This window comes from Stenotrophomonas tumulicola (genome assembly GCF_014117215.1).
Lineage (GTDB): Bacteria > Pseudomonadota > Gammaproteobacteria > Xanthomonadales > Xanthomonadaceae > Stenotrophomonas > Stenotrophomonas tumulicola.
Genome location: NZ_JACGXS010000001.1, coordinates 115,344 through 227,428 on the forward strand (window position 1 = coordinate 115,344; position 112,085 = coordinate 227,428).

Consider the following 112,085-nt stretch of genomic DNA (forward strand, 5'->3'; position numbering starts at 1 on the left):
GCCCATAGCGTTCCACTGCAGGGAAAGTGTGTAGGTGCAGGCGGGCGGGGACGGGGTGCCCGGGCCGGCTGGGAATGTCGATGCAGCGCCCTGCGGCGCCGAACAGCAGTCCATGGTAGGCGCAGCGGATGCCGCCATCGTCGGGCGCGCCCATGCTCAGCGGGACGCCCCGGTGTGGACAGGCATCGCGGGCCACGACGACCTGCCCGCCGGCTCTATAGAGCACCAGCGGCTGGTCCAGCAGCATGGCCGAAATCGGGCTGCCGCTGACCTTTTCCGCCTCCATCAGCGGATACCAATGACGTGCAAGCAGGTACCAGTCTGCTGCGTCGAAACTGCATCCCGCCGGCATGGCAGGCGCGTCTGCCAGCGTGCATGTGCTGCCATGGCTGCATGCGGACATCATGTTCTCCGGGCGGTGGTCTGTATCCGGATTCTGCAGGTGGGCTTCCAGGTGCCGCCATGCAGGAATGTTCAATCCATCTGCATGTGCGGCGCAGGCGTCGGCGTCAGTCGTCCTGGTCCATGATTCCTTCGGCCAGCGCCACGCGGCTGCCATCCAGCAGTCCACGGCTCAGCCGGCCTTCTTCGATGAAGAGCAGTTCGCCGTTCTCGCCCTTCTTGATGCTGCTGTCCACGGCGATGACGCGCTCCCCATGGAAGTGGCTGACGTGCTGCATCGAGGTATGGCCGACCACGATGCGCTTGAGTCCAAGCCGGTCCAGCACGGCCTGCACGCCAGCCGTGTCCAGTCGTCCATCGAAGTAGCCGCGGTACCATATCGGGCTGGTCTTGCCGTCGTACAGCGGAGCGGTGGTGGGGTCGCCCTTGACCTGCTCGCGGGGGATGCCCAGCGATGCCTGATAGGCGGCGTTGGTACGTGAAGGGTCCAGCGCCAGTTCCAGCGCATCCGGTGAAATGCCGCCGTGCAGGAACAGGGTGTCGCCGATCCGCAGCAGCACGGGCCGCGTGCGCAGCCACTGGCCGATCACCGAATCGGCGCCATACAGCTGTGGGTAGCTGCGTCCCAGCAGTTGCGCGCTGCGCAGGTATTTCGGATTGACGTAGCGCAGGTCATCGTACAGCACCATCGTTTCGTGGTTGCCGAGCACGAAGTGCACCGCGCCGCCCGCATCGGCCGCCTGCTGCTGCAGGCTGTACAGCAGCCAGAAGGCTTCGGTGACCTTCGGCCCGCGGTCGAACACGTCGCCGGCAACGACCAGCGTATCGGTGCCCAGCGACCAGTGGTCCTGTCCATCGATCACCTTGTTGGCGCGCAGCAGGCGCACCAGCAGGTCGTATTGCCCATGGATGTCGGACAGCACGACGATCCGCGGGACTGCCGGCAGCACCGCTTGGGCAGGCATCGCGGGTGGCGCCACGTGCAGGGTGTGCGGATAACCGCAGCGGGCCGGGATGTCAGCGCCGCCGCCGTCGGTGGCCAGCGCACGTGACTCGACTTTGTCCTCGCATATCCACTGCAACCGCAGTCCGCTGCCGTCGCGGAAGACGTAAGGGCCATCCGCGTCCACGCGCGAGGCGGGTTCGGGAACCTCTCGCGCTGCCAGTGGGGCACTGGCCAGCAGGGCCACGGGAAGCCAGGCAATGGACAGGAAGATGGCGGCTTGGCGATTCATGGGCGGGTACCAGGATGTGGAGAGGGGACGCCACCGGGAGGCCGGTGATGCGCGATGTTATAACCCGTGTGATGGTATCCCCCGGCAGCGCGGCGTAGCCTGCGGGCAACGCACAGGAGACCCCGATGGGCCACGACCACGACCACCTGCCCAGCGAGATCCGCCACGAGAAGCCCTTGTGGTGGGCGCTCGGCCTGACCGCCACCTTCCTGCTGGCCGAAGTCATCGGCGCTTTCCTCACCAACAGCCTGGCGTTGCTGTCCGACGCCGCACACATGGCTACCGACACGCTGGCGCTGATGATCGCGCTGGTCGCGGTGCGGCTCAGCCGCCGCCCGCCCGATGCGCGGCGCACCTATGGCTATGCGCGGCTGGAAGCACTGGGCGCGATGTTCAACGGCGGCATGCTGTTCGTGGTGGCTGGCTACATCCTGTGGGAGGCGATCGCGCGCTTCCGCCAGCCGCAGGACATCGCCTCCACCGGCATGCTGGTGATCGCGGCGATCGGCTTGCTGGTGAACCTCATCTCGATGCGGCTGCTGAAGGCCGGCAGTGGCGAAAGCCTGAACGTCAAAGGCGCCTACCTGGAAGTGTGGGCGGACATGCTGGGGTCGGTTGCCGTGATCATCGGTGCGCTGCTTATCCGCTGGACCGGCTGGAAGGTGATCGATCCGATCCTGGCGGTGCTGATCGGCCTGTGGGTGCTGCCACGCACCTGGGTGCTCATGCGCGAAGCGATCAATGTGTTGCTGGAGGGCGTGCCCAAGGGGATCGTGCTGGCCGATGTGCGCGGCACGCTGTGCGCCCATGGGGACGTGGTGGATGTGCATGACCTGCACGTATGGGCACTGGCGTCCAGTACGCCGGCGCTCAGCGCGCACGTGGTGATGGGCGAGGGGGCCGATGCGGACCGCGTACGCCGTGCTCTTGCCGACGCACTGCACGAACGCCATGGCATCGACCACGTCACCCTGCAACTGGAAGTCGACCACTGTGGTGATGCCTGCGCGATCGATCCGGCGGCCAGGGCCCATGACCACCAGGGGCACGACCACGCCGACGAACGCGGCCACCATGGACACGTGCACCGCTGACCCTGCCTGCAACGGGGCGCCGGGCCCGGCCCGGCGAGCGCAGCGGCACGATCATCCGCCGCCCGGCACGGCCCGGCGCTACACTAGCTGCCTGCCTTCCCCTTGTTGGAGACCCTGCAGTGACCCGTAAACTCGTACTGTTGCGCCACGGCCAGAGCCAGTGGAACCTGGACAACCGCTTCACCGGCTGGGTCGATGTCGAACTCACCGACAAGGGGCGCCAGGAAGCGGCTGCCGCCGGTCGCCTGATGCGCGAAGAGGGCCTGCAGTTCGACGTCGCCCACACCTCGGTGCTCAAGCGCGCCATCCACACCCTGCAGGGGGCATTGGCCGAACTGGACCAGGACTGGCTGCCGGTCAGCAAGAGCTGGCGCTTGAACGAACGTCACTACGGTGGCCTGCAGGGCCTGGACAAGGCCGAAACCGCAGCCAAACATGGCGAAGACCAGGTCAAGATCTGGCGCCGTTCGTACGATATCCCGCCACCGGCGATGGACATCGAGGATCCGGGCCACCCGATCCACGACCGCCGCTATTCCACCCTGGACCGCAATGCGCTGCCGGGTACCGAATCGCTGGCTACCACGCTGGAACGCGTGCTGCCGTACTGGTTCGATTCCATCGCCCCGCAGTTGAAGGACGGCAAGACCGTGCTGGTCACCGCACATGGCAACTCGCTGCGCGCGCTGTACAAGTACCTCAACAACGTTTCGCGCGAGGAAATCCTCGAGCTGAACATCCCGACCGGCATCCCGCTGCTGTTCGAGCTGGACGATACGCTGGCCGTGCAGTCATTCCGTTACCTGGGTGACCCGGAAGCCGCACGCAAGGCGGCCGAAGCCGTGGCCAACCAGGGCAAAGCCAGGTAGGGCGCGTCCATGACCCGTTGCTGGTGATGTGGCATCGACGCGTGGCGGCCGTTGTTCGCCACGCTGTTGTTGCGGTGACGGGCATGGCCCGTCACTACCGATCCAGGTCAGACGATGCCAAGCGCTTCGTCGGCCGGCGCATCGCCATAGCCGGGTTGCCACGGGAAGCGGTGCGCGCTGTCGGGAAGGAACATGACCACGGCATGCAGCGGCCGTGGGCCGTAATGGCGTACGGCGGTCCCCAGGTAGTCGTCATGGCATTCGGCACGTACTGAACGGAAGACGACGTTGTACCCGCCTGCAAGGACCTCGCCATCTTCGACGTCGGTGCGGATCTGGTGCCCGGCAGCAAGCAGGTTCGCGCATTCCCCCAGGAGGGCATGTGCCTTGGAGCGCTGCAGGCCGAAGATGACGACCTCCGGGGCGGAATAGGAGGCCTGGAATCCGATCGAGTAGGAGAACCCCACTTCGCCATCCGGTCCAGGTAGCACGTGCAGGCAGTGCCAGCCATGCTGCTGGATGTCGTCGATCACTTTGCGGTCCTTGGAGCTATCCGGTGCTGTCATGGAGATCACGCTGGCCAATTGATCGTGGATGGGCCCGGGCAGTGTCACACGGGTAGTTGGTATTTGGGCGTGACCTTTGGCGGTCCCCCGCCTGTGCCGTCCGGGCTACCCTCAGGGATTACCCGCCGGAGAGTCCCATGAAATTCCGCACCTTGGCCCCGCTGGGCCTGGCCGTCGCCATCGCGACGTCGCTGGCCGCCTGTGGCAAGACCGAAACCGCACCAGATGCCACTGCCGATGCCGCAAAGCCGGCGTTCGACCAGTCGCTGGTCAAGACCCCGCTGATTTCGCTCGACAGCGCCGACCTGGATACCGCTGTTTCGGCGTGTACCGATCTCAATGCCTTCGTCAACCAGAAGTGGTTGAGCGCCAATCCGGTTCCGGGCGACCAGACCACCTGGGGCAGCTTCGAGATACTGCGCGAGCGCTCGCTGGAGGTGCAGCACGCACTGGTGGAGCAGGCCGCTGGCAGCGACGCCAAGGCCGGTTCGGTGGAGGCCAAGATCGGCGACATCTGGAAGACCGGCAGCGACGAAGCGAAGATCGAGGCGGCAGGCCTTGCGCCGCTGCAGGCGCAGCTGGACAAGATTGCTGCGCTGGACGACACCGCCGCCATCACCCAGTACCTGCGCGACAGCCAGGCGCAGGGCCAGGGCGTGCTGTTCTCGCTGTTCGCCAATGCGGACTACAAGGACTCGGCCAACGTCATCGCCTACGTCGGCCAGGGTGGCCTCGGGCTGCCCGAGAAGGGCTACTACTTCGATGCGACGCAGGCCAAGATCCGCGATGCGTACGAGGCCTACATCACCCAGCTGCTGACCCTGTCCGGCGTGGACGCCGCACAGGCGGCCGAGCAGGCCAAGGCCGTGCTGGCGTTTGAAACCCGCCTGGCCAATGCCTCGTTGTCGCGCATCGAAATGCGCGATCCGTCGAAGCGCTACAACCCGGTCAGTGCCGCCGACGCAGACAAGCTGACCCCGAACTTCAGCTGGACCGCGCTGTTCGATACGCTGAAGGTGCCAGCTGCGCAGAAGTTCTCGCTGGCGCAGCCGCAGTTCTTCCAGGAAGTGGACAAGATGCTGGCCGACGTGCCGGCGTCCACCTGGCAGGCCTACCTGCGTTTCCACACCCTCGATGACGCCGCGCCGTACCTGGCCAGCGACATCGAGAAGGCCAACTTCGATTTCTACGGCAAGACCCTGCGCGGCCAGCAGGAAATGCAGCCGCGCTGGAAGCGCGTGCTGGATGCAGTGAACGGAGGCATGGGCGAAGCACTGGGCCAGCTGTACGTGGACGCCGTGTTCCCGGCCGAGTCCAAGGAGCAGATGGAGCATCTGGTGGAGAACCTGTCCGAAGCGCTCAAGGCCCGCCTGGAGAAGCTGGAATGGATGGGCGAAGACACCCGCGCGAAGGCGCTGGAGAAGTGGGCCAGCTTCACCCCGAAGATCGGCTACCCGGACAAGTGGCGTGACTGGTCTGGCCTGCAGACCAACGGCGACAGCTACCTGGGCAACATGCAGGCCGCACGCGCCTACAACTACCGTTACGTGCTGGACAAGATCGGCAAGCCGGTGGACAAGACCGAGTGGGGCATGACCCCGCAGACCGTCAACGCCTATTACAACGCCACCAAGAACGAGATCGTGTTCCCGGCGGCGATCCTGCAGGCGCCGTTCTTCGACGCCAAGGCGGATCCGGCGCTGAACTACGGCGGCATCGGCGCCGTCATCGGCCACGAGATGATGCATGGCTATGACGACTCGGGCAGCCAGTTCGCTGCCAACGGCAACTTCGACAACTGGTGGACCGACGCCGACCGCAAGGCGTTCACCGAGCGTACCGACCAGTTGGTCGCGCAGTTCGATGGCTATGAGTCGCTGCCGGGCGTGAACGTGAAGGGCAAGCTGACCCTGGGCGAGAACATCGGCGACCTTGGTGGCCTGACCGTGGCTTATGACGCGCTGCAGATGGCGCTGAAGGAAGACCCGAAGGCCAACGTGGAAGTTGACGGGTATACGCAGGACCAGCGCTTCTTCATGAACTGGGCCACCGTGTGGCGCCGCAACTTCACCGATGGCGAGCTGCGCGTGCGCCTGAACACCGATCCGCATGCACCGGCGAACTTCCGAGCCAATGGCGCACCGTCGAACATGCCTTCGTTCGCCGCGGCCTTCGAGTGCAAGGCCGGCCAGCCGATGGTCCGCGCCGACGACAAGCGCGTGGTGCTCTGGTAATCATCCGCTGGTGTTGAATCATTGAAAACCCGGCGCAAGCCGGGTTTTCTTTGGCCGCCGCAGTAGCGCCGGGCCATGCCCGGCGAGCGTCGCAGCGCGTGAGGTGGTGCATTCCGCCGAGCATGGCTCGGCGCTACCAGGGAGCGGGGTCAGCCCGGCGCGAGCGTCGTCAACAACGCACGTGCCGCATTGAAGCGGTCCTCGGGCAAGGGAAGCGGGTGCTTGATTCGAAGCTTGTCCGGGCCGTCCATGCTGTACAGGTTGGACTGCTTCTGGATCAGCTGGATCACCGCCATCGGGTCGATGTTCGGCTTGGCTTCGAACACGATGCGGCCCCCGGCCTCGCCCAGGTCCAGCTTGCGGATCCCCAGTTCGTTGGCCTGCAGTTTCAGCTCGGCGATGGCGAACAGGTGCTTGGCTGCATCCGGCAGCAGGCCGAAGCGGTCGATCATCTCCACCTGCAGTTCGCGCAGTGCCGCACTGTCACGCGCGCTGGATATCCGCTTGTACAGCGTCAGGCGGGTGTGCACGTCCGGCAGGTAATCATCCGGGATCAGTGAGGGCACGTGCAGTTCCACATCAGCGCCGCGCACTTCCTGGCCAGCATCCAGGTCGGGCAGCTTGCCCTGGCGGATGCTGCGCACGGCGCGTTCCAGCAGCTCGGTGTACAGGCTGAAACCCACTTCGGCCATCTGTCCACTCTGGTCTTCGCCCAGCAGTTCACCGGCACCGCGGATTTCCAGGTCATGCGTGGCCAGGGTGAAGCCCGCACCCAGCTCGTCCATTGATGCGATGGCGTCCAGGCGCTTCTCCGCATCGGGGGTGATCGCGCGGCGATCCGGCACCACCAGGTAGGCGTAGGCGCGGTGGTGCGAGCGACCGACGCGACCACGCAGCTGGTGCAGCTGGGCCAGGCCGAAGCGGTCGGCACGATTGATGATGATGGTGTTGGCGTTGGGGATGTCGATGCCCGATTCGATGATCGTGGTCGACAGCAGCACGTTGAAACGCTGCTTCTGGAATTCCAGCATCACCCGTTCCAGCTCGCGCTCGGGCATCTGCCCGTGGGCCACGCCGATGCGCGCTTCGGGTACCAGCTCGGACAGCTCGCGCTGCATGCGGCCGATGCTCTCCACGTCGTTGTGCAGGAAGTACAGCTGGCCACCGCGCGCCAGTTCGCGCTGGAAAGCCTCGCGCAGCAGGGCGTTGTCCCACTGGGTGATGAAGGTCTGCACCGCCAGCCGGTTCGGCGGCGGGGTGGCGATGATCGACAGGTCGCGCAGGCCGGCCATGGCCATGTTGAGCGTGCGCGGGATCGGCGTGGCGGTCAGGGTCAGCAGGTGCACGTTGGCGCGCATTGCCTTCAGCGCTTCCTTCTGCCGCACGCCGAAGCGCTGCTCCTCGTCCACCACCACCAGGCCCAGGTCCTTGAACTTCACGTCCGGCTGCAGCAGGCGATGGGTACCGATGATCACATCGATGGTGCCATCGGCGACCTTCTCCAGCTCGGCCTTGATTTCCTTGGTGGACTTGAAGCGCGACAGCACCTCCACCTTCATCGGATAGTCGGCGAAACGGTCACGGAAGTTACGGTAATGCTGTTCGGCCAGCAGCGTGGTCGGTACCAGCACCGCGACCTGCTTGCCGGCACTGGCCGCAGCGAAGGCGGCACGCACGGCCACTTCGGTCTTGCCGAAACCGACGTCGCCGCAGACCACGCGGTCCATCGGCTGGCTGCTGGCGAGATCGCGCAGGGTGGCGTCGATGGCGGCCAGCTGGTCCGGGGTTTCCTCGAACGGGAAGCCGGCCGCGAAGGGTTCGTACAGGGCGCGGTCCACGTCCAGCGCAAGACCCGCGCGCGCGCGGCGACGCGCCTGGATCTCAAGCAGCTCGGCGGCCACGTCGCGCACTTTTTCGGCGGCCTTGCGCTTGGCCTTGGTCCATTGCTCGCCGCCCAGCGAATGCAATGGTGCGGTTTCCGCCGATGCACCCGAGTAACGGCTGATCAGGTGCAGCTGGGCCACCGGGACGTAGAGCCGGTCTCCCTTGGCGTATTCGATATCGAGGAACTCGCCGGGCATGCCGCCCACGTCCATCGCGATCAGGCCACGGTAGCGGCCCACGCCATGGTCTTCGTGCACGATCGGCGCGCCTTCGGTCAGCTCGCCGAGGTCGCGGATGATCGCTTCCGGTTCACGTCCGGCACGGCGCGTGCGGCGCTGCTGGCCGGCGCGCTCGGGGAACAGCTGGCGCTCGGTGAGCACCGCGATGCGCGGATCGTCCAGCGCGAAGCCATCTTCCAGTGGCGCCACGGTGATCGCAAAGCGCTCGCTGCCGCCCAGGAACGTGGGCAGGTCGGCGACCACCGGCGGCTTCAGCGAAGCCGCCTGCAGTACTTCCAGCAGCGCCTCGCGGCGGCCGGCGGAATCGGCTGCGATCAGTACGCGGCCAGGGTACTGGTCGACGAAGGAAACCAGCGCCTGGCCGGAGGCTGCATCGCGCACGGCTACCGGCAATGGCGGCAGCGGCACCTCGCCCAGCGCATGCGCCTGCTCGATGCGCGCATGCCCGGGTGGCCAGACTTCCACGCGCGGCAGGTCGTTGAGCTTCTCGCGCAGCAGGTCCGGGGAAAGGTACAGCTGGGTCGGCGGCAGCAGCGGGCGTTCGACATCGTGCCGGCGCTGCTCATAGCGCTGGCTGGTCTGCGCCCAGAATGCCGCGGCCGCTTCGCCTACGCCAGGTGCCACCACCGGCAGTACATCGGTCGAAAAGTAGTCGAGCAGGGTGGCGGTGTGGTCGAAGAACAGCGGCAGGTAGTATTCGATGCCGGCCGGTGCCAGCCGCGACTTGAGATCCTGGTACAGCGAACTGCGCCGGGTATCGACATCGAAGCGCTCGCGCAGGGCATCCATCACCCGCGCGATGCTGGCATCGTCCATGGGCACTTCGCGGCCGGGCAGCATGTGCACGGCCTGTACCCTGTCCAGTGAACGCTGGGTTTCCGGGTCGAAGACGCGGATGGTGTCGATGTCCTCATCGAGCAGCTCCACCCGCAGCGGTTCATCGGCACCCATCGGATAGACGTCGAGCAGGCCACCGCGTACCGCGAAATCGCCCGGATCCATCACCTGCGGTACGTTGCGGTAACCCGCGCTCTCCAGCCGGCGTTTCTCTGCATCCAGGTCCAGGCGCTGGCCGACCTCGAGGTCGAAGCTGCCACCGATCACGTACTGCTTTGGTGCCAGCTGCTGCATCAGCGTCTGCACCGGGACTACCACCAGGCCACGCTTCAGGCCGGGCAGGCGATGCAATGCGGAAAGGCGTTGCGAGATGATGTCCGGGTGCGGGCTGAAGCGATCGTAGGGCAGGGTTTCCCAGTCCGGGAAAGCCACCACCGGCAGCGATGGGTCGTTGCCCAGCAGCGTATGCAGGTCGGCTTCGATCTGGTTCGCGCCGTGGTTGTCGCGGGCGATGACCAGCAGCGGCCCATCGTGCGCCTGCGCGGCGCGTGCCAGGTACCAGGCCAGGGCGGTGGCCGAGGAGGGAGCGCGCCACCAGGCGCGGAGCTGGCCGGGACGCGGCAGCGGCGGAACGGGAAAAGGAGAGCGCGACATTGGCCGCCGATTCTAGCAGAGGCGATGGTCAACGCCGGGGGCACCGGGCCATGCCATGCAATGCCGGGTCATGCCATGCAACGCCGGCCATGCCACGTAGCGCCGAGCCATGCTCGGCGAGCGCATCGCGGATCCACCGGGCATGGCCCGGCGCTACCCGCAGACCTCAGTTGTCCAGTTCCAGCACCATCCGCACCAGCCCGGGCGTGCCCTGTGGGTGCGGCTGCGGCTGGAAGCCCAGCGATGCGGCCAGCTGTTTCATCGGCTCGTTCTCTTCGGCGACGTCGCCATACAGCCGGTCCAGGTACTTGCCGCGGGCCCACTTCACCAGCTTGCGCATCAACTGCCGGCCCAAGCCCTGGCCGATCAGGAACCGGCTGACCAGGATCGCGTATTCCGCTTCGCGGGTGCCCTGGATGATCGAGGCGCGTGCGACCGCGCCGACCACGGCTTCGCCGGCCGGCAGGGATTCGGCCGCAACCAGGGTGATCTCGGTCTTGGGATTGGGGTGGGTCAGGCGCTGGGTGGTTTCCGGGGACAGTTCGGTCACCGCCTGCAGGAAGCGGTCACGGATTTCCTCCGGCCCGAACAGGCTGAAAGCCGCCTGCAGCGGTGCTCCGTCTTCCGGGCGGATCGGACGGATCAAAAGCTCATGGCCGCTGGGGGCCTTGAAGATCTCGTGCCAGGGCGGCATGCGGTTGCGAGTGGCCATACCGGGTGATTCCTTGGTGGTCCAGCGATTGTGGCATTCCCATGGCTGAATTCCGTGAACAAAAGGCTCACAGCGGTACAGCCATGGGCCAGGGCCTCATTCGGCCGTCTTCAACCAGTCCAGGCGGGTGCTGGCGCCGGCCTCGCCCAGGTGCTGCTTCAACGCAGGCAATGCGGGGCCGACCACGCGGTCGAACTGGTAGGGGGCATTGAGTACCAGCATGCCGCTGCCGTTGAGGCGCAGTGGCGACTCATCCGGGCGCACCAGCAGCTCGATGGTCAGGGCGGACTTGAAGGGCAGCGCGCTGGCCTTGCGCAGGAAATGCAGGATGCTGCGACGCTGCTTGATCGGGAACCAGACCGCGCAGGTGGCCTGTGGCCAGCGTTCGAAGGTTTCCTTCAGGGCAGCCAGGATGCGTATGTATTCCGCATCCTGGCCTTCGTACGGCGGGTCGATCAATACCAGGCCACGGCCGATCTTGGCACCGTTTGCCTTCGGTGGCACCAGCGCCCGGATCTTGTCGTAGCCATCGCCTTCATAAACGCCAACCCGCGTGTCATGGGCAAACAATTTTTTCAGCGCGGCCGCTTCGTCGGGCTGCAGCTCACAGGCGGCCATGCGGTCCTGGGGGCGCAGTGCCTGCGCGGTCAGCAGCGGCGAACCGGGATAGGTGATCATCGCGCCGACCGGATTGTCCGCCTGCACCGCCTTCAGGTAGCGCTCCACCACGTCGGGCAGCTTCGGCTGCGACATCAGCCGCATCACGCCGTCCTCGGCCTCCAGCGTCTTGCGGCTTTCCTCGCTGGCCAGCAGGTAACGTCCGCGGCCGCCATGGGTGTCGAGCACGAAGAACGGGCTGTCCTTGCGCTTGAAGCTGTCGATCAGGGCCAGCTGCACGATGTGCTTGAGGACATCGGCATGGTTGCCGGCATGGAAGGCGTGGCGGTAGTTCATGGCGCGCAGTGTACGGGGCCAGGGCCGCAGCGGCTATGCTGCCGGCCATGATAGAACCTGTTGCCCACGTACTGGTGGTCGAAGACGAGGCGGCCATCGCCGAAACCGTGTTGTACGCGCTGCGCAGCGAAGGATTCACCGCCAGCCACTGTCCGCTCGGCGGCCAGGCGCTGGAATGGCTGCGGCAGGGCCGTTTCGACCTGGTAGTGCTGGACGTGGGGCTGCCCGACCTGGGCGGGTTCGAGGTCTGCCGCCGCCTGCGGGCGCTGCCTGGGCCGATCGCGCAGCTGCCGGTGATCTTCCTCACTGCACGCAACGATGAGATCGATCGGGTGCTGGGGCTGGAGCTGGGGGCCGACGATTACATGGCCAAGCCCTTCTCGCCGCGTGAGCTGGTGGCGCGGGTGCGTGCGCGATTGCGCCGTGCGCTGCCTGCGGCCACTCCTTCCAGCGTGGCGGCGGAGGGTTGGCAACGGCGCGGAGGCTTCGAGATCGACCATGAAGGGCATCGCATCCGCCATGCTGGCACGCTGCTGGACCTGACCCGCTACGAGTACGCGCTGATGGCTGCCTTGCTGCAGCGCCCGGGGGCGATCCTGAGCCGGGCGCAGTTGATGGACCGTGGCTGGGACGCCGATGCAGGCAGTGCCGACCGCACCGTGGACACCCACGTGAAGACGTTGCGTGCCAAGCTGCGCGCGGCCAACGTGCCGGGCGACCCGATCCGTACCCATCGCGGTCTTGGCTACGCGCTGGAGACCTGAGCATGCGCCTTGGCCTGAAGCTGTTCCTCGGCTTTTTCCTCATCGTGGGGCTGGCGGCGTTCTTCGTCATGCGCGTATTCGTCGATGAGGTGAAACCGGGCGTGCGCCAGGCGATGGAGTCCACGCTGGTGGATGCAGCCAACGTGCTGGCCGAGATGGCCGCGCCGGACCTGAAGGCCGGCAACCTGACGGGCGGCGGCTTCACCGCCAGCCTGGCGCGTGCCCAGCGACGCGATCCGAAGGCGATGGTCTGGCGCTTCCCGAAACGTGCGCTGGACTACCGGGTGACCGTCACCGACGCCGCAGGCATCGTGGTGTATGACTCGCTGGGCCGCGACATCGGCCGTGACAACTCGCGCTGGAACGATGTCTACCGGACCCTGCGGGGGGAGTACGGTGCGCGCTCCAGTCCGGAGGTGCCCGGGGATGACAGCAACACCGTGATGCACGTGGCGGCCCCGGTGTATGACCCGGCAGACGGGCGGACCTTGATCGGTGTGTTGTCATTGTCCCAGCCCAACCGCAGCATCGATCCGTTCATCGCCGCCAGCCAACGCCAGATCATGCTGCGCGGCGCCTGGTTGATCGGGTTGTCGGCGCTGATCGGGGTGCTGATGACGGCCTGGTTGATGACTGGCGTGCGGCGGTTGAACCGCTATGCGCAGGCGGTCAGCGCCGGTGAGCCGGTGGCGCCGCCGCGTCCGCGCCGTGACGAGATCGGTGACCTCGGCCGCGCGCTGGAGCGCATGCGCCGCAAGCTGGAAGGCAAGGCCTACGTCGAGCAGTACGTACAATCGCTGACGCACGAAATGAAGAGCCCACTGGCAGCGATCCGCGGCGCCGCGGAGCTGCTGCAGGAACCGATGGCCGATGCCGATCGCGCGCGTTTCGCGCGCAGCATCGTCGACCAGCAGCAACGACTGACCTGGACCATCGACAAGCTGCTGGCGCTGGCCGAGGTGGAGCAGCATGGCTGGCTGCAGGCGCGCGAAACGTTGGCCGTCGCTGCGCTGTTCGAGGCCGCGCTGGATGCCGTGCAGCTGCCTGCGCAGGCAGCTGGGATAGGGGTGCAGGCCGAACCCGGGATGGCGTTGGCGGTGGAAGGCGATGGCTACCTGCTGCGGCAGGCGCTGCACAACCTGCTGGACAATGCCATCGACTTCTCCGCCGCAGGGAGCGTCGTACGCCTGGTCGCACGTCGTGCAGGCGACGGCGTGGCGCTGCAGGTGCTCGACCAGGGCGTGGGCATTCCCGAATACGCGCGCGGCAGGGTATTCGAGCGGTTCTATTCGCTTGCGCGGCCTGCAGACGGCAGGCGCAGTTCCGGCCTGGGGCTGCCCTTCGTGCAGGAGGTGGCACGGCTGCATGGCGGTCGCGCCACGGTCGAGCCGGGCCAGGAAGGCGGGACCGTGGCGACGTTGTGGCTGCCGCGGGCCGGCTGACTTCACATTCACTTCAAACCGGGCTCAAACCCCGCACACCGGCGCAGTCCATCCTGCGTTCCTCTCCAATGAGGACGGACGATGAAATCCCTGCACATGCTCCTGCGCTTCGCCATTGTCGGTGGGCTGATCCTGCTGTTGCTGGTGCCCTTGACGTTGATCCGGGGCGTCATCACCGACCGCAGCGCATACCGTGAAGAAGCCTTCCAGCGCGTTGCCGACAGCCGCGCCGGCAGCCAGCAGCTGCTTGGCCCGGTACGCGTGGTGCCCTGGACCGAGCGACGCGATGTGGAGGTGGTCGACAAGGCGGGCAAGACCACCACGGAAGTACAGGTCAGCCAGGGACACTGGCTGCAGATGCCGCAGACCCTGCAGGTGGACGGCACCCTGCTGCCGGACCAGCGCTCGGTCGGATTGTTCAAGGTGCCGGTCTACAGCTGGCAGGGCAGGATCACCGCGACGTTCGCCGTCGACGATCATCCTGCGAAGGCCGGGCGCAGCTATGGCACGCCTTACCTGGCCATCGGGCTGAGCGACGTGCGCGGGCTGGTGGGCACGCCCAACCTGCGCGTGGACGGCAAGGCGCTGCGCCTGCAGCCGGGCGCTGGCGTGGCAAGGGAAATCGGTCGCGGCCTGCATGCGCCGATGGCGGGGTTCGTTGATGCGCGTGGCGGCGTGCTGGCCGCGAGCCGGGTCGAGCTGGAACTGCAGGTTGATGGCAGCCGTTCGCTGGCGGTACTGCCGGTGGGCGATGACAACCGGATCGCGTTGCGCTCCAGCTGGCCGCACCCCTCGTTCTCTGGCGCGTTCCTGCCCAACGAGCGGCGCGTGGATGGGGAGGGTTTCGAAGCGCGCTGGGCGGTGTCTGCGCTGGCGTCGGATGCGCAGCAGCAACTGCGTGCGGGCGATGGTCCGGTCCAGGCCGTGCAGGTCTCGCTGGTGGACCCAGTGGACGTTTACACCCAGGCCGACCGTGCGTCCAAGTATGCAGTGCTGTTCGTGCTGCTGACCTTCACCGGTTTCCTGTTGTTCGAGCTGGTCCGCCAGTTGCGCATCCATCCGCTGCAGTACCTGATGGTCGGCCTGGCGCTGGCGATCTTCTTCCTGTTGCTGATCAGCCTGTCCGAACACATTGCCTTCTGGCAGGCTTACCTGGTCTCGGCGCTGGCGTGCATCGGGCTGCAGGCGGTCTACCTGGCCAACGTGCTTGGCCACTGGAAACGCGGCCTGGGCTTCGCTGCGATGCTGACCGTCCTGTACGGCGCGTTGTACGGATTGCTGGCATCGGAGAACAACGCGCTGTTGATGGGCTCGCTGCTGCTGTTCATGATCCTGGCGCTGGTGATGTGGGTGACGCGCCGGGTGGACTGGTATGCATTGGGCACGGAGGGGCCGCCGGTGTCGCCTGGTGGAGCGGGTCCATGACCCGCTGCCGTTCGGCACCGGTTCTGGCGTCAGGGGGCCCGGCTCCGCTGTACCGGCGGCAGCCGGCCCGTATCGCGGCGCCGTTGCGTGACCTTAGGCATCTGCGACAAGGGATGCCTCACCCTACACTCGAGGATCGATAACGAGCCGTACAGGCCGGGGGACATGCGATGTTGAAGTGGGGTGTGCTGGCGATCGCGCTGGCAGTGGGCAACCAGGCCATGGCGCAGGCATCGGAGCCGATCGACCTGGACATGGTCGGCAAGATCCGCCAGGAAGCGTTCCATCGCTCGCAGGTGATGGATACGTTCAGCCATCTCACCGAAAGCATCGGGCCGCGGCTGACCAATTCGCCGGCGATGGCCCGGGCCAATGCCTGGACGCGTGGCAAGTTCAACGAGTGGGGCCTGGCCAACGTGCATGACGAAGCCTTCGAGGACTTCGGCCGTGGCTGGGAGTTCACCTCGGCCAGCGTGGTCATGCTCGGTGACAGCACGCAGGGCGAACGCGTGCAGCCGCTGCATGCGCTGCCCAAGGCGTGGACCCCGGGCACCAACGGCCCGGTGGAAGGCGAGCTGGTGCAGGTGGACATCAAGAAGCTTGCCGACCTGGAGAACTACAAGGGCAAGCTGCGCGGCAAGATCCTGCTGCTGGGCGAAGCGCGTGAGTACAAGCGTGGCACCGAGCCGGACTCGCATCGCCACGATGCCACGTCGCTGGAGGACCTGCAGGCGTTCACCGTGCCCAAGAGTGCAGCGGAGGACCGGGCCAAGCGGATCAAGGAATATACCGAGCGCCAGGAACTGGCCAAGGCGGTCAACGCGTTCTTCGTCGAAGAGGGCGCGCTGGCGGCGATCAGCATCAGTGGCTGGGACAACGGCATCATCCGCGTCGCCGGTGGCGGCTCGCGCAAGGCAGGTGAGGCGGTGGGCATCCCGGAACTTGCGATGATCTCCGAACACTTCAATCCGCTGGTGCGCGCACTATCCAACAAGCAGCCGGTGCGGTTGCGCGTGGATGTCGCCGCCCGTTTCACCGATGACAGCAACCAGCCCGGTTACAACACGCTGGCCGAGATCCGCGGCAGCGGCAAGGCTGACGAAGTGGTGATGCTTGGTGCCCACATGGACTCCTGGCATACCGGCACCGGCGCGGCTGACAATGCCGCCGGCGTGGCGGTGATGATGGAAGCCATGCGTATCCTCAAGGCCGTCGGTGCCAAGCCCCGGCGCACCATCCGGGTCGCGCTGTGGAGTGGCGAGGAGCAGGGGCTGATCGGTTCGCAGGCCTATGTGGCCAAGCACTTCGCCCAGTTCCCCGAGCCCACCGATCCGGCGCAGCAGGCCTTGCCGGCATCGTTGCGCGAACCGACCGGCGCGCTGGTCAAGCGCCGCGATTACGAGAAGTTCTCGGTCTATTTCAACATGGACAACGGGTCGGGCCGTTTCCGCGGCATCTACGCGCAGGAAAACCTGGCGGCGATGCCGGTGTTCGAGGCGTGGCTGAAGCCGTTCAATGACGTCGGTGCCGGCACCGTGGCCAGCCGCAATACCGGCAGCACCGACCACATCAGCTTCGACCGCGTCGGCCTGCCGGGGTTCCAGTTCATCCAGGACAAGCTGGATTACTTCAGCAACGTGCACCACAGCCACCTGGACACCTGGGACCACGCCGAACCGGAGGACCTGAAGCAGGCCGCTGCCATCGTTGCCTCGTTCGTCTACAACGCCGCCACCCGCGACGACCTGTTCCCGCGCAAAGCCCTGAACGGGGACGGAGGGGGTTAAGTCGCTTTGGCATGATCCAGATGGGAAAGGAGGATGGGGGGATTGCGACTTAATCCCCTCCGTCCCCTTTTGGTAAAATCAGGGGATATCCGTTCCTCGAGCCCCTCATGACCTGCCGCACCCGCTTTGCCCCCAGTCCCACCGGCTACCTGCACATCGGCGGCGCCCGCACTGCGTTGTACTGCTGGCTGGAGGCCCGCCACCGTGGCGGCGAGTTCGTGCTGCGCATCGAGGACACCGACCGTGAGCGCAGCACGCAGGGGGCGATCGACGCGATCCTGCAGGCAATGGACTGGCTGGGCCTGGACTATGACGAGGGCCCGATCTACCAGACCGACCGCGTGGCCCGGTACAAGGAAGTGGCCGAGCAGCTGGTCGCCGCCGGCAAGGCGTATTACGCCTACGAAACCAGGGAAGAGCTCGATGCCATGCGCGAAGCGGCGATGGCCAGGCAGGAGAAGCCGCGTTACAACGGCGCTGCGCGCGAGCAGGGCCTGCCGTACCGCGACGATCCGAACCGCGTCATCCGTTTCAAGAATCCGCTGGAAGGCACCGTGGTATTCGATGACCTGATCAAGGGCAACATCGAGATCGCCAACAGCGAGCTGGATGACATGGTGATCTTCCGTCCGGACGGCTACCCGACCTACAACTTCGCCGTGGTGGTGGACGACTGGGACATGGGCATCACCGAAGTCATCCGCGGCGACGACCATATCAACAACACCCCGCGCCAGATCAACCTGTACGAAGGAATAGGCGCACCGGTGCCGAAGTTCGGGCACATGCCGATGATCCTGGACGAGCAGGGCGCCAAGCTGTCCAAGCGCACCGGCGCGGCCGACGTGATGCAGTACAAGGACGCCGGCTACCTGCCGGAGGCGCTGCTGAGCTACCTGGCCCGCCTGGGCTGGTCGCACGGTGACCAGGAGATCTTCAGCCGCCAGGAGCTGATCGACCTGTTCGACGTGACCAACTGCAATTCCAAGGCCGCGCGACTGGACATGGCCAAGCTCGGCTGGGTCAACCAGCATTTCCTGAAGGCCGGAGACCCGACGGCAATGGCGCCTGCGCTGGTCTACCAGCTGGAAAAACTGGGTGTTGACCTCGATGCCGGCCCGGCCGCAGCGGACGTGGTCATCGCACTGCGTGAACGCGTGCAGACGCTGAAGGAAATGGCCGAGAAAGCGGTGGTCTGGTACCAGCCGCTGGAGAACTATGACGAGGCAGCCGTGGCCAAGCACTTCAAGGCAGGTGCAGAGGTGCCGCTGGGCAAGGCGCGCGAGCTGCTGGCCGCGCTGCCGGAGTGGACCGCCGAGAGCGTGGGCGGGGCCCTGCACGACGCGGCCGCGGCGCTGGAAATCGGCATGGGCAAGGTCGCCCAGCCCCTGCGCGTGGCCATCACCGGCACCCAGGTCAGCCCGGACATCTCGCAGACGGTGTACCTTGCCGGTCGCGAGCAGGCCTTGAAACGCATCGATGTTGCCATCACCAAGGTAGCAGCGGCCTGACCCCGCCCGAACCGGAGAACCCGCATGTCCGCCAAGCACGCCTGTACGGCCCCGCACCACCACGTCCACGATGCATCGGATTTCGTGGGGGTGGTCGAGCGCGTGTGCCGCGAACGCGGGCTGCGCCTGACTCCGATCCGCGCCAACGTGCTCAGGTTGATCGCCGAGGCCGGCAAGCCGGTCAAGGCGTATGAACTGCTGGAGTGGGTGCGCAGCGGCAAGGGCGTGGGCGCCGATGCCCCGCCGACGGTGTATCGCGCGCTGGACTTCCTGATGGCCAACGGCTTCGTGCACAAGCTGGAGTCGGTGAATGCCTTCGTGGCCTGCCACCACCCCAGCAGTGCGGCACATTCGGTGCCGTTCCTGATCTGCAACAGTTGCCACAGTGCGGTGGAACTGGAAGACCGCGAGATCGTCAGCCAGCTGGAGAAGCGTGCCAAGGAACTGGGATTCCAGCCGCAGGCGCAGACCCTGGAAGTCCACGGACTCTGCGCCCGCTGCGCGGGCTGAGTTGGTTTTTCCGGGCGAGGACCTGCCGGGATCGGTAGCGCCGAGCCATGCTCGGCGGCTCTTTGGTGACGGGATCGGATGGTTCCCGCCGAGCATGGCTCGGCGCTACCGCTATTACCGCGCGGCAGCCGGCACCACCGACGTATCCACCTTCGCCACCACCGACATGCCCGGTCGCAGGCGCGCCGCCAGTTCCTGATCGGCGTCGATCGCAATCCGTACCGGCAGGCGCTGCACCACCTTGGTGAAGTTGCCGCTGGCGTTGTCCGGGCGCAGCACGCTGAACTCCGAACCGGTGGCCGGTGCGATCTGCTCGATATGGCCGTGCAGCACCTGCCCCTGGAAAGCATCCACGGCGAAGGTCGCGGGCTGGCCGATGCGCATGTTCCAGGTCTGGCCTTCCTTGAAATTGGCTACCACCCACATCGCTTCGGGCACCAGGAACAGCAGCTGTGATCCGGCGCTGACGTACTGGCCCACGCGCGCGGTGGCCTCGCTGACCTGGCCATCGCGGGGCGCATGGACGGCGGTGTTGGCCAGGTCGATGCGGGCGAGCTCCAGTTGTGCCTGGGCATTTTCCACCTGCGCCTCCAGGCCCTTGCGCGCTACCTGGGTGGAGACCAGCGTTTCGTCGGCGATGCGGATCTGTGCCTGTGCCTGCTGCACCGCTGCCTGCGCTGACGCCTGGGTGGTCCGGAAGCGGTCGCGATCGTTCAGTGCCACCAGCTGTTGCGCGGCCAGTTGTTCATAGCGCTGCAGCTCGCTGCGCGAACGTTGCAGCTCGGACTGGCCGGCGGCCAGGGAGGCCTTGGCCGAGGCGATCTGCGCGCGGTCCTGCGCCTGCGACTGGTCGGAGTTGGCCAATGCCGCCCGCGCGCTGTCCAGTGCGGCCTGCGCCTGCGCCACGCGCTGGGCGTAGATGCGGTCGTCCACCCGAAGCAGCACGTCACCCTGCTTGACGTACTGGAAATCCTTGACCAGCACCTCGGTGATGTAGCCGTTGACCTGGGGTGCCAGCACGGTTATCTGTCCGCGCACATAGGCATTGTCGGTGCTGGCGATGCTGCTGTTGAACGGCCACAGCTGCCAGGCGCGCAGGATCAGCGCGATGCCGATCAGGGCCACGATGATCATCACCACCACGGCGCGGCTGCTCGGCTTCAGGTACTTCGGCACCGCCGCAGGCGCGGGCGCGGCGGGTGGTGCTGCCGGCGGCGGTGTCGGCCCGGCGGCCGCATCGGTGGGCGGTGGCGGATTGACATCCTCGGTGGGATCGGGAACGCGTGGCGGTTGCGGTGGCATGGGCAGGACTCAGCGGGAGGAGGTGGCGGCCGGAGGCGGCTGCGTGGCAGGCAAGGGAGAGGCCGGATGGTGTTTGTGCCACAGCTTCAGCAGTGCAGTGCGGGTGCTCAACAGCAGCAGCCAGCCCAGGAAGCACAGGGCCAGCCACCCGCTGAGGCTGAACACATCATTGAACCCGCGTACGTTCGCTTCGCGTCGCGTGACCTGGGCCAGTTGCGCGGTGCCCTGCGCGCTGCGCAGTACCGGGTCGGTTACCTGCGCTGCATAGAGCTGCTGTTGCAGCCGCAGCCGTTGCGCCACCACCGGATCGGCAGGATCCAGCTGGCTGACCAGCGCGCTGGAATACAGCTGTTCGCGATGCAGCTGGAAGGTGCCCAGCATCGCCGATCCAGCCAGGCCGCCGAGGGTCTGGGTGATCGACAGGGTGACCAGGAAGGTGATGAGGTGGTCCACGCCCTGCTTCAGCGCAGCGGTGATGCCGAGCAGGATCAGTGGACCCATGAACATCCCCGCGCCGACCGACGCCAGGAACTGGCTGGCGTAGAAGTCGTGGGGACGGTCCAGGCTGGTGCGGTTCTGATCGAGAATCGCCGCGCTTCCGAGCAGCAGGATCGCCATCAACAGTTGCGGGATCAGCCGTTTGGGCGAGAAGGTCAGGGCGGTGGCGGCGATGCCGGTGACCACGCCGGCCAGGATCACCGCGAACAACGGCCGCATCTGGTCCGGGCCCATGCCGAGGGTGCGCATCAGGCCGACCACGCCGTAGGATTGTTCGGTGGTCAGGAACCGCAGCAGGAACGCGCCGACCAGGAAGTGCAGCACCGGCAGGCTGGCCAGCCAGCGTGTCTGCAGCAGGGGATTGCGGCGGTAATGCTCGAGTATGAACGCCGTCGTGGCCAGGGCGATCGAGGCCACCAGTGCCCAGCCCAGCCATGGGGTGTCCAGCCACCAGCGCGTGTAGCCCTGTGCCAGCACCACCACCAGCAGGCCCACGGCAGGCGCCAGCAGCAGGAAGGTCAGGAAATCCAGCGGTTCGAAGACTTTGATCTGCACGCCCGGCGGCAGCTTCAACAGCACCACGGCCGCGAACGCGCACAGCGCCAGGCCGCCTTCGAACTGATACAGCAGGTGCCACTGGCCGGTTCCGGTCAGCCCGGGCGACACCAGCCAGGCGATCGGTACCGCCAGCTGGGACAGCCCGACGCCGATCACCAGCATGTTGCCCGTGTAACGTCTCGGTGCCGCCTGCAGCATGTACAGCGTTCCCAGCGTGGTACAGGCCGCACCCGCGAATCCACTGGCGGCGCGCATCATCAGGGTGGTCTCGAAACTGCCCACGGCCAGGTGCAGCAGCGCCAGTACGGCGTACAGGCCCAGCCCGATCTCGGCGAACAGGCGGATGCCGAACTGCTGGCGGAACTTGAAGGCAAGCAGGTTGACGGTGACGTTGACCATGGCATAGGCCGACACCAGCCAACTGCCCTGGGTGGGTGTCAGCCCCAGTTGTCCCTGCAGGAACGGCAGGTTGGCGGTGACCAGCGCGGTGCCAAGGCCGCCGGTGATCGCCACCAGCAACGACACCAGCGCATAGGCCGCGCGCCGATGCGGCGGATGCCACGGCATCGATGCACCACCCGGAATGGTGGGCTTTTCGTGATCCTCCCAGTCCGGGATGGGCTTGAGGTATTGCGACATCACGCCTCCGCGCCGAGATTCCCCTGCAGTCCTCCGCGCAGCAATTGCAACGCGCGGCGCGCCAACACCGCACGTTCGTCGCGGGTCTTGCCGCGCAGGGCTGCCCCCAGCATGCCGGAAATCAGTGAAATATCCGTGGAGGACAGGTCCGGACGGCAAAGGCCGGCGGCGATCGCACGCTGGATCGGGGCCTCCAGCAGCCCGCGGACCGTTTCCCGGGCTACTTTCACCGTGGGGTCGTCGGGGTGCACGGCGCGCCAGTAATCGGCCAGTGCTGGCGAGTCGATGATCCGCCGCGCCATGTCCTGCAGCAGTTCGAACAAGGCATCGTCACGTTCGCCGAGCTCGGCGACGTGGCGGCGGATGCGGTCGACGGTCCGTTGCAGCAGGGCCTCGATGAGTGCAGCGCGGTCCGGGAAATTGCGATACAGCGTCGCCCGCCCGACCTGCGCACGTTCTACCACCAGGTCCAGCGGTGCGGTCACGCCATGTTGGCCGAATACATGGTCGGCGGCGTCGAGGATCAGGGCGCGGCGGGCAGCCGCATCTGCGCGAAGTGAGGTCATCAGGCTATTTTCGGACAAAAATGTCCGTAAGGCGAGCGGCGTCTGCGCCATGCCTGCCGTCGCGTCACAGCGCAGCAGGTTTTGTCCTCAGGGCGTGACGGCGGCGGCAGGCCCCTGCCGGGGTGCCTGTTCGCGGATCGGGAAATGCACCACGGCAGCGATCCACGCCAGCCCGATGTCGAGGTACCACATCACCATGTAGTTGCCGGTGTTGGCCAGTACCACCCCGCCCAGCCAGGCACCGAAGAATCCGCCGATCTGGTGCGACAGCAATGTCAGCCCGAACAGCGTGCCGAGATAGCGCGGCCCGAACAACTTGCCGACCAGGCCGGCTGTCGGTGGCACGGTAGCCAGCCAGGTAAAGCCCAGCGCGGCGGCGAAGACGTAGAAGGTGAGCGCGGTAGGCGGTGCCGCCAGGTACAGGCCGATCATCAGTGCGCGGCTGGCGTACAGCGCTGCCAGCAACAGCTTCATCCGATAGCGCTGCCCCAGGTAGCCCATCATCAGGCTGCCGGCAACGTTGAACAGGCCGATGAGCGCGATGGAAGTGGAAGATACCGTGGGAGACAATCCACACAATGCAATCTCGCCGGGCAAGTGCGTTACCAGAAAGGCGATATGCAGGCCACAGGTGAAGAAGCCCAGGTGCAGGTACCAGTAGCTCGGTTCGCGCAATGCCATGCGCAGTTGCGCCCGCAGCCCATCTTCGCCGCCATCGGTGCTGGGCGCATGGTCGCCGGCGCGACGCCGCAGTGGCCAGGCCAGCGGCAGCGTCAGCAATGACGCCACGGCCATCAGCACCATCGCGCGGGCCCACCCTGCAGTGCTGATGACAACCTGGAGGATGGGCGCGAACACGAACTGCCCCAACGAACCGCCTGCATTGATGAGGCCGGCGGCGAACGAACGCCGCTCGACAGGCAGGCGATGGGCGGTAGCGCCGATAAGCACCGAGAAGCTGCCTGCGCCCGCACCGGCGGCCATCATCAGGCCCAGGCTGAGGCCCAGGCCCCACGCGCCGGGAAGCAGTGGAGAGAGTGCCAGTCCCGCCGCCAACAGCATGCCGCCGGCAACCAGCACCGGCAGCGGACCACGTTGATCGGCGAGGGCGCCGAATACTGGCTGCACTGCGCCCCACACGAACTGGCCGATGGCCAGCGCGAAACTGATGTCGACGATGCTGATGCCGGTGTCGCGGTGGATCGGCTCGACGAACAGGCCGGTGGTCTGGCGCGCGGCCATGGTGATCATCAGGATGCCGGAGGCGGCCAGCAGGATGCCCCAGGGCAGGCGTGGAGTGGGTGCGTTGCTCATCGACCGCACTATATGCCGCTACCGGCGCATCCCGGTAGCGGCGGGTCGTCGGCCGGCAACCAGGCAGGGGAGGAATGACGACCTGCGGTCGCCAGCCCTCCTCATCCGGCGCTGGCTGCCGCGGATCAGAAGTACGCGCGGATGCCGAATGCCACGCCGCGGCCCGGCAGTGGCGAATAATCGCGCAGCAGGGAGGTGTGCGGGCGCACTTCGCGGTTGGTCAGGTTGTTGCCGTCCAGGAACACCTCGTAGCTGTTGCTGTCGGTGCGGTCCCAGCGGTAGGCGAAGTGTGCGTCCACCAGCGTGTAGCCATCGCTCGGCTCCTCGTTCTGTGCGGTGTCCTTCTGGCTGCTGTAGCGCACCGCACCCACCGAGGCGCGCCAGCCGTCCTTCGCCCAGCGCAGGTCGGCGCCAACGCGTGCCGGCGAGATGCGCGGCAGGTAACCGGTGTTGGCCAGTTCAACGGTGTAGTTGTGCGCGTGGTCACCATGCGGCACGGCGATGTCGACGCTGCGGCTGCCGCTTCCATCCAGCTCGGCCTTGACGTAATCGCCAAACACGCGCAGGTCCCAGTCGCCAGCCTTGCCCTCGAACAGATGCACCAGCGCCTCGGCTTCCGCGCCCTTGAAGGTGGCGTCCTGCTGCGCCCACAGCCGCACCGGCAGGCTTTCCACCACCCCGGTGTCGGCCAGGTAGATGAAGTCCTTGAACTTGGTCTGGTAGATCGACGCGGAGAAGTCCACGCGCTCGCTGTGGGTATGGATGCCCAGTTCGATGCGCTGGCCGCGCTCGGTCTTCAGGCTGGCGTCGCCCAGTTCGATCGAACGCGTGGCGATGTGCGCGCCTGCCGCGTAGAGCTCTTCGTTGGTCGGTGCGCGTTCGGAACTGTCCACGCCGAACCGCAGGTCCACGCCGTCGGTAAGCTTCCAGATACCGGCTGCCGACAGGTTGGTGGCATCGAACTTGCGGCGCTGGTAATCACCGGTCGGGTCGAGCTTGACCTGGTCGTGGCGTGCACCGAGTTCCAGCTTGAACGGACCGAACTGCTTCTCCTGCAGCACGAACAGGCCCAGGTTTTCGGTGCCGGTATCAGGCACGAAGGCTTCTTCGCCCTTTGCACCGAAATCACTGTTGCCGAACTGCAGGCCGAAGGCGCCGTTCCAACCGGCGACTTCGTTCTGCACCGCTTCCAGGCGGCCTTCGATGCCGCGGTTGGTGAAGCGGGTGGCCGGCGTGCCGGCTTCCAGTTCGGTGTGCTCGTAATCGGTATAGCCGGCGCGCAGGGTGATGTTCTTCAGGAACGAGACCGGATCGTAGATGCCGCCCTTGAACTCGAACCGGTTCTGCACCATGTCGATCCGCACGTCGTGCTCGTCGCCTTCTTCCTCTTCTTCGCCGTGATCATGGTCGTGGTCATGATCATCTCCGTCGGCATGCACGTGCGCGCCATTGGGGATGCCGTAGTTGGTACGGTAGGTGCTGGCGGACAGGCCGAAGTAGCCGCCATCGCCGAGCCAGGTGGCGCCGGCGCCACCGGCGCGGGTACGGATGGAGCTGTTGTCCAGGCGTCCGCGACGCGGCTCGTCGGCGTCGTCGCCGGCGTGGTCATGGTCGTGATCTTCCAGTGCATCGACCACCGCATAGCCGGGAATGCGGTAGTCATCGCCATTGCGCACCAGGCCGTCCACGTGCAGTACCCAGTTGCCGTTGACGCCATCCAGCCGGAACATGCCGCTGCGCTCGTCGTTGACGCTGTTGCCACGCACTTCGGCGCGACCGCTCAGCGGGCGATCCGGCAGTTCGCTGGCAATGCGGCCATCGACCACGTTGACCGCACCGCCGATCGCACCGCTGCCGAACAGCAGGGTCGCCGGGCCCTTGAGGACTTCGATCTGATCGGCCAGGAATGGCTCGATGCTGGTGGCGTGGTCGGCGCTGACCGTGGAGGCGTCCATGTTGCCGATGCCGTTGGACAGCACCTGCACGCGAGGACCTTCCTGGCCGCGGATGATCGGCCGGCCCACGCCGGGGCCGAAGTACGTGCTCTGCACGCCGGGCAGCTTGGCCACGGTGTCGCCCAGCGTGCCGGCCTTCGCTTCGTCCAGGCGCTCACCGGACAGGACCTCGACCGGGCGCGCCAAGGATTCGGCGTCGCCCTGCAGTGGCGAGGCGGTGACCGTTACCTGCGAGAGTTCGGTCAAGTGACGGTCGCGCGGCGAAGACGCATCGTCGGCCAATGCGATGCCCGGCACGAGGGCGGCAGCGAGTGCCAGGGCGAGGGCGTGCGGGCGGGGGAAGCGGGCAGGAGTCATGAGGGGTCCAATGGATTGTTATAACGTATCAATATAAGGCCGCACGAATCCCATCGATGAACAGTGGGAGAGAGGCACTGACGGAAACAGGCCGTGCGGGTACGGTAGGGATGTTATATTATTCCATAACGCTTCGCCGACCCTGCTGGAAGTCATGCCCCTGATCCATCGCCTCCGCCATCTCCTGGACCGTTTTGGTGCCACCGGCTCATTGCTGTGCGCCGTGCACTGTGCGGTGATCCCCGTGGTACTGGCGGCCGCGCCGTCGCTGGGCCTGTCGGTGTGGTTGGGCGACGGTGTCGAGCAGGCGCTGGTGGTGTTCGTGACGCTGCTTGGACTGTTCAGCCTGGTATGGGGGTACCGTCGGCATGGTGCCTTGCGCGCGCTGGCATTCCTGATTCCGGGCCTGGTCGCACTGTGGACCGGGGTGCTGTACGACCCGTTGCACCACGACCCGGTGCCGCATGCGGTTGTAATGACCCTGGGCGGGCTGCTGGTGGGCGTTGCCCATCTGGTCAACCTGCGCCTCAACCACGGCCACGTACACGACGCCAGCTGCGCGCATTGAAGCCGTCGTGGTAGGCTTTCTGATCGTGCGCGGGGGCGTCCAGCAAGGCGGCCCCGCCGAACCCGTGCCAGCACGGGGTAACCAGAATCAACATAGCTTAGGAGTTCAAGACATGGGTAAGGGTGACCGCAAGACCGCCAAGGGCAAGCGCTACAACGCCAGCTACGGCAATGCCCGCTCGCATACCGTGAGCAAGGTCGCCGTCGGCGCCGCTGCTCCGGTCGCCAAGAAGACCGTGGCCAAGGCCCCGGCAAAGAAGGCCGTTGCCAAGAAGGCCGTCGCCAAGGCCAGCTGATCGCAGGCCGGCGGCAGACGAAGAACGCGGCGCCTGGCGCCGCGTTTTTTTTTGTTCGGTGATGGCGCCATCCCGACATTTCACTGGTCATCACGTGAGCGTGGAACTGGCCGACGCGGCGCACAACGTGATCGAGACCCAGGCCGTGCAGCTGGTCGTCCCCTGATCGGGGATCGGCGTCTTCGAGGCGGCCTGGAGGCCATCGCCAAGGCCCGCTGATCGCCGGCCCTCGCCGCCCCGCGGCATACGAAAACGCGGCGCCCGGCGCCGCGTTTCCTGCCTTTTCCTCCCGCGCCGGCCCCATGGACGAAGAGGCCGCGCAGTTAAACCACTGCTTCGCGCAGCACCGGATTGTCCCAGCCCGGGCGCGGGGCGAAGCGATCTCCGTGACGCTGCTGCAACACCTTCAAGCGCTCCACCAGCGCATCAGCTCCCGTGGCACGGATGTACTGGACCGGACCGCCGCGGAAAGGGGCGAACCCGGTACCGAAGATCACGCCCGCATCCAGCAGGTCCGCATCGGCCACCACGCCATCATGCAGGCATGCCACCGCCTCGTTGAGCAGCGGCAGGATCAACCGGTCCTCCAGGTCGCCCGGGGCCTGGTAATCCTTGGCTACCTCCGGCTTCTTCGCCCGGCCGTTCTCCCAGGCGTAGATGCCCTGGCCGTCTTTCTTGCCGCGCTTGCCCTGTTCCACCGTCTGCAGGGCGGCCGGAATCTGCAGGCCCAGGAACGGTGCCAGCTCTTCGCCGACACCGGCGGCCACGTCCAGGCCCACGGTGTCGAGCAGTTCGATCGGTCCCATCGGCATGCCGAACTTCACCGCAGCCTTGTCGATCACCGGTCCAGGAATGCCTTCGGCGTATGCGGTGGCGGCCTCCAGCATGTACGGGAACAGCACGCGATTGACCAGGAAACCCGGCGTGCCCGCCACTGGTACCGGGAATTTGCCCAGCGCCTTGCAGAATGCCGCCAGGCGGCGTTCGGTTTCCGCTGCCATTCCATCGTGGTGGATGATCTCCACCAGCGGCATCTGCGCCACCGGATTGAAATAGTGCAGCCCAGCGAACTGCGCCGGGCGCTGGATGTGGTCGCGCAGCTCCAGCAGTGGAATGGATGAGGTATTGGTGGTCAGCAGCGCATCGGCCTTCATCGTCGGCTCCAGCGTCTGGTACAGGTCGCGCTTGGCCTGTGGGTTCTCGATGATCGCTTCGATCACCAGGTCCGCGCGTGCCGCGCCGTCACCGGCCAGGTCAGCCTGCAGCCGCGCGGCTACGGCCGGACGCTTGCCCTCGTCTTTCACTTTCTTGGCAAACAAGGCCTGCGCGCGCTGCATGGCCGGATCGATGAAACGTTGCTCACGGTCCTGCAGGGTTATGTTGAAACCCTTGTAGGCCGCCCACGCCGCGATGTCGCCGCCCATCACGCCGGCGCCGACCACGTGGACGTGCTCGATCCCATGCGGGCCATGGCCCAGGCCTTTCAGGCGCTCGGTCAGGAAGAAGATGCGGATCAGGTTGCGCGCCGTCGGCGTGCTGGCCAGTTTCACCACCGCGCGGCGCTCGGCGTCCAGCCGCGCCTGTATCGGCCTGCCGCCACTGCGCTGCCAGGTGTCGATCAATGCGTAGGGCGCCGGGTAGTGCTCCTTCTTTGCCTTGCGCGCCACCTGCTTGGCCATCTGCGGGGCCAGCAGCCTGCGTGCCGGCCAGGTATTGGTGGCCCAGGCGGTGGCGCGCTGCTTGAAGGGACGGGTGGTGCCCTTCAGCGCGAGCGCCACGGCGGTGTCCAGCACCAGGGCCGGCGCCACCACCTTGTCGACCAGGCCGATGCTGCGCGCTGCCGAGGCGGACAACGTGCGGCCGGTCAGCATCATGTCCATGGCTGCCGGGGCACCGACCAGCCGTGGCAGGCGTGCGCTGCCGCCCCAGCCAGGGAAGATGCCCAGTTGGGTTTCCGGCAGGCCGATGCGGGTGCTGCCGTCGTTGGATGCAACCCGGTAGCGACAGGCCAGCGCCAGCTCGGTGCCGCCGCCCAGGCAATGGCCATGGATCGCGGCCACGGTGGGGCAGGGGAGCTCGGCCAGCTTCTGGTAGGTGACCTGTCCCCGGCGGATCGCGTCGTTGACGGTGCCGCGGCGATCGAATTCCTGGAATTCCTTCAGGTCGGCGCCGGCGATGAAACCCGCCTTCTTCGCCGACTGGATGACCACTCCCTTGGGTGGATCGATGGCAATGCGCTCGATCAGGTCGCCCAGCTCGAGCAGGACGTCCTGGGACATCGCATTGACGTTGGCATCCTGCCGGTCGAGGGTGAGCACCACGACCCCGTCGTCGCGGATTTCCGGGTGCCAGTGTGCGAAGCGGAGCCCATCGAAGCCTGAGAGCATGGACATTCCATCCGGTTGTGTATGGATAAGCGGCTATGATCCAGAGGTTGTTTCCGTTACGTCAAATCCCAATAGCTGGGGAAGGGCGTGGGCGGGTTCACCTGGAGGGTTTCATCGCGTGAGCACGTACGTTAACGGAACGTTGGTTAAAAGCTGGTGCGGTGCCTGTCTGCGAGGCACTGAACTTTTCCCGGGATTGGCAGTCTCATTGCCCGACAACGGTTGGGCTGACAGGAGTGCGGCCCCGCATGGCCGAGGTTGAAACACCACAGGAGCTGGACCTGGAACTGGTCCGGCGCGTGCAGCGCGGCGAGAGCGCGGCATTCGATGTCCTGGTGCGCAAGCACCAGCATCGGGTCGTGTCCCTGGTCGGACGCTACATCGCCGACTGGAGTGAATGCCAGGACGTCGCCCAGGACACGTTCATCCGCGCCTACCGCGCGATCAACAGTTTCCGCGGCGACGCCCAATTCTCAACCTGGTTGCACAGGATTGCCGTGAATACAGCGAAGAACCACCTGGCCGCGAACAACCGGCGCCCACCGACCGATGACGTCGACATCGGCGATGCCGAGCAGTACGACACCGGCAGCCGGCTGCGCGATACCGACACGCCGGAATGCCAGCTGATGCGGCAGGAGCTGGAAAACACCGTGATGAAGGCAGTCGCCGCGCTGCCGGAAGAGCTGCGTCTTGCCATCTCCCTGCGCGAGGTGGAAGGCCTGAGTTATGAGGAAATCGCGCAGAAGATGGGGTGCCCGATCGGCACCGTGCGTTCGCGGATCTTCCGTGCCCGCGAGGCGATCGACACCGAGCTTCGGCCGCTGCTGGACGTTGGCAGCGCTACCCGCGAGAAGAGCCGCGTATGAACAACAACGAACAACCCATGGACAAGATGGAACTGCATTACCGCCAGCAGTTGTCGGCGCTGGTCGATGGCGAACTTGCCAGCGACGAGGCGCGCTTCCTGCTGCGCCGCCTGCAGCATGACCCGGAACTGCAGGCCTGCCAGGAACGTTGGCAATTGCTCGGCGATGCCATGCGTGGGCAGGCGGTGGCTCCCGCGCCGGCGGATTTCGCCGCCCGCGTATCGGCTCTTGTGGCGTCCGCGCCCGCGCCGCAGGCGGCGCCACGGCGCGATATCCGCGTGGGCTGGCGTCGCTGGGGGGGCGGTGCGGCATTGGCTGCATCGGTGGCGGCGGTGGCACTGTTCATGGGGCGCCAGTCGCTGGACTCCAGCGCACCGGAAGCGGACGCGCCGATCCAGGTGATCGCCAGCCAGGCCGAGCTGCCCACGCCCACGCCCGCTACGGTGGCCGAGGCGGCGCCGGGAGTGGCGCTGGTGGCCAGCGTGCCTGCGGCCGCAGTAGCCGTGGCCAGCCGCCGGCAGGAAGCGGGTGAACGCCGTGCCAGTGCGACGCGCAGCCAGCAGGCCGCGCGCGCCGCGCAACGCAGCGGGCAGCCGGAAAGGGCGGTGGCCGCAGTTGCCGTGCCGTTGACTCCGACCGTGCCGTCGACCAGCCAACCGGCCCTGCCGTTCGGTGATGTCGGGGCGCTGCAGGCCCGGCCGTGGCCGCGCTCCAGCATGGGCGCGACGGCAGGCGGAGCGCTCAATGCGAGCTACCCCGCCAGCGCGCCGCAGGGTGCCTTCTATCCTTTCGAACCACGCCTGCAGGACGACGATCCGCAGGAGCAGGGGCGCAACGACTGATCCGCCCCTGCGCGCGGCCGCCGTTGCCCGTTGTCTGTTCCCCCATGTAATCCCCTGATTTGTCCGGAGGTTTTGATCCGATGATGCTGCTCCCACGTTCGTTCCGCATGCAGGCGCTGGGCCTGTTGGCGATGACGCTGCCGCTGGCTGCCTGTGCACAGTCGCCGTCGCCCGCACCGCAGGCCGCCACGACACAGCCAGCCGCTGCCTCGCCGCATGCGCCAGCGCAGCCGCTGGTCAGCGGCCTGCCGGATTTCACCAACCTGGTCGACCAGGTCGGTCCCGGCGTGGTCAACATCGAGACCACCATCGTGCGCAACAACCGCCAGGCCCGCGGTGGCATGGGCCCCAGCCAGGACGAGATACCGGAGATCTTCCGACGCTTCTTCGGCCCCGAGTTCGGCATGCCCGGGCCGGGTGGTCCGGGCGGTCCGGGCGACGATGATGGCGGTCCCAGCATCAAGGGGCGGGGCATGGGCTCGGGTTTCATCATTTCCGCCGACGGTTACGTGCTGACCAACCACCACGTGGTGGCCGATGCCGCCGAGGTGAAGGTCAAGCTGGGCGACCGCCGCGAGTTCACTGCCAAGGTGGTCGGCAGCGACCAGCAGTACGACGTCGCGCTGCTGAAGATCGACGCGAAAAACCTGCCGACCGTTCGCGTAGGGGATTCCAACTCACTCAAGCCGGGCCAATGGGTGGTCGCGATCGGCTCGCCGTTCGGCCTGGACCATTCGGTCACCGCCGGCGTGGTCAGCGCGGTCGGTCGCAGCACCGGCGGCGCCGAACAGCGCTACGTACCCTTCATCCAGACCGACGTAGCGATCAACCAGGGCAATTCCGGTGGACCGCTGTTGAATACGCGCGGCGAGGTGGTTGGCATCAACTCCCAGATATTCTCCGCTTCCGGCGGCTACATGGGCATCAGCTTCGCGATCCCGATCGATCTGGCCATGGGCGCGGTCGAGCAGATCAAGAAAACCGGCCGGGTCAGCCGTGGCCAGCTGGGCGCGGTGGTACAGCAGATCGATTCGCTCAACGCCCAGGCGCTGGGGCTGCCGGACAGCCGCGGCGCACTGGTCAACGAGGTTGTCGAAGGCAGCGCGGCGGCGAAGGCCGGGGTGCAGGTCGGTGACGTGATCCGCTCGGTCAACGGCACGGCAGTCAATTCCTTCAGCGACCTGCCGCCGCTGATCGGCGCGCTGCCGCCGGGCAGCAAGGTGCGTATCGGCCTGGTCCGCGACGGCAAGGAGCGCGAGCTGGGTGCCACCCTGACCGAACTGGCCGAGGATGCGCAGGCCGCCGCCAACCGCCCAGCCGCGGCGAGTGAGGATGCCGTGCCGCAGACCGGAGCCAATGCCCTGCTGGGGCTGGAAGTGGCTGACCTGACCGCCCCCCAGCGCAAGCAGTTGGGGCTGGAATCGGGCGAAGGCGTGCGGGTGACCCGGGTCAACGGGCAGGCCGCGCGGGATGCCCGGCTGTCGCCGGGCATGGTGATCCTGCAGGTTGGACGCACGGCGGTGGGTAGCGTGGATGCGCTCAACCGCGCGCTGGGTGGCTACAAAAAGGGCGACGTGGTGATGCTGCTGGTCCGCACCGGTGGCAGCAGCGCCTTCGTGGCGGTGAAGACCGGCGACTGACGAGGGGGCGCCGGTAGCGCCGGGCCATGCCCGGCGAGCGCAGCGGGGTGACGACCCACGGTCGTCACCCGGCGGGGGGCGGCCGCCATCCACCAGCGACCGCCGTCCCGTGCGATAATCCAACGTTACCCTGACGACGCCGCGCGCCGCCGCCACCTCTATGTCCTCTGATTCGATGCGGAACATCCGCAATTTCTCCATCATCGCCCACGTCGACCACGGCAAGTCCACGCTGGCTGACCGCATCATCCAGCTGTGCGGCGGCCTGCAGGCCCGCGAAATGGAAGCGCAGGTGCTCGATTCAAACCCGATCGAGCGTGAGCGCGGCATCACCATCAAAGCCCAGTCGGTGTCGCTGCCGTACGTGGCGGTGGATGGGCAGACCTATCACCTGAACTTCATCGACACCCCCGGGCACGTCGACTTTTCCTATGAAGTCAGCCGCTCGCTGGCAGCCTGCGAAGGCGCGCTGCTGGTGGTCGATGCCGCCCAGGGCGTGGAAGCGCAGTCGGTGGCCAACTGCTACACCGCGGTGGAGCAGGGGCTGGAAGTGGTGCCGGTGCTGAACAAGATCGACCTGCCCACGGCCGACATCGAGCGGGCCAAGGCCGAAATCGAGGCGGTGATCGGCATCGACGCCGAAGACGCGGTGGCGGTCAGTGCCAAGACCGGCCTGAACGTGCGCGACGTGCTGGAGGCGATCGTGCATCGCATTCCCGCGCCGACGCCGCGCGGCAGCAACAAGCTGCAGGCGCTGATCATCGATTCCTGGTTCGACAACTACCTGGGCGTGGTGTCGCTGGTACGTGTGATGCAGGGCGAGATCAAGGCCGGCGACAAGCTGCAGGTGATGTCCACCGGCCGCAACCACCAGGTCGACAACGTCGGCGTGTTCACCCCCAAGCGCAAGGTGCTGGCGAAGTTGTCGGCCGGCGAAGTGGGTTGGGTCACCGCCAGCATCAAGGACGTGCATGGCGCGCCGGTGGGCGACACGTTGACCCTGGCCGCCGATCCGGCTGCCGAACCGCTGCCGGGCTTCCAGGAAATGCAGCCGCGCGTGTTTGCGGGCCTGTTCCCGGTCGATGCCGAGGATTACCCGGACCTGCGCGAGGCGCTGGACAAGCTGCGGCTGAACGATGCCGCGCTGCGCTTCGAGCCGGAAAGTTCCGAGGCGATGGGCTTTGGTTTCCGCTGCGGCTTCCTTGGCATGCTGCACATGGAAATCGTGCAGGAACGGCTGGAGCGCGAGTACAACCTCGACCTGATCAGCACCGCGCCGACGGTGGTCTATGAGGTACTGAAGACCGACGGCTCGGTGGTCAACATGGATAACCCGGCCAAGTTGCCGCCGGTGAACCAGGTCACCGAAGTCCGTGAACCGATCATCCGCGCCAACATCCTCACCCCCGAGGAATACATCGGCAATGTCATCAAGCTGTGCGAGGAAAAGCGCGGTAGCCAGCTCGGCATCAACTACCTGGGCAGCCAGGTGCAGATCAGCTACGAGCTGCCGATGGCCGAGGTGGTGCTGGACTTCTTCGACAAGCTGAAGTCGGTCAGCCGCGGCTATGCGTCGCTGGACTACCACTTCGTGCGTTTCGAAGCAGGTCCGTTCGTCCGCGTGGACGTGCTGATCAACGGCGACAAGGTCGATGCGCTGTCGCTTATCGTCCACCGTTCGCATTCCGATCGTCGCGGCCGCGAGCTGTGCGAGAAGATGAAGGAGCTGATTCCCCGGCAGATGTTCGACGTGGCCATCCAGGCCGCGATCGGCTCGCAGGTGATTGCCCGCACCACGGTCAAGGCCATGCGCAAGAACGTTCTTGCCAAGTGCTATGGCGGTGACGTGTCGCGCAAGAAGAAGCTGCTGGAGAAGCAGAAGGAAGGCAAGAAGCGCATGAAGCAGGTCGGTCGCGTGGAGATTCCACAGGAAGCCTTCCTCGCCGTGCTGCAGATGGACAACAAGTAGAGGTAGAGTCGGCCCACCAGGGCCGGTTCGCCCTGATCGCCTGCAAAGGACCCTGAATGAAATTGTTTGAGTTCCTCCTGGTCGCCCTGACCCTGGCCTCCGGCCTGATCCTGCTTGCCGACAAGCTGTATTTCGCCCGGCGCCGCGCCCGGCGCGCCGGCCTGCTGGACAGTGAGCCGGCAGTGGTGGATTACTCGCGGGCATTCTTCCCGGTGCTGGCGATCGTACTGGTGGTGCGCAGCTTCATCGCCGAGCCGTACAAGATCCCGTCCAGCTCGATGATGCCGAACCTGCTGATCGGCGACTTCATCCTGGTCAACAAGTTCGCCTATGGCCTGCGCCTGCCGCTGACCAACACCACGTTCGTGCCGCTGGGCGAGCCGGCGCGCGGTGACGTGGTGGTGTTCCATTTCCCGGGCCACAACGACCAGGATCCGAACAAGGGCGAGAATTTCATCAAGCGCGTGGTCGGTGTGCCAGGCGACCAGGTTGCCTTCGAAGGCAACAGCCTGACCCTCAACGGCCAGCCGGTGAAGTATGAGGACAAGGGCATCTACGCTGGCCATCGCGGCCACGGCGAAGGTGCCAGCCTGCTGGTGGAAGAGCTGCCGGGGCGCACCCACACCGTGCTGGAGACGGCCTATCCTGCTGGGCAGGGTGAGTGGACCGTGCCGGCCGGCAAGTACCTGGTGATGGGCGACAACCGCGACAACAGCGATGATGGCCGCTTCTGGGGCCTGCTGCCGGAGGAGAACCTGCGCGGCAAGGCCTTCCTGATCTGGCTGAACTGTTCGGGCTGGTTCTGCAAGGACGGCTTCGAGCCGTCGCGGATCGGTTCGGGCGTCAAATGATCCATCCACGCGTATCTGGGGAGAACGCAATGAAACACATGGGCACGCAGCGCGGCATGACCTTGACCTCCTTCCTGGTGGTCCTGATCGTGGTCGGTTTTTTCCTTTATGTCGGCATGAAACTGTTCCCGATGTACCAGGAATATTACGCAGTGCGCTCGGCGATGAAGAGCCTGGCGAAGGAGCCGGGTATCGGCGACATGCAGCCGGCCAATATCCAGAGCCTGTTCTTCAAGCGTCTTTACATCAATTACTCCGACAACGTGAAGCCGTCCAACGTCAAGTTCGATCGCAAGGAGGGTGGTTGGACCCTGCGGGTGAACTATGAAGTCCGCCGTCCCCTGATCGGCAACCTCGACGTGGTCGGCAAATTCGACTCAACCCAGGATCTGAACCGTCGCGGTGCCGAATAAACCCTTCCAACGCGGTGACCGCATAGGCCATCCTTTCTCGAACCCGGACCTGCTTGCGCAGGCCCTGAGGCATCGTTCTGCTGGTGTACCGCACAACGAGCGGCTGGAGTTCCTCGGCGACAGCATCGTCAACATGCTGGTGGCCCAGGCGCTGTACGAACGCTGGCCGAAGGCGGACGAAGGTGCGCTGACGCGCGGCCGTGCCGAGCTGGTGCGCGAAGGTGCGCTGGCGGTGCTGGCACGTGAGCTGGAACTTGGCGAACGGCTCACCCTGGGCGCGGGCGAGATGAAGACAGGCGGCCATCGCCGCGACTCCATCCTGGCCGATGCTTTTGAAGCGGTGGTGGCGGCGATCTACCTGGATGCCGGCTTCGAGGCTTGCCGGGCGGTGGTGCTGCCCTGGTTCGCCGCCTCCATGGATGCGTTGCCGGCGACCGGCCGGACCGAGAAAGATCCCAAGACCCGCCTCCAGGAATGGCTGCAGGGCCGACAGAAGGCATTGCCGCAGTACGAACTGGTGTCAGAATCCGGTGACGACCACGCCAAGACCTTCCGGGTACGCTGCAACGTGACCGAACCGGCCGTGAGTACCGAGGGCGAAGGCGCCTCGCGGCGGTTGGCCGAACAACAGGCGGCTTCGGCCGCGTTTGAACTACTGGTGGATTCAAAGTGAGCGAACAGATGCCCCATCATTGCGGCAGCGTAGCCGTCATCGGCCGGCCCAACGTGGGCAAATCAACCCTGACCAATGCGTTGGTCGGGGCCAAGGTCAGCATTGTCTCCAATCGCCCGCAGACCACGCGGCACCGGTTGCTGGGCATTGCCACCTACCCGGAAGGGCAGATCGTCCTGGTGGACACCCCGGGCCTGCACAAGGTGCAGAAGCGGGCGATGAACCGGGTGATGAACCGCGCGGCCCGCGGTTCGCTGGAAGGCGTCGATGTCGGCCTGCTGGTCATCGAGGCCGGCCGCTGGGACGAAGAAGACAGCCTGGCTTTCAAGGTGCTGCGCGATGCGGGCATCCCGGTGCTGCTGGTGGTCAACAAGATCGACCGGCTGAAGGAAAAGGCGGCCCTGCTGCCATTCCTGCAGCAGGTCACCGAGGGGCGTGAATTCGCCTCCGTCCACCCGATTTCGGCACAGAAGCGCAATGGCCTGGAAGCGCTGGTGCGCGACCTGCTGGCGCTGTTGCCCGAAGCGCCGCCGATGTTCGGCGAAGACGAGATCACCGATCGCAGCCAGCGCTTCCTCGCCGGCGAGCTGGTGCGTGAGCAGCTGATGCGGCAACTGGGCGAAGAACTGCCGTATGCCACCACGGTGGAAATCGAACGCTTCACCGAAGACGGCAACCTGCTGCGCATCGGTGCGGTCATCTGGGTCGAGCGCGAGGGCCAGAAGGCCATCGTGATCGGCAAGGCGGGTACGCGGCTGAAGGAGATCGGCGCCAAGTCCCGGCTGCAGATGGAGCGGCTGTTCGGTGCCAAGGTATTCCTGGAGACCTGGGTGCGCGTGCGCGAAGGCTGGTCCGACGACGAGGCCGCGCTGAAGGCCTTCGGCTACGAATAACCGCGCAGGACAGCCGGAACGATGCGCATCGACGCCGAACCCGGCTTTGTCCTGCACGCGCGGGCCTACCGCGAAACCAGCTTGCTGGTAGAGGTGCTCAGCGCCTCGCATGGACGGCTGGGGCTGCTGGCGCGCGGGGTTGCCAGCGCCAAGGGGCAGGTGCTGCGTGCGGCGCTGCAGCCGTTGCAGTGGATCCGCTTCGATGCCGTGCAGCGCGGCGAACTGGCGCAGCTGCGCAGCGCCGAGGCGCTGGATGCGGCGCCTCGGCTGGCCGGCCAGGCGATGCTGGCCGGGTTCTACCTCAATGAACTGGTGATGCGGCTGGCGCCACGCCAGGACCCGGTGCCGGACCTTTACCGGGCGTATGGCCAGGTACGTGGGCGCCTGGCGCTGGGATTGCCGCTGGCCTGGAGCCTGCGCAGGTTCGAGCGGGACCTGCTGGAGGCGTTGGGTTTCGGTTTCGATCTTCTATCGGCCAGTGACGGCGCACCGGTCGACCCGGCCGCACGCTACCAGTTGGACCCGCTGGAAGGCCCCACGCGGCTGCTCAGCGAGCGCGATGGACAAGGACGGCGGGGTACGGCAACCGGTGCGGCCCTGTTGGCGCTGGCCCACGACCAGCAGCCGGCCAGCGACGACCTGGCCAGCCTGCGCTTGCCGATGCGCGCGGTGCTGGCGCACCACCTGGGCGCGCGCGGGCTGAAATCCTGGGAGTTGCTGGACGACCTGGCACGGCAGCGGTAGATACCGTCTCACCCTTGCCTGCGCAAGGGCAGTTCGACAGGCCATGCATACCTCGACGTAGCGCCGGGCCATGCCCGGCGGACATGCTGGCCTTGTTCGTTTTCCTTCCGCGGCGCGGTTGAAAGCCGCCGAGCATGGCCCGGCGCTACCGGTGGGTCAATGCAGCAGCGCGGCCACCGCGTCATGGAAACCGGCCTGGGCCTGGTCCGAAGCAGGCATCTGGTGCAGGTTGCGCACCGCGCGCGCCAGTCGCGCCGCGCCGACGAAACCGCAACTGGCCTGCAGCCGGTGCAACTGGTTGCGCAGTGCCGGTTCGTCGTGGCGGTCCACGGCCTGGTCCACCGCATCGCGAACCCCGGGCAATTCGGCCAGGAACAATTCGCGCAGGGCGATCAGGTGGTTGCGTTGTCCGTTCAGGGCGGCCAGCGCGGTGATCTCGTCCCAGTCCTGCGTTTCATTGAGCTGGGTGACCGGAGCCTGGGTCGGCGATAACGGGGCAGGGCCGCGGGCCAGCGCGCGGCGGACCACCTTCAGCAGGTCGTCGCGGCCCAGCGGCTTGACCAGGATGTCGCCGAAGCCGGCCTGGCGCAGGCGCGCATGGGTCCCGGCGTCGCGATCGGCGGTATGCGCCAGCGCCGGGGTATCGGTCTGCAGCAGGCGCAGCTTTCCCAGCAGGTCGCTGCCATGGCCGTCGGGCAGGTTGGCATCGACCAGCCACAGGTCGTGGTGCCCCTGCTGGGCCATGGTGACGGCCGCCGCGAGTGAATCGGCGGTGTCCACGTCGGCGGGCAACGTTTCCAGCGCGGCCTTGAGAAAGCCGCAGGTAATCATGTCGTCCTCGACCAGCAGGAAACGGGGGCGCGGCGTCCGCGGCGGGTTCGTCTGCATAAAGGCTGCCTCCATGTCAGCTATGCGCATATTAACCACCATGCGCCCGTAAGCAAGCGTGCAGAGGCGGCGAGTGGCCCTATCTGCGACAATACGCACCCTTTTTACACGCAGCCCTTTGCCACGTGGCCCGTCACCGTTCCCGCATCGACCGCACTCCTTTCCAGACCGACATCCTCGACCTGAGCCACGATGGCCGTGGCGTTGCCCGCCGGGACGGCGAAGGCGGCAAGGTCACCTTCGTCAGCGGCGCGCTGCCGGGCGAGGTGGTGATGGCAGAGCAGACCGCACGCAGCCGCCACTTCGACGAGGCGCGCATGCTGGAAGTGGTGGAGGCCTCGCCGTTGCGCGTGCAGCCCCGCTGTCCGCACTTCGGCACCTGTGCCGGCTGCGTGCTGCAGCACCTGCAGGAGGACGAGCAGATCGTCGCCAAGCAGCGCGTGCTGATGGACAACCTGCAGCGCATCGGCCACGTGCAGCCGCAGCAGGTGCTGGCACCGCTGGTCGGGGAGAGCTGGGGCTATCGCCGCAAGGGCCGCTTCTCGGTGCGCCGTGTTGAGAAGAAGGACCGCACCCTGGTCGGCTTCCGTGAACAGGATCCCCGTTTCGTGGCGGACCTGACGCAATGTTTGACGGTGATTCCGCAGATCGGCACCAAGGTCTCCGCGCTGTCGGCATTCGTGGAGTCGCTGGATGGCAAGCGTGATATCCCGCAGATCGAGTTCATCGCTGGCGATGACGCCATTGCATTGACCATCCGCCACCTGCAGCCGCTAAGCGATGCTGATCGCGCGGCATGGCTGGCTTTCGGCGACGAGCACGGATTCGCCATTTTCCTGCAACCCGGTGGCCTGCACACCGTGCACAAGCTGTCTCCGCAGGAGGTCCCGCTGTCGTTCCGGCTGGCGCCATGGGATATCGAGCTGGCATTCCGCCCGCTGGACTTCATCCAGGTGAATGCGAACCTGAATGAAAAAATGATCGCGCATGCGCTGTCATTGCTGGATGCGGGCCCGGACGAGCGCGTGCTGGACCTGTTCTGTGGCTTGGGCAATTTCACCCTGCCATTGGCGCGTGGCGTACGTGAAGTGGTGGGGGTGGAGGGTGACGAAGGCCTGGTGGCACGGGCCAGGGAAAATGCCCAGCGCAATGGATTGGACAACGCCAGCTTCCATGCCGCCGACCTCACCCAGGACCAGCGGCAGGCGTCGTGGATGCGCGAAGGCTTCGACAAGCTGTTGCTGGATCCGCCACGTTCCGGTGCGATCGATGTGCTGCAGCAGCTGCCCCTGAAGCAGTTCAAGCGCATCGTCTACGTGAGCTGCCATCCCGGTTCGCTGGCGCGCGATGCCGGCTACCTGGTCAACGAGCAGGGGTTCAAGCTGGTCAGTGCAGGGGCCATGGACATGTTCCCGCACACCGCGCACGTGGAAAGCATCGCGGTATTCGAACGGGATTGAGGCGCGGCTGCAGAGGGGGGCGCCGAACGATACCCGGCCGCCGGGCATGGCCCGGCGCTACCTGCGGTCTTTGGACGGTTGCCTCATAATCTCCGCCATGGCTATTGAAATCGAGCGCAAATTCCTGGTGGTCGGCGACGACTGGCGCGCTGCGGCGCATGCGGTCATCCCGATGGCGCAGGGCTACATCAACGACATGGGCGCGCTGGATCGGGGTGAGCAGAAGGCATCGGTGCGCGTGCGCATCGAGGGCGACACGGCGGCGCTGAACCTGAAGTCGCGCACGCTGGGCCGCAGCCGGCAGGAGTTCGACTACCCGGTTCCGATGGAGGATGCGCGGGCGCTGCTGGCGCTGTGCGTCGGTGGCATCATCGACAAGCGCCGCCACCTGGTGCAGCACGAAGGCCTGCTGTGGGAGATCGACGAGTTCCTGGGCGAAAACGCCGGACTGCTTGTGGCCGAAGTGGAACTGGAACATCCCGACCAGGCTGTCGCGCTGCCGCCATGGGCCGGCCACGAAGTCACCGAACACGCCCGCTATTACAACGTCGCGCTGGCCTCGCACCCCTACTCACGCTGGACCACCAGCGAAAAAGGGGACGGAGGGGATTAAGTCGTTCTCCGCCCCTTTCATCGTTCGACCGACGGCCCCATGTCTGGCCCATGAAAATCGATATCTACGCTGACCTTGTGTGTCCGTGGTGCTGGATCGGCAAGCACCGTTTCAACCAGGCGCTGGCGCTGCTGGGCGACGAGATTCCCAACCTCGATATCCAATGGCAGCCCTTCCAGCTGGAACCGGATGCCGATACCACGCCGGTGCCGCTACGGCAGGCCCTGGAGCGCAAGTTCGGGGGCGTCGAGCGGACAGGGCAACTGCTTGCGCAGACCCAGGCCACCGCGCGGGCTGAAGGCCTGGCGATGGATTTCGACCAGGGCCAGGTGCGGGTGACGACGTTGCCGGCGCATCGCCTGATGTGGCTGGCGGGCCAGCACGGTGCGCAGGACGCCGTGGGCGAGGCGCTGTTCAGGGCCCATTTCGAGCACGGCCGCAACCTTGCCGACACATCGGTGCTTGTCGAGGCCGGTGTCGAGGGTGGGCTGGCGGCAGGCGACGTGGAGCAGATGCTGGCCTCCGGGCGCGGTCTCCATGAGGTGCAACAGGCGTTGGAGCAAGCAGGATCCCTTGGTATTTCCTCGGTCCCCACCTTTGTCATCGATGGCCGCTGGGCGCTTCAGGGTGCACAACCGCCGGAGGAGATCGCCCAGGCGTTACGCCAGATCGCGGCGCAGGCAGGGCCGAAAGCGACTTAACCCCCTCCGTCCCCTTTTTCCTTCCGTCACCCGGTTCTGCGACAATGCGGCGCCCCGTAGTGGAGATGGACCATGTTGTTGATTGGCGTCGCCGGGATAGAACTGACTGCCCAGGAGCGCGCCTGGTTGCAGCACGATGCCGTGGCCGGCGTGGTGCTGTTCAAGCGCAATTTCGCTTCTCCGCAGCAGGTTGCCGAACTGTCCGCCGCGATCCGCGATGCCGCCCCGCGTCCGCAGTTGATCTGCGTGGACCAGGAAGGCGGCCGCGTGCAACGCTTCCAGCAGGGTTTCAGTGCGCTGCCGCCGCTGCAGGACATCGGTGCACGGCATGCGCACGATCCGCAGCGCGCCCTGGCGATGGCCGAGCAGCATGCCTGGCTGATGGCCAGCGAAGTGCGCGCCAGTGGCGTGGACCTGAGCTTCGCTCCGGTGGTGGACCTGGCCCGTGGCAACCGTGCCATCGGCAACCGCGCCTTCAGCGATGATCCGCAGGTAGTGGCCGCGTTCACCGAGGCCTATGTGCGCGGAATGCATGCAGCCGGCATGGCCGCCACGCTGAAGCATTTTCCCGGCCACGGCACCGTGCTGGAAGATACCCATGTGGACACCGCGGTCGATCCGCGCGCGCTGGATGAGCTGCGCGCGCAGGATCTGCTGCCCTTCGTTGCCGGCATCGCAGCCGGCGCCGACGCAGTGATGATGGCGCACGTGGTCTATCCGCAGGTGGCGCCAGAACCGGCTGGCTACTCGCGCCGCTGGATCGAGGAGATCCTGCGGGGCGAACTGGGCTTCCGCGGCGTGGTCTTTTCCGACGATATCGGCATGGCCGCGTCCTTCAGCGCCGGTGGGGTGAAGGCGCGTGTCGATGCGCACCTGGATGCTGGCTGTGACGTGGTCCTGGTATGCCATCCAGAGCTGGTGGAAGAATCCCTTCGTGCGGTGGAACACCGTACGTCCAATACTGCCGCGCTGCTGGGGCTGATCGGCCGCGGCGCGCTTGGCTGGGATGGCCTGCTGGCCGATGCCCGCCATGGCGATACCCGAACCCGTTTGCTTGAATCTCTTGGAAGAACTGTCTGATGCCCAACCTCACCATTCCCCAGGCGCTGGCCCAGGCCGACCTGCTGGTCGACCGCCCCACCATCGACAAGGCCATCGGCAGCATCGCTGACGCCATCGCGCGCGATTACAAGGGCGAGACCCCGCTGTTCCTGTCCATCATGCACGGTGCGCTGCCGTTCGCCGGCCAGCTGGCGCTGGAACTGGGTGCGCGCGGCCAGGACGTCCAGTTCGATTACCTGCATGCGACCCGCTACCGTGGCGAAACCACGGGCGGCGAGCTGGTCTGGAAGCACAAGCCGGCTACCGCGCTGTTCGGCCGCCGCGTGCTGCTGGTGGACGACATCCTGGACGAAGGCTACACGCTGCAGGGCGTGCGTACCTGGTGCCTGGAGCAGGGCGCCACCGACGTGCGCATCGCCGCGCTGACGGTCAAGAAGCACGAGCGTGCGCTGCCCGACGTGCAGGCCGACTATGCCGGCATCGAGCTGCCTGACCGCTATGTGTTCGGCTTCGGCATGGATGTCAACGAGACGCTGCGCTGCGTGCCGGCGATCTATGCATTGAAGGAAGGCTGATGCAGCAGATCGCATTGGCGGTCATCGGTGGTACCGGTGTCTACAACCTGGCCCAGCTGGATGACGTGCAGACCCATGACGTCGAGACCCGCTTCGGCACGCCGTCCGGGCCGATCCGGGTGGGCACCCTGCTTGGCCATCGCGTGGCTTTCCTGGCACGCCATGGTGAAGGCCATTCGTTGCCGCCGCACAAGATCAATTACCGTGCCAACCTGGCAGCGCTGCAGCAGGTGGGAGCCCAGCGCGTGCTGGCGCTGAATACGGTCGGCGGCATAACCGATGCATTCGGTCCGCGGGTGCTGGCGTGCCCGGAGCAGATCATCGATTACACCTGGGGGCGCATCTCCACGCTGTGCGAAGAGCCCGGCAGCGATGTGCTGCACGTGGACTTCGGCCATCCCTATACGCCCATGCTGCGGAGCAAGATTCTCGCGGCCGCAAAAGTGACCGGCGTCACGGTACACGATGGCGGTTGTTATGGCGCTACGCAGGGGCCGCGGCTGGAAACCATTGCGGAAATCGCGCGTCTGCGCCGCGACGGCTGCGACCTGGTCGGCATGACAGGCATGCCCGAAGCCGCATTGGCGCGGGAGCTGGGGCTGGATTATGCCTGCCTGGCGATCATTGCCAACTGGGCTGCCGGCTGCGGCGATGGCGAAGAAATCACGATGGCTGAAGTGCTGGCCAACGTGCAGGCAGCGTCGAATGGATTGCCGGAACTGGTGGGTGAATTGGCACGGGGGTGATTGTCATCCTCGGGTAAGCTTTGCATACTCCGCCAGTGCGCTGGTTTTACAGCGTGCACCACCCATACATTGCAAAGGTCTCGCATCAACATGTCGAAAGTGACAGGTACCGTCAAGTGGTTCAACGACGCCAAGGGATTTGGCTTTATTTCACCGGACGATGGCAGCGCCGACGTGTTCGCGCACTTTTCGGCCATCAATTCCAAGGGCTTCCGCAGCCTGCAGGAAGGCCAGAAGGTCGAGTATGAGCTGACCCAGGGCCCGAAGGGCGCCCAGGCTTCGGATATCGTGCCGGTCGCTTGATCCACTCGAACGTGCACTGAAGAACCCCGCCACGGCGGGGTTTTTTTCTCTTCTTCCCGGCGCGCGCCCGGCCCCCACGGCACGGCCCGCTTGCGCGGTCAAGGCGAGCGCTGGATCGGGCACAATCCCCGCATGGATTCCCGCATGCGCATCGCCGTCATCGGCTACGGCACCGCCGGCCAGGCATTGGCCATTCTCCTTTCCCGCGACGAGCACCACGTCGACATCTTCGAGCGTGCTGCCACGCCCGGCCCGGTAGGCGCCGGGTTCCTGCTGCAGCCCAGCGGCCTGCAGGTGCTGTGGCAGATGGGCCTGCTCGATGCCGTGCGCGGCCATGCCGTCCCGGTGCACCGGCTGCGTGGCGATACGCCCTGCGGCCGTACCGTGATGGACATGGGGTATGCCGGGCTGGATCCGCGGTTGCACGGGTTGGGCATGCAGCGGGGGGCGCTGTTCCAGCTGCTTGATGCCGCTCGGGAAGGTGCCGGCATGCTGCATGCCGGCACCCGCATCACGGCGGTGGACGATGAACGTGGCATGCTGCGTGACGATGACGGACGCCAGCACGGTCCCTACGATCTGGTGATCGCCGCCGACGGATCGTCCTCCCGTCTTCGCGCACACGTGAAAGGCACGGTGCTCGACCGCGTTTACCCTTGGGGTGCCCTGTGGTGCCTGTTGCCGGCAGAAGACTGGCCGCACGTGACCGAGCTGCGCCAGCGTTACGTGGCGGCGCGCAGGATGATCGGCTTGTTGCCGGTAGGTACCCGCCCCGGCGATGCCACGCCGCAGCTCAGCTTCTTCTGGAGCCTGCCGCGCGAGGACTTCGCGCGATGGGAAAGCGAAGGCATGCCGTCGTGGCTGCAGGAACTGCGCGGCCTGTGGCCGGAGGCGGCTTCGCGCTTCGTCCACCTGCACGATGGCGGCCAACTGGCGCGTGCGACATACCGCGATGCGGTTGTTCGACGCTGGCATAGTGGCCGGCTGGTACTGGCTGGAGATGCGGCGCACGCCATGAGCCCGCAATTGGGGCAGGGCGTGAACATGGCACTGCTCGATGCCGTGGCCCTGCGCGATGCGCTGCGTGTCCATGGGCGGAGCGGGGCGGCATTGCATGCCTATCAAGCCCAGCGCCGTGCGCACGTGGCGGTGTACCAGCGCTGGAGCCGCTGGCTGACGCCACTGTTCCAGTCCAACCACGATGCCTGGGCAAGGGCGCGCGACGTGCTGCTGGGCCCGATGGGACGGTTGCCTGGCGGGCGCGGGCACATGCTGCGCGTGCTCAGTGGCACCCAGCAGGGCTGGTTCGGCCGGATGGCGCTGGACCCTGCGTTCATCGAAGCGCTGGGTGCCCCGCAGGCGGCTCCTGCGGCCCCGGCAGCGGCCTCGCCAGCGATGATGTGAAGAACGTTGTCGATGAAGTTAACAGTCACCTCACCTCGTTCGTGGCACAACATGCAGGTACGCACCAGCCTGCGCGTCCCCGGAGCCGTTTCGTGATCCTGCGTCGCACGCACCCGGGAGGCTGCTGGTGCTGCCCCGATCCGGCTTGGGTGAGCCGACTGCAAGGAGTCCACCATGTTGTTCTCGGCCGAAGCGCTGGAATCGGAAATCTGCAAGCTGCGAGGCCTGCTGCAGATGCTGCACGAGGACCAGCCTGACGTGCTGGAAGACGTGTTCGAATTCCACGTCGGCAACCTGATCAGCCATTCCTCGCCCGACCACCACGCACACATCCGCACCTGCGCGCACGAGATGCTGGTTACCGTGCGCGCGTTGCCACGTCGCGTGGAATCCAAAGGGCCAGACTTTCGGCTGATGCCGGGCGCGTTTGCCGCCACTGCCTGATTTTTCCGGCTGTCGTGGGGTGATCTGTCCAGGGCCGGGCGTTGCCTGGGGCAGAATCGCAGGGTCCGGCTGACCGGAGGCAGGTGCAATGCACGACGAAATCGGACCGTTCCAGACCCATGTGGTGGAGAACCAGCCCCCACCGTTCACCGGTCGTGACCTGTGGTCGGACGACGCGGCGCTGGTGGAGGCCGTCCAGCGCACGGGTGCATTGGTTTTCGCCCCGCGTCTGGCGGCATACGGCAAGCTGGCCGGCGATACCCTGTACCGGCTTGGATTCGACGCCAACCGTGACCGCCCCCGCCTGCGTACGCATGATGCGCAGGGCCATCGCATCGACACCGTCGAATTCCATCCGGCTTACCACGAGCTGATGCAACTGGCCAAAGCGCACGGCGTGGCCGGCCTGTCCTGGCATGAACCCCAGCCTGGTGCCCATGTGGCACGCGCCGCCTTGAGCTACCTGCATCACCAGGCCGAAGCGGGCACCAGTTGCCCACTGACCATGACCCATGCCGCCGTGGCGGTGCTTGCCGCCCATCCCATGTTGTCCGAATGGGCGCGCAAGGCGGCTGCACCGGTATATGACCCTCGTGATGTGCCGATGGCGGACAAGGCCGGCATCACCCTGGGCATGGGCATGACCGAAAAGCAGGGGGGCTCGGACGTGCGCTCCAATGCCACCACCGCCCAGCCCGAGGCGGATGGCAGCTATCGGCTGGTGGGCCACAAATGGTTTTTCTCCGCACCGATGTCCGATGGTTTCCTGGTGCTGGCACAGGCGCCTGCAGGGCTGACCTGCCTGCTGATGCCGCGGCGTCTGCCGAATGGAAATCGCAACGCATTCCAGTTGATGCGCCTGAAGGACAAGCTCGGCGACTGGTCCAACGCCTCCAGCGAGGTCGAGTTCGCCGGTGCCCATGCCTGGCGGGTGGGCGAAGAGGGGCGCGGGGTCGCCACGATCATCCAGATGGTGATGATGACGCGGCTGGACTGCATGCTGGGTGCGGCGGCGGAGATGCGCATGGCCCTGGCGCAGGCATTGCACCACGCGCGGCACCGGCGCACGTTCGGCCAGCGCCTGTGCGATCACCCGCTGATGGCCAATGTATTGGCCGACCTGGCGCTGGAATCCGAGGCTGCCACGGCGCTGGCGATCCACGTGGCCGCTGCCGTGGACGCCGCATCGGGCGATGCACGCGAGCCGATGCGCGCGCGCGTGGGCACGGCGCTGGGCAAGTACTGGATCTGCAAGCGCGCTGCGGTATTCGTCAATGAAGCCCAGGAATGCCTGGGTGGCGCGGGCTACGTGGAAGAGTCCATGCTGCCGCGGTTGTATCGGCAGGCGCCGCTCAATTCGATCTGGGAGGGTAGCGGCAACATCCAGTGCCTGGACCTGCTGCGTGCGCTGCAGCGTGAGCCCCAGGCCCTGCAGGTGCTGCTGGAGGACCTGCAGGCGGCCTGTGGTCGTGAACCGCTGTTCGATGCCGCCCTGGCGCGCTGGTGGACCGATACGCTGCCAGGGCCGGTGCTGGCCAGGCTGTACTGCGAGCGCATGGCGTTGCTGCTGCAGGCATCGATCCTGCTGCGCGCGGGAAGTCCGGTGGCGCCGGCATTCGTGCGCAGCCGCCTGGGCACCGAACACGGCATGGCATTCGGCACCTTGCCGGGCGATATCGACGCCGACGCGCTGCTGGCACGCGCGCTGCCGTGATCTGCACGCGCGGCAAGGGAAGGGGTGCCGACGGTAACCGGCACCCCGGGCAGCGATCAGTGCTGGGCGTCGTCAGCGTTCTTTCGTGCATCGTCGGCGACGTCCCGCGCTTTTTCGGCGACGTTCTGTGCGGCATCGGCGGTGGCTTCGCTGGCGTTGACCGATGCATTGCGGGCGGCATCGTTGGCCTGGGTGGCTGCTGATGCGGTCGCATCGGCGGCGCGGTCCAGGGCCTGGCGGGTATCGGCCGCAGCCTGCCGGGAGGCGTCGGTGGCTTCGTCGGCGGCGTCGCGGGTCGCGGCGGCTGCGCGATCGACGGCGTCGCGTGCGGCGGCTCCCGCGCTGTCGGCGGCCTGTGCGGCATCCTGGCGGGCCTGTTCGGCCTCGGGGCCCTTGCAGGCGGCCAGGCCGAGCAACAGTGAGGTGGCCAGCAGGGAGGTGGTCAGCGGACGGATTTTCATGGCGGGCTCCAGCGTTCACGGTTGCAGGGAGCGCCAGCCTATTCATGACTGGGTCGATTTGGGGTGAAGGCGCGCTGCGCGCCGGCTTCGAAGCAAAAGCAAAAGCAACATCAACGGCAGAGGCTGCAGGGCTGCGGCCCACTTTCGACAGGTCCATGCAGGCTTCGAGGTAGCGCCGGGCCATGCCCGGCGGGTTGGGGCGACCGGGCATGGCCCCGCTACCCCGAATGCCAGGCAAAGAAAAAGCCGCTGGCGAACCAGCGGCTTTTCCAGAACAGCTTGAAGAAAGAAGTTATTACTTCTTGGCTTCTTCAGCAGCGTCCTTGGCCTGCTCGGCGGTGCCTTCGGCAGCCTTGGCAGCGTCGGCAGCAGCGTCTGCAGCAGCGTCGGTGGCGGCGCCAGCGGCGGCACCGGCAGCGTCGGCCGAAGCGTCAGCGGCGGTGGCGGCGGTGTCGGCAGCCTGCTGGGCAGCGTCGGCGGTTTCGGTGCCGGCAGCAGCAGCCTGGTCGGCAGCAGCCTGGGCTTCGGTGGCAGCTTCGTTGGCCGAAGCGGCGGCGTCCTGCGCAGCTTCCTGCTTCGAGCAGGCAGCCAGGGCCAGGGCCAGGGACATCGCAACCAGCAGCTTGTTGATGCTCATTAGGTGAATCCTCGTCGTTAGATTAGGCAACGCGCAGTTGCGCGCCGCCAACATGATGACAAGCCACGAATGACTGTCAAGCTTAGCCGCATTCAGTTTTGCGAATCAGGCGTTAATTCCAATCAAATCAATTCGATGGCGATGGCCGTTGCTTCACCGCCACCAATGCACAGCGTCGCGATGCCGCGCTTGCCGCCACGGCTGCGCAAGGCGTGTACCAAGGTCACCACCAAGCGTGCGCCCGACGCGCCGATCGGATGACCCAGCGCGCAGGCACCGCCATTGACGTTGAGTTTGTCATGCGGGATGCCCAGTTCGCGCATCGGTGCCATGGCCACCACGGCGAATGCCTCGTTGATCTCGAACAGGTCCACCGACTCCACGCTCCAGCCGGTCTTCTCCAGCAGCTTGTGGATCGCCCCGATCGGCGCGGTGGTGAACCATTCCGGCTCCTGCGAATGGGTGGCATGGGCGATGATGCGCGCCAGCGGCTGCACGCCGCGGGCATGCGCGTCGTCTTCCGACAGCAACACCACGGCGGCCGCACCATCGGAAATGCTGGACGAACTGGCCGCGGTCACGCTGCCGTCCTTCCTGAACGCCGGGCGGAGGGTGGGAATCTTGCCGATGTCCGCGCGCGTGGGCTGTTCATCGGCGGAGACGTCGACTTCACCCTTGCGGCTGGCGACCTTCACCGCCACGATCTCATCGGCGAAGGCACCGTTGGCCTGTGCGGCCTGCGCACGCCTGACCGACTCGATCGCGTACGCGTCCTGCTCTTCGCGGGTGAACTGGTACTTGTCCACGGCGCATTCGGCGAACTCACCCATGGCCTTGCCGTCGTAGGCGTTGACCAGGCCATCGTGGGCCATGTGGTCGACCGCCTGGAAGTTGCCGAAACGGTTGCCGGTACGGGAGTTCGGCAGCAGGTGCGGGGCGTTGGACATCGACTCCATGCCGCCGGCGACCACGATGCTGGCCGATCCCGCCTTGATCAGGTCATGGCCGAGCATGATCGCCTTCATGCCCGAACCGCAGACCTTGTTGAGCGTGGTGGCGCCGGTGGACAGCGGCAACCCGCCGGCGATCGCGGCCTGGCGGGCGGGTGCCTGGCCCAGGTTGGCCGGCAGCACGCAGCCCATGATGACTTCGGAGACGTCGCTGGCAGGCACGCCGGACTGCTCCAGCACTGCGCTGATCGCGGCGGCGCCGAGGGTCGGAGTGGGCACGCCGTTGAACTGGCCGAGGAAGGAGCCGATGGCGGTGCGCTTGGCGGCGGCGATGACGATGTTGGACATGGCAATCTCGTTGTTGCGTAAGCAAATTCGGAAAAGGAGACACGAGGCGTTGGAAGGCGACGCGAATCCCGGCAGACTGCGTGGGGGACGCCCAGTATAGGGCGTGCCCTTGACCGCTGGTGACCATGCCGGGCGCGATGGGGTGGTGGCAACCGCACTCGATTACTTCGATGGGGAGACAGGGATGAAGCACGCAGTCGTGATGACGTCGGCCAGGATGGCGCCGGCGGGAATGAACTCTGGCCTGGCCATCGCGCTTGCGCTGGCATTGACGGCCTGTGGCGGGGGCGGCGGCGGGGGCGGCAATGTCCGCGTGGATCCGCCCGTGGCGCCGCCGCCGACCACGCCGCCGCCAGTGACTCCCGAACCACCGCCACCGGCCCAGCCAACCCGGCAGGGGCACCTGGCCGCCATCAACGCGCTGGGCACGGGGCTGACCGGGCAGGGGGTGCGGATCGGCGTCGTGGACTCCGGGGTAAACCGGGCCCATCCGACCCTGGCAGGCAGGGTGGTCGCCAATTACAGCTATGTTGATGGACGGGTCAATGATCTCGGCCGGGATGATGTTGTTGGCCATGGCACCACGGTGGCCTCGCTGGCGGCCGGGGGCGTCTACGCGGGGGTGCAGCAGGGCGTGGCCCCCGGCGCTGAAATCGTATCGGCGCGCATCATCGCGGACCAACGGCCAACCGATGACGGTTCGGGCAATGGCAACCAGGTCGATGGCGCGCTGGGACTGGCGCAGGTCCACCGCGACCTGGTCAATGCCGGCGTCAAGGTCATGAACAATTCCTGGGGCGGGCTGTACTGGACGGCACCGTCGGTGACCGCGCAGATCGCAGATGAGTACCGGCCCTTCATCCTGTCCAATGGCGGGCTGGTGGTGTTCGCCACCGGCAACGACGCCCGTGCCGACCCGTCGAACATGGCGGCGCTGCCGAGCCGGCCAGGTCCTTCGGGCACGCGGCCGGCCGCAGACCTCGCACGCGGCTGGCTGGCGGTGACGGCCGTGGATACCGTCAATCCCACGCAGCGGGCCGCCTATGCCAACGCCTGTGGCGAGGCGGCCGATTACTGCCTGGCAGCGCCGGGCACGGCGGTCTATCCGGATCCACAGGCCACTGATGGATCGGCGTCGTTTTTCTATGGCTGGGGCACGTCCTATGCAGCGCCACTGGTCTCCGGCGCGGCTGCGCTGGTCTGGCAGCGCTTCCCCTACTTCAGCAACGACCTGGTGCGGCAGACCCTGCTGGGCACGGCTACCGACATTGGTGCGGCCGGGGTGGATCCGGTGTTCGGCCATGGCCTGCTCAATGTCGGCAAGGCCATCGACGGGCCGGCACGGTTCGATTGGGGCGACGTCACCGCCAACGTTTCCCAGCTTGGCCTGGATTCGGTGTGGCGCAACGACATCAGTGGCAATGGGGGCCTGGTCAAACAGGGCGTCGGCGCGCTCGGGCTGGCCGGGCGCAACACCTTCACCGGCGGTACCCGGATCGAGAAGGGAACGCTGGCGCTGCGCAATGGTGGTTCGATCACTTCCAATGTCAGCATCGTCGCACAGGCAGGCAGCCCCAGCGGTGCAGGCCTGCAGTTCATGACCGGAGCTTCGCGCGTGGTCGGCAATGTCGACAACGGTGCCAGCGTGGTGCTGACCAGCGCCAATGCCGATGCGACCATCGAGGGCGACTACCTGCAGCGCGAAGGGGCACAGCTGATGATCGCCCTGGGCGTCAATGCGCTGCAGGTGACCGGTAGCGCAACGCTGCAGGGCGGCGGTGTCCTGGTCAACGGCGCCATCGCCGGCTATGTGCCTGCCGATGGCAGTCGCCAGCCGCTGATCCGCGCGCAGGGCGGTCTGTCGGGTCGTTTCAACGTGGCGCCGGACAGCCTGAACGGCGTTACGCTGCTGGAGTCCAGCTACGGCTATGACAGCAACGAGGCCTGGCTGGAGCTGGCGCGTGTCAGCGTGGTCAGGGCAGCCAGCGCAGCGGCGCTGGGAGCGCGGGCGCAGGGAGCGGCACAGCGGGTGGAGCAGGCCTTTGAGCTGCTCGATGCGGATGCCGGCCAGCAGGGCACGGCATTCGCCGATGCGGCAGGGCAACTGCAGCGCAGCGATGGCGGTGCTTCCGGATTGGCAGCCAGCCTGGACAGCCTGTCCGGCAAGGCACATGCGCTGGCGACCCAGGCCACGTTCGACAGCATCGACATGAGCCGTCGTGCGGTGGCAGCCCGTTTTGGCCAGGTGCAGGCCGCACCCGCCCTGCGCGGTGCATGGCAGGGCACGTTGGGAGACGCGGGACAGGGCGGTTTCGCCGGCAGCGCGGCGCAGACCCATGGCTGGATGGTCGGGCAGGAAAGCCCGCTGGCTGGCAATGGCGTGCTGGGGGTTGCCTTCGGCGAAGTACGCAACGTGGCCAGCGGCAGCAGCAACGGCGGTTCCGGCCGTGACCGCCAGGCACAGGGCCAGGTCTACGCAGGCTGGAACCTGGGGCGTGGTTACGCCTTGGCGCAGCTGGGTGCAGGCCAGTTCCAGCGCCAGGTGGACCGTCAGCTGCTGCTGGGCAACGCGGCCGTGGGCGCAGGCGCGCGCTACGGCGGGCGTTTCGGCAGTGCCAGCATCGAAACCGGCCTCCGGCTGGGCGATGCGCGCGCTTCGCTGACGCCGTATCTCGGCGCCAGCCAGGTGCAGGTGCGCTCGGATGGCTTCGCCGAACAGGGCGGTCTGGGTTTCGGCCTGCGTACCCGCGATGCGACGGCGCGGCGCAGCCTGGCCCTGCTGGGCCTGCGCGGTGAGCGCCAGTGGCAGGCCTGGACATTGCGGGCGTACACCGAGTGGCAGCGCGAACTCTCCAGCGCAGGCTTCGATGCCCAGGCCAGCTTCACGGGAATCGAGGCATGGGCGCCGATGATCGGTGGAACGCTGCCGCGTTCGTCGGCGTTGGCCGGCGTGGCAGTGGAATCCTGGCTGGGGCGCAGCGGCCGGTTGTCGTTCGGCTACGACCAGCGCTTTGGCGGCGGCCTGGACGTATCGCAGGTCGCGCTGCGCTACAGCGCCGGGTTCTGACGGCTGAAGTGCATCGCGTTGCCATGTCCCGCCGCTTTTCCCGGTGACGGGCGTGGCCCGTCACTGTCCTCGAGCCGGGGTCAGCCGGCGCGCAGGTCACCCAGGCGCGGGGTGGCCCGCCCCATCGGCAGTTTCAGCTTGCCGATGGACTGGATGCGTTTCTCGGCAATGCGATCTGCCGCGCGCTGAGGCGAAATGTTCTCGCGCTGGGACATCTCGAAGATCCGGCCCAGGTTGTGGTAAATGCTGCGGATCAGCCGCATGGCGCGTTCGCGGTTGTAACCATCGATCTCCAGCGACACGTTCATCACGCCACCGGCATTCACTGCGTAGTCCGGGGCATACAGGATGCCGCGCGCATGCAGCTCATCGCCCACTTCCGGGCTGGACAGCTGGTTGTTGGCGGTGCCGCAGATGATGCGTGCCTTCAGCCGCGGCAGTACCTCCGGGGTGATGGCACCTTCCAGTGCACAGGGCGCGAAGACATCGGCATTGACCTCGTGGATCTCGTCGGGCTTCACGGCTTCGGCGCCGTATTCGGATACGGCACGATCGACCAGGGCCGGATTGAGGTCGGTGACGTACAGCCGGGCACCGCGATCACGCAGCAGCTTCACCAGCTCCATGCCGATGTGGCCCAGGCCCTGCACGGCGATGCTGGTCTTGCCTACCTCTTCATGGCCCAGCTTGGCCTGCAGCGAGGCCATCAGCGCCTGCAGCGCGCCATAGGCGGTGAACGGGGCCGGATCGCCAGAGCCGCCATGTACCTGGTGCACGCCGGTGACGTACTGGCTCTCCAGATAGATGTTCTCCATGTCGTTGACATCGGTGCCAACGTCCTCGGCGGTGATGTAGCGACCGCCCAGCGCGTCGACATGGCGGCCGAATGCGCGGAACAGCACTTCGGTCTTGTCCCGGCATGGGTCGCCGATGATCACGGCTTTGCCGCCGCCCACGTTCAGCCCGGCCAGTGCGTTCTTGTAGGTCATCGTCCGGCTCAGCCGCAGCACGTCGTCCAGTGCTTCTTCGGTGCTCGCATACGGACGCATGCGAACGCCGCCCAAGGCCGGGCCCAGGGTGGTGTCGTGCAGGGCGATGATCGCCCGCAAGCCGGCGTCCGGGTTGTGGCAGAACACCACTTGCTCGTGACCGGTAGATGCGAGGGTTTCGAAAAGCATGGCGACTCCGTTGGCATGAACTGCGGCGAACCACTGCGAACATGCCAGCAATTTTGAAGGACTGAAAACAAAAAAAGCGACTTCGTCATCGGCAGGACGGGTCGCGCGGGGCCATTCTAGTCCATTCCCGGCCGCCCGATGTGCACGCCCGGTGCAGCCGCTGCCGGGGGCAGGAGGCCGGCAGGGGCGCGGGTGGCTGGAACAGGCGTCCGGTACGACATTGCATCTGCTGCCGGGGGCCTGGCGGTGGTTCCCTGGCCGGGTGCGGCACCGGGCCCCGCTTGGCAAAGCGGCCGGGCATGGCCTGGCGCTACAGTTGCGATTCCAGCGGCAGCCAGCTGATGACCCGCGCGCTGGTGCGCAGGCGCAGGCTGCTGTCCGGTTCGGTGCCGATCCAGGTTGGCGGTGGCGTGCGTTGCAACCAGCGCACCCGGTCCCGGCCATCCAGGCCCAGCCACCAGCTTTGTTCCGGGCTGGCCAGGCGCAGGTACTCGCCGGTCAGCTGGCGCGCCAGCACCGGGTCATCGAAGATGACGCCCATTTCGGTGTTCAGATAGGCCGAGCGCGGATCGAGGTTGAACGATCCGACGAAGCCATGGCGGTCGTCCAGCACGAACGCCTTGGTATGCAGGCTGGCGCCGCTGCTGCCGAAGAGCCCTGAGCTGGTTGCCTGTCCATGTGCTTTCAGTTCGTACAGCTGCACGCCGGCCTGCAGCAGCGGCACGCGGTAATGCATGTAACCGCCGTGCACTGCGACCACGTCGTTGGCCGCCAGCGAATTGGTGATCACCCCGACCTGCACGTCGCGGGCGCGCATCTGCGCCAACCCCTGGAGGCCTTCATCGCCGGGTACGAAATAGGGCGAGATCAGCAGTGCCTTGTGCCGTGCAGCGGTCAGCATGTCGACCAACCGGGTGACCAGCCAGTCGTGCCGGTCGTCGCGGCGATGCTTCATCGGCGGGTCCGAGACGATGTGCACGTCGCCGCTCCAGTGCAGCGGCTCCTCGCTGGCGCGGGCACGCTGCCGTGATGCAGCCACTTCCTCCAGGTAGGGCTGGGCGGCGTCCAGCCGCGCACGGTTGTCCGATTCGCGCATCAGCAGCCTCAGCTGCGCACGCGTGTGGTAGGCCAGCGCGGAGATCGGCACGGCGGCGTCGCTGTTCCAGTAGTCGTCGAACACCTGGTTGGCCTCATCCACTGCTTCGCCGGCAACCAGCAGGTCGAGGTCGCGGAAGTTCACGTCCGCACGGGCGCTGAAGTACTCCTCGCCGATGTTGCGGCCACCGACGATGGCCACGCGTCCATCGGCGATCCAGCTCTTGTTGTGCATGCGATGGTTGACCGAGAACACCCGTTGCACCATCTCCACCATGCGCCAGATGCCGCTGCGGTTGCGGAACGGGTTGTACAGGCGGATCTCGATGTTGGGATGGCTGTCGAGCGCCATCATCAACGCGTCCTTGTCCTGGGCGTTCATGTCATCCAGCAACAGGCGCACGCGTACGCCGCGCTCGGCGGCATCGTGCAGGGCGCGCGCCATCAGGTGGCCGATCAGGTCGTCATGCCAGATGTAATACTGCAGGTCCAGGCTGCGTTCGGCGCGTTCGGTGATCACCGAGCGTGCGGCAAACGCATCCAGGCCATCGGACAGGAACGCCACTCCCGACTGCCCGGGATGGGCGGCCTGCAGGGCACTCACCTCGCGGTCGATGCGGGTCTGCGCGGCCTGCACCGGCAACACGCCGGACCGTTCGCCACGCGCCTGCGGCGTCAAACGGTCGGCCAGCAGCAGGCCGGAGAGCACCAGCAGCACCAGCAGGGCCAGCACGATGGCCAGCACGCGCAGCAGGCGGCGCCACAATGGCAAGGATTCAGTCATGGGTCGATCCTAACCGGCCGGACGCTGCACGCGTAGTGCTCTATTCAGAAGCGCTCGTCGGCACCGAGGTAACGCCAGTGCCCGGCCGCCAGCTTGCCCAGTGAAACGCGGCCGATGCGCAGCCGGCGGATGCCGACCACCTGCATCGAGGCGCCTGCACAGGCTTCGCGCAGCATGCGTGGATGCAGGCCCTTGCCAGCAAAGCGGAGTCGCTGTTCGCTCTGCCAGCTGATCTTGCAGCCGGGGATCGTTCGCCCGTTTTCTTTCAGCCCGGCCTGCAGCCGTGCGACGTCCCACAATGCGCGCTCGCCCTGCACATCCACCAGGAATTCCTGTTCGGTGCGCGACAACTGCTGCTGCAGGTGGCTCAGGATCAGCGGGTCCTGGCTGATCACCACCAGGCCGCTGTCCGCCGCCGGCAGCGATGCGGCCAACTGCAATCCGTGGAAGTGTCGCTGCAGTGGCCGGGTGCCGCTGGCATCCAGCGGGCTCTGCGTTTCCGGGGTGATCTGTGCGCACAGCGCGTCGGCAGGCATGCCCGGCGGCTTGGCCAGCAGCATGCTCACGCGCTCGGCGCGTTCGTCGCGGGCTGCAGGATCCAGGTCTATCTGTTCGGTGGTGACCGCTGCCTGCGGCTGTTCCACCACCTGGCCATCCACGCGCACCCAGCCGCCTTCGATGTAGCGGCGGGCTTCGCCGCGGGGGCAGCCGAGCAGTTCGGCGAGGCGTTTGTCCAGTCGGATGGGGAGCATGGGGCAGGGGACCTCGAGGGGGGCGCAGTGTACCTGTCGCGGCGCCGGGCTGCTTCAGTCGCCGCGGTGGGCAAGTTCGGTCAGGTACAGCCGGGTATCGAATTCCAGTTGCATGTAATCCGGTTCCATGTGCTGGCACAACTGGTAGAACGCCTTGTTATGCTCGGCTTCCTTCAGGTGCGCCAGCTCGTGCACCACGATCATCCGCAGGAAGGCCGCCGGCGCCTGGCGGAATACGCTGGCCACGCGGATTTCACGACTGGCCTTCAGCCGCCCGCCCTGCACCCGCGACACCGCCGTATGGGTGCCCAGGGCATGCTTCACCACTTCCAGCCGGTTGTCGTAGCAGACTTTGTTCAGCGGCACCGACTGGCGCAGGAAGCGATCCTTCAGCTCCCGGGTGTAGTCGTACAACTGGCGGTCGCTGCGTACCTCGTGCAGGTCTGGATAGCGGCGCTGCAGCACGGTCCCGAGGCGGTCGTCGGCCAGCAGCTGGCGCACCTGCTGCAGCAGCGGTTCGGGATAGCCGGTGAGGTATTTCAAGGCAGGCATGTGGCGGCCGGGGCTCCGGTATCATGGAGGCCCCTACGATAGACCAGTTGCAGGCAGGACCATGGCAAAGCCGAACGCGCTGCAGGAACAATTGCTCAAGGCCGGGCTGGCCAGGAAGGCGCAGGCCAGTGCGGCTGCCCGGGAACAGGCCAAGGCACGGCAAGGCAAGGCGCCGGATGCGTCGGCGGAGATCCAGCGCGAGGCCGAAAGGGTGCGTGCGGAAAAGGCCGAGCGCGATCGGGCCATCGCCGCCGAGCGCAATGCGCAGGCGCGCGCCACTGAATTGAAGGCCCAGGCGCGGCAGATCATCCAGGCGCATGCGGTGCCGCATGCGGGCGAAAGCGAGTATCGCTTCAATGACGGGGCGGCGATCCGCACGCTGCTGATCGATGCCACGCTGCGCAAGGCGCTGTCCGCCGGCGCGCTGGTCATCGTGTCGCATGGCGAGGGCCATGCGTTGTTGCCGCGCGCTGCGGCGGAGAAGGTGCGCGAGCGCGCACCGGAGGCCATCGTGGTCGACCACGGACAGGTCGGCGAGAGCACGGTTCCATCGACCGGCAATGCCGAGGATGATGCGTATTACGCGCAGTTCCAGATTCCGGACGACCTGGTCTGGTAACAGGTGTCGTGCGGCGCCAGGTAGCGCCGGGCCATGCCCGGCGGCATGGGGTGATGGTAGAGCGGGTCCATGACCCGCTGCTCCTGTTTCCGGCATCACGCACACGGCGGCGGGGCATCGCCCCGCTCTACCGCTTTTCTCTTTATTTCATCCGCGGCGGCGGCACCCGCTCGACGTGCCCCGACAGGCGCTTCACCATCGGGGGACTAGGCTGTGAGTCCATTCATGCGGAGGAATGCCCATGGCCACCGGATGGGCGGGTGATGGCGCGGTGCAGGACCAGATCGATGCGACCGTCGATGACGCGATCGCGCGGGCACGACGCCAACTGCGCCAAGGACCCGGCCTGGAACATTGCGAGGAATGCGACGCGCCGATACCGCTGGCACGCCGGCAGGCCGTGCCCGGCGTGCGCCTGTGCATCAGCTGCCAGCAGGCCCACGATGAAGAAGAGCAGGCGCAGGCCGGCTTCAACCGGCGTGGCAGCAAGGACAGCCAGCTGCGCTGAGCAGCAGCGCTTCGTCCGGCATCGCGCAACGGCAGCGGGTCATGGACCCGTTCTACCGAGCGCCTTGCCTGAACGTCCAGCCTTGCGGGATGGGCCGGGCTGCGGAAAGGATTCACGCATGCCGTTCGACCAGGCTCAACCATCTCCCTGGATGCCTCCGGGTGCCTGAGCGGGATCGCGCCAACGACGCACCGTGCGCTGGAAGAACAGGTTGTTCGGCAACTGCAGTACCGTGCCTTCATGGCCTTCGCCGGTTTCCAGCAACGTGGTGTAGATCAGGTTGACATCGATCACCCGGCCTTTCAGGCCCGGCTTCTCGCCGTTCTCCAGCACCTCGATGTAGTCATGCAGGCGGAACGGCCGGGTGGTGAAGATCAGCAGCGTGCAGAAGATGTTGGACAGCACGCTCCAGGCGGCGAAGAACGCCACGGCACCTACGGCGGCAAAACCGGTGAATGCAGTCCACAGCACTGCCCCGGAGGTGCCGAGTATGCGCAGGATCACCAGCAGCGTGCCGAAGTGCACCACGAAGGTGGTGATCCGGCGCGCACCCATGACCATCTCCGGCGGCAGCGAGTAATGCGTGGCGAAGCGGCGGATCAACCGCCGCGCGACCAGCCGCAATACCCAAGCGACCAGCAGCGTGAGCAGGATCAGGCCGACCATCTGTGCCTGTTCGATCCAGGCGTGCGCCCACGACGGCAGGTACTTCTCCATTCAATGACATCCGGTTGATACGCAGGGGAAGTCGATGTTACCCGCGCCGGGACCGCCTTTCGACCAGCGCCGGTACGATGGCCGAATCGACGCAGGCCAGCACGGCACCGGCGCGCAGCAGGCAGGTCTGCCCGTCACCGGACCGCAGCTGCAGCTGCAGGGGATTGCCCTGCAGCATCGCGCAGACGACGATGGCGAGCAGGCCGCTGATGGCGGTGGTGGACATGCAGGCTCTCCCTGGCCACGAGCGGCCGATGCGTCACTGCCTTGTGATGCTGGCCGCGCCGGAAAGGTTTAAAGGCAGCAGGCCGCGTGTGCTTTAAACCTTTTCCCCCGCCGCTGCATCCAAGGACCATGCTCGACATTCCCATGCCAGCGACGCACCCCGACCCCAGCGCCTGCGATGAGGCAGCCATGGTGCGTGCGGCGGCGGCGGGCGACGTGTCGGCCTACGAGCAGCTTTACCGCCAGCACGCGCCACGCCTGTTCTCGGTGTTGTGGCGGTTGTGCGGCGGCCAGCAGGCGCGGGCCGAAGACGCGTTGCAGGAGACCTTCCTGCAGGCATGGAAGGCGCTGCCCGGGTTCCGCATGGAGAGCAGCCTGGCGACCTGGCTGCACCGCATGGGCGTCAATGCCGCATTGATGGAGCTGCGCGCTCGCGGTCCCTTGCTGCATGACGAAAGCCTGGACGAGCTGGACGAGACGCATGCCGGACTCGGTGTGCACGATGCCTGCGCAGGGACCGAGCGCGACCTGGAGAGGGCGGTGGCGCTGCTGCCGCCGCGTGCGCGTGCCGTCCTGGTCCTGCACGACATCGAGGGTTGGAAACACCATGAAATCGCCGAACAGCTGCAGATGGCCGTCGGCAGTTCCAAGGCACAGCTGCACCGGGCACGCGGCCTGCTGCGTGCCCGATTGGGAGACATGACATGAACCATTACCGCGACCCCGAAGGCGATACGCACGACGCGCTGCAGGCGTGCCTGCGCGGACTGCCGGCCCACCGGCCGCCGCCAGCCGATGGCTGGACGCGGCTGCAGGCTGCCTTGCCACCCCGCGATGCTGCAACCCCGTTGCCGCACGCAGCAGGGCGTGCATCCGGCATCCAGCGCGGTCGCCGCAGGTTGCGCTGGTCACTGCCTGCAGGTGCCGCGCTTGCCGCCAGCCTGGCCCTGTACTGGGTGCTGCCGCTATCGTTGCCGCGGCATGCTGCACCCGCTGGCCCGAGTGCGCTGCAAGTGCAGGCGAACGTGCTGACCGAGGAGTACCAGCAGGCCATGGCAGCATTGCCGGTCGTCGGTGCCCCGGAATGGCAGCCAGCACTGGCGGAGCTCGACCTGAGCGCAGACCAGATCCGTGCGGCGTTGAGCCAGAGCCCGCGTTCGCGCCTTCTCCTTGGACAACTGCAGCGCACCTATGCGCTGCGTCTGCAACTGACCCGGCAGGCGGCCATGGCCTCCGCCGGCCTGCCTACCTGACCCCATCCACCCCGAGGGCATCGATCATGCGCTTTTCCATCCTGTTGTCCGCCACCATGCTGTTGTCGGCCCCTGCCTGGGCCGATACCCGGGTGGATGATCGCCACGTACTCGCCACGGGTGGCCGCGTGGAGCTTGGCAATATCGCTGGCAAGGTCAGCGTGCGCGGTTGGGACCGCAACGAGGTCCAGCTGACCGGCACGCTGTCTGACGGCCTGACGTTGAAACCCGACAAGAGCGCCAACCGGGTACGCTGGGAAGTCGAGTATCCGCGTCGCAGCAACAACGGTGGCGCCACCCTGGAGCTGCGGGTGCCACGTGCGGTGGAACTGGAGCTGAGCACGATAAGTGCGGACATGGATGTCAGCGGCATTGATGTGAAGCGTTTGCAGGCCAGCACCGTGAGCGGCGACATCCGGGTTGCCGGGCGTGCGGGTGAGAGTGCCCTGACCACGGTGAGCGGCGACCTGGCCAGCCAACTGCAGACGGCGCGGATGGATGCGCGCACGGTCAGTGGCAGCATCCGTGCGGACGGCGGAGTTTCAGGGGAGATCGGAGCGGCGACGGTGTCGGGCCAGATAGGCGTCGATGCCGGACGTACCCAGCGGCTGGCGGTGGAGACGGTGTCGGGCAACGTGGACGTATCGGCGTCCGCGCTGGCGCCCGGCGGCCGGATCAGCGTGGAGTCGGTGAGTGCGCCGATCTCACTGCGCCTGCCACGCAACGTCTCCGCACAGCTTTCGGTCGAAAGCTTCAGTGGCACGATCGACAGTGATGCGGGCAAGGTCGAGCGGCCGCGCCACGGCCCTGGCAGCTCGTTGGATGCTCGATTGGGAAGTGGCGATGGTGACATCAGCCTGCAGTCGCATTCCGGCAAGGTGCGGGTGCGGCTGGACCGCTGAGCGGCCGGGGAAGGGCGATGCGATCCAGCGTGGCCGGCCGCGGCGGTGATGCCGCCGCGGTCGCCGGCGCGGTCAGCTGGCCTTTTTCATCGACCAGGTGGTGCCGAGGACTTCGATCTTGCCGCCGGCCTTGCGGAACGCAGCCAGGTCGGCGGCGATGCTGTTGCTGTTGAGCAGGCCGCCGGACGAGCCGCCCTTGCGCTCATTGCGGATGGTGTTGCTGGCCTTCGCGGGGGTCTTTGCCTTGCGGGGCATGGGTGCTCCTGTCAGGTGGAAGGGGAGGTGGACATCCAGGCTTCTGCCTGGCTCTGGTAATGCCGCCGTTCGCGGTGGCAGTCATCGCCGCCCATCTGGAACTGGCGGCATATTGTCGGGCGCTGCGTGTAGATGGTGCAGCGCAGGTGATACGGATCGATGGCAGCGCACCAGCCTTCTTCGTTCTGCGCCATGCGCCGACCGCCCTGGCCGTCGCTTTCCACCAACCAGATGGGGACGTCATCGCCGGGCATCAACCATACCGGCAGCCGGCAGCAGACTGCCTCACAACGACGGCAGTCGATGGGGGCGGGCGGTTGTTCAGGTTGTAAGGCCTCGTGGGCCTTCGTGATGCCCAAGGATGGTCTCGATCGCGGCTCGGAGCTGGATTGCGGCCATGGCAGAGCCAGGAAGCATGGCCGCAGGGACCCGCGGGCGGGTCCTCTGCGTAGCGACACACGTCGGAAAGCCCCGACGGAAAACGCAGGTGAATGTCAAGCCGGTCGAGTTTAACGCGGATCGGGCGGAGATATGTTAATGGTCGCCACCGGCCGCCAGCGCCAGTCCCTGCACCACGCCGAAGGAAGCGTCCCCATGCACATGATGGGAATCGGGGAAGATGTCGACGGCCGCCTGTCGCAGGTAGCCCGCGCGTGACATGCCACCGGTCAGGAACACCGCCTGTGGCGCAGTGCCGATGTCCTGGCGGACCTGCTGCAACAGTTCGCGCAACTGGCCCATGTAGCCACTGGCGGCCTGGCCCAGGCCGTCCGCAGAGGCGGATGCCTGCAGTCCGGCCTCGATGAAGGGCAGCGGGCTGGCATGCCCGGTCGCGCTGCTGAGGGCGATCTTCGCCCGTTCCACCTCGCGGTACAGCCGGGCGGTGTTGCCGGTGTCCTGCAGCGCCTGCAGGCGGCTGCCCCACGGGTCCTCGACATGGTCGTAACGATGCTGGCGGAAATCGCGCTGGCGGGTCATGTCCTGCACGGTGGCCGCCTCCACGTAATGATGGGTGGGCACACGGGTGATGCCACGGCCGAACAACGGCATGTACGTCGCCAGGCTCAGCGCCAGGTCGATGTCGGTGCCGCCGCGGGCGATACCCCAGGCGCGGTGGATACGGGGTGGCTCGCTTCCGCCGACCCGGGCGTGGGCGACGTCGGTGGTGCCGCCACCGATGTCTACGATGATCGCTTCGTGGGTTTCGGCGCTGGTGGCGTGGTAATGCATCGCCGCTGCCGCCGGCTCCTCCATGAACTCGACCTGGTCGAACCCGGCGGCGACGGCCGCTTCACGCAGGATCGCCAGCGCCTGGTCGTTGCCGGCCTCGCCGATGGAACTGCGGAACTGCACGGGCCGGCCCAGCAGCGCTTCGCGCACCGGTATCCCGAGCTGCGCACTGGCGGTCAGGCGTATGTGCTCGAGGATATGGGTGGCGATGCCCGTGATGGTCTGTCGGGCGCGCGGGTGCAGGTTGTAGCCGAGCATGGATTTCGGGCTCTGCACCAGGTTGCCCTCGTTCTCCTCGAAGTAGGCTTCCAGCGCGGCATCGCCATAGACCGCGTTCTGCAGCAACTGGCTGGAACTGCGCGGTTCGGCGATGCGGTTCTCCATCCATTGCCGACGCAGCACCCGTAGCGCCTCGCGCCGCAGCGATTCCACGGGGCGTGGCTGGCCAGCGGCGCGGGCATCGCGTGCGGCGCTGTCCATCAGCTGCTGCAGTTCATGCTCCTGCGCTGGATCGGGCTGGAAATCGCCGGGATCCTGCATGGCGCCGGGGAAGTAGACCGTGGTCCGGAACTGGTCGGCCGCCCCGAACCGGATCGGTTCCACGCGTCCGTCGCGGACGACGGCTGCGGCGGAGTTGCTGGTGCCGAAGTCGATGCCCAGGCGCATGTGTGATCTTCCGGTATTCCGAGGGCCGCGCACTGTAGCGTGCCGGCTGGCGCAGCGCCAACGTCGACTGCCGGGACGGGAGCAGAAGCTGCGGGGCGGTTGGGGGGTGGGGCGGTTACAATGGCCGACTGTCGAATTCCCGCAAGGTCCCGCCATGTCCGCCGTCCCCGCTTGCCCCCAATGCACCCTGGAAAACACCTATGCCGACGGGGCGCTGATGATCTGCGCCGATTGCGGGTTCGAGTGGACTGCCGAGGAAAGCGCGGCTTCCGACCTGGTCGTCCGTGACAGCAATGGCAATGTACTGGCCGCTGGCGATACGGTCACGGTGATCAAGGACCTGAAGGTCAAGGGCTCATCGATCCCGCTCAAGCAGGGTACGGTGATCCGTGGCATCCGCCTGGTCGAGGATGATGCCGAGCACATCGAAGGCAACTCGGACAAGATCAAGGGCCTGGTGCTGAAGACCTGCTTCCTCAAGAAGGCCTGAGTACGCCTGCGGCACCACGGTACTCAGTGGACGCGCAGGCTGGCCTGCTGCCGGCGCCAGCGTTGCAGGCTGTCCAGCTTCTCCTGGTAGCGCGTCTGTAGTGCCGTTCCACCGAGTTCCTGTGCACGCATCAGTTCGTGGTCGGCGCGCGGCAGGTTGCCAGACATGACGTAGGCGCGCGCCAGCGCGAAGTGGAACTGGTGTGCGCTGCCATACAGGCGGATCGCGCGGCGATAGAAGCGGATGGCGCGGTCTGCATCGCCGGCGCGCTCGGCCTGTACGCCCAGCCCATACTGGATGAACGGGTCGCCCTGGCGCACGTTCTGCAGGCGGAGTTGCAGGCGGGCAGCCTGCCTTGCTTCGCCCAACCGTGCCAGCAACGCACTGGCATTGGCCAGGCTGGCTACATGCCGGGGAGCTGCCTGCAGTGCCCGCAGGTAGTACGCCTTGGCCAGCGACAGATGGCCCTGCCGGCTTTCCAGCACGCCCAGGTTGTTCAGTGCGGCGGTGAAATCATCCGCCTGCCGCAGCGATGCCTGCAGGTAGGCGCGGGCGCCCTGCACATCACCGGCTTCCATCTGCGCAGCGCCGCGGTTGTTGTAGAAATGCGCCAGTGCGCGTGCATCGCTGATCGGGCGTGGGCCCTGGCGGTCGTAGAGCACGTTGCGGTCCAGGTCCACGGTAGCTTCGCGTCCGTTGATCCCGATGCCGGCGTTGACATGGCCGACGCTGTAGAGCGCGCCTGCATCCTGGTACCAGGACACCACCTGCTCCACCTCCTGCACGCGCGCCTGGATGCCGGATTCGCGTGCCAGGGTGACGAACAGCAGGGTGAAGGACAGGCAGTTGGCGCGACGATACTGCCAGGTCTCCGCCACGGTGTAGGTCGCGTCGGCATCGTATTGCAGGTCCATGCCGTCGCGGTCGAATATCATCTCCGCCAGGCGTTGCAGGCGTTCTTCGCGCCCGTTGCCGGGAGCGATGACGCGCGCATGCAACAGCGCCGAAAGACCCGATGGGATGGCCAGGACCTCGTCCGGAGACGGCATGGGGCCGTTGAAGGTGGCCGGCGGCGTGTCGGCAGCCGGCATTTCCGCGCTGGCCTGCGCGTACGGTAGTGCCGTGCCCAGCAACAACAGGAGCATCAGCGACCTGCATGACATCACCGTTCTCCACTGGCGCGGGAAAGGTCCACGGCAGGAGTCTAGCGCTGTGCCGGCACGCCACGCCGCCGCCGGTCGGATGGATGCCGTCATCCACACGCGGTGTGGACGAGGTCGCGGCAAAGCTGTGCATAACTACCTGCGGACGTTGCGCGGCGGGCATCGTGAAAGGGTGGTGAAATTTTCGCCAGTGCTTGCACCGGTACCGCCGCCGGCAGCATGCTGCAGCCATGGAATTCCAGCCGATCCGCCTGCCCGCCGCGCAATGGGACGCGCTGCAGGCCAGCTATGCCTCGCCGCCGCGTGCCTACCACCATTTCGGCCACGTGCGCGCGCTGCTGCAGCACGCGCAATGGGTAGCCGATGGCCCGGGCTGGCGGCAGCCCGGTGAGGTCTACCTGGCCGTGCTGTACCACGACGCCATCTACGAAAGTGGCCGCAAGGACAACGAAGCGCGTTCCGCGGAGCTGGCGATGGAATCGATCCGGCACTGGCTGCCGGACGCCGGCATCGATGTGGGGCGCGTGCGCGATCTGATCCTGTTGACTGCGCAGCATGGTGCGCTGGGACCGGCGGACGTGGATGATGAGGCTGCCCTGTTCCTGGATTGCGACATGGCCATCCTCGGCGCGCCGGCTGCCGTGTTCGATGCCTATGACCGCGGTGTCGCCGAGGAGTATGCCGGCAGCGTGCCGGGCTTCCTGTACCGCGCAGGCCGGCGCAGGTTCCTGCGCAACCTGCTGCGGCAGCCACGCATCTTCCTCAGCGATCTGTTCCACCAGCGTTTCGATGCGCCGGCGCGGAACAACCTGCAGCGGGTGGCGGGCCCCTGAAGCCGGCCGTTAAACTGGCTGCCAACCCGTTGCCGGTGTGCGTGCGTGCCTGATTCCGATCCCCGTCCCGTCCCGCCGGAAGAGCCCGGTCCCAACGAATGCTGCGGCAGTGGCTGTCCGCTGTGCGTGCTGGACCTGTACACAGAGGAGCTCCAGCGCTATCGCGAGGCGCTGCGCGCGTGGCAGGAGCGGCATCCGGAAGGAGAGGCAGGGTGAGTGGCGTGCGGATTCGATCCGGCATGGCCGCGTCGTGCGCCGTGGCGATGGTGGCGCTGCTGCTGTTCGTCGCTGTCGCGGCATGGACGCAGTTTGCCCGCCAGGACCTGGACTGGGTCCGGGCCACCTTGAGCCTGTACCTGCATGGCCCATGGGGGCTGGCGTTGCGTACTGCATACTGCCTGCTGGCGCTGGCCATCGCCTTGCTGGGCATTGCGATGTACCGGCATGGCATCGGGCCGCGCCGCAGCGCTGCGGCGCCGTTGTTGTTCGTCTGTGCCGGATTGGGATTGGCCGGCGTCGCTGTCGGCGACAGCTGGTTGCCGGAACGTGCGCCGCTGGCCTGGCCGCTGGTGCATGGACTCTCGGCCATGACCGCGTTCCTGTGCGCCAGCGTGGCGATGCTGCTGCAGGCCTGGTACCTGCGTCGCGAACCCGGTTGGCAGCGGTCCGCCGCGGTGCTGTGGTGGTGGGCATGGGCGGCATTCATCCTGCTGTGGGCGCACGTGCTGTGGCGCGGGCCACCGCGTGGCGCCGGACAGAAGCTGGTCATCGCCGTCATCGTCGGCTGGCTGCTGTGGCTGGCCTGGGCGGGATGGCGTCGCAGCCGGGCGCACAACGGCTGAATCCGCCCGTTGCGGCATGGCCCGGAGCGCTGCAGCAGGCGTATCGTTGCAGCGGAATTCCTCGCCCTGTGGAGGCGTGCATGCGGTTTGGCCGTAGTTGCGTTGCAGCAGTGCTGGCGATCGCGCCTGCTTTTTCCTGGCCGGTGGCAGTGGCTGCCGCTCCCGCAACGGCAGTGCCAGCCAGCGTGCCGCGGTGGGTCGACCATGGCCGCTTCCAGCATGTGCCGGTACAACTGCCGGATTCGGGCGTGCAACGTGTCGTGGTGTGGTTCCATCAGGCAGGCAGAAGCCAGGCCCGGCAACTGCGCTTGCAGGCTCTGCGGCGCGACGGTGCGCTGGTGGTCGCGGTGGACATGCAGCAGTTGCGTGCCGCGCTCAGGCGCGAAGGCAGCAGCGACTGCGGGTTCGGCGCCGGTGACGTGGAAAATTTCTCGCGCTGGCTGCAGGCCTACCTGCACCTGCCGGGCTACCGGCTGCCGCTGCTCGGTGGCGATGGGGAAGGGGCGATGCTGGCCTACGCACTGGCGGCGCAGGCTGGCCCGGGCTTGTTTGCCGGCCTGTTGACCACCGGTTTCGATCCGGAGCAGGTTGCGCCTGGCCTGGCGTGTGGTACAGCCGTGGCGCAGGGACGTTTGCGGCCGGTGGCGTTGCCGCTGCCGTGGCTGGACGCGGCCGGAACAGCCGACGCACGTGTCTTCCAGCAGGGGATCGCCAGTGCACGCAGGTTCCGGCAGACGGCCGATGGCGACGCTACGCCCGGATTGCTGGCGGCGGCACGGGTGATCGGCGCAGCACCGGGCGTCAGTGTCGCGCCACCGCCGACGGTGCTGGAGGGGCTGCCCGTGGTGGAAGTGCCGGCGCAGCGGCCGGGCGATACCCTGGCCATCTTCGTGTCGGGTGATGGTGGCTGGGCCGGCCTGGACAAGGCCGTGGCCGCTGCACTCGCCGCGCAGGGGGTATCGGTGGTGGGAGTCGATTCGCTGCGTTATTTCTGGACAGCGCGCACGCCGGCAGGCTTCGCTGCCGACCTGGCCCGGATCGCGGAACATTACCAGCGGCAATGGCAGCGTCCCCGCTTGCTGCTGATCGGCTTTTCGCAGGGGGCCGATGTGCTTCCAGCCAGCATCAACGAACTGGATCCGTCCTTGCGTGCGCAGATACAACGGATCGTACTGATGTCCGTGGGGCGCCAGGCGGAGTTCGAATTCCATGTGGGCAACTGGCTGGGCAGCAGTGGCGAAGGACTGCCGATCGCACCGGAAGTCCTGCGCCTGCCCGCGTCGAAGACGCTGTGCATCTATGGCCAGGACGATGCCGATGCCCTGTGTCCGGATCTTCCTGCTGGTAGCGGAGTGCAGACGCTGGCACTTCCGGGCGACCATCATTTCGATGGCGACCATGCGCGCCTGGCACGGGAAATCCTCAAGGCCGCCCAGCCCCGTTAGCGCGACGTCCCGTTGCCCTCCAGCGTGGCCAGGCGTTACCTGCGCGGCTCCAGCGAGATCAATCGCGTCGCATCCAGCAATGCAGCCGGCAAGTGCATGCCGCCCGGTGCGGCAAGGTAGCGCGGGCGCCACTGCGGTGCGAACTTGGACTTGAAACGACGCAGTCCACTGAATCCATAGAAGCGCTCGCCGTGCCGCGCCACCAGCCCGGCGACCCGGTTCCAACGCCCGGCCAGGCGATGTTCGGCCAGCCCGGACAGGGGCGCCATGCCCAGCGAAAAACGGGTGTGGCCCTGGGCATGTCCCCACAGGAACAGTTCGATGAAAAGAAAATCCATCGTGCCCTTCGGTGCATCGGGCAAGTGCCGCATCAGGTCCACCGACAGCTCCTGCCCAGCCGGCGCCTGCCAGAGATTGGCGAATGCCACGATGCGTCCTTGCGCCTCCACCAGCGCGACGGGGAAACGGGCCAGGTAGGCGGGATCGAAACTGCCCAGCGAGAAGCCCTTTTCCTCGCCGGCCTTGTCGTCCAGCCATGCAGCGGAGACCACCGCCAGCGCGGGCAACAGGGCCGGGACTTCCGCCGCCGATGCAACGCGGAAGGCCAGGCCGGCGCGCTTGCCACGGTTCCAGGCCTGGCGCAGGTCGGCACGGTCGCGTCCCTCCAGTCCAAAATCCTGCAACGGCACCATCGCTTCCTCACCGAGCTTCACCAAGCCCAGGCCGAGATCGAGATAGGTCTGCCAGTACGCCTCGCCTACCTGGTAGAACACCGGCCGCAAGCCGAGTCGATCGGCTTCTTCGCGGAAACGCCAGATCAGTGCACGGGCAACGTCAGGTGGTCCGACCGGGTCGCCCATCGCGATCAGTGACCCGCCATGGCGCTGCATCATCACGAAGCCGAGTCCATTGTCGTCGCGCAGCACCGCTTTGTCGGCGGTGAGGACCAGGCAGGCCTGGGTATCGCGGGCCATGGCGAGCACCGGTGCCAGTGCCTGCAGCGTCGCCTCGTCTGCCGCCGGCAATGGACCGCGCGTGCTGTGCAGCAGCCGTGCCACGCCGAAGATCGCCACGGCGACCGCCACCAGCAACAGGGCACGCAACGCACGTGGCGCGCTGGCGGACAACGCGAACTGCCACCACAGTTCGTTCTGGTACTGGACATGGCTGTAGACGAAGAACAGCAGCCAGACCACCGCGACCAGTACCAGTCCGAGGTTGCGGATCCATGGCCACGACCAGGCCTGGTCCAGCAGGGCACCCTCGCGGTAGAACTCGCGCCGTGCGGCCCACAGCGCGGTGGCGGCCAGCAGCGCGGCCATGGCGATCAGTATCTGCCCGCCGCGCAGCCAGATGGGAAGTGGCGCCAGTACGCAGACCAGCAGCGCCAGCATCCAGGCGGCATGGCTGCGGCGGGCCAGGCCTTGGCCGATCAACAGCAGCAATACGCCGCCCAGGCTGCCCAGCAGGTGCGAGGTTTCCAACAGTGGCAGGGACGCCGTTGGCAGGAGATGGTGCGTGGCCGGTAACGTGCCGTCGATCAGCAGCGCGGCGCCCACGCTGAACACCGCAAGGGCGATGATGTTCGGCAGCCAGGGGCGCAGCGCCTTCCAGCCGGCGCGCGTCGCGCCTGCGCTGACGCGCAGCGGCCGGCGCATGCTGGGTGCGATGGCCAGCAGCGTTGCCAACAGCAGCGGCAGCACGTAATAGGTGATGCGGTAGACCAGCGCAGCGGCAAGCACCGCCCCAGGGGCTACCTGCGGCAACAGTTTGAGCAGGCTCCATTCGAACACACCCAGCCCGGCCGGAACCGTTGATACCAGCCCGGCCAGCACGGCCACCAGGTACAGGCCGACGAAGCCGGGCAGGCCGGTGGGGGTTGAATCCGGCAGCAGCACATAGAACGCTGCGGCGGCCAGGATCAGTTCCACCACGCTGAGCGCGGTCACTGCCAGCGTGGTACGACGGTCCGGCAGCCACAGCGCATGGCCGAACAGGGAAAACCCGCGACCCTGGCGACCCACCAGCACGACCATCAGCGCATAGGCGAGCAGCACGCCAGCACCGGTTGCCCGGAGGGCCCCGGCCTGCAGCGGCAACGCCTGCGCGGCCGCCGCCGGTTCCAGGCACAGCGCCACGCCCAGCAGCACCCAGGCCCCGAATACGAACCCGAGGGTGCTCATCAACACCACCTGGCCGATCTGCGCCAGGTCCAACCCGGCACTGCGATAACCACGCAGGCGGACGGCACCGCCGGTGAGGGCGGCAAAGCCCACCGTCTGGCCCAGTGCATGGGCCAGGAATGCGGTGATGCCCACGCGCGCGGGATGTACGTGGATGCCACTGCGGCGCAGGCCGATGGCATCGAAACCCACCAGGCAGGCATAGCTGGCCAGGGCCAGCAGTACGGCCAGCGTCAGCTGCCCGCCGCCGAATCCGTGGAAGGCCTGGCGCACCGCGCGGTAGCCGTGTTCGTCGAAGGCGCCCGCCAGCCCATGCAGTGCCAGGGCCAGCACGACCAGCGGAAATACAACGGCCAGCAGTCGTTTGATGCGCTGTGCGCGGGACGTCACGGACGCAGGAATGTCGGTCATGGTGGGAAGATAGGCAAGGAGGGGCGATAACGGCGTCAGCACGGTGACGTCGGGAATCGTGCGCCGGTCCCTGCAGCTTGGCTAGTGGGGACGATGGGGCCATTGCGCTGGCGTTGGCGCGTGATGATCACCCACAGCTTCGGCGTGGTGAGGGAGAATGGGGCTTGTCCACCCGATGAGGAGCCACGCCATGATGGAACGTTTCGATGTTGGTCCGCGCATGTCCGAGATGACCGTGCACAACAAGGTTGCCTATCTTTCCGGCCAGGTCCCCGAAGACACCAGCCAGGACATCACCGGACAGACGCGCCAGGTATTGGAAGAGATCGACAAGCTGTTGATGCTGGCGGCCAGCGACAAGCAGCACGTGCTGCGTGCAGAGGTCTTCCTTGCAGACATCGCTGACTTCGATGGCATGAACCAGGCGTGGGATGAGTGGGTGGTGGCTGGCATGACCCCGGCACGTGCGACGGTGGAAGCCAAGCTGGCGCATGCCGAGTGGAAGGTCGAGATCGTGATCACTGCCGCGGTGCCGTGACGGTCGAGGCAAGGTCGACAGCAACAGCGGAAGCAACAGCAACAGCAACAGCAACAGCTGCAGGGTTGTGGGTTGGTGGGGCGGGGTGGATTGGCGGGGGACGGCAACGTCCGCATCCTGCGGGCCTCGTTTCGCGCCATCCGTGGCGCTCAACGCCCCCGCCAACCCACCCCCCCCCACCTTCGACAGGTCCATGCGGCGTCGGGTAGCGCCGGGCCATGCCCGGCGGAATGGGGGGAGGGGATGGGTAGAGCGGGGCCATGCCCCGCTGCTCTTGTTTCTGGTCGAAGCAAGGTCGACAGCAACAGCAGAAGCAACAGCAGAAGCAAAAGCTGCAGGGCTGTGTATTGGTGGGGCGGGGTGGATTGGCGGGGGACGGCAACGTCCGCATCCTGCGGGCCTCGTTTCGCGCCATCCATGGCGCTCAACGCCCCCGCCAACCCACCCCGCCCCACCTTCGACAGGTCCATGCGGCGTCGGGTAGCGCCGGGCCATGCCCGGCGGAATGGGGGGAATGGGGGATGGGTAGAGCGGGGCCATACCCCGCTGCTCCTGTTTCCGGTATTGCGCCAACGGCAGCGGGGCATGGCCCCGCTCTACCATTTTTTTTACGCGGCTGGCGGCCACCGGAAACTGTCCGAGGGCCGGGCGGGTGGGGTATGCGGGGCCTTGAGCGGCAGGAGCCGCGAAGAGCTACAAGGACGTACTTGCGCGTGCCCCGCATACCCCACCCGCCCGGCCAACCCCAGATGCAGCTCGAAAGCCCACCCACCGCGAGGGGGTCAGCCCGTTCGACCTGCCAGCTCGATGCAGTCCACCGGACACGGCGGGATGCACAACTCACAACCGGTGCACAGGTCCGCGATGACCGTATGCATGTACTTCGCGCCGCCAACGATGGCGTCCACCGGACAGGCCTGTATGCACTTGGTGCACCCGATGCAGTCCGCTTCCACGATCACCGCCACCTGCGCCGGCTTGTGCTCGCCGCGCGCACGATCGTAGCCGACAGCTGGAATGTCCAGCACCTGCGCCAATGCATGCGCACCCGCATCACCGCCAGGAGGACAGCGTTCGACACCCACTTCGCGGCGCGCCATGGCTTCCGCATACGGGCGACAGCCGTCGTAGCCGCATTGCCCGCACTGTGTCTGCGGCAACAAGCGGTCCAGGCGTTCGACCAGCGGGGGAGGCATCGTGCTCATGCGTGGCGGTGGCTGCGCGAAGAGGTCATTTTTCCAGGGGTTTTCCGCGATACCAGCGGTCGTGGGCCAACGCCAGCATCGGTTTGTCTTCGTGGCTGTCGCCATAGGCATGGATGCGTGCATAGCGCGACAGGTCGAAACGCCGGCCGATCTGCTCGGCCTTGCGCGGCCCGCAGTCGCCGCCTTCATAGCGACCGGTCAGGCGGCCATCCTGGCTCTCCAGCCGGTTGCAGATCAACTGCAGGCCCAGTTGTTCGCACCATGGCTGCAGGTACAGGTCCAGCGAACCGGAGACCACCACCACGGTGTGCTCCTGCTGCAGGTGCCAGTGGATCTGTTCCAGCATCTGCGGCCGCAGCATCCTTGGCAATTCGTCGTGCGCATAGCCGGAAGCCAACGTGGCGATATCCTGCACATGGCGGCCACTGAAGGCCAGGCGGGTCACGCGTGCACGGATGCGTTCGGCGGAAATCAGCCGCAACCGGTATGCCAGCAACCACGGACCGACCTTCCACCACGCCCGTGCAAGCTGTTCGGGGGTGGCGACGCGGCGCAGGAACCGGCCATAGGTATCGCAGGTGGTGACGGTATGGTCGAAGTCGAACAGCGCCAGTTCCATCGCGGTCTCCATGGCCGGGCGCAGCCAGGCTGCGCCGCTGTGGTCAGCGTACCGGCATGCCTGGCAGCGCGCTGCCATCAGCATCCAGCAGCGCCAGCGCACCACCATCGAATCCAGCCGACAGGATCATGCCTTCGCTCAGGCCGAAACGCATCTTGCGCGGTGCCAGGTTGGCGATGAACACCACGTTGCGGCCGACCAACCGTTCCGGTTCGCCATAGCTGGCACGGATGCCGGAGAAGATCTGGCGCTTGCCCAGCTCGCCTGCATCCAGCTCGAAACGCAACAGTTTGTCCGAACCTTCCACGAACTCACAGGCCAGCACCTTGCCGATGCGCAGGTCGAGCTTGGCGAAGTCGTCGATGCCGATATACGCCGGCGCGCCTTCGTCGCTGGTTGCCACGGGAGCGGCAGGTGCCGGCATGGCGGCGGCCTTGGCCGCAGTGGCGGGAGCAGCGGTGGCTGGCTGCAGGGTGTCCTTGGAGGCGTCGGTCATGGCGTCGATTTTCTTCGGGTCGATACGGGTGAAAAGCGGAACATACGCGTTGATGCGGTGGCCCAGCAGTGGCTGTGCCAGCGCCGTCCAGTCACCCACCGGCGCGGCCAGGAATGCTTCGGCCTGCGCCGAGGTGGCAGGCAGCACCGGCTTGAGCGCGGTGACCAGCACGCGGAACAGGTTCAGGCCCTGGCTGCACACCGACTGCAGCTGCGCATCGGCGCCTTCCTGCTTGGCGATCACCCACGGCTTGACGTCGTCGATGTAGCGGTTGGCTTCATCGGCCAGCGCCATCGTCTGCCGGATCGCTGCGGCCGGATCGTTGCGTTCGTAGGCTTCACGGATCGGTGCGAGCGCCTCCACGAAGCGCTGGTACTGCGCCGGGTCCGGCAACTGCGCGGCCAACTGGCCGTCGAAGCGCTTGCTGATGAAGCCGGCGCAGCGGCTGGCCAGGTTGACGAACTTGCCGACCAGGTCGGCGTTGACCCGCGCGACGAAGTCGCCCAGGTTGAGGTCCAGGTCGTCCACGCCACCGGAGGACTTGGCGGCGTAGTAATAGCGCAGTGCCTCCGGTTCCAGTCCGGCATCGAGGAAGGTGCGCGCCATCACGAAGGTGCCGCGTGACTTGCTCATCTTGGCCCCGTCGACGGTCAGGTAGCCATTGACGTGCAGGCGGGTCGGCGCACGACGGCCGGTACCGTGCAGCACCGCCGGCCAGAACAGGCCGTGGAAGTTGACGATGTCCTTGCCGATGAAATGGTGCAGTTCGGTCGACGTGCCGGCACGCAGGTGCGCGTCGAAGTCTTCACCGTTCTTCGCGCACAGCGCCTGGAAACTGGACAGGTAGCCGATGGGTGCGTCCAGCCACACATAGAAATACTTGCCCGGCTGGCCGGGGATCTCGAAGCCGAAATAAGGCGCATCGCGCGAGATGTCCCACGCGCGCAGGCCGCCTTCGGCGTTGAGCCATTCACCCAGCTTGGCCTTGACGCCCGGCAGGGCGACATCGCCGGCCAGCCATTGGCGCAGGAAGCCATCGAAGTGGCCGACTTCGAAGAAGAAATGCTCCGAATCGCGGATTTCCGGCGTAGCCCCGGAGATCACCGATTTCGGTTCCTTCAGTTCCGTGGGGGCGTACGTGGCACCGCACACTTCGCAGTTGTCGCCGTACTGGTCCGCGCTGCCGCAGTTCGGGCAGATGCCCTTGATGTAGCGGTCCGGCAGGAACATGCCCTTGGCCGGGTCGTAGAACTGCGCCACCGAACGGCGGCTGATGTGGCCCTCGGCTTCCAGTTTCAGGTAGAAGGCTTCGGTCAGCGCCTTGTTGGCGGCCGAATTGGTCGAATCGTAGTGGTCGAAGGCCACGCCGAAGGCGGCGAAATCGCGCTCATGGCTGGCTTGGATGTTGGCGATGAAGGTTTCCGGGCTTACCCCGGCTTTTTCCGCCGCCAGCATGATCGGCGTGCCGTGGGTGTCGTCGGCGCAGACGAACCAGGCCGTGCCGCCGCTCATTCGCCGCGCACGCACCCAGATGTCGGCCTGGATGTAGCCCACCAGGTGGCCCAGGTGCAGGGGGCCGTTGGCATAGGGCAGGGCGGTGGTGACGAGCGCGGTACGGGTCATGGTCACGGGGTGCAGCGAGGGGAATCGGTGATTATCGCATAAGGGGTCGGATCCCTTGCCCGTGGAAAGGGATCCGACCGCCAAGGCACCCCGCGGCGCTGCTTACTCGCGGACCCAGGTCTGGGCGCGGCAGATGAAGGCCACGCAGCCGGAGACGTCAAGCTTGTCCCCGCCAGCCTGCAGTTTCATCTTGGACTTGTAGGTCTTGCCATTGGCGGGGTCCAGGATGGTGCCGCCGGACCAACTGGACGCACCATCGGACTTCAGGTCCCACAGGATGGTCATGCCTTTGACCGGCTTGTCCTTGTTCGCACCCTTGCAGCCGTCGCAGACCGGGTTCGGGCCCTTGTCGGACTGCAGGATGTCTACCACCTTGCCGGACAGCGTGCCGTTGCTGGCCTGGGTGATCTCGACGATCGACTTCACCTTGCCGGTCTTGTCGTCGATGGTCTTCCAGCGGCCGGCGGCGCCATCGGCCGCGTTCGCCGACAGCGCGGCCACGCACAGCGGCAGCGCGAGCAACAGGGTCTTGAAGGTCTTGCGCATGGTCCCCTCCCAGGGCGTTGGATCAACGCCGGCTGCAGTGCCGGCACGTGCCGACTGTATACCCATTCGGTGCGGTACGGTGCAAGCCGTGGGCGGGTTCAGGTGATCTCGTACAACTCCAGCGGCAGGTCGTCGGGGTCGGCGAAGAAGGTGAAGCGACGGCCGGTGTATTCATCCACGCGGATCGGCTCGCACGCCACGCCATGCCGGCCGAGGTGTTCGATGACCGGTTCCAGGGCCGCCACGCGGAAGGCGAGGTGCCGCAACCCCTGTGCCTCGGGGCGGCTTGGGCGTGGGGGTGGCTCGGGAAACGAGAACAGCTCCAACTGGCTGCCATCGGGCAGGGCCAGGTCCAGCTTCCATGAGTCGCGCGCGGTACGGTGATGCTCGGCCAGCACCTCCAGGCCGAGCATGTCCACGTAGAACGCACGGGAACGTGCATAGTCGCTGCAGATAAGGGCGACGTGATGGATCCCCGACAGCGCCGGTGCCCGTGGCAGGCTCATGGCACGGGTGCACTGGAGGCGGCCGCCGGCTGCCAGCGCTGCATGCGCTGGTCCAGGATGTCCAGCGGCATCGAACCGTCCTTGAGCAGTTCCGCATGGAAGGCACGCAGGTCGAATGCTGCGCCTTGCGCCTGCCGTGCGCGATCACGCAGCGCAATGATCTTTGCTTCGCCCAGCACGTTGGACAGGGCCTGCCCCGGCTGCGCCATCATCCGTTCCACTTCGGCGCTGGAATCGTCGGAAGACATCGCCGCTTCATTCTCCAGGTAATCCATCGCCTGTTTCTTGCTCCAGCCCTGTGCATGCAGGCCGGTGTCGGCAACCACGCGTGCGGCGCGCGCCAGCGCGGCGTGCAGGTAGCCGATGTGATCGTATGGATCGGCGTACAGGCCCAGCGGTTCGCCCAGTGATTCGGCATACAGGCCCCAGCCTTCGACGAAGGCCAGGTCACCGCCGAGGCGGCGGAAGCGCGGCAGCTTTTCCAGCTCCTGCTGCAGGCCCAGCTGCACGTGGTGGCCCGGGACGGCTTCATGCAGGTACAGCATCGGGGCGCTCCAGCGACGGCGCGTGGGCAGGTTGGACGTATTGATGTACAGCACCGCGGGGCGGCTGTCGGCAATGCCTGGCTGGTAGGACACCGCCGCGCTGGCCAGGGCACGGTCCTGTTCCACCGGCTTGATTTCCAGTGCGGTCCGGGGCTGCGACTGCAGCACGGCTGGCAGTTTGGCGGCTACCTGCTGCTGCAGTTGGCGGTAGCGCCCGAGCATCGCGTTGGCGTCGCTGAACTGGAACTGGCGGTCGCCGCGCATGCTGCGCAGCAGCTTGGCCTCCGAGCCCCTCAGCTTGTTGTCCTTCATCACCGTGGCGATCTGCGCATGCAACGCCTGCACGCGTTGTTCGCCCCAGGCATGCAACTGTGCGGGTTGCTGGTCGGTAGCGGTGGCCTGTTGCAGGGTGCTGGCATACCAGGCCGCGCCATTGGGCAAGGCGCCCATGCCGGCGCTGCTGCGGGTGGCCGGAAGATATTCGGTCGCGATGAAGCCGCGCAGTGCACGGTAGGCGGGCATGACGCGGTACTCGATCATGCGCTTGTATTCGGCACTGATGCGGGCCTTGTCCTCGGCGCCGATGCTGTCGGGCATGGTCCGGATGGGGGTCCAGAAAATGCTTTCCTCGGCCGTGGGCTTGAGCACCGCGTCCAGCTGCGGCAGCACTTTTTCCATCAGGTCGCGCGGTTGCACCACGCCGGCGGCCATGCCCTGGCGCATGTTGGCGATGGCCTGGTCGAAGAGGGCCGGAATGCCAAGCGATCGCCGCGACCAGTTGTCATAGTCCTTGACCGTATTGAACGGCTGCGCGCCGGCGCCTGCACCGAGGATCGCCATGATGCTGCCCAGGTTGTAGTACTGGCTGATCGGCAGCATCCAGGACGGGTACTGTTCGGCGGCCAGCGAGGCGCGGGCGTCGCGCACGAACATTTCGTAGCTGAGCAGATCCTGCCCCTGCAAGCCTTCGCTGCCCACCTTTTCCACCTTGCCCAGCCATTCGGCGGTGAAATCGTGCGACTGCTGGCGCCATGCGGCGGACAGGATGTTCGGCAATTCGGCGTTGTAGCGTGCGTCGCCCTGGAACGTAGCCTGCAGCGGATTCAACTGCATCGAGGCGTCCCAGTACTCTTCGTACAGCCGCTCCAGCTGCGCGGCCCGGCTGGCCTGCACGGCAGGCGTGCGGGGGGCCGGTACGGCAGCGCGTGCACGCGGCTTGGCCTTCGGTTTGACGGCTTGGCGGGACTGCGAAGCAGCAGGGCGGGTAGCCTTCTTCTTCGCGGCTTCGGCCGGCGGCGCGGCGCTGAACAGCATCAGCGAGGCAAGGGTGATTGCCAGGGCGCGGGCAAGCTGGGGCATCGGGTACTTCCGTGGAACACAGACCGTGGAGCTTGCACGATCCGGGCGCGTACGGCCAGCGTCGGCACCGCAGTCAGCCGGTGCGGCGTTGGCGCTCAGTCAGCTGCGGCATCGGCGCGCAGTTGCGCTGCACGTTCGGCGCCAAGATAGTTCGTGATCGCACGCCGCATCAGGTACAGCAAGGGAATCAGCGCAATGGCGAACCCCATCTTGTATACGTAATTGACGCTGCTGACGGCCAGGAACAGCGAGGTCGGCCATTGTTGCGGGCCGAGCACGAAGGCAATCCAGATGACCACGAAACTGTCGATGAGCTGCGATATCGCAGTCGAGCCGGTGGCCCGCAACCAGACGTGGCGCTCACCGGTGGCACGCCGGATGCGGTGGAACACCGATACATCGATCAGCTGGCCGGCAAGGAAGGCGACCAGCGACCCGGCGATGGTCCACATGCCCTGGCCGAACACCGCGGCGAACGCCGCCTGGTAGTCCGGGACGCCATGGGCGGACATCGACCCGACCCACCAGCTGGCCGGGGCCAGTGAGATGGCGGCATAGGCGAACAGGAAGCCGTAGGAGATAAGCACCACCGCCAGCCACGAGATGAAGCGCACGCCGCGCTTGCCGAAGAACTCGTTGATGGTGTCGGTCATGATGAACACCACCGGCCATAGCAGGGTGCCGGCGGTGAAGCTGAGCGAACCTGTCTGGCCAAACAGGTTCCAGTTCAGCGGCGCGATGCCGAGGGTGTCTTCCAGCGCGAAGATCTTGACCCCGATCAGCTCGGCCAGCACCGCATTGGCGCAGAAGAACGCGGCCAACGCGATGAACAACAGGACTGCGCGGTCCTGCAGTGGCCGCATGCTCATGCGTCGCGGTCGCGGTCGCGGTCGCGGTCGCCGGCGCGGGTGAAGGGCACCGAATCCGGTGCTACCGCGCCGCCGGAGATGATGAAGCTCATCGCCTGGTCCACGGTCCAGTCGGTAGGGGTCAGCAGCTCCACCGGCACGATTTCCAGATAGCCGGAGGTCGGATTGGGGGTGGTGGGCACATACACGGCGGCCAGCTCGCGCCCGGTGCCCTGTTCCCGGATCACCCGGGTGACCAGGCCGACCGATTTCATGTCACGGTGCGGAAAGTCGATCAGCACCACGCGCTGGGTGGTGCCCGGTTCGGTCTGCAGCATGTCCAGCAGCTTCTTGGCGCTGTCGTAGATGACGCTGGCCAGTGGAATGCGCTTGATCACCGCACCTACCCAACGCAGCAGGCTCTGGCCGACCACGCGGCGGCTCAGCACGCCAACCGCGAGGATCACCAGCAGGGTGGCCAGCAGGGCCACCACGTTCTGTATCCATTCGGCGCGCACCCAGCCCAGGTAATGTGGGAACGACGTGGCGATCTGTTCGGACATCGGCATCACCAGCGGACTGGAAATGCCCGACAACAGCACGAAGACGAACTTCACTACCACCCAGGTCAGCCAGATCGGCAGCAGGGTCAGCAGGCCGGTCAGGAACAGGCGCTGCAGTGAAGGACGGGGGACGAGGGAGGGGGCTTGGAGTGACATCGGCGCATTGTAGCGGTCGCCGGGCAGGGCATGGCGCGGCGGTCCCCCGCGCGCTGGGCGCCTGCGGGCGTGGCAGGCATCATCCGCTTGCCAGCACCACGGTCCATTCACCGAAGAGCGGGGCGGGCGCGCCAGGATCGGCAGGCTGCAGATCCAGCGTCACCGTATCCCGATCCTGCGCTGACAACGCCTGGTACAGGAGGTCAGTGTCATTCAGCGCCTGTCCCTTGAAGTAGATCTGGGTGACCAGGCGATCATGCCGGCCACGGATGTCGAAATGGATATGGGGCGTGCGTGTCCAGCGCTTGTTGTCTTCAATCACCGGATAAGGGCCGGGGATGATGGTGAGGAAGCGGAACCGGCCTTCGTGGTCGCTGGCCTGCTTGCCGAAGCCCTGGAAGGCGGGGTCGATCGGGGCGGTCAGGTTGGGGTCGCTTTTGTGTGCATACCGCCCATGCCGGTTGGCCTGCCACATTTCGACCATGGCCCCGCCCACTGGGCGACCCTGGGTGTCGATGATCCGTCCACGCAGGTCGAAAGCCTGCCCTAGCGCCCGCCCAGGCTGTCCGGACACGCGGGTCAGGTCGCTGTCGTCATCCAGCGGGCGTTGCAGCGGGTAGAACGGCCCCATGATCTCGGCCGCGGTGAGTCGCTGCTGCTGGCGGGCAAACAGCGAAGGGGTAACCAGCGTGCTGGCGGCGAGCCCCATTGCGCGCAAGGCATGGCGGCGGCTGATCGTGGTTGGCATCGCATTGTCCTCATGATGTGACAGGCCGTGCGGGCGCACGGCCAGTTACATCATCGGCAATGAGGAAAGCGCCGCCGTGTATCGCATCACGCTGTGCGGATAATCAATCAAACTGCCGCATCTGCCTTGATATCTGAAACGCCGCCGGCACGCGCCTGCGGCTTCAGCCGGATGTATACCTGCTTGCGTACGCGCGCCACCACTTCGCCGTTCTGATCGGTCACATCGTTGTCGAACCAGCGCAGTTGCTTGCTGCCGTCGGCGGCGGCGGTGCGGATTTCCTCCAGCATGGGCGCGTCGATGTGGAAGGCCGCACGCACCGTGCCGCGGCCAGGCTTCAGGAATTCGATTTCCGCGGCGCGGTCCCAGACGTAGTAGTCACGGCCGAGATTGTTCATCAGCCCCAGCATCCAGAACGGATCGGTCATTGCAAACAGGCTGCCACCAAAGTGGGTGCCCACGTAGTTGCGGTTCCACGGCCGCATGCGCAGTTCGACCTCGATGTCGCGGTAGTCCGCCGACACCCGGCTGACGTGGATGCCGGCGAACAGGAAGGGCGGCCACAGGTTGATGCCGTGGCGGAAGAGAGTGGCGTTCATGCGCGACCTGGAGGGATGCGAGGGCTCGAGTGTAACCATGCGCATGCGTACGGAAAAGCCCGGGGCCGGCGCCCGACATGGCGAGGGTGCCGCCCGGGCCGTGTGGCGCAGGATCATCTCCCTGGATGCGTGATGGCGTAAGGCGCCGCCAGCCGCCGATCCTCGTGCTCTGTCGAACGGGGGATGCTGGACAGCCCCAGGCTTCAGAACAACAGGGAGGCCATCCGGCGGCGGTAACGTCCGACCAGTTCAACATCGTCGATGACATTGAAGGCATCGATGAGGACCCTGCGCGGCAGGCCGTCACTGAAAGTGCGGTCGATGCGCAGCATCTCCAGGAACTGTTCCAGTGCCGCCTCGTCTTCGCCGGCCAGCAGCAACTGCACGCCGCGCAGATGGCGGGCATCCAGGTCGGTGCCATCGTTGCTGATGCGGGACACCAGGACGTCGGCAGCAGGGGCTTCCTTCAGCGCCGTGGCGAAGGCCAGGCGTGCGCGTGCGCGCACAGCGCGGTCATCGGTGGCCAGGTTTGCCGGCAGCGCATCGATAAGGCCGCGTGCCTCGTCCACGCCACCGATCTGCAGCAGGGCCACGGCCAGGTCCAGTTTCAGCTCGTCCTTGTCGGGTTCGGCGGCGATCTGTGCGCGCAGTACGTCGACCTGCGCCTGCGGGTCCAATGGCGCCTGTTCGGCGGCATCGGCTACCGGCTCGGCCGGGGCGATGCCGTGCTGGGCCAGGAACTCGCGCAGCTGGCCTTCAGGCAGCGCGCCGGGGAAACCGTCGACCAGTTGGCCGCCCTTGACCAGGTAGACGGTGGGCACCGAGCGGATCTGGAACGCCGCGGCAATCTGCTGCTCCTGGTCCACGTCCACCTTGGCCAGCTGGAAGGCGCCGTTGTACTCGCCAGCCAGTTTTTCCAGCAGCGGCCCCAGGGTCTTGCATGGCTCGCACCACGGGGCCCAGAAATCGACCAGTACCGGCGTCTGCAGTGATTTCTGCAGCACTTCGGTTTCAAAGGTGGCGGTGGTGGCGTCGAATACGTGCGGCAACTCGCTCATGGAAGCTCTGGATCTACGGCGGGAGAACGATTCTATGGCGGCGAAGGCGTCAGGACACAACCCGTCGCGGCTACCTTGGCCCACAATACGGGGCTCTTACAGGAAGCCATGACGATGCCGATGACCCTCCTGCGCCGCGTTGAAGGCCTGCTTGGCGGATCTGCCGCTGTCCTGTTCATCCTCTCCGTGACCGGATTCGGTGCGGCCCTGGACGGCTACGCACAAGGCCGGCATCCGGTGGCGTTGCTGGGGGCGTCCGGCGTTCCGCATGCGTTGGGATTCAACCTGCTGGGATGGGGCCTGCCCGGTGTGCTGGCGGTCGCGGTGGCCTTGTGCCTGCTGGCGCGGCTGCCGGCCGGCAGCAGTTGGCCGGTGCGCGTGGCCGGACAGTTGCTGGTGCTGGCGGGCATGGCATTTGCCGGCATGGGCCTGCTGCCGCTGGATCTGCAGGAGCTGGACGGGCCAGCCAGCCAGGCACATGCCAGCGCATGGATGGTCTGGGTGCTGTCCTTCATCGCCGGCACGCTGCTGCTGGGGGCCGGGCTGTGGCGCAAGGCGCCGATACTGGCAAAGCTGGCCCTGGGTTGCAGCGTTGTGGCGGCGGTGACCGCTTTCGGGCTGCAGCATGCGTTGCCTGCGCCGCTGGCGCAGCGGATCACCTTTGCCTGCTGGGCGCTTTGGCTTGCCCTGCTGCTGCCGGTGTCGCGGATGCTCGACGCCCGCCATTGACCCGGTGGGGCGGTATCAAAGGGAATTTCGGCCCTGTCCGATGTCGTGATCGGGTCGAAATGCCGATCCTGCCGGCATTCCCGCAGGAAACCGTTCCGATGAAAATACGTCACTCCCTGTTTCTGCTTGCCACCGCCGTGGCCGGCCTGCAGTTGGCCGAGACCGCCCAGGCCGCCGCGTTCGTCTGCAAGGCAGAGATCACCTCCCGTGCCGGTGTGCAGCGGGAAGTTTCCGGCTGGATCCACGCCAATTCGACGGAACAGGCAGGCAAAGCCTGGTTGGCCCGGGTACGCGGCGAGCACCGTCCGCGCAGTATCGAGTCCCAGCACTGCGAGGCGGTCTACGGAAAGTCGCGCCGCTGAGCGCTTTGCGGGGCCGCCGGCGCCCCGGTCGCGGGCGGATTGGAGCCTTTTGCCGCACTGCGGTACCCTGTGCCGCTTTGCCGCCGCATACGCGTGTTCCATGACCAGCGCCGAACCCATCGCCTACGACCCGCAGCAGGTTGAATCCTCCGCCCAGCAATACTGGGACGGCACCCGCGCCTTCGAGGTCGACGAGACGTCCGACAAGCCGAAGTACTTCTGCCTGTCGATGCTCCCGTACCCGTCCGGCGCGCTGCACATGGGCCACGTCCGCAATTACACCATCGGCGACGTGATCAGCCGTTACAAGCGGATGACCGGACACAACGTGCTGCAGCCGATGGGCTGGGACGCCTTCGGCCTGCCGGCCGAAAACGCCGCCATCAAGAACAAGACCGCGCCGGCCAAGTGGACCTACGCCAACATCGAGCACATGCGCGGCCAGTTCAAGGCCATGGGCTATGCGGTGGACTGGTCGCGGGAGTTTGCCACCTGCACGCCTGAGTATTACGTGCATGAACAGCGCATGTTCACCCGGCTGATGCGCAAGGGCCTGGCCTACCGCCGCAACGCGGTGGTGAACTGGGACCCCATCGACCAGACCGTGCTGGCCAACGAACAGGTCATCGATGGCCGCGGCTGGCGTTCCGGGGCCTTGGTGGAGAAGCGCGAGATCCCGCAATGGTTCCTGCGCATCACCGACTACGCGCAGGAACTGCTGGACGGGCTGGATGAGCTGCCGGGCTGGCCGGATTCGGTGAAAACCATGCAGCGCAACTGGATCGGCCGTTCCGAAGGGCTGGAAATCCAGTTCGCGGTACGCGACGTGGATGGCAGCCCGCTGGACCCGCTGCGCGTATTCACCACCCGTCCGGACACCGTGATGGGCGTGACCTTCGTGTCCATTGCCGCCGAGCATCCGCTGGCCCTGCACGCGGCGAAGACCAACCCGCAGCTGGCTGGACTGCTGCAGGGCATGAAGCAGGGCGGCGTGTCCGAAGCCGAACTGGAAACCCAGGAAAAGCGCGGCATGGACACTGGCCTGAAGGCGGTCCATCCGGTGACCGGCGAGGAAGTGCCGGTGTGGGTGGCCAATTTCGTGCTGATGGGCTACGGCACCGGCGCGGTGATGGCCGTTCCCGGGCACGACCAGCGCGACAACGAGGTGGCCAACAAGTACGGCCTGCCGATCCGCCAGGTCATCGCGCTGAAGCATCCGCGCAATGATGACGAACGCAGCTACGATCCGGCACGCTGGCAGGACTGGTACGGCGACAAGAGCCGCGAGACCGAACTGGTCAACTCCGCCGAATTCGACGGCCTGGATTTCCAGGGCGCATTCGAGGCACTGGCCGAGCGCTTCGAGCGCAAGGCCCAGGGCCAGCGCCGGATCAACTATCGCCTGCGCGACTGGGGCGTGAGCCGCCAGCGTTACTGGGGGTGCCCGATCCCGGTGATCTATTGCCCGAAGTGCGGCGCGCTGCCGGTACCGGAAGAACAGCTACCGGTGGTGCTGCCGGAAAACGTCGACTTCGTCGGCACCGGGTCACCGATCAAGACCGACCCGGAGTGGCGCAGGACCACCTGCCCGGACTGCGGCGGCGCCGCCGAGCGTGAGACCGACACCTTCGATACCTTCATGGAGTCCAGCTGGTACTACGCCCGCTACACCTCGCCGGGCGCGCGCGATGCGGTGGACAAGCGCGGCAACTACTGGCTGCCGGTGGACCAGTACATCGGCGGTATCGAACACGCGATCCTGCACCTGATGTATTTCCGCTTCTACCACAAGCTGCTGCGTGACGCGCGCATGGTGGACAGCAACGAGCCTGCGCAGAACCTGCTGTGCCAGGGCATGGTGATCGCCGAGACTTACTACCGCTCCAATCCGGACGGTTCCAAGGACTGGATCAATCCGGCCGACGTGGATGTGCAGCGTGACGAACGCGGCCGCATCACCGGTGCAACGCTGGTCGCCGACGGGTTGCCGGTGGAGATCGGCGGCACCGAAAAGATGTCCAAGTCGAAGAACAACGGCGTTGACCCGCAGGCGATGGTGGACAAGTACGGCGCCGATACGGTGCGCTTGTTCTCGATGTTCGCCGCACCGCCGGAACAGTCGCTGGAATGGAACGAGGCAGGCGTGGACGGCATGGCGCGCTTCCTGCGCCGGCTGTGGGCACAGGTGCACAAGCATGCGGCAGATGGCGCTGCGGCAGCCCTGGACGTGGCGACGCTGGATGCAGGGCAGAAGGCCCTGCGCCGCAAGACCCACGAAACCATCGGCAAGGTCAGCGATGACTACGGCCGCCGCCACAGCTTCAATACCGCCATCGCGGCGGTGATGGAACTGATGAATGCGCTGGCGAAGTTCGACGATGCCAGCGTGCAGGGCCGTGCGGTGCGCCACGAGGCCTTGCAGGCCGTCGTGCTGATGCTCAACCCGATCACGCCGCATGCCAGCCATGCGTTGTGGCAGGCGCTGGGGCATGGCGAAACGCTGCTGGAAGACCAGGTGTTCCCGCAGGTCGATCCGGACGCGCTGGTACGCGACGCGGTGACGCTGGCCGTGCAGGTGAACGGCAAGCTGCGTGGCACCATCGAGGTTGCCGCCGACGCGGCGCGCGAACATGTTGAAGCTCTGGCGCAGGCCGAGCCCAACGCGGCGAAGTTCATGGAAGGCCTGGCGGTGCGCAAGATCATCATCGTGCCGGGCAAGATCGTGAACATCGTGGTTGGCTGATTCCGGTGCCCAGGCGGGTGCCCCTGCCCCTGGTGGGTGATGATCGCCGGTCGTCACGCTTTTCCCCGGGGGCATGGACATCAACCGTCATTCACGCATCATCGGGCAGGCTGTATTGCCGCAGCCGCCCGGCTACTACAGACTGTGTCCATGACCCGAATCCTGCTCGCCCTCCTCGTTGCCCTCGGCCTGGCCGGTTGCGGCTTCCATATGCGCAACAAGCTGATGCTGCCGGCCGATACCGCGGCGGTGAAGGTGGTGTCCAGCGCACCTTACAGTGAACTGGCCAAGCTGCTGCGACGCAGCCTGCTGGCGTCCGGTGCGACCCTCGCAGACGAGGATGCCAAGGAGCCGACCGCACAGCTGCAGGTGTTGTCCGAACGCTGGGGCGACCTGCCGATCTCCATCGATGCCCAGGGCCGTGCGCAGGAATACAGCCTGCGCTATGCGGTCATCTTCATCTTCCGTCGCGAGGATGGCAGCGACCTGGTGCCGCAGCAGGTGATCGAACTATCGCGCGATTACGTTTCGCCGCCGACCGACGCCACCGGCACCACCACCGAGCGTGAAATCCTGGCCGACGAACTGCGCCGCGAGATGTCTGCCTCGATCATCCGCCGTATCGACAGCGTGGTACGCAACGAACTGCATGAAGGCCGCAGCCTGTCCGCTCCCGCGGCCGACAAGGTCATTCCGGCCGGTCCGGCGCCAGCCGGCGTGCCGGCCATCCAGCCTGTCCCTGCGCCGGCCGACCCGCCGGTGCAGGACTGAGCCGGCGCGCCGATGGAACTGCGCCCGGAGCAGCTGGCCGGCAGTGCCGGCGGCCAGCCGCTGGCGCCGGTGTATCTGGTTGCAGGCCCGGAAACCCTGCGGGTGCTGGAGGCTGCCGATGCGATCCGTGCCCGCGCACGCGCCGAGGGCATCAGTGAGCGCGAGGTGTTCGATGCCGATGGGCGCGATTTCGACTGGCGACAACTGGAGGCCGGCTTCAATGCCCCCAGCCTCTTCAGTGCGCGCCGCCTGATCGAAGTGCGCCTGCCCAACGGCAAGCCGGGCAAGGAGGGCGCTGAGGTGATCAGTGGCTTCTGCGCCACGCCGCCGCCGGATGTGGTGTTGCTGATTACCGCTGGCGAATGGAGCAAGGCGCACCAGACCAAGTGGGTGGATGCCGTGGGCCGTGCCGGCGTGCTGTCGGTGGCCTGGGCCATCAAGCCGCATGAACTGCCCGAGTGGATCGAGCGCCGCCTGCGTGGCAGGGGGCTGCGGGCCGACCCCGCGGCCGTGCAGCGCCTGGCCGAGCGGGTGGAAGGCAATCTGCTGGCCGCGGCACAGGAAATCGACAAGCTGGCGTTGCTGGTGGATGCCGGGCAGACGCTGGATGTGGAAAAAATGGATGCGCTGGTGGCCGACGCGGCACGTTACGACGTGTTCCGGTTGGTCGAGGCGACCTTCTCCGGCCAACCCAAGGCGGTGCTGCGCATGCTGGCCGGGCTGCGTGCCGAGGGGGATGCGGTGGCCGCACTGATGCCGATCGTCATCCGCGAGCTGCTGGCGGGGGCCGCCCTGGCACAGGTGCAGGCACGTGGCGGCAACGTGGGTGCGGAAATGAAGTCGCGCGGTATCTGGGAGTCGCGCCAGGCGCCCTACAAGCGCGCGCTGCAGCGACACCCGGAAGCCAAGCGCTGGGAGCGCTTCGTGGCCGAGGCCGGGCTGGTGGATCGCATCGCCAAGGGGCGCGCTGATGGCGATGCCTGGCTGGCGCTGGAACGGCTGCTGGTGGCCGTGTCCGAAGCCCGTGCCGTCCGCCTGCTGGCCCGCGCCTGATACCCGGGCATGAGCCTGCGCATCTATTACGGAGGCACGTTCGACCCCGTGCACCTGGGGCACATGGCCATCGCCGGTGCCGCGCGCGATGCGCTGCAGGTCGCCGTGCGCCTGCTGCCGGCAGCCGACCCGCCGCACCGGGATGCGCCAGGGGCAGATGCGGAGCAACGCTGCCGGATGCTGGAGCTTGCCGTTGACGACGAACCTGGCCTGCTGCTTGACCGTCGTGAGATCGAGCGTGGCCGGCGTCTTCCGGAGGTACCGTCCTATACCGTGGATACGCTGGCGGAGCTGAGGGCGGAGCTTGGCCCGTCCCGTCCACTGGCATGGCTGGTAGGTGCCGACAGCCTGCTGTCGCTGGCCAGCTGGCACCGTTGGCAGGCGCTGTTTCCCTTGGCGCATTTCATCGTTGCCGAGCGCCCCGGCAGCCCGTTGCCACAGGTGGTGGAGGGCGAACTGGGGGCGGCGCTGCAAGGGCGTTGGACCGAAGAGGGGCGGGACCTGTTCGCGGCCCCGGGGGGGCGGGTACTGCGCCTGCACCAGCCGCTGCGCAGCGAGTCGGCCAGCGAGGTGCGCGCGCGGATCGCCAGTGGTGGTGCATGGCAGCCCTTGTTGCCCACGGCAGTGGCCCGCTATGTCGCCGACAACCACCTGTATGGATTCATGTAGCACCTGGCCATGCCCGCCGGGCATGGTTCGACGCTACCTGCGCCCCGTGAATGGCGCCGAGGTCCAAGGACCGTATAATCACCGCTACGTTTATCGAGTCGACCTGCTTTGAGCAACCAGCCCCAACCCCAGACCATCAAGGTCGAAATCCCCACTCCTCCGCCCTCCGTCGAGCAACTGCTGGCCTGTGTCCTGGAAGCCGCCGGGGAACTGAAAGCCAAAGACGTGGTGCAGATCGACGTACGCGGCAAGTCCAGCGTCGCCGACTACTTCGTCATCGCATCGGGCACCTCGTCGCGCCACGTCAAGTCCATCGCGGAAGAAGTGGTGCGCTTCGCCAAGAAGCTGGACATGATGCCGCTGGGCATGGAAGGCGAGGGCGAAGCCGAATGGGTGCTGGTGGACCTGGGCGATGTCGTGGTCCACGTCATGCTGCCGCGCATGCGTGAGCTGTACGCGCTGGAGCGCCTGTGGACGGTGGGCGACCAGCCGCCGGCCGACGACCAGGACGACGAAGAAGCCTGAGCCACGTGCTTGGGCATATGTTGCACTCCGACGGCGCCGAGGGCGCCGTTGGACGTTATGAGGAGCCCGCATGAAAGCGCGCCTGATCGCCACCGGTGAACGCGCCCCCAGCTGGGTAGCGCAGGGGTTCGCCGAATACCAGAAGCGCCTGTCGCACTGGCTGCCGTTCGAGCTGGTGGAGATCGAGCCCGGCCTGCGTGGCAAGGGCCGCGATGCACGTCGTGCCACTGACGAGGAAGGCAGGCGGGTGATCGCGGCGCTGCCAAAGAATGCGTACGTGGTGGCGTTGGATGTGCCGGGCCGGCAGCTCAGCTCCGAACAACTCGCCCAGCGCCTGGAACATTGGCGCGGACAGGGCAGGGACCTGGCGTTCCTGATCGGTGGGCCTGAAGGCCATTCTGCTGAAGTATCGGCATTGGCCGATGAGAAATGGTCGATCGGGCCGCTCACTCTGCCGCACATGCTGGTAAGGCTGGTAGTGGCCGAACAGCTGTACCGCGCGGCGGCGATGCTGGCCAACCACCCCTATCATCGCGCGTGAAGAGCCGTTATACTGGCGGTCTGCCCGAATAGCTCAGCCGGTTAGAGCACTTGACTGTTAATCAGGGGGTCGTTGGTTCGAGTCCAACTTCGGGCGCCAAGCTTCAACAGCTTGCACTTTTTGAAGACCTGCATCGTGAGATGCAGGTTTTTTTTTGCATGTGGCGTGCTGCGTCCGTCCGGCAGCCTGGTCATGTCCGACATGGAAAAAAGCCCGGGCACGTGGCCCGGGCTTCGATGCTTCAGGTATCCAGCGGGATCAGTTGAAGGTGTATTTCGCACCTACGGTGAAGTAGCGACCGATCGCGCCGCTGAAGTGCAGCGGGTTGTAATTGATGCCGCCATAGGTCGCCGGATCCAGTGGTGCGACGCGGTCGAACACGTTCGCCACCGAACCGAAGATCTCCAGCCCTTCGGTAGCCTTCCAGTTGGCAGACAGGTCGAACGTGGTGAACGAGGCGATCTCGCAGTTGCCCGGTGCCGGGCTGCCATCGGCATAGAAGTTCAGGCAGTCATCTTCCTTGGTGCCACCGGTTTCGGCCAGGTTGTCCATCGAACTGATGTAGTTGACGATCCCGCTCACCGACCAGTCGTGGTAATTCCACGTGGCACCGAAGTTGATCCGATCCTTCGGCGTGCCGATGCAGTTGGTGACATCGCAGTTGCCATGCGTTCCTGCGTATTCGTGGGTGGTGCCACCTTCGGTACGCTCGAATTTGCTGGTATGGCTCCACTGCAGGTCCAGCCGCAGGTCACCGGCGTTGCCCAGCGGGATGTCCTGGCGGATGTCGGTGTCGATGCCTTCCACTTTCGACGCACTGGCGTTTACGTAGCCGGTGTTGATGGCCAGGATCGAACCGGTGCCCGGCACGCCGTTGAGCAGGTCCGAATCGCGCAGCACGTTGCCTGCGGCGATCGCATCGGCGGTACTGCCTTGGGCGATCTCATTGGTGCGCTTGATCCGCCAGGCATCCACGGTGATCGAGGTGGTACGGGTGGGCTGCAGCACGATGCCCAGCGTGTAGCTCTTCGATTCTTCCGCTTCCAGGTCCGGGTTCGGCCGGGTAATGATCGCCACCGGTTGCTGGCCGCAGTCGTCCTGGGTGCCGCCGGGCGCCGGCGTGCCCCCCGGGCAGCGGACCGGATCGAGCGCATTGGAGAACGCGGCCAGGCCGCCGTCGCCGTTCTCGGCCGGGTTGGGGGCGCGGAAGCCTTCAGCGTAAGTGCCGCGCAGTGCGAACCATTCGGCTGGAGTCCACTTGAAACCGGCCTTCGGCTTCACCGCGTCCTCGCCACTTTCGTACTTGTCGTAACGCACCGCCGCGCTCAGTTCCAGCGACTCCAGCACCGGTGCGGACAGTTCGGCAAAGCCGGCGTACACGTTCTGGGTGCCGTCATACGCCGAGTAGCCCAGGCCGATGATATCGCCCTGGTCGGTGTAGGTCTGGGGCTTCAGGCTGTTGGTGGTGCGCCGCCATTCGGTGCCCAGCGCCAGGCCGAGCGGACCACCGGGCAGGTCGGTCAGCGAACGGTTCACCTTGAAGTCGAACATGTCCAGGCTGCTCTTGGCAGTGGCCTGGATGGTGGGCGAAATATAGTCGTACAGGCTCTGCGGGTTCCCCTCCGAGCCTGCGCCGATGTTCCAGGTGCCAGCGGGGCAGGCGAGGTCGCCCAGCACGCATTGCACCGCGCTGTAGCGCAGGAAGCCGTCGCGCTTGTTGACCAGGTTGGTGGACGAATGCAGGTAGCCGGTGTCGTAGTTCCACTCACCCCAGCTGCCCTTGAGGCCGGCGAGGAAGCGGGTGAACTCGTTCTCGTTGTTGGTCACGCGCGGGCCGACATCGAATGCGGAGTAGCGCACCCGTACCGGCTCGTTGTATGGGTTGTCCGGATGGCCCACGGCCAGCACGACCGCGCCTGGGCCGCTGTTGGCGTTGACCGGGCCACCGGGGTAGCCCCAGCCGCCGGATACGCCGGACGGGGTGTTGGTGAAGGTGGTTTCCTTCTTCGAGTAGCCCAGTTCCACGTACGCCTCGGAGGTCTCGCCAAAGGCAAAGGTGGCGCGGCTGAAGACGTTGACGTACTTCTCTTCGGGGCTCAGGTCACGGTAGTCGGCCTGGTCCCACAGGCAGCCGCCACCGGGATCCTGCGGGCTGATGTTGGAGAACTGGTCGCAGCCTGGAAGCGATTCGAGCAGGCCGGTGGTCGGGTTGAAGATGCTGCCGGTCAGGGATGCACCGCCGCCAGTGCCGCCGCCGGTGATCGCACCGCCCAGGAACTGGCTGCCGCCGGCGCTGTAACCCCAACGGCGCAGGTCGCCGGTGCCGATCCACTTGCGGTCGCGGCGGTCGCTGACCTTGATGCCGTCGGTCTTGCCGACGTCGACACTGACGAATGCATTCCAGCCATCTTCGGCCAGGCTGCCGACGCCGGTGGTGAGCGTGCCCTTCTTCGCGTCGCCGTCGCTGTCGCCGGACATGCCGTAGGAACCGCGCAGGATGGTGCCGGTGAAATCACTGCGCAGGATGATGTTGACCACGCCGGCGATGGCGTCGGAGCCATACACCGAGGACGCGCCATCCTTCAGTACTTCCACCCGCTCGACGGCATCGAGCGGAATGGTGCTCAGGTCGGTGAATACTTTCTGCCCGTCATCAGCCAGGCCATAGGTGGCCATCCGCCTGCCGTTGAGCAGCACCAGCGTGGAGCCGGCGCCCAGGCCGCGCAGCGAGATGCCCGCGCCGCCGCCGGCAAAGCCGTTGCCGAATGATTTCGGAATCGAGCCCGAGCCGTCCGAGGTCAGGGTCTGGAGGTATTCGGCGACCGTGGTCTTGCCGGTACGGTCGATTTCCTGGCGGGTGACCACCTGGACCGGTGACGGGGTCTCGGTGTCGGTACGCGGAATGTTCGAACCGGTGACGGTGATGCGGTCCAGGTTGGTGGCGCGCTCCTGCGCGGACGCGGAAGTGGCGAAGGCGGCGCCAGCCAGCAGCAACGCGCCACCGGTCAGGATATGGGTGATGGACATGGCCAGATGGTTGCGGCCTCTGGCGTGCCGTTGGGTCGAGTGTTTCACAGCTCTCTCCTGACTGGGAATCCGTAATGGCGAGGTTCATCGCGGGCCCCTCCTTTTCCCGCGACGGCGCCAATCTAGGTTTCCTTCAGGTGACGTAGCAGTGAATTTTTGCTTAACCGGCGTCCTGTTGTGACGACGTTCTCGTTGTGGGACGGGAAGCGATCCGACGACCGCTCCCCGTCCTTCACTTACTGCGGTAGAGAGAATTCGATGGGGACCAACCCGACCGCTGGCGTGGCCCTGCCATCCTGCATCGCCGGAACAAAACGCCAGTGGCGCAGCACCTGTTGGCGTGCAGCATGGTCCAGCGCACGCGAGCCGCTGCTGTGTTCGATGGAGACCGCCGCGGGCTTGCCGTCGTGGTCGACCTCGACCCGCAGCAGCACCGTGCCTTGCTCGTGGTTGCGCACGGCTGCGATCGGATACGCCGGTGGCGGGGCGTTGCGGTACTGCAGTTGCACCCCGATGCCGGGTGCGGCGGGTTCGATCGCCGGTGCGGTGGTCGACGGCGCCGGCTCGGCAGCAGGCAACACCTGGGACGGTGCCTGTTGCAGCACGATGGCCGGGACCGGCAGGGGTGGCAGTTGTGGCAGCGCGTGCGTACGTGGCTGCGGTGGTGCTGCGAGGGTGGGAGCGGACGCCGGTGGTGCCGGTGGCGGCGCCGTGGCCGGGGTGATCCAGCGGACCTGTGGAGCGTCGCGGGGCAGTGGGGCGGCGACATACGCGGCAGGAATCAACAACAGCATCAGGGCCAGCAGGTGCAGGGCAATGGCCGCGCTCCAGGCGGCGATACGCGAGGGATCAACGTGCTGCGGAACGACCGGATACATACGAACCATGGTCCACCTCCATGCAACCGATGAGGGAACATCCGTGCGCCGGCAGGTGCCGGTGGTCCAGCAGTATCGCGTTGGCGAGGACGTGGCCAGAGGGGCACGCCAACGCGTTCTGCCGGGAGTCATGTTGCCCGGGTCATGGGTAGTAGGGCGGGTCCACGACCCGCTGCCATCGGCGCGCTGCCACGGCGCAGGGCAAGCGGGTCATGGACCCGCTCTACCCGGTTCGTCGCGGAGGCCTCAGCGGGCCAGTTCGAACACCACGTCCAGGTTCACCGACACGGTGGTCTCCCCTGGCGACACTGGCGTGGAAACATCGGCGGCCATCGGCGCGGCCGCAGCGCGCATCATCACCGGACGGAAATTGCCGCCGCCGCTCTCGGAAATGCTGACGATACGACGCACCTGCAGGCCCAGCGCCTTGGCGTAGGTACGGGCGCGCACCTGGGCTTTCTCCAGTGCGGCCAGTCGGGCTTCGTCGTGCACCGGCTCGGGCTGGTCGATCTCGAAGTGCGGGCCATTGATCTGGTTGGCGCCTTCGGCGGCCAGTGCATCGAGCACCTTGCCCAACCGGGTGATGTCGCGGACCTTGAGGCTGACCGTGTTGCTGGCCTGGTAGCCGGTGATCTTCGGCGCCTCATTCTCCGCATAGCGGTACTGCGGGCTGAGGTTGATGCCGCTGGTCTGCACGTCGCGCTCGGCGATGCCTGCGGCCTTGATCGCGGCCAGTACCTTGTCCATCTGCTGGGCATTCTGGCGCATGGCGGTGTTGCCGTCGGCGGCCTGGGTCACCACGCCGGCCGATAGCGTGGCCACGTCCGGTACGCGACTGGCTTCGGCATTGGAGGAAATATTGAGCAGGGTACCTTCCACCGGGGCGATGGCAGGTGCCGGAACGGCGGCATGGGCGGTCACGGAAGCTCCCAGGGCAAGCGACAGGGCGATCAGCAGCGGGGACAGGACGGGGTGACGCATGGACTTCTCCTTGTGGGCCATCGAGGTTGCTGGCGTTGGGATGAACGCGTTGTGAGCCATCGTGGGGTTGGCGCGGGGAAGGGCGGGTTGCCAGCGATTCAGGCACGGCGCGCAGGGTATGCTGTGCGGATGCTCTATCTTGCCTCCCGTTCCCCCCGACGCAGCCAGTTGTTGTCCCGCCTCCGGCGCCCATTCCAGACCTTGGCGCTGGAGGTGGAAGAAGTGCGCGCAGGCGACGAAACCCCACGTGATTATGTACTTCGCGTGGCCAGCGACAAGGCCCGGGCAGGGCTGGCGCAGGTGAGGGCAGTGGATCCGGCGGCCATCGTGCTGGGCTCGGACACTGAAGTGGTGCTGGAAGACCGGGTGTTCGGCAAGCCGCTCGACGACGTGGATGCGGCCGCGATGCTGCGTGCGCTGTCCGGCCGTCGGCACCAGGTAATGACCGCCGTGGTGCTGGCCAGCGCCGATGGCCTGTGTTCGGAACTGGTCGTCTCCGAAGTGAGTTTCGCCGAGCTGGACCAGGCCACCATCGCCGACTATGTAACCAGTGGCGAGCCGATGGGCAAGGCCGGTGCCTATGCCATCCAGGGCGGCGCTGAACGTTTCATCACCCAGCTGGCCGGCAGTTATTCCGGGGTCATGGGTTTGCCGCTTTACCAGACCGATCGCCTGCTTGCCCGCGCCGGACTGCCTTGTTCCCTTGTTGCCGCCACGGAGGCTGCCGTCGATGTCTGAAGAAATACTGGTCAACGTGACCCCGCGCGAAACCCGGGTGGCGGTGATCGAGAACGGCATGCTGCAGGAGCTGCACATCGAGCGCGGTTGGCGCCGCGGTGTGGTCGGCAACATCTACAAGGGCAAGGTGCAGCGGGTGATGCCCGGCATGCAGGCGGCTTTCGTCGAGGTGGGCCTGGATCGCGCTGCGTTCCTGCACGCCAACGACGTGATCCGGCCTGCCCCGGTGGCCAATGCCGATACCGAGAACACCACCCTGCCGCCTCCTTCATCGGTGCCCATCGTGGAACTGCTGCGCGACGGCCAGGACATCGTGGTGCAGGTGGTGAAGGACCCGATCGGCACCAAGGGCGCCCGCCTGACCACCCAGATCAGCATTCCTTCGCGCTACATGGTGCTGCTGCCGCAGTCCAAGGTGGTGGGGGTATCGGCACGCATCGAGGACGAAGCCGAACGTGCCCGCCTGAAGACGCTGGTGACCGAATTGTCGGCCCAGCATGGGGGCTATGGTTATATCGTGCGCACCAATGCCGAGGGCCAGCCGGCCGAGGCCATCGCCGAGGACGTCGCCTACCTGTCGCGGGTATGGAACGTGGTCGAGCGTCGTGGCCGCGAGGCGGCCCCCTGCAGTGTCATCTATGAAGACCTGACCCTGCCGCTGCGTTCGGTGCGCGACCTGATCCGCAAGGATGTCGACAAGGTGAAGGTCGATTCCAAGGAAACCTTCGTGCAGTTGCAGGCATTCGTCGCCAAGTACATGCCGGTGCTGGCCGAGAAGCTGGAACTGTACAGCGGCGATCGTCCGATCTTCGACATGTTCGGGGTGGAGGATGAAATCGGCCGTGCGCTGGACAAGCAGGTGCCGTTGAAGTCCGGTGGCTACCTGGTGATCGACCAGACCGAGGCGATGACCACCATCGATGTCAACACCGGTTCGTTCGTTGGCCAGCGCAACCTGGAAGAAACGGTGTACCGCACCAACCTGGAAGCCGCGCAGGCGGTGGCCAGGCAACTGCGGCTGCGCAACCTGGGGGGCATCATCATCATCGACTTCATCGACATGGTGGATGCCGAGCACCGCCGCCAGGTGCTGCGCACGCTGGAGAAGGCGCTGGCCCGCGACCATGCCAAGACCACCGTGTACGACTTCTCGCCGTTGGGCCTGGTGGAGATGACCCGCAAGCGCACGGTGGAAAGCCTGGAGCGCCAGCTGTCGGAGACATGCCCGCAATGCAGTGGCCGTGGCAGCATCAAGACCACCGAGACGGTGACCTACGAGATATTCCGTGAGATCACCCGTGCGGTGCGCCAGTTCGAAGCGGCGCGCCTGCTGGTGATCGCCTCGTCGAAAGTGGTGGCACGTATCACCGACGAGGAATCCACCGCGGTGGCCGAGCTGGAGGAGTTCCTCGGCAAGAGCATCCGCTTCCAGGCCGACGACCAGTACCTGCAGGAACAGTTCGATGTGGTCCTGCTCTGACCAGTGCCGGCAGGTTGCCGGCCGGGGCCGATGAGCGCGCCGCTGCGACTGCGACTGCGAAGGACCCGCCGTCTTGCCCTGTATGCCCTTGCCGTCGTGCTGGTGCTGGTGGCGTTGCTGGTGGGTACGCTCAGCCAGTTGCTGCCGCTGGCCGAACGCCACCCCGAACACGTGGCCGGCTGGTTGAGTGCGCGTGCCGGGCAGACGGTGCGTTTCGACCGCCTGCAGACCGAGTGGACCCGGCGCGGGCCGCTGCTGCAACTGGACGGGCTGCGCATCGGGCCCGGCGACGGCCTGCGCATCGGCCAAGCCGAGGTGCTGGTGGCGATGTACGCCGGGTTGTTGCCGGGGCGTTCGCTGACCGAACTGCGCCTGCGTGGCCTGGCCTTGACCCTGCAGCGTGGCGATGACGGCCGTTGGCACGTGCGTGGGCTGCCCGAAGCGAAGGGAGGCGATCCGCTGGATGCGCTGCGCCGGCTTGGCGAGCTGCAGGTGGAAGCGGGCCGGCTGGTCGTCGACGCGCCTTCGATCGGGGTAAACGCCAGCCTGCCACGGCTGGACCTGCGCCTGCGGGTCAACGGTGACCGCCTGCGGGTGGGCGTGCGTGCGTGGGCGAAGGCCGACGCGCTGCCGTTGTCGGCGGTGTTGGATGTCGACCGTCGCCATGGCAACGGCGAGGCATGGTTGGGTGGCGACCCGGTGGACCTGCAGGCTTGGTCGCAGTTGCTGTCGGCCGCAGGCGTGCAGGTATTGCAGGGCCGCGGTGAACTCAATGCCTGGGTGGCGCTGCGCGACTTCCGCCCGGTGATGGTGACCACCGATTCGGACCTGGCCGGCCTGCGGTTTGCCGGCGCACCCACGGCCCACGTGGCAGCGCCCGTGCTGGAACTGGAACGATTGCAGGTGCGTGCCCGTTGGCGCTACAGCCCCGGTGGCTGGCGTGCCGAAGCCCCGCGGTTGCGGGTGCGTGCCGAGGGCCGTGAGCAGGTGCTGGATGGGGTGTTGGTCGGGGCCGGACAGCACCTGGCGCTGGTTGGCGAGGACATCGAGGGCGGCGTGCTGCTGCGCGCACTGGCGCTGACCGACCGTGTCGACGCAGGCCTGCGTGACTGGCTCTACCGCGCCCGCCCGCAGCTGCGCCTACGCCAGTTGCAGGCACATGGCGAGCGCGACGGTGCGCTGTGGGTGCAGGGCGAGCTGGACGGGCTGGCCTTTGCCAGCGTGGAAGGGTCTCCCGGCCTGACCGGTGTTGGTGGCCGCTTCCAGGGAGACGCCGAAGGCTTCTCCCTGCAGTTGCAGCCACAGCGGCAGATGCGCTTCGATTGGCCCGATGGCTTCGGCGTGCGCCACGATGTGCAGCTGGCTGGCGAAGTGGTCGGCTGGCATGACGAAGCCGGTGGATGGCGTATCGGCACGCCGGCGCTGCGCGTGCAGGGCACCGATTACGCGGCCGACGTGCGCGGCGGGCTGTGGTTCCAGGGCGATGGTACCCGTCCCTGGATGCAGCTGGCGGCGAAGATCGACGACGTGCCGATGACCGCCGCCAAGCGCTTCTGGATCCGCTCGAAGATGAGCGCCAACGCGCGCGGCTGGCTGGATACCGCGCTGCAGTCCGGCCAGGTGCGTGGTGGTGTCGGCCTGGTCAGCGGTGACCTGGACGACTGGCCGTTCAACGACCGTGATGGCCGTTTCGAGGCCCGTGGACATATCGACAATGGCACCGTCCGTTTCCAGGAGGAATGGCCGGACATGACCGCCGTGGATGCGGATATCGCCTTCATCGGCGCCGGCTTCCAGCTGAAAGGCCGGGGCGGGCTGGGTGGGGTGAACGTGGATGCGATCGAAGCGGGGATCGAGGATTTCGGCGAGGCGCCGTTGTCCGTGCGTGCGCGCAGCCGCAGCGATTCGGCACGCCTGCTGGCGCTGCTGCGACGCAGCCCGCTGCATGCCGAGTACGGGGAAACGCTGGACAGCCTGAGTGCCAGCGGTCCGGTGGAGGTGGATTTCGATCTGCTGCAGCCACTGCACCCTGGCCAGCCGGGCCACCTGCAGGGCACGATCGAGCTGGCTGGCATCAAGCTGGCCGACAAACGCTATGAACTGGATTTCCAGGACGTGCGCGGTCGGGCGCGCTATGCCAACAGCGGCTTTGGCGCTGACGACCTGGCCGTGCGCTATCTCGATGCGCCTGCCCGCCTGAGCCTGCGCGCAGGCGGTTTCGTGAAGGATCCGCAGTTGGCGTTCGAGTCGGAGCTGGAAGCGGACCTGGACGCAGGCGTGTTGCTGGATCGCGCCCCGGAAATGGCCTGGCTGAAGCCTTATGTCGAAGGCCGGTCACGTTGGAGCGTCGGTGTGGACATGCCACGGGCCCCGGCCACCCCGACGGCTGCCGCCGCACTACGCCTGCCCGCGCCGCCGGCCCGGCTGCACCTGCAGTCGGCGCTGGTCGGTACCCGGCTGGACCTGCCGGCTCCGCTGGACAAGCCGGCCGAGGAGGCGCTGGCAACCCGGGTGGAGGCGCAACTGCCGATGGACAATGGCGGGATCGATGTTTCCTTTGGCGAACGGCTGGCACTGGCGGCGCGCACCCAGCAGGGGCGCACCGGCGTGCAGGTCACCCTGGGCAGTGCGCAGGTGGACCGGGAACCGCCGCCCAGCGGACTGGCTGTCAATGGCCGCAGCGGTTCGCTGGATGCGCTGGAATGGATCGGCCTGGCGCGCGGCACGGCCGGTGGTGGTGACGGTGATACGGCTGCCGACCCGATGCCGCTACGTTCGGTGGACGTGCAGGTGGCCCAGCTGCTGTTGATCGGCGGCGTGTTCGAGGACACCCGCCTGCAACTGCGTCCGGGCCCGCAGCAGGTGGACGTGCGCCTGGAGGGGCCATCGCTGGCAGGCCAGCTGAGCGTGCCCAACGCAACCGGTGGCACCATCAACGGCACGCTGCAGCGCGTGCACTGGAAATCACTGCCCGGTCCGGTACAGGTCCGGCCGCGCGATGGCGCGGAAATCAGCATGCCGGATGGCCAGGTCGTGGCGGCGCGCGTGCAGGCCAGTGCCAACGATACCGATCCGGCGGCGATTCCGCCGCTGGCTCTGGATATCGCCGACCTGCAGTTCGGCAAGGTCAGCCTGGGCCAGGCGGTGGTGCGTACGCACCCGGTGGCACAGGGATTGCGCGTGGAGCAGCTCAGTTTCCGTTCGCCCGGGCAGTCCATCGACGTGAATGGGCAGTGGTTGGGCAAGGGCGCGGCTGCGCGCACCGGACTGACTGCGCAGGTGCGCAGCGAGGACCTGGGAAACCTGATGCGTGACCTGGATTACGCGGGGCAACTTCGCGGCGGGCAGGGGGATTTCACCTTGCAGGCCAACTGGCCCGGTGGGCCGTCCGATTTCCAGCTGGGCAACCTGGCCGGCAGCATGACGGTGGATGCACGCAACGGCCAACTGCTGGAACTGGAGCCGGGCGCGGGTCGCGTGCTGGGCCTGCTCAGCGTGACCCAGCTGCCACGGCGGTTGATGCTGGATTTCCGCGATTTCTTCTCCAAGGGATTCGCCTTCAACCAGATCGAAGGCACGCTGCAGTTCGGCGAGGGGCTGGCTACCACCGACAAGGTACTGATCGAAGGGCCGGCGGCGAACATCCGCATCCGCGGCCGCACCGACCTGCGCCAGCAGCAGTTCGACCAGACCATCGATGTCAATCCCCGTTCGGGTAACCTGCTCACCGTGGTCGGCGCCTTTGCCGGCGGCCCGGTGGGCGCGGCACTGGGTGCGGCGACCAATGCGGTGCTGTCCAAGCCATTGGGCGAGATCGGTGCCAAGAGCTACCGGGTCACCGGCCCGTGGAAAGAACCCAAGGTGGAAGTGGTGGAGCGCGATGCTGCTTCGCCACCGCCCCCCAAGCCGCAGGCACGTTGACCGGCGCGGCTCCCCTCCCATGGTCGCGGCTTGCATGGCCGCGCCCCGCCCCCAGATCAGGACAATGACCGAAAACGCCCTCACCCTCGCCAATGACCGCCTGCTGCAGCCTGCCGGGCTGGATGCCAGCACCCTTGAACGTACCTTCGGCCACCTGCTGGGCCCGGGCATCGACTTCGGTGACCTGTATTTCCAGCATGCGCGGCGCGAAAGCTGGAGCGTGGAAGACGGCATCGTCAAGGATGGCGCGCATTCCATCGAGCAGGGCGTCGGCGTGCGTGCCATTGCCGGCGAGAAAACCGGTTTTGCCTATTCCGATGACATCCACCGCGATGCGTTGGCCGTGGCCGCGCAGTCGGCACGCGCGATCTCGCGTGAAGGTGGCGCCCAGGCCGGGCAGTCGCTGGTGCGCGGCGATGCGCGCGCGCTGTATCCGGCGCTGGATCCGGTGGAGAGCATGGGCAACGAGGCCAAGGTGGAGGTGCTGAAGCGGCTGGACAGCTACCTGCGCGCGGCCGATCCGCGGGTCCGGCAGGTGATGGTCAGCCTGTCCGGCGGCGTGGACACGGTGCTGATCGCCCGTAGTGACGGCGTGCTGGGTGCGGACATCCGCCCGTTGGTGCGCTTGAACGTGCAGGTCATCGTCGAGCAGGGGGGGCGACGTGAATCCGGCTATGCCGGCGGTGGCGGCCGCTACGATTATGCCGAGCTGTTCGCCAACGGCCGGCCCGAAGCGTTCGCCCGCGAGGCGCTGCGCCAGGCGTTGGTCAATCTCGATGCCATTCCTGCACCGGCCGGCGTGATGCCGGTGGTGCTCGGACCGGGCTGGCCAGGCGTGTTGCTGCACGAAGCGGTAGGCCATGGGCTGGAAGGCGATTTCAACCGCAAAGGCACCAGCGTCTACGCCGGCCGGCTGGGCGAACGCGTGGCCGCGCCCGGGGTGACCATCGTCGATGACGGCACCCTGGAGGGCCTGCGCGGGTCGCTGACCATCGATGACGAGGGGCATCGCACCCAGTGCACCACGCTTATCGAAGACGGCATCCTGGTGGGTTACATGCAGGATTCGCTCAACGCCCGCCTGATGGGCATGGCGCCCACCGGCAACGGTCGCCGTGAATCGTTCGCACACCTGACCATGCCGCGCATGACCAATACCTACATGCGCGCGGGCCAGCACGATCCGCAGGAAATGATCCGCTCGGTGAAGAAGGGCCTGTATGCGGTCAACTTCGGTGGCGGGCAGGTGGACATCACCAGCGGCAAGTATGTGTTCTCGGCGACGGAGGCGTACCTGATCGAGGATGGTCGCATTACTGCCCCGGTGAAGGGCGCCACGATCATCGGCAATGGCCCCGAGACCATGCAGAAGGTGCGCATGATCGGCAACGACCTGGCGCTGGACGAGGGGGTTGGCATCTGTGGCAAGGATGGCCAGAGCGTACCGGTGGGCGTGGGCCAGCCCTCTTTGTTGATCGACGGGCTGACCGTGGGTGGCACCCAGGCGTGATGCCATGGGTGCCGCTGTTCGCGCTGCGTGCGCGTGACGGGCATGGCCCGTCACTACCGGTGCGGTGGGAATCGGTGATGGACGGCGTCCACATCCGGCCGTGCCTGGTAGAGCGGGTCCATGACCCGCTGCTTTCGCCGGATCGCGGCTCAGTCCTGGGCTTCGTCCGTGCTGCCTTCGAGGGCGTCTTCGCTTTCATCGGCATCGGTACCCGCCAGGCCCAGCGCGGCCGGCAGCATCAGCGTGCGCAACACCTGGAAGATCTCACGGTAGGCGCGCGGCGGCTTGTTCTTCGCCCGTTCGGCCTGGGCATTGCGCACCAGCGTACGCAGCTGCTGACGGTCCGCCTGCGGGTATTCGTCCAGCAGCTTGGACAGCGCGCCGTCGCCGTCGACCATCAGCTTTTCGCGCCAGTCTTCGGCGCGGTGCATCATCGCCACTTCGCGCCGGCCGGTTTCGCTGTTGGCGTCCAGCGCATCACGGATCGCGTCCAGGGTCGCGTCTTCCTCGCGGCGCATGTGCTTGGCCAGGAACGCCAGCTGCCGCTTGTGCGCGATGTGGGCGGTGATCCGCTTGCATTCGGCGATGTGCGGCAGCAGGTCCTCGGGCACGGGCAGGCGCGCCAGCTGCGCGGGGGTCAGCGAGACCAGCTTTTCGCCCAGCGCAAGCACTTCCAGCGCATCGTTGCGCTTCTGCTTGCGGCTTTTGTCGTGGAATTCACCGGTTTCTTCGTCGCGTCCGCGCATCGTCTTTCCTAACTTCCGTCAATACGTCGCCCGGCGCAGTGCCGGGCCCAACCTGTACAGGATAAAGCATTGAACGTCATCGCCCCTGAAGCCGCCGCTGCCAGCGGTACCGAGGTCCGGCTGGAACAACTGGCCGATATTTCCCAGCAACTGCTGGACCATGCGCGCCGACTGGGTGCCAGCCAGGCCGAAGTGTCCTGCAGCGAGGACCGCGGGCTGGATGTCAACGTGCGCCTGGGCGAGGTGGAAACGGTGGAATCCACTGCCGATCGCGGGATTGCGGTCACCGTCTACTTCGGCCAGCGCAAGGGCAGCGCCAGCACCGCTGACCTGCAACCGGCCAGCCTGGTGGCCACGGTGGAACAGGCCTGTGCGATCGCCCGCCATACCGAAGACGATGCCGCTGCCGGGCTGGCAGATGCCGATCTGATGGCACGCGAGTTCCCGGAACTGGACGGTTGGCACCCATGGGACCTGCAGGCCGAACAGGCCATCGACCTGGCGCTGGCCTGCGAGGCGGCCGGTCGCCAAGCCGATGCGCGCATCAGCAATTCCGACGGTGCGTCGGTCTCCACCGCACAGAGCCTGTCGGTGTACGCCAACTCGCATGGCTTCTTCGGCCGTGAGCGTGGCACCCATCATTCGATGGGCGTGGCGCTGATCGCGGGGCAGGGCGATGGCATGCAGCGTGATGGCTGGTACACCAGCGCACTGGCCCGCGAGGACCTGGAAGCCGCTGCCAGCGTCGGCCTGCGTGCCGCCGAACGTACCATTGCCCGCCTGCGGCCGCGTTCGCTGGCCACCACCAGCATGCCGGTGCTGTTCGCCCCGGAAGTGGCGCGCAGCCTGGTCGGCCACCTGCTGTCGGCGGTGTCCGGTGGCGCGCTGTACCGCCAGGCCAGCTTCCTGCTGGACAGCGCCGGCCAGGCGCTGTTCCCGGCATGGATGCAGATCGACGAGCTACCGCACCTGCGGCGCGGTCGGCGCTCGGCTGCCTTCGACGGCGATGGCGTGGCCACCCGGGCGTCGGCCTTGGTCCGTGACGGCGTGCTGCAGCGCTACATCCTGGGCAGTTACTCGGCACGCAGGCTCGGCCTGCAGACCACGGCCAACGCCGGTGGCGTGCACAACCTGCAGGTGGCGGCCAGCGCCGACGGCCTGGACCTGCACGGCATCGCCCGGCAGATGGGCAACGGCCTGCTGGTGACCGAACTGATGGGGCAGGGCGTCAACGGAGTAACCGGCGACTACTCGCGCGGCGCCGGTGGCTTCCGGGTGGAGAACGGCGAAATCCAGTATCCGGTGGATGGCATCACCATCGCGGGCAACCTGCGCAGCATGTTCGCGGATATCGAGGCGGTGGGCAGCGATGTCGATCCACGCTCGCATATCCGCGTCGGTTCGATCCTGGTCGGGAAGATGACGGTGGCCGGTAACGACTGATGCCGGTAATGGCGTAATCTTGGGCCGCTGCGCCGACCCGCGGGGAGCGGGTCGCGGCGACCACCCAAACTACAAGGAGTTTCTCCATGAGTGAATTCGACAACGCCACCACCCCGCCACCGCCGCCGGTCGGTACCGAGCCGGCACCGACCGACCAGCGCACCATGGCGCTGGCCGCGCACCTGCTCGGTATCTTCACCTGGTTCATCGGAGCACTGGTGATCTGGCTGATCAACAAGGATGACGCCAGCAAGTCCTTCGTCACCGACCAGGCCAAGGAAGCACTGAACTTCCAGATCACCATCGCCATCGCGATGGCCATCTGCCTGGTGCTGGTGCTGGTCTTCATCGGCGCGCTGCTGATGCCGGTGGTGGGCGTGTTGAACGTGGTGTTCTGCATCATCGCGGCAGTCAAGGCCAACAACGGTGAAGCCTACCGCTACCCGTTCGCGCTGCGCCTGATCAAGTAATCCCGCCGCAGTCCAGGCACACGCAGACGCCCGGCAATGCCGGGCGTTTCCGTATCGATTGCGAAGGCGTGGCCGCCAATGAGGCGGCGCGATCCGCGCTGGAAACGCTGGGCGCACGACGCATCGGTTTCGTCAAACGCTGGTGGGTGATGGACGCGCCGACAGGCCACCGTGGCCGCGCGCGCGCCAATCATGGGGAATAACGCGCCGCCAGGCGGGTAGTGACGGGCCATGCCCGTCACAGGCCTGGCCAAAGGCAGTTCAGTGATCGCGCTCCACGGCCAGACGGCCGAGTGCGCGCAGCGCGTCGGCTTCTTCGCCGTAACCGGCCAGCGCCTCGTCCATTGCCGCGCTCAGTTCGCGCAGCCTGGCCTTGGCGCCCTCCATTCCCAGCAGCGCCGGGAAAGTCGACTTGTCCTGTGCAACATCCTTGCCGGCGGTCTTGCCCAGTTGTTCGGAACTGGCTTCGACATCCAGGATGTCATCGCGTACCTGGAAGGCCAGGCCCAGTGCATCGGCGAAACGGTCCAGCCGCTGCAGCTCGGCCACCGGCGCTTGGCCGCACAGCGCCCCCATGCGTACCGCTGCGCGGATCAGCGCGCCGGTCTTCAGCGCATGCATCCGGGTCAACGCCTGCAGCGACTGCATTTGCCCGGTAGCATCGATATCCAGCGCCTGGCCGCCGCACATGCCGGCTGCACCGGCTGCATGAGCCAGCGTCTGCAGGCACTGCACGCGCAGCTCTGCCGGCAGTGGCGCTTCGGCCAACAGGCTGTATGCGCGGGACTGCAAGGCATCGCCGGCCAGGATGGCAGTGGCTTCGTCGAAGGCGATGTGGGTGGTCGGCTTGCCACGGCGCAGCGCGTCATCGTCCATCGCCGGCAGGTCGTCGTGTACCAGCGAATAGGCGTGGATGAGTTCCACTGCCATCGCCGGCGCATCGAGGTGATGCGGATCGGCGCCGAAGACTGCGCCGGCAGCATGCACCAGCAGCGGACGCATGCGCTTGCCGCCGCCCAGTACCGAATGCCGCATTGCCTGGTGCAGGCGGCGCGGGTCATCGGTCGGTGAGGGCAGGGCTGCGTCGAGCTGGCTTTCGATGCGTTCGCGCAGGCCGGCGAAGCGGGCTTCAACCGTCATGGGACGGCGGATCGAAGGGCTCGGCGGTCTCTGGCTGGGCGGGGTCGGTCAGCAGGCGCACGCGCAGTTCGGCCTGTTCCAGTGCCTGCTGGCATTGCCGATACAGGCCCACGCCGCGCTCGTAGGCGCTCAGCGAGGCTTCCAGGGACAGGTCGCCGGTTTCCATCTGTTCGACCAGCTGTTCCAGCGATTCGAGCGACTGCTCGAACTGGGCCACCGGCGAGGCGCTTTCAGGGGTTTTCTTGACCATGTGGCAAGTGTGGACGGCCTGCGCACGGGGGTCAATTCACCAACCGCCGGGCCGCCAGTGCAACTGCGCGTCGTGCTGCTGCAGCCAGGCCTGCAGGGGGGCGGACAGCACCACGTCGGCTGCCGCCTGCAACTGGCTTCCGGCAAACAGCAGCGGCAACTGGGCGCGTCGCCAGGGCGCCAGATGCTCGCGCTGCAGGCAGTCCTTCAATGCGTGGGAATGGTCGCGGCCGGGCAGCTGGATACGTTCGCCGCCCTGTCGTGCGCGCACCTGCAGCGGGGCATCGAAGCCTGGTGTGCCCAGCAACTGCAACTGGCCCCCGTCCGGCAGCGACAGCGGGCTTCGGCCATCCCAGTCCACGCGCCAGCCCTGCGGCAGCGCGGGCAACGCCGCGGGCAGCAGATACCAGTGGCCACGCCACAGGCGGATGCTGTGCTGCCGCCAGCGCACCTGCGCGTCGCGGTCGGGTGCGACCGGCAGCAGCGTGTCCTCCAGTTGGCGCAGCACGCTGGCAGGCAGTGCGGGCGCTCCCTGCGCCAGCACCCAGCGCCGCAGCACGCGGGCACGACGTTCGGCGGAAAGCTGGCGCAGCAGCGCCACCGACAGCACGCGTGGCGCTGCCTGCACGTGCTGCAGCAGTTCCTCCTCTTCTTCGTCCAGCATGCCGCGCAGCTGCCCACAGTGGACGGCACTGCCGGACAGCGCTTCGGCGGCATGCGGCCAGCGCTGGCGCAGCAGTGGCATCACGTGCAGGCGCAGGAAGTTGCGGTCGGGGGCATCGCTGAGGTTGCTGGGGTCTTCGATCCAGTCGAGCCCATGCGCCTGTGCGTAAGCCAGCAGCGCACTGCGCGGCACCTGCAGCAAGGGCCGCCAGAGGACGTGGTTGCCGAACGCGGCCTGTGGAGCCATCGCGGCCAGGCCATCCACGCCGGCGCCACGCAGCGCACGCAGCAGGAAGGTTTCGGCCTGGTCGTCCTGGTGCTGGGCCAGCGCCAGCATCTCGCCTGCGCGAAGCTCGGTGGAAAAAGCCGCGCGACGTGCCAGCCGGGCGGCGCCTTCCAGCCCCATTCCCGCCTGCAGGTCGACCGTCACCCGATGTACGGCCAGCGGGATGCCCCAGGCGTCGCATTGGTGCTGGCAGTGGCTGGCCCAGGCATCGGCATCTGGCTGCAGGCCGTGGTGTACATGCACCGCACGCACGCCGCTGCCGCCAGCCTGCACTGAATGCCACAGCCAGTGCAGCAGCACGGTCGAATCCAGCCCGCCGCTGTAGCCGACCAGCAGGGGCGTATCGAAGGAGGTGGGGGAGGGGAAATGGATCACGGCGGCAAGTATGGCCGCCGTGGTCGTCGCACTCTAGTCCGGCAGCCGCTGTCCCTGGCGATCGATCCAGAACCATTCACCGCCAACCACCGGCACGTGCCCATCGCCGCTGTCGTCCGGCGGGCCTGGGCGGCACCCGTTGCAGACCCGGGCGCGGCCGTCTTCGTACGGCCAGGCGAAATCGAAGGTCGTGGCGAACGCCGGCTGCAGTCGTGCATCGAAAAAGCCGAGGCGCTTGCCGACCCGGCCACGCACGCGGCCTTCCTGCAGTGCGTCCGGGCCATTGTCGTAGGTCGGTACCGGCAGGCTGCGACCCTGGCGCGTCACCAGGTGGTAGCCATCGCCGGCAAGCACGACGGCCAGTCCATCGGTGTCGTAGTCCAGTGCGCCCAGCGCGGAGGATTCCAGCACCACGTGGCCACCGTCGAGCCGGCAGCCGGGCAGGTCCACGGGGCCATGCCCGGTATCGAACTGCTGGCAACCGCCGGCAAGGGCGCTGCCGCTGGCCAGCAGCAGCGCACCCAGCAACGGTCGACGCAGTCCGATCACTCCGGGCTCGCCACGCGCTCGAAGCTGTTGGCCACCGGCAGTTCCACCGGCACGCCATTGGCATCGCAGGTACCGGCGGCACACAGGCGCTCGCGCAGGCGCGGAGTGGCCTGCACGATCATGTGGTAGATCGCATTCTGTTCCAGCGTGCCGCGGATCGCCTTGCTGCCCGGGCCACGTGCCCAGATGCCCACGTCCTCGCCACCATGCGATTCACTCTTCATCGGCACCAGCGCTTCCTGCATGTAATCCGGATGTTCGGTGTCCACATGGGTCAGGTCCGGGCGACCGCTGGCTGGATCGAAGCTGCTTGGGCCGTGCGGATAGGCCTTGGCACCTGCCGGCTGCTGGTTGCTGGGGCCGGCATAACCGGGGCCATTGGCGTAGCTCAGCGTGGTGTAAGGCAGGCCCAGGCCGTCGCGTGCCAGGTCCAGCTCGCCTGCACCATCTTCGCCGCCCTTGTCCTTGACCTTGCCCAGGATCGGGTTGCCGCGGGCCGGGTAGCCGACGAAGTTCAGCGTATGCGAATGGTCGGCGGTGACGATGATCAGGGTGTCGTCATCGCGGGTCATCTCCGATGCCACGCGCACCGCATCGGACATCGCAACGGTATCGGTCAGCGCCCGGTAGGCATTGCCGCTGTGGTTGGCGTGGTCGATACGTGCCCCTTCGATCATCAGCACGTAGCCTTCCTGGTGCCGGGACAGGTTGGCGATCGCGGCGCGGGTCAGTTCGGCCAGGCTCGGCTCGCCGGCCGGGTCCTGGGCGCGGTCCTGCTCATACTGCATGTGGTCCGGCTCGAACAGGCCGAACAGGGCCGGGGCGTTGGAGGCGGCCTTCAACTGCTCGGCGTTCCAGACATAGGCGCCCTGCGGGTGTGCCTGCTGCCATTCGGCGACCAGGTTGCGTCCATCCAGGCGCAGGCCGACCTTGTCGTCGTACTCCGGGTCCTGCTCATTGATGGTGGTGAACTGCGCGCGTCCACCGCCAAGGGCGACCAGCGGGCCGCGGCCATAGCGCGAGGTGGACAGCAGTTGCTGGGCGATGTCCTTGCAGCCTGCGGCCTTGGCCTGCTCGGTCAGGTCGGTGTCGTTTTCCCAGTTGCGTTCCGGCGAATGCGCGTAGGTGGCCGCCGGGGTGGCGTGCGTCAACCGTGCGGTGGACACGATGCCGGTGGCGAGGCCGGCGCTGTCCGCCAGTTGCAGCCAGGTCAGCAGGCCCTTGTCCAGGCTGTCGGCGCAGTCGTTGCGGGTGCCGGCGCTGACGCCGATGGCACCCATGTGGGTCTTCACGCCGGTGGTGATGGCGGTCATGGTGCCGGCCGAATCCGGAGTCTGCGAGTCGACGTTGTAGGTCTTGCTGAACGCCGTTGCCGGGAAATGCTCCCAGGACAGCAGGTTCTCCTCGCCGGAACTGCCCTTGCGCTGGCCTTCGTAAATGCGCGCAGCGGCCACGGTGGTCAGGCTCATGCCATCACCGAGGAACAGAATGACGTTCTTGGCTTTGCCGCTCATGGCGCCATTGCCCGCCGCCTGCGCCGCACCGCTGCGGTACCACCACTGTGGAGTTTCACCGTCCGGGTGGGCCACGGAAGGTACCGCGACCGTCAGGCCGGCCGGGCCGGAAGCCTGCGGGGCGCTGGAACAGGCGCCCAGCAACAGCGTCGCCGCCGCAGTGGCGAGCAGGGTGGTGGTACGGATCATGGACGGCAGGTCCTCACGAAATGAAACGGGCGTTCATTATGCCGATCTCGACAAGGCATGCCGATGACACGCTGATTTGTCCGTTGGCTGGTCGTACTGCGGCGCAGCATGGGCTAAGGTGCGACCATCGTTCTTTCCCCCTGGATTTCCCATGAAGCTGGTCTCTGCCTGGCTGCGCATCCCGTTCTGGCAACGCGTGGTTGCAGGCTTCGTCCTTGGCGCCCTGGCCGGTTGGCTGATGGGGCCGGCTGCTGAAACCTGGTTTGGCCCACTGGGTGACCTGTACGTCACCCTGATCAAGATGATCGCCGTGCCGCTGGTGTTCTTCGCGGTCATCAATGCGATCTCTTCGCTGCACGGGCAGAAGTCGGTAGCCGCGCTCAGTGGTCGCACCTTCCTTTGGTTCGTGATCACCGCTGCATTCGCGGTCGGCATCGGCCTGCTGGTGGGGACCGTGCTGCAGCCGGGCACGGGTGGCCTGCAGCTGTCCATGGCCAGCAACTACGTACCGCGTGAAGTGCCCAGCGTGGTCCAGGTGCTGTTGGACGTGGTGCCGTCGAATGTGTTCTACGCCCTGTCCGGAATCGGCACGCGGGTCAACGCGGCGGGCGAGACCGTGCTTGCCGCGGGGCGCGGGTCGATCCTGCCGGTGATCTTCTTCGCTGGCCTGGTCGGCTTTGCCATCGTCAAGCTGGGTGAGAAGGTCACCCAGGCCCGGCAACTGGTCGGGCAGATGAGCGAGATCATGATCCAGGTGACCCGCTTCGTGCTGGAAGTCACCCCCATTGGTACCTTTGGCCTGATCGCCGGCCTGGTGGGCAGCTATGGTTTCGAAAAGCTGCTGCCGCTGGGCAACTTCGTGCTGGCGCTGTACATCGCCTGCGCGCTGCACATCGTGGTGGTGTACGGCGCGCTGTTGCTGTCGCATGGGTTGAACCCGTTGAAGTTCTTCCGCGGCGCGGCGCCCGGCATGCAGGTGGCCTTCGTCAGTTCGTCCAGCTTCGCGGCAATGCCGGTGGCGATGCGTTCGATCACCCACAACCTGGGCGTCAACAAGGACTACGCGTCGTTTGCCGTCCCACTGGGTGCCAGCATCAAGATGGACGGCTGCGGGGCGATCTATCCAGCGCTGTGCGCGGTGTTCATCTCCCAGTACAGCGGTGTACCGATGTCGCCGGAGCAGTACCTGATCGTGC

Annotated in this window: 104 protein-coding genes and 1 tRNA gene (2 of these 105 cut by a window edge); 58 read left to right on the forward strand and 47 right to left on the reverse strand. The window is 66.7% G+C overall.

The genetic code is table 11. The features are described from left to right. Both H4O11_RS00465 and H4O11_RS00470 read right to left on the reverse strand, forming a co-directional pair. Positions 1-403: the 5' end (the start) of a Rieske 2Fe-2S domain-containing protein gene (locus H4O11_RS00465; RefSeq protein ID WP_220466573.1), read on the reverse strand. It extends 671 nt beyond the left edge of the window; 403 of the gene's 1,074 nt are visible here — the first part of the coding sequence; it begins with the start codon at positions 401-403; its stop codon lies beyond the left edge, outside the window. 106 nt (positions 404-509) lie between these two features. Beyond that, positions 510-1,637: a metallophosphoesterase gene (locus H4O11_RS00470; RefSeq protein ID WP_182337464.1), complete on the reverse strand. Its 1,128-nt coding sequence runs from the start codon at positions 1,635-1,637 to the stop codon at positions 510-512. Between the two features lie 125 nt (positions 1,638-1,762). Between H4O11_RS00470 and H4O11_RS00475 the strand changes: the two genes are divergently transcribed. Further along, complete coding sequence (locus tag H4O11_RS00475; RefSeq protein ID WP_182337465.1) at positions 1,763-2,731, forward strand: cation diffusion facilitator family transporter; 969 nt, start codon at positions 1,763-1,765, stop codon at positions 2,729-2,731. Positions 2,732-2,850: 119 nt separating this feature from the next. Continuing rightward, on the forward strand, positions 2,851-3,600 hold the full coding sequence (gene gpmA, locus H4O11_RS00480; protein ID WP_182337466.1) for a 2,3-diphosphoglycerate-dependent phosphoglycerate mutase: 750 nt from the start codon (positions 2,851-2,853) through the stop codon (positions 3,598-3,600). A 107-nt stretch (positions 3,601-3,707) separates the two neighbouring features. Here the strand turns inward: gpmA and H4O11_RS00485 are convergent, their stop codons facing one another. Next, the gene (locus H4O11_RS00485; protein WP_182337467.1) at positions 3,708-4,166 is read right to left on the reverse strand and encodes a DUF4262 domain-containing protein; all 459 of its coding nucleotides are present in this window, start codon (positions 4,164-4,166) and stop codon (positions 3,708-3,710) included. Between the two features lie 137 nt (positions 4,167-4,303). Here H4O11_RS00485 and H4O11_RS00490 point away from each other — a divergent pair, with 137 nt between their 5' ends. Next, a complete protein-coding gene (locus H4O11_RS00490) occupies positions 4,304-6,400 on the forward strand; it encodes a M13 family metallopeptidase (RefSeq protein WP_182337468.1) in 2,097 nt (698 codons plus the stop codon). 149 nt (positions 6,401-6,549) lie between these two features. On the opposite strand, the gene mfd is transcribed toward H4O11_RS00490, so the two are convergent. The 3 genes from mfd to H4O11_RS00505 form a co-directional block, all read right to left on the reverse strand. Continuing rightward, positions 6,550-10,014 carry a transcription-repair coupling factor gene (gene mfd / locus H4O11_RS00495; protein ID WP_182337469.1) on the reverse strand — a complete coding sequence of 1,155 codons (3,465 nt, stop codon included), beginning with the start codon at positions 10,012-10,014 and terminating at the stop codon, positions 6,550-6,552. Positions 10,015-10,180: 166 nt separating this feature from the next. Next, positions 10,181-10,726: a GNAT family N-acetyltransferase gene (locus H4O11_RS00500; RefSeq protein ID WP_182337470.1), complete on the reverse strand. Its 546-nt coding sequence runs from the start codon at positions 10,724-10,726 to the stop codon at positions 10,181-10,183. 96 nt (positions 10,727-10,822) lie between these two features. Beyond that, positions 10,823-11,680, reverse strand: a complete 858-nt coding sequence (locus H4O11_RS00505; protein ID WP_182337471.1) for a 23S rRNA (adenine(2030)-N(6))-methyltransferase RlmJ — start codon at positions 11,678-11,680, stop codon at positions 10,823-10,825. Positions 11,681-11,715: 35 nt separating this feature from the next. On the opposite strand from H4O11_RS00505, the gene creB reads away from it, so the two are divergent. From creB to H4O11_RS00535, 6 genes are all read left to right on the forward strand, one after another. After that, entirely contained in the window at positions 11,716-12,444 is a 729-nt protein-coding gene (gene creB, locus H4O11_RS00510) for a two-component system response regulator CreB (RefSeq protein ID WP_182337472.1), read from the forward strand. A gap of 2 nt (positions 12,445-12,446) precedes the next feature. After that, positions 12,447-13,886, forward strand: a complete 1,440-nt coding sequence (creC, locus tag H4O11_RS00515) for a two-component system sensor histidine kinase CreC (RefSeq protein ID WP_182337473.1) — start codon at positions 12,447-12,449, stop codon at positions 13,884-13,886. 81 nt (positions 13,887-13,967) lie between these two features. Next, positions 13,968-15,311: a cell envelope integrity protein CreD gene (gene creD, locus H4O11_RS00520; protein ID WP_182337474.1), complete on the forward strand. Its 1,344-nt coding sequence runs from the start codon at positions 13,968-13,970 to the stop codon at positions 15,309-15,311. 170 nt (positions 15,312-15,481) lie between these two features. Then, entirely contained in the window at positions 15,482-17,098 is a 1,617-nt protein-coding gene (locus H4O11_RS00525) for a M20/M25/M40 family metallo-hydrolase (RefSeq protein WP_182337475.1), read from the forward strand. Between the two features lie 107 nt (positions 17,099-17,205). Beyond that, entirely contained in the window at positions 17,206-18,609 is a 1,404-nt protein-coding gene (gltX, locus tag H4O11_RS00530) for a glutamate--tRNA ligase (protein ID WP_182337476.1), read from the forward strand. A gap of 24 nt (positions 18,610-18,633) precedes the next feature. Beyond that, positions 18,634-19,119: a Fur family transcriptional regulator gene (locus H4O11_RS00535; protein ID WP_042612667.1), complete on the forward strand. Its 486-nt coding sequence runs from the start codon at positions 18,634-18,636 to the stop codon at positions 19,117-19,119. Between the two features lie 114 nt (positions 19,120-19,233). On the opposite strand, the gene H4O11_RS00540 is transcribed toward H4O11_RS00535, so the two are convergent. The 5 genes from H4O11_RS00540 to H4O11_RS00560 all read right to left on the reverse strand — a co-directional run bounded on the left by H4O11_RS00540 (position 19,234) and on the right by H4O11_RS00560 (position 26,308). Continuing rightward, positions 19,234-20,421, reverse strand: coding sequence for an HlyD family secretion protein (locus H4O11_RS00540; RefSeq protein WP_182337477.1), 1,188 nt, complete (start codon positions 20,419-20,421; stop codon positions 19,234-19,236). Positions 20,422-20,430: 9 nt separating this feature from the next. After that, positions 20,431-22,119, reverse strand: a complete 1,689-nt coding sequence (locus H4O11_RS00545) for an MFS transporter (RefSeq protein ID WP_182337478.1) — start codon at positions 22,117-22,119, stop codon at positions 20,431-20,433. Further along, complete coding sequence (locus H4O11_RS00550; protein WP_182337479.1) at positions 22,116-22,682, reverse strand: TetR/AcrR family transcriptional regulator; 567 nt, start codon at positions 22,680-22,682, stop codon at positions 22,116-22,118. The genes H4O11_RS00545 and H4O11_RS00550 overlap by 4 nt, the downstream gene beginning before the upstream one ends. An 87-nt stretch (positions 22,683-22,769) precedes the next feature. Then, on the reverse strand, positions 22,770-23,996 hold the full coding sequence (locus H4O11_RS00555) for an MFS transporter (protein WP_182337480.1): 1,227 nt from the start codon (positions 23,994-23,996) through the stop codon (positions 22,770-22,772). Between the two features lie 125 nt (positions 23,997-24,121). Further along, positions 24,122-26,308, reverse strand: coding sequence for a TonB-dependent receptor (locus H4O11_RS00560; RefSeq protein ID WP_182337481.1), 2,187 nt, complete (start codon positions 26,306-26,308; stop codon positions 24,122-24,124). A gap of 154 nt (positions 26,309-26,462) precedes the next feature. On the opposite strand from H4O11_RS00560, the gene H4O11_RS00565 reads away from it, so the two are divergent. Together H4O11_RS00565 and H4O11_RS19480 are read left to right on the forward strand one after the other, a co-directional pair. After that, complete coding sequence (locus H4O11_RS00565; RefSeq protein ID WP_182337482.1) at positions 26,463-26,876, forward strand: MerC domain-containing protein; 414 nt, start codon at positions 26,463-26,465, stop codon at positions 26,874-26,876. Between the two features lie 64 nt (positions 26,877-26,940). Continuing rightward, positions 26,941-27,171 (forward strand): 30S ribosomal protein THX, encoded by a 231-nt coding sequence (locus H4O11_RS19480; RefSeq protein WP_343042775.1) that lies wholly within the window; start codon positions 26,941-26,943, stop codon positions 27,169-27,171. 323 nt (positions 27,172-27,494) lie between these two features. On the opposite strand, the gene H4O11_RS00575 is transcribed toward H4O11_RS19480, so the two are convergent. After that, positions 27,495-29,558: a 3-hydroxyacyl-CoA dehydrogenase NAD-binding domain-containing protein gene (locus H4O11_RS00575; RefSeq protein WP_182337484.1), complete on the reverse strand. Its 2,064-nt coding sequence runs from the start codon at positions 29,556-29,558 to the stop codon at positions 27,495-27,497. A gap of 248 nt (positions 29,559-29,806) precedes the next feature. Between H4O11_RS00575 and rpoE the strand changes: the two genes are divergently transcribed. The 9 genes from rpoE (at position 29,807) to recO (ending at position 38,452) form a co-directional block, all read left to right on the forward strand. Further along, the gene (rpoE, locus tag H4O11_RS00580; protein ID WP_182337485.1) at positions 29,807-30,427 is read left to right on the forward strand and encodes an RNA polymerase sigma factor RpoE; all 621 of its coding nucleotides are present in this window, start codon (positions 29,807-29,809) and stop codon (positions 30,425-30,427) included. Next, positions 30,424-31,269 carry a sigma-E factor negative regulatory protein gene (locus tag H4O11_RS00585; protein WP_182337486.1) on the forward strand — a complete coding sequence of 282 codons (846 nt, stop codon included), beginning with the start codon at positions 30,424-30,426 and terminating at the stop codon, positions 31,267-31,269. The genes rpoE and H4O11_RS00585 overlap by 4 nt, the downstream gene beginning before the upstream one ends. A gap of 83 nt (positions 31,270-31,352) precedes the next feature. Beyond that, positions 31,353-32,909 (forward strand): DegQ family serine endoprotease, encoded by a 1,557-nt coding sequence (locus tag H4O11_RS00590; RefSeq protein WP_246333246.1) that lies wholly within the window; start codon positions 31,353-31,355, stop codon positions 32,907-32,909. A 175-nt stretch (positions 32,910-33,084) separates the two neighbouring features. Continuing rightward, the gene (lepA, locus tag H4O11_RS00595; protein WP_182337487.1) at positions 33,085-34,878 is read left to right on the forward strand and encodes a translation elongation factor 4; all 1,794 of its coding nucleotides are present in this window, start codon (positions 33,085-33,087) and stop codon (positions 34,876-34,878) included. Between the two features lie 56 nt (positions 34,879-34,934). After that, on the forward strand, positions 34,935-35,729 hold the full coding sequence (lepB, locus tag H4O11_RS00600; RefSeq protein WP_182337488.1) for a signal peptidase I: 795 nt from the start codon (positions 34,935-34,937) through the stop codon (positions 35,727-35,729). Positions 35,730-35,758: 29 nt separating this feature from the next. Then, the gene (locus H4O11_RS00605) at positions 35,759-36,142 is read left to right on the forward strand and encodes a DUF4845 domain-containing protein (protein ID WP_182337489.1); all 384 of its coding nucleotides are present in this window, start codon (positions 35,759-35,761) and stop codon (positions 36,140-36,142) included. After that, complete coding sequence (gene rnc, locus H4O11_RS00610) at positions 36,132-36,815, forward strand: ribonuclease III (RefSeq protein ID WP_182337490.1); 684 nt, start codon at positions 36,132-36,134, stop codon at positions 36,813-36,815. The genes H4O11_RS00605 and rnc overlap by 11 nt, the downstream gene beginning before the upstream one ends. Then, on the forward strand, positions 36,812-37,708 hold the full coding sequence (gene era / locus H4O11_RS00615; RefSeq protein WP_182337491.1) for a GTPase Era: 897 nt from the start codon (positions 36,812-36,814) through the stop codon (positions 37,706-37,708). Before rnc ends, era begins: the two co-directional genes overlap by 4 nt. A gap of 21 nt (positions 37,709-37,729) precedes the next feature. Further along, positions 37,730-38,452 (forward strand): DNA repair protein RecO, encoded by a 723-nt coding sequence (gene recO, locus H4O11_RS00620; protein ID WP_182337492.1) that lies wholly within the window; start codon positions 37,730-37,732, stop codon positions 38,450-38,452. Positions 38,453-38,608: 156 nt separating this feature from the next. On the opposite strand, the gene H4O11_RS00625 is transcribed toward recO, so the two are convergent. After that, complete coding sequence (locus H4O11_RS00625; protein ID WP_246333202.1) at positions 38,609-39,340, reverse strand: Hpt domain-containing response regulator; 732 nt, start codon at positions 39,338-39,340, stop codon at positions 38,609-38,611. 125 nt (positions 39,341-39,465) lie between these two features. Between H4O11_RS00625 and rlmD the strand changes: the two genes are divergently transcribed. The 10 genes from rlmD to H4O11_RS00675 all read left to right on the forward strand — a co-directional run bounded on the left by rlmD (position 39,466) and on the right by H4O11_RS00675 (position 48,362). Next, positions 39,466-40,800 carry a 23S rRNA (uracil(1939)-C(5))-methyltransferase RlmD gene (gene rlmD / locus H4O11_RS00630; RefSeq protein ID WP_182337494.1) on the forward strand — a complete coding sequence of 445 codons (1,335 nt, stop codon included), beginning with the start codon at positions 39,466-39,468 and terminating at the stop codon, positions 40,798-40,800. Positions 40,801-40,897: 97 nt separating this feature from the next. Further along, a complete protein-coding gene (locus H4O11_RS00635) occupies positions 40,898-41,413 on the forward strand; it encodes a CYTH domain-containing protein (protein WP_182337495.1) in 516 nt (171 codons plus the stop codon). A gap of 50 nt (positions 41,414-41,463) precedes the next feature. Further along, positions 41,464-42,114 carry a DsbA family oxidoreductase gene (locus tag H4O11_RS00640; protein WP_182337496.1) on the forward strand — a complete coding sequence of 217 codons (651 nt, stop codon included), beginning with the start codon at positions 41,464-41,466 and terminating at the stop codon, positions 42,112-42,114. A 72-nt stretch (positions 42,115-42,186) separates the two neighbouring features. Continuing rightward, positions 42,187-43,194 carry a beta-N-acetylhexosaminidase gene (gene nagZ, locus H4O11_RS00645; RefSeq protein WP_182337497.1) on the forward strand — a complete coding sequence of 336 codons (1,008 nt, stop codon included), beginning with the start codon at positions 42,187-42,189 and terminating at the stop codon, positions 43,192-43,194. Further along, on the forward strand, positions 43,194-43,751 hold the full coding sequence (locus tag H4O11_RS00650) for a hypoxanthine-guanine phosphoribosyltransferase (protein ID WP_182337498.1): 558 nt from the start codon (positions 43,194-43,196) through the stop codon (positions 43,749-43,751). The genes nagZ and H4O11_RS00650 overlap by 1 nt, the downstream gene beginning before the upstream one ends. Then, positions 43,751-44,497 (forward strand): S-methyl-5'-thioinosine phosphorylase, encoded by a 747-nt coding sequence (locus H4O11_RS00655; RefSeq protein WP_182337499.1) that lies wholly within the window; start codon positions 43,751-43,753, stop codon positions 44,495-44,497. Before H4O11_RS00650 ends, H4O11_RS00655 begins: the two co-directional genes overlap by 1 nt. Before the next feature lie 90 nt (positions 44,498-44,587). Then, a complete protein-coding gene (cspE, locus tag H4O11_RS00660; protein WP_182337500.1) occupies positions 44,588-44,800 on the forward strand; it encodes a transcription antiterminator/RNA stability regulator CspE in 213 nt (70 codons plus the stop codon). A 132-nt stretch (positions 44,801-44,932) separates the two neighbouring features. Further along, on the forward strand, positions 44,933-46,204 hold the full coding sequence (locus H4O11_RS00665; RefSeq protein ID WP_182337501.1) for an FAD-dependent oxidoreductase: 1,272 nt from the start codon (positions 44,933-44,935) through the stop codon (positions 46,202-46,204). Positions 46,205-46,378: 174 nt separating this feature from the next. Next, positions 46,379-46,648 (forward strand): hypothetical protein, encoded by a 270-nt coding sequence (locus H4O11_RS00670; protein WP_182337502.1) that lies wholly within the window; start codon positions 46,379-46,381, stop codon positions 46,646-46,648. Between the two features lie 88 nt (positions 46,649-46,736). Continuing rightward, positions 46,737-48,362 (forward strand): acyl-CoA dehydrogenase family protein, encoded by a 1,626-nt coding sequence (locus H4O11_RS00675; protein WP_182337503.1) that lies wholly within the window; start codon positions 46,737-46,739, stop codon positions 48,360-48,362. Between the two features lie 56 nt (positions 48,363-48,418). Here the strand turns inward: H4O11_RS00675 and H4O11_RS00680 are convergent, their stop codons facing one another. From H4O11_RS00680 to H4O11_RS00690, 3 genes are all read right to left on the reverse strand, one after another. Beyond that, positions 48,419-48,823 (reverse strand): hypothetical protein, encoded by a 405-nt coding sequence (locus H4O11_RS00680; RefSeq protein ID WP_182337504.1) that lies wholly within the window; start codon positions 48,821-48,823, stop codon positions 48,419-48,421. Positions 48,824-49,118: 295 nt separating this feature from the next. Further along, the gene (locus H4O11_RS00685; protein WP_182337505.1) at positions 49,119-49,460 is read right to left on the reverse strand and encodes a hypothetical protein; all 342 of its coding nucleotides are present in this window, start codon (positions 49,458-49,460) and stop codon (positions 49,119-49,121) included. A gap of 122 nt (positions 49,461-49,582) precedes the next feature. After that, positions 49,583-50,758, reverse strand: a complete 1,176-nt coding sequence (locus H4O11_RS00690) for a thiolase family protein (protein WP_182337506.1) — start codon at positions 50,756-50,758, stop codon at positions 49,583-49,585. 184 nt (positions 50,759-50,942) lie between these two features. Here H4O11_RS00690 and H4O11_RS00695 point away from each other — a divergent pair, with 184 nt between their 5' ends. Then, positions 50,943-53,825 carry an autotransporter serine protease gene (locus H4O11_RS00695; RefSeq protein WP_246333203.1) on the forward strand — a complete coding sequence of 961 codons (2,883 nt, stop codon included), beginning with the start codon at positions 50,943-50,945 and terminating at the stop codon, positions 53,823-53,825. An 80-nt stretch (positions 53,826-53,905) separates the two neighbouring features. Here H4O11_RS00695 and H4O11_RS00700 read toward each other — a convergent pair whose 3' ends face one another. The 4 genes from H4O11_RS00700 to H4O11_RS00715 all read right to left on the reverse strand — a co-directional run bounded on the left by H4O11_RS00700 (position 53,906) and on the right by H4O11_RS00715 (position 58,186). Then, on the reverse strand, positions 53,906-55,003 hold the full coding sequence (locus tag H4O11_RS00700) for a Glu/Leu/Phe/Val dehydrogenase (protein ID WP_182337507.1): 1,098 nt from the start codon (positions 55,001-55,003) through the stop codon (positions 53,906-53,908). Between the two features lie 310 nt (positions 55,004-55,313). Continuing rightward, positions 55,314-56,882 (reverse strand): phospholipase D family protein, encoded by a 1,569-nt coding sequence (locus H4O11_RS00705; RefSeq protein ID WP_182337508.1) that lies wholly within the window; start codon positions 56,880-56,882, stop codon positions 55,314-55,316. Positions 56,883-56,926: 44 nt separating this feature from the next. After that, positions 56,927-57,634: an RNA pseudouridine synthase gene (locus H4O11_RS00710; RefSeq protein ID WP_182337509.1), complete on the reverse strand. Its 708-nt coding sequence runs from the start codon at positions 57,632-57,634 to the stop codon at positions 56,927-56,929. A 54-nt stretch (positions 57,635-57,688) separates the two neighbouring features. Then, complete coding sequence (locus H4O11_RS00715; protein WP_182337510.1) at positions 57,689-58,186, reverse strand: M48 metallopeptidase family protein; 498 nt, start codon at positions 58,184-58,186, stop codon at positions 57,689-57,691. A 61-nt stretch (positions 58,187-58,247) separates the two neighbouring features. Here H4O11_RS00715 and H4O11_RS00720 point away from each other — a divergent pair, with 61 nt between their 5' ends. Together H4O11_RS00720 and H4O11_RS00725 are read left to right on the forward strand one after the other, a co-directional pair. Further along, positions 58,248-58,805 (forward strand): DUF2058 domain-containing protein, encoded by a 558-nt coding sequence (locus H4O11_RS00720; protein ID WP_182337511.1) that lies wholly within the window; start codon positions 58,248-58,250, stop codon positions 58,803-58,805. Positions 58,806-59,046: 241 nt separating this feature from the next. Beyond that, positions 59,047-59,313 (forward strand): DksA/TraR family C4-type zinc finger protein, encoded by a 267-nt coding sequence (locus tag H4O11_RS00725; RefSeq protein ID WP_182337512.1) that lies wholly within the window; start codon positions 59,047-59,049, stop codon positions 59,311-59,313. 135 nt (positions 59,314-59,448) lie between these two features. Here the strand turns inward: H4O11_RS00725 and H4O11_RS00730 are convergent, their stop codons facing one another. Next, on the reverse strand, positions 59,449-60,030 hold the full coding sequence (locus H4O11_RS00730; RefSeq protein WP_182337513.1) for a mechanosensitive ion channel domain-containing protein: 582 nt from the start codon (positions 60,028-60,030) through the stop codon (positions 59,449-59,451). Between the two features lie 37 nt (positions 60,031-60,067). Continuing rightward, positions 60,068-60,256 (reverse strand): hypothetical protein, encoded by a 189-nt coding sequence (locus H4O11_RS00735; protein WP_182337514.1) that lies wholly within the window; start codon positions 60,254-60,256, stop codon positions 60,068-60,070. Positions 60,257-60,384: 128 nt separating this feature from the next. On the opposite strand from H4O11_RS00735, the gene H4O11_RS00740 reads away from it, so the two are divergent. From H4O11_RS00740 to H4O11_RS00750, 3 genes are read left to right on the forward strand one after another with little or no spacing between them, the layout of a single operon-like run. Next, positions 60,385-60,963 (forward strand): RNA polymerase sigma factor, encoded by a 579-nt coding sequence (locus H4O11_RS00740; RefSeq protein WP_182337515.1) that lies wholly within the window; start codon positions 60,385-60,387, stop codon positions 60,961-60,963. Then, positions 60,960-61,508, forward strand: a complete 549-nt coding sequence (locus H4O11_RS00745) for a hypothetical protein (RefSeq protein ID WP_182337516.1) — start codon at positions 60,960-60,962, stop codon at positions 61,506-61,508. The genes H4O11_RS00740 and H4O11_RS00745 overlap by 4 nt, the downstream gene beginning before the upstream one ends. Positions 61,509-61,534: 26 nt before the next feature. Further along, positions 61,535-62,410 carry a DUF4097 family beta strand repeat-containing protein gene (locus tag H4O11_RS00750; protein ID WP_182337518.1) on the forward strand — a complete coding sequence of 292 codons (876 nt, stop codon included), beginning with the start codon at positions 61,535-61,537 and terminating at the stop codon, positions 62,408-62,410. Positions 62,411-62,482: 72 nt separating this feature from the next. On the opposite strand, the gene H4O11_RS00755 is transcribed toward H4O11_RS00750, so the two are convergent. The 3 genes from H4O11_RS00755 to H4O11_RS00765 all read right to left on the reverse strand — a co-directional run bounded on the left by H4O11_RS00755 (position 62,483) and on the right by H4O11_RS00765 (position 64,561). Continuing rightward, positions 62,483-62,665: a hypothetical protein gene (locus tag H4O11_RS00755; protein ID WP_182337520.1), complete on the reverse strand. Its 183-nt coding sequence runs from the start codon at positions 62,663-62,665 to the stop codon at positions 62,483-62,485. An 11-nt stretch (positions 62,666-62,676) separates the two neighbouring features. Then, the gene (locus H4O11_RS00760) at positions 62,677-63,024 is read right to left on the reverse strand and encodes a YkgJ family cysteine cluster protein (protein WP_246333204.1); all 348 of its coding nucleotides are present in this window, start codon (positions 63,022-63,024) and stop codon (positions 62,677-62,679) included. 175 nt (positions 63,025-63,199) lie between these two features. Further along, complete coding sequence (locus H4O11_RS00765) at positions 63,200-64,561, reverse strand: Hsp70 family protein (RefSeq protein ID WP_182337521.1); 1,362 nt, start codon at positions 64,559-64,561, stop codon at positions 63,200-63,202. A gap of 154 nt (positions 64,562-64,715) precedes the next feature. Here H4O11_RS00765 and H4O11_RS00770 point away from each other — a divergent pair, with 154 nt between their 5' ends. Then, positions 64,716-65,051 carry a zinc ribbon domain-containing protein YjdM gene (locus H4O11_RS00770; protein WP_182337523.1) on the forward strand — a complete coding sequence of 112 codons (336 nt, stop codon included), beginning with the start codon at positions 64,716-64,718 and terminating at the stop codon, positions 65,049-65,051. A 23-nt stretch (positions 65,052-65,074) separates the two neighbouring features. Here the strand turns inward: H4O11_RS00770 and H4O11_RS00775 are convergent, their stop codons facing one another. Beyond that, on the reverse strand, positions 65,075-66,196 hold the full coding sequence (locus H4O11_RS00775; protein ID WP_425505982.1) for a transglutaminase domain-containing protein: 1,122 nt from the start codon (positions 66,194-66,196) through the stop codon (positions 65,075-65,077). A 248-nt stretch (positions 66,197-66,444) separates the two neighbouring features. Here H4O11_RS00775 and H4O11_RS00780 point away from each other — a divergent pair, with 248 nt between their 5' ends. The 4 genes from H4O11_RS00780 (at position 66,445) to H4O11_RS00795 (ending at position 69,334) form a co-directional block, all read left to right on the forward strand. After that, entirely contained in the window at positions 66,445-67,047 is a 603-nt protein-coding gene (locus H4O11_RS00780; protein ID WP_182337525.1) for an HD domain-containing protein, read from the forward strand. A gap of 45 nt (positions 67,048-67,092) precedes the next feature. Next, entirely contained in the window at positions 67,093-67,263 is a 171-nt protein-coding gene (locus tag H4O11_RS00785) for an oxidoreductase-like domain-containing protein (RefSeq protein WP_182337526.1), read from the forward strand. A 23-nt stretch (positions 67,264-67,286) separates the two neighbouring features. Further along, positions 67,287-67,889 carry a DUF998 domain-containing protein gene (locus tag H4O11_RS00790; RefSeq protein ID WP_246333249.1) on the forward strand — a complete coding sequence of 201 codons (603 nt, stop codon included), beginning with the start codon at positions 67,287-67,289 and terminating at the stop codon, positions 67,887-67,889. An 80-nt stretch (positions 67,890-67,969) separates the two neighbouring features. Then, on the forward strand, positions 67,970-69,334 hold the full coding sequence (locus H4O11_RS00795) for a virulence factor family protein (protein ID WP_182337527.1): 1,365 nt from the start codon (positions 67,970-67,972) through the stop codon (positions 69,332-69,334). 35 nt (positions 69,335-69,369) lie between these two features. Here H4O11_RS00795 and mprF read toward each other — a convergent pair whose 3' ends face one another. Beyond that, the gene (gene mprF, locus H4O11_RS00800) at positions 69,370-71,928 is read right to left on the reverse strand and encodes a bifunctional lysylphosphatidylglycerol flippase/synthetase MprF (RefSeq protein ID WP_182337528.1); all 2,559 of its coding nucleotides are present in this window, start codon (positions 71,926-71,928) and stop codon (positions 69,370-69,372) included. Between the two features lie 190 nt (positions 71,929-72,118). Between mprF and H4O11_RS00805 the strand changes: the two genes are divergently transcribed. Continuing rightward, positions 72,119-72,466, forward strand: coding sequence for a RidA family protein (locus H4O11_RS00805; RefSeq protein ID WP_182337530.1), 348 nt, complete (start codon positions 72,119-72,121; stop codon positions 72,464-72,466). 782 nt (positions 72,467-73,248) lie between these two features. Here the strand turns inward: H4O11_RS00805 and rnfB are convergent. The 11 genes from rnfB to trxA all read right to left on the reverse strand — a co-directional run bounded on the left by rnfB (position 73,249) and on the right by trxA (position 83,337). Then, positions 73,249-73,671 carry an Rnf electron transport complex subunit RnfB gene (rnfB, locus tag H4O11_RS00810; protein ID WP_182337531.1) on the reverse strand — a complete coding sequence of 141 codons (423 nt, stop codon included), beginning with the start codon at positions 73,669-73,671 and terminating at the stop codon, positions 73,249-73,251. Positions 73,672-73,696: 25 nt separating this feature from the next. Then, on the reverse strand, positions 73,697-74,290 hold the full coding sequence (locus H4O11_RS00815) for an HAD family hydrolase (protein ID WP_182337532.1): 594 nt from the start codon (positions 74,288-74,290) through the stop codon (positions 73,697-73,699). A gap of 43 nt (positions 74,291-74,333) precedes the next feature. After that, entirely contained in the window at positions 74,334-76,409 is a 2,076-nt protein-coding gene (gene metG, locus H4O11_RS00820) for a methionine--tRNA ligase (RefSeq protein ID WP_182337538.1), read from the reverse strand. A gap of 102 nt (positions 76,410-76,511) precedes the next feature. Continuing rightward, on the reverse strand, positions 76,512-76,955 hold the full coding sequence (locus H4O11_RS00825) for a DUF2147 domain-containing protein (protein WP_182337540.1): 444 nt from the start codon (positions 76,953-76,955) through the stop codon (positions 76,512-76,514). A gap of 98 nt (positions 76,956-77,053) precedes the next feature. Beyond that, positions 77,054-77,461: an SMU1112c/YaeR family gloxylase I-like metalloprotein gene (gene gloA2 / locus H4O11_RS00830; RefSeq protein WP_182337542.1), complete on the reverse strand. Its 408-nt coding sequence runs from the start codon at positions 77,459-77,461 to the stop codon at positions 77,054-77,056. After that, on the reverse strand, positions 77,458-79,365 hold the full coding sequence (locus H4O11_RS00835) for a DUF885 domain-containing protein (RefSeq protein ID WP_182337543.1): 1,908 nt from the start codon (positions 79,363-79,365) through the stop codon (positions 77,458-77,460). The genes gloA2 and H4O11_RS00835 overlap by 4 nt, the downstream gene beginning before the upstream one ends. Before the next feature lie 95 nt (positions 79,366-79,460). Then, a complete protein-coding gene (locus tag H4O11_RS00840; protein ID WP_425505999.1) occupies positions 79,461-80,228 on the reverse strand; it encodes a queuosine precursor transporter in 768 nt (255 codons plus the stop codon). A 2-nt stretch (positions 80,229-80,230) separates the two neighbouring features. After that, positions 80,231-80,932 carry a DUF502 domain-containing protein gene (locus H4O11_RS00845; protein WP_182337547.1) on the reverse strand — a complete coding sequence of 234 codons (702 nt, stop codon included), beginning with the start codon at positions 80,930-80,932 and terminating at the stop codon, positions 80,231-80,233. A 79-nt stretch (positions 80,933-81,011) separates the two neighbouring features. Continuing rightward, positions 81,012-81,680: a dioxygenase family protein gene (locus tag H4O11_RS00850; RefSeq protein WP_182337548.1), complete on the reverse strand. Its 669-nt coding sequence runs from the start codon at positions 81,678-81,680 to the stop codon at positions 81,012-81,014. A 107-nt stretch (positions 81,681-81,787) separates the two neighbouring features. Continuing rightward, positions 81,788-82,279, reverse strand: coding sequence for a DUF4442 domain-containing protein (locus H4O11_RS00855; RefSeq protein ID WP_182337550.1), 492 nt, complete (start codon positions 82,277-82,279; stop codon positions 81,788-81,790). Positions 82,280-82,482: 203 nt separating this feature from the next. Further along, entirely contained in the window at positions 82,483-83,337 is an 855-nt protein-coding gene (trxA, locus tag H4O11_RS00860; RefSeq protein WP_182337552.1) for a thioredoxin, read from the reverse strand. A gap of 108 nt (positions 83,338-83,445) precedes the next feature. Here trxA and H4O11_RS00865 point away from each other — a divergent pair, with 108 nt between their 5' ends. From H4O11_RS00865 to H4O11_RS00905, 9 genes are all read left to right on the forward strand, one after another. Further along, a complete protein-coding gene (locus H4O11_RS00865) occupies positions 83,446-84,066 on the forward strand; it encodes a DUF998 domain-containing protein (RefSeq protein WP_182337554.1) in 621 nt (206 codons plus the stop codon). 59 nt (positions 84,067-84,125) lie between these two features. Then, positions 84,126-84,428, forward strand: a complete 303-nt coding sequence (locus H4O11_RS00870; protein WP_182337556.1) for a hypothetical protein — start codon at positions 84,126-84,128, stop codon at positions 84,426-84,428. A 100-nt stretch (positions 84,429-84,528) separates the two neighbouring features. Further along, positions 84,529-87,171, forward strand: a complete 2,643-nt coding sequence (gene leuS / locus H4O11_RS00875; protein ID WP_182337561.1) for a leucine--tRNA ligase — start codon at positions 84,529-84,531, stop codon at positions 87,169-87,171. Positions 87,172-87,321: 150 nt separating this feature from the next. Then, positions 87,322-87,942, forward strand: coding sequence for an LPS-assembly lipoprotein LptE (locus H4O11_RS00880; RefSeq protein ID WP_182337562.1), 621 nt, complete (start codon positions 87,322-87,324; stop codon positions 87,940-87,942). A gap of 12 nt (positions 87,943-87,954) precedes the next feature. Beyond that, complete coding sequence (gene holA, locus H4O11_RS00885; protein ID WP_182337563.1) at positions 87,955-88,995, forward strand: DNA polymerase III subunit delta; 1,041 nt, start codon at positions 87,955-87,957, stop codon at positions 88,993-88,995. Between the two features lie 9 nt (positions 88,996-89,004). Further along, entirely contained in the window at positions 89,005-89,664 is a 660-nt protein-coding gene (gene nadD / locus H4O11_RS00890) for a nicotinate-nucleotide adenylyltransferase (RefSeq protein ID WP_182337564.1), read from the forward strand. A 108-nt stretch (positions 89,665-89,772) separates the two neighbouring features. Further along, positions 89,773-90,189, forward strand: coding sequence for a ribosome silencing factor (gene rsfS, locus H4O11_RS00895; protein ID WP_182337565.1), 417 nt, complete (start codon positions 89,773-89,775; stop codon positions 90,187-90,189). 70 nt (positions 90,190-90,259) lie between these two features. After that, complete coding sequence (gene rlmH / locus H4O11_RS00900) at positions 90,260-90,730, forward strand: 23S rRNA (pseudouridine(1915)-N(3))-methyltransferase RlmH (protein WP_182337566.1); 471 nt, start codon at positions 90,260-90,262, stop codon at positions 90,728-90,730. Positions 90,731-90,752: 22 nt separating this feature from the next. Then, positions 90,753-90,829: transfer RNA gene (locus H4O11_RS00905), tRNA-Asn, on the forward strand. Between the two features lie 159 nt (positions 90,830-90,988). Here H4O11_RS00905 and H4O11_RS00910 read toward each other — a convergent pair. The 3 genes from H4O11_RS00910 to H4O11_RS00920 form a co-directional block, all read right to left on the reverse strand. Then, the gene (locus tag H4O11_RS00910) at positions 90,989-93,805 is read right to left on the reverse strand and encodes a TonB-dependent receptor domain-containing protein (RefSeq protein WP_182337567.1); all 2,817 of its coding nucleotides are present in this window, start codon (positions 93,803-93,805) and stop codon (positions 90,989-90,991) included. A 188-nt stretch (positions 93,806-93,993) separates the two neighbouring features. Next, complete coding sequence (locus H4O11_RS00915) at positions 93,994-94,644, reverse strand: energy transducer TonB (protein ID WP_182337568.1); 651 nt, start codon at positions 94,642-94,644, stop codon at positions 93,994-93,996. A 237-nt stretch (positions 94,645-94,881) separates the two neighbouring features. Continuing rightward, on the reverse strand, positions 94,882-95,616 hold the full coding sequence (locus H4O11_RS00920; protein ID WP_182337569.1) for an SIMPL domain-containing protein: 735 nt from the start codon (positions 95,614-95,616) through the stop codon (positions 94,882-94,884). A gap of 129 nt (positions 95,617-95,745) precedes the next feature. On the opposite strand from H4O11_RS00920, the gene H4O11_RS00925 reads away from it, so the two are divergent. The 4 genes from H4O11_RS00925 (at position 95,746) to tldD (ending at position 103,265) form a co-directional block, all read left to right on the forward strand. After that, positions 95,746-96,354 carry a Maf family nucleotide pyrophosphatase gene (locus H4O11_RS00925; protein ID WP_182337570.1) on the forward strand — a complete coding sequence of 203 codons (609 nt, stop codon included), beginning with the start codon at positions 95,746-95,748 and terminating at the stop codon, positions 96,352-96,354. Further along, positions 96,347-97,834: a ribonuclease G gene (rng, locus tag H4O11_RS00930; protein WP_182337571.1), complete on the forward strand. Its 1,488-nt coding sequence runs from the start codon at positions 96,347-96,349 to the stop codon at positions 97,832-97,834. Before H4O11_RS00925 ends, rng begins: the two co-directional genes overlap by 8 nt. Positions 97,835-97,864: 30 nt before the next feature. Next, positions 97,865-101,755: a YhdP family protein gene (locus H4O11_RS00935; protein ID WP_182337572.1), complete on the forward strand. Its 3,891-nt coding sequence runs from the start codon at positions 97,865-97,867 to the stop codon at positions 101,753-101,755. Positions 101,756-101,819: 64 nt separating this feature from the next. Then, the gene (gene tldD, locus H4O11_RS00940) at positions 101,820-103,265 is read left to right on the forward strand and encodes a metalloprotease TldD (RefSeq protein WP_182337573.1); all 1,446 of its coding nucleotides are present in this window, start codon (positions 101,820-101,822) and stop codon (positions 103,263-103,265) included. Positions 103,266-103,414: 149 nt separating this feature from the next. On the opposite strand, the gene yjgA is transcribed toward tldD, so the two are convergent. Beyond that, positions 103,415-104,011, reverse strand: coding sequence for a ribosome biogenesis factor YjgA (gene yjgA / locus H4O11_RS00945; RefSeq protein WP_182337574.1), 597 nt, complete (start codon positions 104,009-104,011; stop codon positions 103,415-103,417). Between the two features lie 69 nt (positions 104,012-104,080). Here yjgA and pmbA point away from each other — a divergent pair, with 69 nt between their 5' ends. After that, complete coding sequence (pmbA, locus tag H4O11_RS00950; RefSeq protein WP_182337575.1) at positions 104,081-105,454, forward strand: metalloprotease PmbA; 1,374 nt, start codon at positions 104,081-104,083, stop codon at positions 105,452-105,454. Positions 105,455-105,540: 86 nt separating this feature from the next. Next, on the forward strand, positions 105,541-105,924 hold the full coding sequence (locus H4O11_RS00955; RefSeq protein ID WP_182337576.1) for a DUF4870 domain-containing protein: 384 nt from the start codon (positions 105,541-105,543) through the stop codon (positions 105,922-105,924). Positions 105,925-106,185: 261 nt separating this feature from the next. On the opposite strand, the gene H4O11_RS00960 is transcribed toward H4O11_RS00955, so the two are convergent. The 5 genes from H4O11_RS00960 to H4O11_RS00980 are packed head-to-tail and all read right to left on the reverse strand — an operon-like array spanning position 106,186 to position 110,889. Beyond that, complete coding sequence (locus H4O11_RS00960) at positions 106,186-107,064, reverse strand: polyprenyl synthetase family protein (RefSeq protein ID WP_182337577.1); 879 nt, start codon at positions 107,062-107,064, stop codon at positions 106,186-106,188. Next, positions 107,054-107,314, reverse strand: coding sequence for an exodeoxyribonuclease VII small subunit (locus H4O11_RS00965; protein WP_182337578.1), 261 nt, complete (start codon positions 107,312-107,314; stop codon positions 107,054-107,056). Before H4O11_RS00965 ends, H4O11_RS00960 begins: the two co-directional genes overlap by 11 nt. 36 nt (positions 107,315-107,350) lie before the next feature. Then, the gene (tilS, locus tag H4O11_RS00970; protein ID WP_343042748.1) at positions 107,351-108,637 is read right to left on the reverse strand and encodes a tRNA lysidine(34) synthetase TilS; all 1,287 of its coding nucleotides are present in this window, start codon (positions 108,635-108,637) and stop codon (positions 107,351-107,353) included. 33 nt (positions 108,638-108,670) lie between these two features. Continuing rightward, positions 108,671-109,186 (reverse strand): WG repeat-containing protein, encoded by a 516-nt coding sequence (locus tag H4O11_RS00975; protein WP_182337579.1) that lies wholly within the window; start codon positions 109,184-109,186, stop codon positions 108,671-108,673. Next, positions 109,183-110,889, reverse strand: a complete 1,707-nt coding sequence (locus H4O11_RS00980; RefSeq protein WP_182337580.1) for an alkaline phosphatase — start codon at positions 110,887-110,889, stop codon at positions 109,183-109,185. Before H4O11_RS00980 ends, H4O11_RS00975 begins: the two co-directional genes overlap by 4 nt. Before the next feature lie 151 nt (positions 110,890-111,040). On the opposite strand from H4O11_RS00980, the gene H4O11_RS00985 reads away from it, so the two are divergent. Next, on the forward strand, positions 111,041-112,085 hold the 5' portion of the coding sequence (locus H4O11_RS00985; RefSeq protein ID WP_182337581.1) for a dicarboxylate/amino acid:cation symporter. It continues 287 nt past the right edge of the window; the window shows 1,045 of its 1,332 coding nt (coding positions 1-1,045); it begins with the start codon at positions 111,041-111,043; its stop codon lies off the right edge, out of view.

Bases quoted from the DNA above. Each gene is read 5' to 3' on its own strand.
- H4O11_RS00790 (WP_246333249.1), top strand. From the start codon at position 67,287: ATGGCCGCGTCGTGCGCCGTGGCGATGGTGGCGCTGCTGCTGTTCGTC.
- H4O11_RS00505 (WP_182337471.1), bottom strand. From the start codon at position 11,680: ATGAACTACCGCCACGCCTTCCATGCCGGCAACCATGCCGATGTCCTC.
- holA (WP_182337563.1), top strand. From the start codon at position 87,955: ATGGAACTGCGCCCGGAGCAGCTGGCCGGCAGTGCCGGCGGCCAGCCG.
- H4O11_RS00540 (WP_182337477.1), bottom strand. From the start codon at position 20,421: ATGCCACCGCAACCGCCACGCGTTCCCGATCCCACCGAGGATGTCAAT.
- H4O11_RS00750 (WP_182337518.1), top strand. From the start codon at position 61,535: ATGCGCTTTTCCATCCTGTTGTCCGCCACCATGCTGTTGTCGGCCCCT.
- trxA (WP_182337552.1), bottom strand. From the start codon at position 83,337: ATGAGCGAGTTGCCGCACGTATTCGACGCCACCACCGCCACCTTTGAA.
- H4O11_RS00705 (WP_182337508.1), bottom strand. From the start codon at position 56,882: ATGACTGAATCCTTGCCATTGTGGCGCCGCCTGCTGCGCGTGCTGGCC.
- lepB (WP_182337488.1), top strand. From the start codon at position 34,935: ATGAAATTGTTTGAGTTCCTCCTGGTCGCCCTGACCCTGGCCTCCGGC.
- H4O11_RS00565 (WP_182337482.1), top strand. From the start codon at position 26,463: ATGCCCCTGATCCATCGCCTCCGCCATCTCCTGGACCGTTTTGGTGCC.
- H4O11_RS00955 (WP_182337576.1), top strand. From the start codon at position 105,541: ATGAGTGAATTCGACAACGCCACCACCCCGCCACCGCCGCCGGTCGGT.
- H4O11_RS00925 (WP_182337570.1), top strand. From the start codon at position 95,746: ATGCTCTATCTTGCCTCCCGTTCCCCCCGACGCAGCCAGTTGTTGTCC.
- H4O11_RS00845 (WP_182337547.1), bottom strand. From the start codon at position 80,932: ATGTCACTCCAAGCCCCCTCCCTCGTCCCCCGTCCTTCACTGCAGCGC.
- creB (WP_182337472.1), top strand. From the start codon at position 11,716: ATGCTGCCGGCCATGATAGAACCTGTTGCCCACGTACTGGTGGTCGAA.
- H4O11_RS00870 (WP_182337556.1), top strand. From the start codon at position 84,126: ATGCCGATCCTGCCGGCATTCCCGCAGGAAACCGTTCCGATGAAAATA.
- yjgA (WP_182337574.1), bottom strand. From the start codon at position 104,011: ATGCGCGGACGCGACGAAGAAACCGGTGAATTCCACGACAAAAGCCGC.
- H4O11_RS00635 (WP_182337495.1), top strand. From the start codon at position 40,898: ATGGCTATTGAAATCGAGCGCAAATTCCTGGTGGTCGGCGACGACTGG.
- H4O11_RS00935 (WP_182337572.1), top strand. From the start codon at position 97,865: ATGAGCGCGCCGCTGCGACTGCGACTGCGAAGGACCCGCCGTCTTGCC.
- mprF (WP_182337528.1), bottom strand. From the start codon at position 71,928: ATGACCGACATTCCTGCGTCCGTGACGTCCCGCGCACAGCGCATCAAA.
- H4O11_RS00535 (WP_042612667.1), top strand. From the start codon at position 18,634: ATGTCCGCCAAGCACGCCTGTACGGCCCCGCACCACCACGTCCACGAT.
- H4O11_RS00850 (WP_182337548.1), bottom strand. From the start codon at position 81,680: ATGCCAACCACGATCAGCCGCCGCCATGCCTTGCGCGCAATGGGGCTC.
- creC (WP_182337473.1), top strand. From the start codon at position 12,447: ATGCGCCTTGGCCTGAAGCTGTTCCTCGGCTTTTTCCTCATCGTGGGG.
- mfd (WP_182337469.1), bottom strand. From the start codon at position 10,014: ATGTCGCGCTCTCCTTTTCCCGTTCCGCCGCTGCCGCGTCCCGGCCAG.
- H4O11_RS00735 (WP_182337514.1), bottom strand. From the start codon at position 60,256: ATGTCCACCACCGCCATCAGCGGCCTGCTCGCCATCGTCGTCTGCGCG.
- H4O11_RS00675 (WP_182337503.1), top strand. From the start codon at position 46,737: ATGCACGACGAAATCGGACCGTTCCAGACCCATGTGGTGGAGAACCAG.
- H4O11_RS00555 (WP_182337480.1), bottom strand. From the start codon at position 23,996: ATGAGCAACGCACCCACTCCACGCCTGCCCTGGGGCATCCTGCTGGCC.
- leuS (WP_182337561.1), top strand. From the start codon at position 84,529: ATGACCAGCGCCGAACCCATCGCCTACGACCCGCAGCAGGTTGAATCC.
- H4O11_RS00855 (WP_182337550.1), bottom strand. From the start codon at position 82,279: ATGAACGCCACTCTCTTCCGCCACGGCATCAACCTGTGGCCGCCCTTC.
- rng (WP_182337571.1), top strand. From the start codon at position 96,347: ATGTCTGAAGAAATACTGGTCAACGTGACCCCGCGCGAAACCCGGGTG.
- H4O11_RS00590 (WP_246333246.1), top strand. From the start codon at position 31,353: ATGCTGCTCCCACGTTCGTTCCGCATGCAGGCGCTGGGCCTGTTGGCG.
- H4O11_RS00585 (WP_182337486.1), top strand. From the start codon at position 30,424: ATGAACAACAACGAACAACCCATGGACAAGATGGAACTGCATTACCGC.
- H4O11_RS00795 (WP_182337527.1), top strand. From the start codon at position 67,970: ATGCGGTTTGGCCGTAGTTGCGTTGCAGCAGTGCTGGCGATCGCGCCT.
- H4O11_RS00840 (WP_425505999.1), bottom strand. From the start codon at position 80,228: ATGCGGCCACTGCAGGACCGCGCAGTCCTGTTGTTCATCGCGTTGGCC.
- H4O11_RS00470 (WP_182337464.1), bottom strand. From the start codon at position 1,637: ATGAATCGCCAAGCCGCCATCTTCCTGTCCATTGCCTGGCTTCCCGTG.
- recO (WP_182337492.1), top strand. From the start codon at position 37,730: ATGCGCATCGACGCCGAACCCGGCTTTGTCCTGCACGCGCGGGCCTAC.
- metG (WP_182337538.1), bottom strand. From the start codon at position 76,409: ATGACCCGTACCGCGCTCGTCACCACCGCCCTGCCCTATGCCAACGGC.
- H4O11_RS00960 (WP_182337577.1), bottom strand. From the start codon at position 107,064: ATGACGGTTGAAGCCCGCTTCGCCGGCCTGCGCGAACGCATCGAAAGC.
- H4O11_RS00730 (WP_182337513.1), bottom strand. From the start codon at position 60,030: ATGGAGAAGTACCTGCCGTCGTGGGCGCACGCCTGGATCGAACAGGCA.
- H4O11_RS00915 (WP_182337568.1), bottom strand. From the start codon at position 94,644: ATGGTTCGTATGTATCCGGTCGTTCCGCAGCACGTTGATCCCTCGCGT.
- H4O11_RS00650 (WP_182337498.1), top strand. From the start codon at position 43,194: ATGCCCAACCTCACCATTCCCCAGGCGCTGGCCCAGGCCGACCTGCTG.
- H4O11_RS00715 (WP_182337510.1), bottom strand. From the start codon at position 58,186: ATGCCTGCCTTGAAATACCTCACCGGCTATCCCGAACCGCTGCTGCAG.
- H4O11_RS00835 (WP_182337543.1), bottom strand. From the start codon at position 79,365: ATGCCCCAGCTTGCCCGCGCCCTGGCAATCACCCTTGCCTCGCTGATG.
- H4O11_RS00695 (WP_246333203.1), top strand. From the start codon at position 50,943: ATGAAGCACGCAGTCGTGATGACGTCGGCCAGGATGGCGCCGGCGGGA.
- H4O11_RS00670 (WP_182337502.1), top strand. From the start codon at position 46,379: ATGTTGTTCTCGGCCGAAGCGCTGGAATCGGAAATCTGCAAGCTGCGA.
- H4O11_RS00640 (WP_182337496.1), top strand. From the start codon at position 41,464: ATGAAAATCGATATCTACGCTGACCTTGTGTGTCCGTGGTGCTGGATC.
- H4O11_RS00575 (WP_182337484.1), bottom strand. From the start codon at position 29,558: ATGCTCTCAGGCTTCGATGGGCTCCGCTTCGCACACTGGCACCCGGAA.
- tldD (WP_182337573.1), top strand. From the start codon at position 101,820: ATGACCGAAAACGCCCTCACCCTCGCCAATGACCGCCTGCTGCAGCCT.
- H4O11_RS00780 (WP_182337525.1), top strand. From the start codon at position 66,445: ATGGAATTCCAGCCGATCCGCCTGCCCGCCGCGCAATGGGACGCGCTG.
- H4O11_RS00815 (WP_182337532.1), bottom strand. From the start codon at position 74,290: ATGGAACTGGCGCTGTTCGACTTCGACCATACCGTCACCACCTGCGAT.
- H4O11_RS00920 (WP_182337569.1), bottom strand. From the start codon at position 95,616: ATGCGTCACCCCGTCCTGTCCCCGCTGCTGATCGCCCTGTCGCTTGCC.
- lepA (WP_182337487.1), top strand. From the start codon at position 33,085: ATGCGGAACATCCGCAATTTCTCCATCATCGCCCACGTCGACCACGGC.
- H4O11_RS00980 (WP_182337580.1), bottom strand. From the start codon at position 110,889: ATGATCCGTACCACCACCCTGCTCGCCACTGCGGCGGCGACGCTGTTG.
- H4O11_RS00740 (WP_182337515.1), top strand. From the start codon at position 60,385: ATGCTCGACATTCCCATGCCAGCGACGCACCCCGACCCCAGCGCCTGC.
- H4O11_RS00560 (WP_182337481.1), bottom strand. From the start codon at position 26,308: ATGACTCCTGCCCGCTTCCCCCGCCCGCACGCCCTCGCCCTGGCACTC.
- H4O11_RS00700 (WP_182337507.1), bottom strand. From the start codon at position 55,003: ATGCTTTTCGAAACCCTCGCATCTACCGGTCACGAGCAAGTGGTGTTC.
- H4O11_RS00475 (WP_182337465.1), top strand. From the start codon at position 1,763: ATGGGCCACGACCACGACCACCTGCCCAGCGAGATCCGCCACGAGAAG.
- H4O11_RS00775 (WP_425505982.1), bottom strand. From the start codon at position 66,196: ATGCTCCTGTTGTTGCTGGGCACGGCACTACCGTACGCGCAGGCCAGC.
- H4O11_RS00965 (WP_182337578.1), bottom strand. From the start codon at position 107,314: ATGGTCAAGAAAACCCCTGAAAGCGCCTCGCCGGTGGCCCAGTTCGAG.
- H4O11_RS00825 (WP_182337540.1), bottom strand. From the start codon at position 76,955: ATGCGCAAGACCTTCAAGACCCTGTTGCTCGCGCTGCCGCTGTGCGTG.
- H4O11_RS00745 (WP_182337516.1), top strand. From the start codon at position 60,960: ATGAACCATTACCGCGACCCCGAAGGCGATACGCACGACGCGCTGCAG.
- H4O11_RS00525 (WP_182337475.1), top strand. From the start codon at position 15,482: ATGTTGAAGTGGGGTGTGCTGGCGATCGCGCTGGCAGTGGGCAACCAG.
- cspE (WP_182337500.1), top strand. From the start codon at position 44,588: ATGTCGAAAGTGACAGGTACCGTCAAGTGGTTCAACGACGCCAAGGGA.
- gloA2 (WP_182337542.1), bottom strand. From the start codon at position 77,461: ATGAGCCTGCCACGGGCACCGGCGCTGTCGGGGATCCATCACGTCGCC.
- H4O11_RS00710 (WP_182337509.1), bottom strand. From the start codon at position 57,634: ATGCTCCCCATCCGACTGGACAAACGCCTCGCCGAACTGCTCGGCTGC.
- nadD (WP_182337564.1), top strand. From the start codon at position 89,005: ATGAGCCTGCGCATCTATTACGGAGGCACGTTCGACCCCGTGCACCTG.
- H4O11_RS00725 (WP_182337512.1), top strand. From the start codon at position 59,047: ATGGCCACCGGATGGGCGGGTGATGGCGCGGTGCAGGACCAGATCGAT.
- H4O11_RS00690 (WP_182337506.1), bottom strand. From the start codon at position 50,758: ATGTCCAACATCGTCATCGCCGCCGCCAAGCGCACCGCCATCGGCTCC.
- nagZ (WP_182337497.1), top strand. From the start codon at position 42,187: ATGTTGTTGATTGGCGTCGCCGGGATAGAACTGACTGCCCAGGAGCGC.
- rlmH (WP_182337566.1), top strand. From the start codon at position 90,260: ATGAAAGCGCGCCTGATCGCCACCGGTGAACGCGCCCCCAGCTGGGTA.
- H4O11_RS00805 (WP_182337530.1), top strand. From the start codon at position 72,119: ATGATGGAACGTTTCGATGTTGGTCCGCGCATGTCCGAGATGACCGTG.
- H4O11_RS00720 (WP_182337511.1), top strand. From the start codon at position 58,248: ATGGCAAAGCCGAACGCGCTGCAGGAACAATTGCTCAAGGCCGGGCTG.
- H4O11_RS00500 (WP_182337470.1), bottom strand. From the start codon at position 10,726: ATGGCCACTCGCAACCGCATGCCGCCCTGGCACGAGATCTTCAAGGCC.
- gltX (WP_182337476.1), top strand. From the start codon at position 17,206: ATGACCTGCCGCACCCGCTTTGCCCCCAGTCCCACCGGCTACCTGCAC.
- H4O11_RS00490 (WP_182337468.1), top strand. From the start codon at position 4,304: ATGAAATTCCGCACCTTGGCCCCGCTGGGCCTGGCCGTCGCCATCGCG.
- H4O11_RS00865 (WP_182337554.1), top strand. From the start codon at position 83,446: ATGACGATGCCGATGACCCTCCTGCGCCGCGTTGAAGGCCTGCTTGGC.
- H4O11_RS00625 (WP_246333202.1), bottom strand. From the start codon at position 39,340: ATGCAGACGAACCCGCCGCGGACGCCGCGCCCCCGTTTCCTGCTGGTC.
- H4O11_RS00550 (WP_182337479.1), bottom strand. From the start codon at position 22,682: ATGACCTCACTTCGCGCAGATGCGGCTGCCCGCCGCGCCCTGATCCTC.
- H4O11_RS00880 (WP_182337562.1), top strand. From the start codon at position 87,322: ATGACCCGAATCCTGCTCGCCCTCCTCGTTGCCCTCGGCCTGGCCGGT.
- H4O11_RS00485 (WP_182337467.1), bottom strand. From the start codon at position 4,166: ATGACAGCACCGGATAGCTCCAAGGACCGCAAAGTGATCGACGACATC.
- H4O11_RS00680 (WP_182337504.1), bottom strand. From the start codon at position 48,823: ATGAAAATCCGTCCGCTGACCACCTCCCTGCTGGCCACCTCACTGTTG.
- rpoE (WP_182337485.1), top strand. From the start codon at position 29,807: ATGGCCGAGGTTGAAACACCACAGGAGCTGGACCTGGAACTGGTCCGG.
- H4O11_RS00665 (WP_182337501.1), top strand. From the start codon at position 44,933: ATGGATTCCCGCATGCGCATCGCCGTCATCGGCTACGGCACCGCCGGC.
- H4O11_RS00605 (WP_182337489.1), top strand. From the start codon at position 35,759: ATGAAACACATGGGCACGCAGCGCGGCATGACCTTGACCTCCTTCCTG.
- H4O11_RS00770 (WP_182337523.1), top strand. From the start codon at position 64,716: ATGTCCGCCGTCCCCGCTTGCCCCCAATGCACCCTGGAAAACACCTAT.
- creD (WP_182337474.1), top strand. From the start codon at position 13,968: ATGAAATCCCTGCACATGCTCCTGCGCTTCGCCATTGTCGGTGGGCTG.
- H4O11_RS00765 (WP_182337521.1), bottom strand. From the start codon at position 64,561: ATGCGCCTGGGCATCGACTTCGGCACCAGCAACTCCGCCGCAGCCGTC.
- H4O11_RS00655 (WP_182337499.1), top strand. From the start codon at position 43,751: ATGCAGCAGATCGCATTGGCGGTCATCGGTGGTACCGGTGTCTACAAC.
- H4O11_RS00755 (WP_182337520.1), bottom strand. From the start codon at position 62,665: ATGCCCCGCAAGGCAAAGACCCCCGCGAAGGCCAGCAACACCATCCGC.
- H4O11_RS00685 (WP_182337505.1), bottom strand. From the start codon at position 49,460: ATGAGCATCAACAAGCTGCTGGTTGCGATGTCCCTGGCCCTGGCCCTG.
- rnfB (WP_182337531.1), bottom strand. From the start codon at position 73,671: ATGAGCACGATGCCTCCCCCGCTGGTCGAACGCCTGGACCGCTTGTTG.